Annotated in this window: 77 protein-coding genes and 1 pseudogene; 37 read left to right on the top strand and 41 right to left on the bottom strand. The window is 67.8% G+C overall.

Annotated elements, in window-relative coordinates:
• The 5 genes from eutB to ACWDU4_RS18260 form a co-directional block, all read right to left on the bottom strand.
• Window positions 1–1,115, bottom strand: a 1,115-nt coding sequence (gene eutB, locus ACWDU4_RS18280; RefSeq protein WP_450115330.1) for an ethanolamine ammonia-lyase subunit EutB, incomplete at its 3' end; no start/stop codon positions are given.
• Between the two features lie 66 nt (window positions 1,116–1,181).
• Window positions 1,182–1,922, bottom strand: a complete 741-nt coding sequence (locus tag ACWDU4_RS18275; protein ID WP_450115329.1) for a class I SAM-dependent DNA methyltransferase — start codon at window positions 1,920–1,922, stop codon at window positions 1,182–1,184.
• A gap of 114 nt (window positions 1,923–2,036) precedes the next feature.
• The gene (locus tag ACWDU4_RS18270) at window positions 2,037–3,569 is read right to left on the bottom strand and encodes an FUSC family protein (RefSeq protein ID WP_450115333.1); all 1,533 of its coding nucleotides are present in this window, start codon (window positions 3,567–3,569) and stop codon (window positions 2,037–2,039) included.
• A 246-nt stretch (window positions 3,570–3,815) separates the two neighbouring features.
• Complete coding sequence (locus ACWDU4_RS18265) at window positions 3,816–5,519, bottom strand: cutinase family protein (RefSeq protein WP_450115328.1); 1,704 nt, start codon at window positions 5,517–5,519, stop codon at window positions 3,816–3,818.
• 262 nt (window positions 5,520–5,781) lie between these two features.
• On the bottom strand, window positions 5,782–6,528 hold the full coding sequence (locus ACWDU4_RS18260; protein ID WP_450115327.1) for an SAM-dependent methyltransferase: 747 nt from the start codon (window positions 6,526–6,528) through the stop codon (window positions 5,782–5,784).
• Window positions 6,529–6,897: 369 nt separating this feature from the next.
• Between ACWDU4_RS18260 and ACWDU4_RS18255 the strand changes: the two genes are divergently transcribed.
• The gene (locus ACWDU4_RS18255) at window positions 6,898–7,497 is read left to right on the top strand and encodes a transglutaminase-like domain-containing protein (RefSeq protein WP_450115326.1); all 600 of its coding nucleotides are present in this window, start codon (window positions 6,898–6,900) and stop codon (window positions 7,495–7,497) included.
• Between the two features lie 113 nt (window positions 7,498–7,610).
• Here ACWDU4_RS18255 and ACWDU4_RS18250 read toward each other — a convergent pair whose 3' ends face one another.
• The gene (locus ACWDU4_RS18250; protein WP_450115325.1) at window positions 7,611–8,462 is read right to left on the bottom strand and encodes a fumarylacetoacetate hydrolase family protein; all 852 of its coding nucleotides are present in this window, start codon (window positions 8,460–8,462) and stop codon (window positions 7,611–7,613) included.
• A 129-nt stretch (window positions 8,463–8,591) separates the two neighbouring features.
• Here ACWDU4_RS18250 and ACWDU4_RS18245 point away from each other — a divergent pair, with 129 nt between their 5' ends.
• The gene (locus ACWDU4_RS18245) at window positions 8,592–9,266 is read left to right on the top strand and encodes a GntR family transcriptional regulator (protein WP_450115324.1); all 675 of its coding nucleotides are present in this window, start codon (window positions 8,592–8,594) and stop codon (window positions 9,264–9,266) included.
• On the opposite strand, the gene ACWDU4_RS18240 is transcribed toward ACWDU4_RS18245, so the two are convergent.
• From ACWDU4_RS18240 to ACWDU4_RS18230, 3 genes are read right to left on the bottom strand one after another with little or no spacing between them, the layout of a single operon-like run.
• Window positions 9,257–9,673, bottom strand: coding sequence for an MmcQ/YjbR family DNA-binding protein (locus ACWDU4_RS18240; RefSeq protein ID WP_450115323.1), 417 nt, complete (start codon window positions 9,671–9,673; stop codon window positions 9,257–9,259). The two genes, ACWDU4_RS18245 and ACWDU4_RS18240, sit on opposite strands and share 10 nt — an antisense overlap.
• Before the next feature lie 40 nt (window positions 9,674–9,713).
• Window positions 9,714–10,448: a GntR family transcriptional regulator gene (locus ACWDU4_RS18235; RefSeq protein WP_450115322.1), complete on the bottom strand. Its 735-nt coding sequence runs from the start codon at window positions 10,446–10,448 to the stop codon at window positions 9,714–9,716.
• A gap of 11 nt (window positions 10,449–10,459) precedes the next feature.
• Window positions 10,460–11,626 carry an acyl-CoA dehydrogenase family protein gene (locus tag ACWDU4_RS18230; protein ID WP_450115321.1) on the bottom strand — a complete coding sequence of 389 codons (1,167 nt, stop codon included), beginning with the start codon at window positions 11,624–11,626 and terminating at the stop codon, window positions 10,460–10,462.
• Window positions 11,627–11,800: 174 nt separating this feature from the next.
• Here ACWDU4_RS18230 and ACWDU4_RS18225 point away from each other — a divergent pair, with 174 nt between their 5' ends.
• Window positions 11,801–12,802 carry a MaoC family dehydratase gene (locus ACWDU4_RS18225; RefSeq protein WP_450115320.1) on the top strand — a complete coding sequence of 334 codons (1,002 nt, stop codon included), beginning with the start codon at window positions 11,801–11,803 and terminating at the stop codon, window positions 12,800–12,802.
• 16 nt (window positions 12,803–12,818) lie between these two features.
• Complete coding sequence (locus ACWDU4_RS18220) at window positions 12,819–14,036, top strand: CoA transferase (protein WP_450115319.1); 1,218 nt, start codon at window positions 12,819–12,821, stop codon at window positions 14,034–14,036.
• Window positions 14,037–14,069: 33 nt separating this feature from the next.
• On the opposite strand, the gene ACWDU4_RS18215 is transcribed toward ACWDU4_RS18220, so the two are convergent.
• The 9 genes from ACWDU4_RS18215 to ACWDU4_RS18175 form a co-directional block, all read right to left on the bottom strand.
• Window positions 14,070–15,371 (bottom strand): RNA polymerase sigma factor, encoded by a 1,302-nt coding sequence (locus ACWDU4_RS18215; RefSeq protein WP_450115318.1) that lies wholly within the window; start codon window positions 15,369–15,371, stop codon window positions 14,070–14,072.
• Between the two features lie 4 nt (window positions 15,372–15,375).
• Window positions 15,376–15,798: a YciI family protein gene (locus ACWDU4_RS18210; protein ID WP_450115317.1), complete on the bottom strand. Its 423-nt coding sequence runs from the start codon at window positions 15,796–15,798 to the stop codon at window positions 15,376–15,378.
• A 141-nt stretch (window positions 15,799–15,939) separates the two neighbouring features.
• Window positions 15,940–18,399 (bottom strand): ATP-binding cassette domain-containing protein, encoded by a 2,460-nt coding sequence (locus ACWDU4_RS18205; RefSeq protein WP_450115316.1) that lies wholly within the window; start codon window positions 18,397–18,399, stop codon window positions 15,940–15,942.
• 58 nt (window positions 18,400–18,457) lie between these two features.
• Window positions 18,458–19,087, bottom strand: a complete 630-nt coding sequence (locus ACWDU4_RS18200; RefSeq protein ID WP_450115315.1) for a glyoxalase — start codon at window positions 19,085–19,087, stop codon at window positions 18,458–18,460.
• A gap of 1 nt (window position 19,088) precedes the next feature.
• Window positions 19,089–19,499, bottom strand: a complete 411-nt coding sequence (locus ACWDU4_RS18195; RefSeq protein WP_450115314.1) for a VOC family protein — start codon at window positions 19,497–19,499, stop codon at window positions 19,089–19,091.
• Window positions 19,500–19,509: 10 nt separating this feature from the next.
• On the bottom strand, window positions 19,510–19,950 hold the full coding sequence (locus ACWDU4_RS18190) for a helix-turn-helix transcriptional regulator (RefSeq protein WP_450115313.1): 441 nt from the start codon (window positions 19,948–19,950) through the stop codon (window positions 19,510–19,512).
• Between the two features lie 196 nt (window positions 19,951–20,146).
• Window positions 20,147–21,916, bottom strand: a complete 1,770-nt coding sequence (locus ACWDU4_RS18185) for a flavin-containing monooxygenase (protein ID WP_450115312.1) — start codon at window positions 21,914–21,916, stop codon at window positions 20,147–20,149.
• Between the two features lie 20 nt (window positions 21,917–21,936).
• Window positions 21,937–22,779, bottom strand: a complete 843-nt coding sequence (locus ACWDU4_RS18180; RefSeq protein WP_450115311.1) for a mycofactocin-coupled SDR family oxidoreductase — start codon at window positions 22,777–22,779, stop codon at window positions 21,937–21,939.
• Between the two features lie 184 nt (window positions 22,780–22,963).
• Window positions 22,964–24,190 (bottom strand): oxygenase MpaB family protein, encoded by a 1,227-nt coding sequence (locus tag ACWDU4_RS18175; protein ID WP_450115310.1) that lies wholly within the window; start codon window positions 24,188–24,190, stop codon window positions 22,964–22,966.
• A 161-nt stretch (window positions 24,191–24,351) separates the two neighbouring features.
• On the opposite strand from ACWDU4_RS18175, the gene ACWDU4_RS18170 reads away from it, so the two are divergent.
• The gene (locus tag ACWDU4_RS18170; RefSeq protein ID WP_450115309.1) at window positions 24,352–25,026 is read left to right on the top strand and encodes a TetR/AcrR family transcriptional regulator; all 675 of its coding nucleotides are present in this window, start codon (window positions 24,352–24,354) and stop codon (window positions 25,024–25,026) included.
• A 279-nt stretch (window positions 25,027–25,305) separates the two neighbouring features.
• Window positions 25,306–27,504, top strand: a complete 2,199-nt coding sequence (helR, locus tag ACWDU4_RS18165) for an RNA polymerase recycling motor ATPase HelR (RefSeq protein WP_450115308.1) — start codon at window positions 25,306–25,308, stop codon at window positions 27,502–27,504.
• Between the two features lie 51 nt (window positions 27,505–27,555).
• Here the strand turns inward: helR and ACWDU4_RS18160 are convergent, their stop codons facing one another.
• Window positions 27,556–28,347 (bottom strand): hypothetical protein, encoded by a 792-nt coding sequence (locus ACWDU4_RS18160; protein WP_450115307.1) that lies wholly within the window; start codon window positions 28,345–28,347, stop codon window positions 27,556–27,558.
• Window positions 28,348–28,494: 147 nt separating this feature from the next.
• The gene (locus ACWDU4_RS18155; RefSeq protein WP_450115306.1) at window positions 28,495–29,319 is read right to left on the bottom strand and encodes a class II glutamine amidotransferase; all 825 of its coding nucleotides are present in this window, start codon (window positions 29,317–29,319) and stop codon (window positions 28,495–28,497) included.
• Window positions 29,320–29,478: 159 nt separating this feature from the next.
• Between ACWDU4_RS18155 and ACWDU4_RS18150 the strand changes: the two genes are divergently transcribed.
• Window positions 29,479–30,882, top strand: a complete 1,404-nt coding sequence (locus ACWDU4_RS18150) for an outer membrane protein assembly factor BamB family protein (RefSeq protein WP_450115305.1) — start codon at window positions 29,479–29,481, stop codon at window positions 30,880–30,882.
• 12 nt (window positions 30,883–30,894) lie between these two features.
• On the opposite strand, the gene ACWDU4_RS18145 is transcribed toward ACWDU4_RS18150, so the two are convergent.
• On the bottom strand, window positions 30,895–31,902 hold the full coding sequence (locus ACWDU4_RS18145) for a hypothetical protein (RefSeq protein ID WP_450115304.1): 1,008 nt from the start codon (window positions 31,900–31,902) through the stop codon (window positions 30,895–30,897).
• 129 nt (window positions 31,903–32,031) lie between these two features.
• Here ACWDU4_RS18145 and ACWDU4_RS18140 point away from each other — a divergent pair, with 129 nt between their 5' ends.
• From ACWDU4_RS18140 to ACWDU4_RS18105, 8 genes are all read left to right on the top strand, one after another.
• The gene (locus ACWDU4_RS18140; protein WP_450115303.1) at window positions 32,032–32,730 is read left to right on the top strand and encodes a TetR/AcrR family transcriptional regulator; all 699 of its coding nucleotides are present in this window, start codon (window positions 32,032–32,034) and stop codon (window positions 32,728–32,730) included.
• Complete coding sequence (locus ACWDU4_RS18135) at window positions 32,696–33,154, top strand: cytochrome C5 (RefSeq protein ID WP_450115302.1); 459 nt, start codon at window positions 32,696–32,698, stop codon at window positions 33,152–33,154. Before ACWDU4_RS18140 ends, ACWDU4_RS18135 begins: the two co-directional genes overlap by 35 nt.
• Before the next feature lie 170 nt (window positions 33,155–33,324).
• Complete coding sequence (locus ACWDU4_RS18130; protein WP_450115301.1) at window positions 33,325–34,272, top strand: STM4015 family protein; 948 nt, start codon at window positions 33,325–33,327, stop codon at window positions 34,270–34,272.
• Complete coding sequence (locus tag ACWDU4_RS18125; RefSeq protein ID WP_450115300.1) at window positions 34,269–35,363, top strand: STM4014 family protein; 1,095 nt, start codon at window positions 34,269–34,271, stop codon at window positions 35,361–35,363. Before ACWDU4_RS18130 ends, ACWDU4_RS18125 begins: the two co-directional genes overlap by 4 nt.
• Window positions 35,347–36,216 carry an STM4013/SEN3800 family hydrolase gene (locus ACWDU4_RS18120; RefSeq protein ID WP_450115299.1) on the top strand — a complete coding sequence of 290 codons (870 nt, stop codon included), beginning with the start codon at window positions 35,347–35,349 and terminating at the stop codon, window positions 36,214–36,216. The genes ACWDU4_RS18125 and ACWDU4_RS18120 overlap by 17 nt, the downstream gene beginning before the upstream one ends.
• The gene (locus ACWDU4_RS18115; RefSeq protein ID WP_450115298.1) at window positions 36,213–37,577 is read left to right on the top strand and encodes an STM4012 family radical SAM protein; all 1,365 of its coding nucleotides are present in this window, start codon (window positions 36,213–36,215) and stop codon (window positions 37,575–37,577) included. Before ACWDU4_RS18120 ends, ACWDU4_RS18115 begins: the two co-directional genes overlap by 4 nt.
• A 2-nt stretch (window positions 37,578–37,579) precedes the next feature.
• A complete protein-coding gene (locus ACWDU4_RS18110; RefSeq protein WP_450115297.1) occupies window positions 37,580–38,476 on the top strand; it encodes an STM4011 family radical SAM protein in 897 nt (298 codons plus the stop codon).
• A 105-nt stretch (window positions 38,477–38,581) separates the two neighbouring features.
• Entirely contained in the window at window positions 38,582–39,535 is a 954-nt protein-coding gene (locus ACWDU4_RS18105; protein ID WP_450115296.1) for a DUF808 domain-containing protein, read from the top strand.
• A 21-nt stretch (window positions 39,536–39,556) separates the two neighbouring features.
• On the opposite strand, the gene ACWDU4_RS18100 is transcribed toward ACWDU4_RS18105, so the two are convergent.
• The 3 genes from ACWDU4_RS18100 to ACWDU4_RS18090 form a co-directional block, all read right to left on the bottom strand.
• Complete coding sequence (locus ACWDU4_RS18100; protein WP_450115295.1) at window positions 39,557–40,081, bottom strand: hypothetical protein; 525 nt, start codon at window positions 40,079–40,081, stop codon at window positions 39,557–39,559.
• Window positions 40,082–40,249: 168 nt separating this feature from the next.
• The gene (locus ACWDU4_RS18095) at window positions 40,250–40,957 is read right to left on the bottom strand and encodes a hypothetical protein (protein WP_450115294.1); all 708 of its coding nucleotides are present in this window, start codon (window positions 40,955–40,957) and stop codon (window positions 40,250–40,252) included.
• 403 nt (window positions 40,958–41,360) lie between these two features.
• A complete protein-coding gene (locus ACWDU4_RS18090) occupies window positions 41,361–41,939 on the bottom strand; it encodes a TetR/AcrR family transcriptional regulator (RefSeq protein WP_450115293.1) in 579 nt (192 codons plus the stop codon).
• A 101-nt stretch (window positions 41,940–42,040) separates the two neighbouring features.
• Here ACWDU4_RS18090 and ACWDU4_RS18085 point away from each other — a divergent pair, with 101 nt between their 5' ends.
• The 3 genes from ACWDU4_RS18085 (at window position 42,041) to ACWDU4_RS18075 (ending at window position 45,223) form a co-directional block, all read left to right on the top strand.
• Entirely contained in the window at window positions 42,041–43,180 is a 1,140-nt protein-coding gene (locus ACWDU4_RS18085; protein WP_450115292.1) for an acyl-CoA dehydrogenase family protein, read from the top strand.
• A 25-nt stretch (window positions 43,181–43,205) separates the two neighbouring features.
• Complete coding sequence (locus tag ACWDU4_RS18080) at window positions 43,206–44,390, top strand: acetyl-CoA C-acetyltransferase (protein WP_450115291.1); 1,185 nt, start codon at window positions 43,206–43,208, stop codon at window positions 44,388–44,390.
• Window positions 44,391–44,461: 71 nt separating this feature from the next.
• Window positions 44,462–45,223 (top strand): SDR family NAD(P)-dependent oxidoreductase, encoded by a 762-nt coding sequence (locus ACWDU4_RS18075; RefSeq protein WP_450115290.1) that lies wholly within the window; start codon window positions 44,462–44,464, stop codon window positions 45,221–45,223.
• 228 nt (window positions 45,224–45,451) lie between these two features.
• Here ACWDU4_RS18075 and ACWDU4_RS18070 read toward each other — a convergent pair whose 3' ends face one another.
• A complete protein-coding gene (locus tag ACWDU4_RS18070) occupies window positions 45,452–45,595 on the bottom strand; it encodes a hypothetical protein (protein ID WP_450115289.1) in 144 nt (47 codons plus the stop codon).
• Between the two features lie 184 nt (window positions 45,596–45,779).
• Here ACWDU4_RS18070 and ACWDU4_RS18065 point away from each other — a divergent pair, with 184 nt between their 5' ends.
• Both ACWDU4_RS18065 and ACWDU4_RS18060 read left to right on the top strand, forming a co-directional pair.
• Window positions 45,780–46,697, top strand: coding sequence for an alpha/beta hydrolase (locus tag ACWDU4_RS18065; RefSeq protein ID WP_450115288.1), 918 nt, complete (start codon window positions 45,780–45,782; stop codon window positions 46,695–46,697).
• Window positions 46,698–46,841: 144 nt separating this feature from the next.
• The gene (locus ACWDU4_RS18060; RefSeq protein ID WP_450115287.1) at window positions 46,842–47,606 is read left to right on the top strand and encodes a PadR family transcriptional regulator; all 765 of its coding nucleotides are present in this window, start codon (window positions 46,842–46,844) and stop codon (window positions 47,604–47,606) included.
• A 332-nt stretch (window positions 47,607–47,938) separates the two neighbouring features.
• Here ACWDU4_RS18060 and ACWDU4_RS18055 read toward each other — a convergent pair whose 3' ends face one another.
• The 3 genes from ACWDU4_RS18055 to ACWDU4_RS18045 all read right to left on the bottom strand — a co-directional run bounded on the left by ACWDU4_RS18055 (window position 47,939) and on the right by ACWDU4_RS18045 (window position 51,254).
• A complete protein-coding gene (locus tag ACWDU4_RS18055; RefSeq protein ID WP_450115286.1) occupies window positions 47,939–49,414 on the bottom strand; it encodes a glyceraldehyde-3-phosphate dehydrogenase in 1,476 nt (491 codons plus the stop codon).
• A gap of 515 nt (window positions 49,415–49,929) precedes the next feature.
• Complete coding sequence (locus tag ACWDU4_RS18050) at window positions 49,930–50,331, bottom strand: (R)-mandelonitrile lyase (RefSeq protein WP_450115285.1); 402 nt, start codon at window positions 50,329–50,331, stop codon at window positions 49,930–49,932.
• Complete coding sequence (locus tag ACWDU4_RS18045; RefSeq protein WP_450115284.1) at window positions 50,331–51,254, bottom strand: helix-turn-helix transcriptional regulator; 924 nt, start codon at window positions 51,252–51,254, stop codon at window positions 50,331–50,333. Before ACWDU4_RS18045 ends, ACWDU4_RS18050 begins: the two co-directional genes overlap by 1 nt.
• 430 nt (window positions 51,255–51,684) lie before the next feature.
• Here ACWDU4_RS18045 and ACWDU4_RS18040 point away from each other — a divergent pair, with 430 nt between their 5' ends.
• Window positions 51,685–52,578, top strand: a complete 894-nt coding sequence (locus tag ACWDU4_RS18040) for an aldo/keto reductase (RefSeq protein WP_450115283.1) — start codon at window positions 51,685–51,687, stop codon at window positions 52,576–52,578.
• 30 nt (window positions 52,579–52,608) lie between these two features.
• On the top strand, window positions 52,609–53,646 hold the full coding sequence (locus tag ACWDU4_RS18035; RefSeq protein WP_450115282.1) for a zinc-dependent alcohol dehydrogenase family protein: 1,038 nt from the start codon (window positions 52,609–52,611) through the stop codon (window positions 53,644–53,646).
• 980 nt (window positions 53,647–54,626) lie between these two features.
• On the opposite strand, the gene ACWDU4_RS18030 is transcribed toward ACWDU4_RS18035, so the two are convergent.
• The 7 genes from ACWDU4_RS18030 to ACWDU4_RS18000 form a co-directional block, all read right to left on the bottom strand.
• The gene (locus ACWDU4_RS18030) at window positions 54,627–54,911 is read right to left on the bottom strand and encodes a hypothetical protein (protein WP_450115281.1); all 285 of its coding nucleotides are present in this window, start codon (window positions 54,909–54,911) and stop codon (window positions 54,627–54,629) included.
• A 354-nt stretch (window positions 54,912–55,265) separates the two neighbouring features.
• Window positions 55,266–55,655 carry a hypothetical protein gene (locus ACWDU4_RS18025; protein ID WP_450115280.1) on the bottom strand — a complete coding sequence of 130 codons (390 nt, stop codon included), beginning with the start codon at window positions 55,653–55,655 and terminating at the stop codon, window positions 55,266–55,268.
• Window positions 55,656–55,928: 273 nt separating this feature from the next.
• Window positions 55,929–56,744: an enoyl-CoA hydratase/isomerase family protein gene (locus tag ACWDU4_RS18020; protein ID WP_450115279.1), complete on the bottom strand. Its 816-nt coding sequence runs from the start codon at window positions 56,742–56,744 to the stop codon at window positions 55,929–55,931.
• The gene (locus tag ACWDU4_RS18015; RefSeq protein ID WP_450115278.1) at window positions 56,744–58,291 is read right to left on the bottom strand and encodes an acyl-CoA synthetase; all 1,548 of its coding nucleotides are present in this window, start codon (window positions 58,289–58,291) and stop codon (window positions 56,744–56,746) included. Before ACWDU4_RS18015 ends, ACWDU4_RS18020 begins: the two co-directional genes overlap by 1 nt.
• A gap of 426 nt (window positions 58,292–58,717) precedes the next feature.
• Window positions 58,718–60,028: an acyl-CoA dehydrogenase family protein gene (locus ACWDU4_RS18010; RefSeq protein WP_450115277.1), complete on the bottom strand. Its 1,311-nt coding sequence runs from the start codon at window positions 60,026–60,028 to the stop codon at window positions 58,718–58,720.
• Between the two features lie 17 nt (window positions 60,029–60,045).
• Complete coding sequence (locus ACWDU4_RS18005; RefSeq protein ID WP_450115332.1) at window positions 60,046–60,795, bottom strand: SDR family NAD(P)-dependent oxidoreductase; 750 nt, start codon at window positions 60,793–60,795, stop codon at window positions 60,046–60,048.
• A gap of 7 nt (window positions 60,796–60,802) precedes the next feature.
• Window positions 60,803–61,834: a phosphotransferase family protein gene (locus tag ACWDU4_RS18000; protein ID WP_450115276.1), complete on the bottom strand. Its 1,032-nt coding sequence runs from the start codon at window positions 61,832–61,834 to the stop codon at window positions 60,803–60,805.
• Window positions 61,835–62,192: 358 nt separating this feature from the next.
• Between ACWDU4_RS18000 and ACWDU4_RS17995 the strand changes: the two genes are divergently transcribed.
• Window positions 62,193–62,708, top strand: coding sequence for a TetR family transcriptional regulator (locus ACWDU4_RS17995; RefSeq protein ID WP_450115275.1), 516 nt, complete (start codon window positions 62,193–62,195; stop codon window positions 62,706–62,708).
• 79 nt (window positions 62,709–62,787) lie between these two features.
• Here ACWDU4_RS17995 and ACWDU4_RS17990 read toward each other — a convergent pair whose 3' ends face one another.
• The 4 genes and pseudogenes from ACWDU4_RS17990 to ACWDU4_RS17975 all read right to left on the bottom strand — a co-directional run.
• Entirely contained in the window at window positions 62,788–63,399 is a 612-nt protein-coding gene (locus tag ACWDU4_RS17990; RefSeq protein WP_450115274.1) for a TetR/AcrR family transcriptional regulator, read from the bottom strand.
• A 33-nt stretch (window positions 63,400–63,432) separates the two neighbouring features.
• Window positions 63,433–64,461 carry a 2Fe-2S iron-sulfur cluster-binding protein gene (locus tag ACWDU4_RS17985; RefSeq protein ID WP_450115273.1) on the bottom strand — a complete coding sequence of 343 codons (1,029 nt, stop codon included), beginning with the start codon at window positions 64,459–64,461 and terminating at the stop codon, window positions 63,433–63,435.
• Between the two features lie 241 nt (window positions 64,462–64,702).
• Entirely contained in the window at window positions 64,703–65,311 is a 609-nt protein-coding gene (locus ACWDU4_RS17980) for an SDR family oxidoreductase (protein WP_450115272.1), read from the bottom strand.
• Window positions 65,312–65,319: 8 nt separating this feature from the next.
• Window positions 65,320–66,318: pseudogene (locus ACWDU4_RS17975) on the bottom strand (IS481 family transposase); the annotation flags it as partial.
• 373 nt (window positions 66,319–66,691) lie between these two features.
• On the opposite strand from ACWDU4_RS17975, the gene ACWDU4_RS17970 reads away from it, so the two are divergent.
• Complete coding sequence (locus tag ACWDU4_RS17970) at window positions 66,692–67,627, top strand: alpha/beta hydrolase (protein WP_450115271.1); 936 nt, start codon at window positions 66,692–66,694, stop codon at window positions 67,625–67,627.
• Between the two features lie 32 nt (window positions 67,628–67,659).
• On the opposite strand, the gene ACWDU4_RS17965 is transcribed toward ACWDU4_RS17970, so the two are convergent.
• Together ACWDU4_RS17965 and ACWDU4_RS17960 are read right to left on the bottom strand one after the other, a co-directional pair.
• Complete coding sequence (locus tag ACWDU4_RS17965; protein ID WP_450115270.1) at window positions 67,660–68,331, bottom strand: TetR/AcrR family transcriptional regulator; 672 nt, start codon at window positions 68,329–68,331, stop codon at window positions 67,660–67,662.
• 49 nt (window positions 68,332–68,380) lie between these two features.
• A complete protein-coding gene (locus tag ACWDU4_RS17960) occupies window positions 68,381–69,523 on the bottom strand; it encodes a CaiB/BaiF CoA transferase family protein (protein WP_450115269.1) in 1,143 nt (380 codons plus the stop codon).
• A gap of 227 nt (window positions 69,524–69,750) precedes the next feature.
• On the opposite strand from ACWDU4_RS17960, the gene ACWDU4_RS17955 reads away from it, so the two are divergent.
• The 13 genes from ACWDU4_RS17955 to ACWDU4_RS17895 all read left to right on the top strand — a co-directional run bounded on the left by ACWDU4_RS17955 (window position 69,751) and on the right by ACWDU4_RS17895 (window position 83,466).
• On the top strand, window positions 69,751–71,145 hold the full coding sequence (locus ACWDU4_RS17955; protein WP_450115268.1) for an MFS transporter: 1,395 nt from the start codon (window positions 69,751–69,753) through the stop codon (window positions 71,143–71,145).
• A 35-nt stretch (window positions 71,146–71,180) separates the two neighbouring features.
• Window positions 71,181–72,827: a class I adenylate-forming enzyme family protein gene (locus ACWDU4_RS17950; protein ID WP_450115267.1), complete on the top strand. Its 1,647-nt coding sequence runs from the start codon at window positions 71,181–71,183 to the stop codon at window positions 72,825–72,827.
• Between the two features lie 104 nt (window positions 72,828–72,931).
• Window positions 72,932–74,008, top strand: a complete 1,077-nt coding sequence (locus ACWDU4_RS17945; RefSeq protein WP_450115266.1) for a Rieske 2Fe-2S domain-containing protein — start codon at window positions 72,932–72,934, stop codon at window positions 74,006–74,008.
• A gap of 98 nt (window positions 74,009–74,106) precedes the next feature.
• On the top strand, window positions 74,107–74,895 hold the full coding sequence (locus ACWDU4_RS17940) for an SDR family oxidoreductase (protein WP_450115265.1): 789 nt from the start codon (window positions 74,107–74,109) through the stop codon (window positions 74,893–74,895).
• Window positions 74,896–74,926: 31 nt separating this feature from the next.
• Entirely contained in the window at window positions 74,927–75,877 is a 951-nt protein-coding gene (locus ACWDU4_RS17935) for an NmrA family NAD(P)-binding protein (RefSeq protein WP_450115264.1), read from the top strand.
• A 78-nt stretch (window positions 75,878–75,955) separates the two neighbouring features.
• Window positions 75,956–76,711 carry an SDR family NAD(P)-dependent oxidoreductase gene (locus tag ACWDU4_RS17930; RefSeq protein ID WP_450115263.1) on the top strand — a complete coding sequence of 252 codons (756 nt, stop codon included), beginning with the start codon at window positions 75,956–75,958 and terminating at the stop codon, window positions 76,709–76,711.
• Between the two features lie 261 nt (window positions 76,712–76,972).
• The gene (locus ACWDU4_RS17925; protein WP_450115262.1) at window positions 76,973–77,752 is read left to right on the top strand and encodes an SDR family oxidoreductase; all 780 of its coding nucleotides are present in this window, start codon (window positions 76,973–76,975) and stop codon (window positions 77,750–77,752) included.
• Between the two features lie 70 nt (window positions 77,753–77,822).
• Window positions 77,823–78,629 (top strand): SDR family NAD(P)-dependent oxidoreductase, encoded by an 807-nt coding sequence (locus tag ACWDU4_RS17920; protein WP_450115261.1) that lies wholly within the window; start codon window positions 77,823–77,825, stop codon window positions 78,627–78,629.
• Entirely contained in the window at window positions 78,626–79,348 is a 723-nt protein-coding gene (locus ACWDU4_RS17915; RefSeq protein ID WP_450115260.1) for an enoyl-CoA hydratase-related protein, read from the top strand. Before ACWDU4_RS17920 ends, ACWDU4_RS17915 begins: the two co-directional genes overlap by 4 nt.
• Window positions 79,345–80,625, top strand: coding sequence for a cytochrome P450 (locus tag ACWDU4_RS17910; RefSeq protein ID WP_450115259.1), 1,281 nt, complete (start codon window positions 79,345–79,347; stop codon window positions 80,623–80,625). Before ACWDU4_RS17915 ends, ACWDU4_RS17910 begins: the two co-directional genes overlap by 4 nt.
• A 3-nt stretch (window positions 80,626–80,628) precedes the next feature.
• Window positions 80,629–81,387, top strand: a complete 759-nt coding sequence (locus tag ACWDU4_RS17905; protein ID WP_450115258.1) for an enoyl-CoA hydratase/isomerase family protein — start codon at window positions 80,629–80,631, stop codon at window positions 81,385–81,387.
• Between the two features lie 91 nt (window positions 81,388–81,478).
• Window positions 81,479–82,411, top strand: coding sequence for an NAD(P)H-dependent flavin oxidoreductase (locus ACWDU4_RS17900; RefSeq protein ID WP_450115331.1), 933 nt, complete (start codon window positions 81,479–81,481; stop codon window positions 82,409–82,411).
• An 89-nt stretch (window positions 82,412–82,500) separates the two neighbouring features.
• Window positions 82,501–83,466 carry a PDR/VanB family oxidoreductase gene (locus ACWDU4_RS17895; RefSeq protein ID WP_450115257.1) on the top strand — a complete coding sequence of 322 codons (966 nt, stop codon included), beginning with the start codon at window positions 82,501–82,503 and terminating at the stop codon, window positions 83,464–83,466.
• Window positions 83,467–83,548 lie beyond the last annotated feature (82 nt).

The following is an 83,548-nucleotide window of genomic DNA, read 5'->3' as shown; positions in this document are numbered from 1 at the left end:
GTGTGCTCTTCAGTTCTGCCGAGCAGCTTCCCGCAGAACTGGTCCTCGAGCCCGGCGCGGATGATCTGCTTGCCGTCGTACAGGTACTCGGGGCCGATGAAGCCAACAACGGTGTTGACCAGCAACGGTTTCAGCTCGCGTGCCACCGCGTAGGCGCGGGCCTCGAGGGTCTGCTGGTCGACGGGCCTGCCGCCGATGCCGAGGTGGGTCCCGGACGACAGCGCCGAGCCCTGCCCCGTCTCGAGATACATGACGTTGTCGCCGACGGTGCCGCGGCGCAGCGACCGCCCGGCCTCGTCGCCCTCCCGGAGCACCGCAAGGTCGACACCGAAGCCTCGGTTGGCGCCCTCGGTGCCTGCGATGGACTGGAACACCAGATCCACCGGCGCGCCGCGCTCGATCAGGTCGATCGTCGTGGTGACGTGGGTGAGCACGCACGACTGGGTGGGGATGTCGAACCGGGTGCGCACGTCGTCGAGCAGGTGCAGCAGGTCCGCGACGGCGTGCGGGGAGTCACCGGCCGGGTTGATACCGATCACCGCGTCGCCGCACCCCATCAACAACCCGTCGAGCGTCGCGGCCGCGACGCCACGCGGATCGTCAACCGGATGATTCGGCTGTAGCCGCGTCGCGAGCCGCCCCGGCAACCCGATCGTGGTTCGGAACGCACTCGTCACCGTCAACGCGCGGGACACGGTGATCAGGTCCTGATTGCGCATGATCTTGCTTGTTGCCGCGACCATTTCGGGAGTCAATCCCGACGCGAGCGCACCGAGAACAGTCGCGGAATCGGGCGTGGCGGCAGTCGCGAGCAGGTGGTCGCGCAGGCCGCCGACCGTCAGGTGCCCGACCGGCGCGAACGCGGCCGCGTCGTGGCCGTCGAGGATCAGCCGGGTGACCTCGTCGGTCTCGTAGGGGACCACGGTCTCGGCGAGGAACGTGGCCAGCGGAACCTCGGCCAGCGCCCACTGCGCCGCGGCCCGCTCGGCATCCGACGACGCCGCGCATCCCGCCAGCTCGTCACCCGACCGCAGCGGCGTCGCCTTCGCCAGCAGATCCACCAGTCCCGCAAACTCGTACGTCACGCCGGCCAACTGCTGGCGATACACCGTCATCGCACCGTCACCTCCCGCGTTGTGCCCGGTGCCTCGATACGACCCGAGCCCGACGAGATCGTGACGTCAGCCCAGTCGGCAGTTCACGATCGCGGCGTGTGGGCGCTCCCAGTACGCACGGAGCAGCTCCTCCTCGGAATCCGCGGCGGCCGAACGGTATCGCCCGTAGTCGACCCACTGGGTGAGTGCGAAACCGGCGGCGTGCATCGCCTCGTCGATGCTGTCCTTCGTCCAGACGTAGGCGGTGACGGTGTCCTCGTCCCCCGCACCACCCGGACCGAACAGGTCGAGTTGTACCTCACCGCCGTCGACATCCGGACCGATCGGCGTCAGCCGGAATCCGAATCGCTCGTAGTATGCGGGGTCTCGCACATAGTCGGGATGAATGGGAAGGGTGACGAGGCGGCCGCCCGGCCGCAACGGTTTCGCCATCTGCGCGCACATCGCATGGAGTTCCTGCCGGGTGGTGGCGTACGGCAACACGTATACGGCCAGAACCAGGTCGAACCGGCCGGCGAGGTCGTCGCCGAGATCGGAGGCGAACTCGATGCCCAGTGGGTTCTCCACTTCTCGGGCCCTCGCATACTCGAGCATGCCATCCGAGACGTCGTAGCCGACGACCCGGCGTGCACCCTGCTCCTTCAGCAGCCGAGCGTACATGCCGTTCCCACAACCGAAGTCGAGGACGTCACGGTCGGCAAGATCACCGAGGACGGCGAGGAAGTTGGGAATCTCCAGGAACCGACGGAAAGGCCAGCCGGCCATGTCCTCGTACAGATCGGCAAGTTCATCGAACTGACTCTGCATCGAACACCTCATTCGTTCGGGTAGCCAACGACAGCCCGATTCTCGCTCCCCACCGGCCGGTCCGCGGGGAAGCGCAGAATGTCGGAGGGTCACCGCGAGTCCCCGACGGACCGCCTACGTGTCCGCGGCGGACCGATGCGGTGAGGTCAGGATCCGATAGCCGTGCTCGTGCAGTCGGCGATGCCCGGGCCAGCGGTCGCGAGTCCAGTCCGGCTCGGTGTGGGCAGCGGTGATCGCCGCCGTCGTCGACGCATGCAGGTCGAACTCGAGGTCGCGACGCAGCTCGGGTAGCTCCCGGTCGTCGGCCGCGCGGGTGATCCGGGCGATGGTGTCGGCGACCTGCGCGTCCGCGTCGGCGAGGATCCGGCGGTGGGCGCGGGGCAGTACCCCCCACATCACGGCCAGGGCGACAACGACCCCGACGACGGTCTCGAGGAATCGGTCCCGGGAGACGAGGCCGAGGTCGCCCGGGGTTCCGAGCACCCCGAGGATCATCGCGAGCGGGGTGATGAACACCATCGCGAGACCGTAGTTGCGCACCAGGAACGCCTCAATACCCGCCATCGTCAACGCGAGCACCACGACCAGCGCTGCCCCGCGCAGGTCGAACAGCGACAGGCCCGCGAGCAACCCGAGCCCGAGGACGGTGCCGACGAATCGATGGGCCGCACGGTAGGTGCCTAGGATCCGGTCGGGGCCCTGGTGCAGGATCATCGCGGCGGTGATCACCGCCCAGTCTGGTCGTCCAACCCCCAACACGACCGCGATCGCCCCTGCCGCCGGACAGGCGACGAGCAGCCGTGCCACGACGGTCACCGAACGCCCCCGGGGGTGCGCGGCCCGGGCGAGGCGGTAGCGGACCGACGGGCGGCGCAGCGGCGTCCGCGGATGCAGGTCGTCCTCGGGGGTGGCCTCGTCGTGCGGGGCACCGTGCACGACCGCCGCGCACCGCGCGTGCGCCGCCCGGAGCGTCCGCGTCAGTGGATCGTCCGAGCCGGCGAGCCCGGCGTCGTGCAGGCACTGCCATGCCGCGTGCAGGTCGTGGACCGCGGCCCGGCGATGCGCGGGCGAGTTCTCCGCCAGCACCGTGTCGACCGCGCGCACCGCGGCGGCGACCGCGGCCCGCTCCGCCGTGCGCGGCCGAACGAGGACACCGGACATCCCGACCACCAGTGCGGTGCCCGCACCGATCGCCGTCCACGCCACGACGGCCGCGACCGACACCCCCGCCCCCGGTAGTGCGGACGCGATCTCGAGGGCCAACAGCAGCAGGAACGCGCCGGGCGCGCCGAGCCTGAGCGCGTCGACGACGAACGCGCACGAGGCCACCACGACCGTCATGGTCGCCACCAACACCATCGGCCACAGCGCGGAGCCGCCCGCGGTCGCGGCGTGGTGCACCGCCGACCCGACGGCGGCACCGGTCCCGGCCAACGCGACGAGCACGACACCGACGATCGCGAGCATCCGCCAGCGCACCCGGTACGGGCGGCCCTCGCCGTAGACGACGGCGAACGCACCGAGGGTGGCGACCGCGGCGACCGGCCCGGCACCGAGGGCGACGCCCGTGAGACCGGGCACCGCCACCGTTACCGCTGCGCGCGCGACGCCCGGCCAGCGACGGCCCTGACGCGGCACGGCCACCATCGCCGACCACGGGGAGGCGGGAGTGGGGACAGGCAGGTCGATGGTCGCCACCTGCGTTCCCGATTCTCCCGACACAACCATTCAGGTTAGGAAGTGGGCAGGCCGGCACTCGAATCCACACCCGCCCGATGAGGCGCACGTCACGCTCCGGCAACCCCCGACAGCACCCCGCCCGACGGCATGAACGGAACCGTTCATGCCGTCAGATCGATTGAACGGTTCCGTTCATGCGGGCGGAGCCCGGTGTCAGCGGGTGGGCTGCGCGACCGGAGTCGTCGTCACCACAGCCGACGACGTGGCCGCGGCCGTCGACGCCGAGCTCGGGGCCGCGCTGTCGGTCGTCGTCGCCGGATCCGTCGTCGCGGCGCCGGTCGGGGCGTCCGTCGCCGTTGCGCCCGCGGTCGGCTCCGGCGTCGCCGCGACGGCATCCGGGCCCTGCACGGTCTCGGCGAGGACCGGGTCGGCCGCGGCCCCGCCGGCCGGGATCGCCGCCTGCGTCGACGGGGTGGTAGTCGTCGCCTTGGTGGCTGCGCTCGTCGTCGGCGCCGAGGACTTCGTGGTCGGAGCCGTCGTGGTCGGAGCGGTCGTGGTCGGAGCGGTCGTGGTGGTGGTCGGCAGCGGTACCCCGTCCCGCGCCTGCTCCGCGAGTTTGGTGAGCCACTGCGCGGCGTACTCGGCGGAGGTCAGCGGCTTTCCGTCGGCGGAGTCGCGCCAGTAGTCGAAGTGATGACCGGTGTCCGGACCGAGGGTGAGCTGGTACGGGTCGCTGAGCACCACCGGGATGGTGTTCTGGTTGGTGACGATCAGGTTGACGACCTCGTTGAAGAGCTTCTGCGGCAGGTACGCGAGCGGCGACATCTTCTCGGCATCGATGGAGTCGGCGACCGACTCGACGGGCAGCGTCGTGGTGGCCTTGCTCGGGTCGTACGCCGGATCCGACACCTGCAGCAGCACATCGAGGAACGTCTGGTCGCTCTGCATCCAATTCGGCTGCGAGCGAATCACGTTGAACGCGTCGAACCCGATCTTGCCGAGAGTGACGGCGACGTCCTGCCCGGTCGCCGGGGTCAGGCCGTCCTTCTCGAGGCTGTCGATGTTCAGCTGCCGACCGACGTTGACCACCAGCTGCAGCAGCGAGATGTTCTGCGGCGCAGCGCAGGTGAGATCGCCGTCGGAACAGAACGATGCGACCTTGCCCGCGAGCGCGCCGAAGTCGGCGCCACCGGTACCGGTCACCGCGCCCGCACCCGAGGCGGGTGTGGTGCCGGTCTGGTACACGGTGTCGAACCCGTCCGGGTTGCTGAACGGGTTCTGTGCGCCCGGGAACGGGCCCTGTTCGGCGGCACGGCCGGCGTCGGCGAAGATCACGACCCCGACGACGTTCGCGGGGTCGACGATCTCGTAGCCATCGGTCCCGTCCTGGTGGCCGATGTTCTGTGCGACCCGGCGGGCGACGTCGGCGCCCTCGCTGTAGCCGACCACGGAGAAGCGGGTGTTCGGGCAGGACTTGCGGATCTCGCTCATCACGGTCTCGGTGTTCGCGACGCCGGTCTGGACCGCGGACTCGTAGTTGTCCATGTTCGCGGGGTACGCGATGTACACCGCGGCGTACGCCTGAGGGTTGAGCGCCGTGTTGATCGCGTTCGGCGCGTTGACCACCGGGTCCACCCAGTGGCTGCTGTAGTCGGTGGACAGGGCGGCGGGGAGCGCATTGCCGTTGGCGTCGACGAGCCGGGGGACCGTGTCCCCGGGGGTGTCGTTGCGGCCGGCGATCGAGACGGTGACCATGTCGTGGCATTCCGTCGTGGACGCCGTCAGCTCGGTGTCGATCGTGGTCGTCGGCGGCGCGAACGCCCACCAGGCGGTGATGGCCGCGGCGACGCCGAGCGCCACCGGGGCGGCCGCGGTTCTGGCGACGCGATGCCGCGCGATGAATCCACGAATTGTCATGTCCGCTCCCCACTCCGTAACTCTCGGACGACGCGCGGACCACCCCGTGCCATGCGCTCACGTCACGTCAAGAGGGGTGTCGCACCGGACGACCCGAATGTTACGGCGACGCCCGGCATGTCCGCCCTGTGAACCCGCTGTGAGTCCACCTGCCGCCGCGCTCGCTTCGGTCCGCCGGCCGCTTGTGCCAGGCCTGTTCGACCTGGTGATCGGCCGCGGGTCCGGGCAAGCACGTTGCCCGGGACCCGCGCTCGTCGGACTGTCAGCGGCCCATCAGTGCGAAAACTCCCCAGCCGAGATATTCACGCTGGTACCGCGTGTAGCGGGCGGGTTCGGTGGTGAGCTCGGCCCGCACCTCGGCGGCCAACTCGTCGTCAGGATTGTCGTCGAGCCAACGGCGGAGGTTGAGCCACTGCGCCGCCTGGTACCGGTCCCAGCTGTCCTGATCGGCCAGCACCATTTCCACGACGTCGAACCCGAGATCGCCGAATTGCTCGATCAGCTCCGGCAGCACGAGGAAGTCGTCCTTGCCACTGGCACCGCAGGCTCTGGCGGTTTCCTGGTCGGGCACTTCGTGACGCCAGTACGGCTCACCGATCAGCATCAGGCCGCCGGGACGGAGACTCTTGCTCAGCAGCTCGACGGTGCCGGCCACGCCGCCTCCGATCCAGGTGGCACCGACGCATGCGGCGAGATCGACCGGCTCGCCCGCGACGAAGCCGGAGGCGTCGGAGTGCACGAAGGTGACCCGGTCGGCCACGCCGAGTTCAGCGGCACGGACGCGGGCCTGCTCGGTGAACACCGTGCTGATGTCCACCCCGGTCCCGGTGACGCGGTGGTCTCGGGCCCACGTGCAGAGCATTTCGCCCGACCCGCTGGCGAGGTCGAGCACGCGAGTCCCTGGTTCCAGGTGCAGAGCGTCACCCAGGGCGGCGAGCTTGCCAGAGGTGAACGGGTTGTGGATGCGGTGGCTACTTTCGCGAATGGTGAAGATGCGTGGAAGATCCACGAGAGGTACCCCTTGGGCTTGATTCGGTCATGGCAGTTGCGGAGGACAGTCGACCGGAGTCGGCTGCCGTTGCTCGGACCGTCATCGAATACACCTCGTTCGGACGCATGGATCTTCAACCCGATGAACGTAACCTTCCGGGTTGAACGTTTCCACCGAATTGGCCGAGAGATGGTCAATCCTCGCCATCCCCCGCCGCCCGCGATCCCGGACCCTTGGTGACCTGCGTCCACAATCACACTGCGGCGGAAGTGGATTCGGTGGATCCGGTGCAGCAGGCACAGTTTCTTCCAAGGAGCGTCGTTCACTCTCGCAATGCCTCGTCAAAAGGATTTGACTGCTCCGCACGGCCCGCACAATGTTCTCGACATGACCACCATCGAAGTAGCACTCGAAACAGCGCCTCCCGAAGCCTATCTGGGCGGTGACGAGTTCATCGATCCACAGGACCGAGCCGTCCAGGAGCTTGCACTGACGGTGCGGCAGCAGGCAGGCAGCGACATCTCATTCACCAAGGCTGCATTCGAATGGGTGCGAGACGAGGTGGCGCACTCATACGACGTCCAGGACCCACGGGTGACGCTGACCGCCGGTGAGGTTCTCGCGCAGCGCGTGGGGCTCTGCTACGCAAAGTCGCACCTACTGACGGCGCTCTTGCGAGCGGAAGGCATTCCGACCGGCCTGTGCTACCAGCGTCTCGCTCACGGAGATGGACATGTCCTGCACGGGCTGGTGGCGGTCCACCTCAACGGCGCCTGGCATCGCCAGGATCCGCGCGGCAACAAGGACGGTGTCGATGCGCAGTTCTCGCTCGACTCGGAACAACTCGCCTGGCGGGTTGACCGCTCCCGGGGGGAGGTCGACTATCCGAAACTCTTCACCTCACCCGCACGGTGCGTGGTCGACACGCTTCGCAGCACCACAGATGTGCTGTCGCTCTACGACACCGGCCTCCCAACCGAGCTCTGACCCGGCGCGCACCAGCGGGGAATCCGGGCCCCGACACCGGCCGAGCCGCATGATCGGACGATTGCTCGTCGATGGACGGCGGCTCGTGCCGCCGCCGGCGATGCCGGAACCCGTCAACCCGCGATCAGGGGATTTCGGAGGGTGCCGACCCCCTCGATCCAGCTGACCAGGGTCTGGCCCGGGGCCAGGAAACGCTGCGGGGTGCGGGCCATGCCGACTCCGTCGGGGGTGCCCGTGAAGATGACGTCGCCGGGCAGCAGCGGGCACACCGACGACAGGTGCGCCACCAACTCCGGGATCGTGAAGATCATCTCGGAGGTGCGACCCTTCTGCAGTACCTCCCCGTCGTCGAGGGCACAGCCGATCTCCAGGTTGTCCCGGTCGGGCAGTTCGTCGACGGTGACCAGTTCCGGTCCGATCGGCGCGAACCCGCGGAAGGACTTGGCGAGCGAGAACTGCGGGGCCGCACCCTTGAGCTGCAGCGTCCGCTCGGAGATGTCCTGTCCGACGGCAACTCCCGCGATGTGGTCCCAGACGTCCGCCTCGCCGACGTGGTCGCAGCGGGTGCCGATGACGGCGACCATCTCGACCTCCCAGTCCACGGTCTCGGTGGGCAGGGCGACCGGCTGCTCGTGGCCGGTGATCGAGGTGGGGAACTTGGTGAACACGGCGGGCACCGGCGGCAGCGCGATGTTGGACTCCGCGGCGTGCTCGGCGTAGTTGAGGCCGATCGCGAACACCTGACGCGGCCGGGGGACGGGCGCACCCCACACCGTGCGTTCGGTGACCGCGATGCGCGGGTGCGCGGCGGCGTCGACGGTCGCGGCCCACTCGACGAAGGCGGCCCAGTCCTCGTAGACGGCCTGCGGGTCGGCGCCGAACCGGCCGCCGCTGGCCGCCTCGACGTCGATGTGTCCGCCGGCCACGGCCAGGGCCAGTCGTCCGTCGATGTTCGCAACCCGCATGACACGTCTCCTCGGTGCAGTGGTCGCCGCGCGGTCCTGCGGCGTGGCACCATCCTGCACCCCGATGGTCGACAAAGCAAGAAAATAACGTTATTTCTCGGGAATGACGTGAGCCGCTAGGGTCGTGCCATGGGAACCGCCAGTCCGACGACCCGCGCGGGCGCGGTGTACGAGCAGATCAGGGCCGACATCATGCGCGGTCGGCTGCAGCCCGGGCAGCGGCTGCGGTTCGTGGAGCTCACCGAGAAGTACTCGGTGAGCCAGTCGGTGGTCCGCGAGGCCCTGACCCGACTGGCCGAACAGGGGCTCGCGATCTCCCTGCCGCAACAGGGCTTTCGCGTCGTCACGCTGTCCCTGATGGACCTCGACGAACTCACCGAGGCGCGCCGGGAACTCGAGTCGCTGGTGTTCCGCCGCGCCGTCGAGCGCGGAGACGTGCACTGGGAATCCGCCGTCGTCGCCGCCCACCACCTGCTCGCGGCGACGCCCCCGGCCACCCCGGACGGCGAGGCGAACCCCGAGTGGGACGACGCCCACGAACGTTTCCACCGCGCGCTGCTCGACGGCTGCGGCAACTCCCGCCTGCTCGAGGTCGCGCTCTCGCTGCGCGAGTCCGCCGCGCTGTACCGGCACTGGTCGGGGCACCTCGGCGACGATCCCGGCCGTGACGTGGCCGCCGAGCACCGCGGACTCGTCGACGCCGCACTCGCCCGGGATGCCGACCTCGCCGCCGAGCGGCTCGCCACGCACATCGAGCGGACGTCCGCCGCGCTCCGGCCCGTCGCCGACAGCGCTCAGGCCTGATGTGCCGCCAACCAGTCCGCGCGTCGCCGGGCGGAGGCGCGGGAGAGCCACGCGTCCTCGATCACCTCGGCGAGTTCGCGGCGGGTCAGCTCGCCGATCCGGCCGGCCCGGACCAGGACCGACGGATGTCCGTCGAAATGCGCGGTGGTGAAGAACGGGGATCGCGGATCCTGCACGAGCGCCAGCTTGTCCGACTCTGACGGCACCCAGATCACGATGACGTCGGTGTAGCGCGCGCCGGATGCGGGATCGACCGCGTCGGGTCGCGGAGTTCGGAAGAAGACGAACGACTTTCCGCCGACCTGGTAGATCGGATTCCCCCGCGGGCCGTGCTCGACGGTGACATGTGGCATCGCCGAGGCCAACTCGTGCACGTCCTCGATGCGTGCGCGGCACCGTGCCGACATGGCCGGCAGCCTACGCCGGATCGGAGGACCGCGGGCATGCTCAGTGCCCGGTGCGCCGCAGGGTGACCCGGTAGGTGTAGTGCTCGGGCAGGAAGTAGCTGACGGCGAGTTCGTCGGCCAGCCCGTCACCGTCGCTGTAGAGGCGGTCGACCCGCAGCATCGGGTGCCCGTCGGCGCAGTCCAGTTGCCCGGCCACCGCAGGTGGTGCAGGCGCCACCGTGATCGACTGCGCGGCTTCGACAATCGGGCTGGAGAGGAGAGGTTCGAGCAGGCCGATGATGGTCCACGCGCTGGACGCTCCGGGCTGCAGTTCCGGTGCGTCGATCACCAGGCGGGCGATGCGTTCGGGCAGCGAGACGGTGGTGACGACGAACGGAATCCCGTCGTGCAGTCGGCGAAACATCATGCGGTACACCACGTCCGTGTCCAGACGCAGGCGGCTGGCGGTCTCGATGTCCACCCGGCGGCGGAGCGGTTCGAGCACCTCCATGGTGGTGTCGGCGGACAGGTTCATCAGGTCCTCGATGGACCCGAGCTGCCGCAGGTACCGTCCGTCCGGCTCGGTCGCGAAGGTCCCGCGTCCGGGCACGCGGTAGACGATGCCCTCGGCGACCAGGTCCTGGAACGCGCGGCGCACCGTCTGCCTGCTGAGGTTGTGTTCCTGGGACAGTTCCGATTCCGTGGGCAGCCGGACGCCGCCCCGGTACCGACCCGACGCGATCTCACGCCGCAACCTGTCCGACAGCACCCGGTACGCCGGCCCCGAATCATTCATCGCGGTTCATTCTAGATCCCGCCGCGCGCCACCAACTGCCCGGCGATGACGTTGCGCTGGATCTCGTTGGTGCCCTCGCCGACGATCATCAGCGGCGCGTCCCGGAAATACCGCTCCACGTCGTACTCGGTGGAGTAGCCGTAGCCGCCGTGGATGCGCACCGCGTTCAGGGCGATCTCCATCGCGACCTCCGACGCGTACAGCTTGGCCATGCCCGCCTCCATGTCGCAGCGGTCCCCGCTGTCGTACTTCTCGGCCGCGTACCGGGTGAGCTGGCGGGCGGCGGTCAGCTTGGTCGCCATGTCGGCCAGGTAGTTGCCGATCGACTGGTGCTTCCAGATCGGCTGCCCGAAGCTCTCCCGCTGCTGCGCGTAGGCGAGCGAGTCCTCCAGTGCGGCGGCGGCGACCCCGAGAGCGCGGCACGCGACCTGGATCCGGCCGGTCTCCAGACCCTTCATCATCTGACCGAAGCCCTTGCCGGGCTCGCCCCCGAGGATGGCCGTCGCCGGGATCCGGTAGTTGTCGAACGCCAGCTCGCAGCTCTCGACGCCCTTGTACCCGAGCTTGGGCAGATCCCGCGAGACCGTCAGTCCCGGGCCGTGTTCGACGAGGACAATCGAGATCCCCGAGTGCCGTGGCTGCGCCTTCGGATCCGTCTTGCACAGCAGCGCGATCAGGCCGGACCGGCGGGCGTTGGAGATCCACGTCTTGGCGCCGGTGATCACCAGGTCGTCCCCGTCCGTCTTCGCGGTGGTGGCCATGTTCTGCAGGTCCGATCCGCCGCCGGGCTCGGTGAGCGCCATCGTCGCGCGGACCTCGCCGGTGGCCATCCGCGGCAGATACTGCCGCTTCTGCTCCTCCGTTCCGAACAGGGTGAGCAGCTTCGCGACGACGGTGTGGCCACCCATCGCGCCGGCCAGGCTCATCCAGCCCCGCGCCAGTTCCTCGGTGACCCGCGCGTAGCAGGGCATCGACACCGGGGAGCCGCCGTACTCCTCCGGCACCGCGAGCCCGTAGATGCCGATGCGCTTCATCTGCTCGATCCACTTCTCGGGGTACTCGTTCGCGTGCTCGACCTCCTGCACGGTGGGTTTGACGTCGCGATCGACGAAGGCCCGCACCGTCTCGACCAGGAATGCCTCCTCGGCATCGAGGTTGTACGCGTTCGAAGAAGTCATGAATCCGTCCTGCGGTCCGCCCAATTTGTACGGCCATATTTGCGCGCCATTCCGAGCCGAGTCAAGGCATTGCCTCAAACACCCTCGGTACGGTACTAACGATTGCGAGAATTTGGCCGGACAAATGTCGAACGAGAGGGACGAACCCGTGACCATGACCTTCCGGAGCGCGCGGTGACCGCCGTCGCGGTCGGCGGACCGTACTTCGACGACCTCGCAGTCGGGCAGGTCTTCGACGACGCCCCGGCCGTCACCCTCACCGGCGGACTCGCGGCCTCCCACCAGGCGATCCTCGGTGACCGGCTGCGGATGCCGCTCGACGCCCACCTGTCGGCCGCCGTCACCGGATCGCCGGCCCCGGTGGCGCACCCCGGACTGGTATGTGACCTGGCGATCGGCCAGTCGACGCTGGTCACCCATCACGTCAAGGCGAACCTCTTCTACCGCGGCCTGCGCCTGCACCGCTTCCCCCACCTCGGGGACACCCTGCACACCCGCACCGAGGTCGTCGGCCTGCGCGAGAACGCCGCGAAACCCGGCCGCGCACCGACCGGGCTGGCCGCCCTGCGCATGCGGACCACCGACCAGGAGGGCCGTACCGTCCTCGACTTCCACCGGTGCGCGATGCTCCCGCTCGGACCGGACGCCGACCCGGGCCGGGTGGTGCACGCGGACGACCTCGCGCAGATCGGGTCGGACGCCGGACGCGACCACCGGGCACCGGCAGGCTGGGACCTCGAGGTGTACCGCGACCGGGTGCCGGGACGGCACTTCACCCCCGAGCTGGCCGGGCTCGTCCTGACCAGCAGCGGCGACGTCGTCTCCAGCGCACCGGAACTCGCGCGCCTGACGCTCAACATCGCGGCCACCCACCACGACGAGCGGGGCGGGCAGGCGGGCCGGCTGGTGTACGGCGGGCACACGATCGGCCTCGCCCTGAGCCAGGCGACACGGGCCCTGCCGAACCTGGTGACGGTGCTGGGCTGGCAGTCGTGCGATCACACCGGTCCGGTGCACGAGGGCGACACGCTGACCAGCGAACTCCACGTCCTGTCCGCGACCGCGCTCCCGGATTCGCGGGCCGGGGTACTCGAACTCCGGTCACTGGTCCACGCGCACGACACCGACGAGCCACGACCGGTGCTCGACTGGCACTTCACCGCCCTGATGGCCTGACGCGAGAGGAAATTTCGTGAACACCACCGCGAACCGGCCGCTTTCGGGCCTCCGTGTGGTCGAGGTGTCGAGCTTCGTCGCCTCCCCGCTGTGCGGACTGACCCTGTCCCAGCTCGGCGCCGAGGTGATCCGCGTCGACCCGATCGGCGGCGCCGCCGACTACCACCGCTGGCCGCTCACCGACGACGGCGAATCCATCTACTGGACCGGACTCAACCGCGGAAAACGTTCCCTCGCATGCGACATGCGCAGCGAGCAGGGACAGGAGCTGATCCAGCGCCTGGTCACAGCGCCGGGTTCCGAGGGCGGGATCCTGGTGACCAACGCGGGCGGCCGCAGCTGGATGAGCCACGAGACCCTCGCGTCACTGCGCCCCGACGTGATCACCCTCGAACTGCTCGGCAACCGCGACGGCACCCCCGGCGTCGACTACACCGTCAACGCCGGGATCGGCTTCCCGCAGATCACCGGGCCCCTCGACCACGCCGGGGTGGTCAATCACGTGCTCCCGGCCTGGGACATGGCGTGCGGGCTGTACGCCGCCCTGGCGATCGCGGCGGCGGCACGCAAACGCGATCGGACGGGCACGGGAGCACGCATCGCCCTCACCCTGGAGGACGTCGCGCTCGCGACCGCCGGCACGCTCGGGTACCTGACCGAACCGCAGGTCACCGGCGGGGGCCGCGAGGGCACCGGCAACTTCGTGTACGGCACGTACGGAGTCGATTTCGTCACCGCCGACGGCGCCCGCTTCATGGTCGTCGCCCTGACCTCGCGGCATTTCCGTGATCTGCTGTCCGTGACGGGAACCGCGGACGCCGTCGCCGCCGTGGAGAAGGCACTGGGCGCCGACTTCTCCACGGAGGCAGACCGTTTCCGCCATCGTGAGGTGATCACCGCACTGCTCCGGGCCTGGTTCGCCGACCGCACCGCGGACGAGGTCTCCGGACTGCTCGCGACGACCTCGGTGCTGCACCGGCGCTACCGCACCTTCACGGAGGTGGCGACCGGCGGCGAGCTGGATCGCAATCCCCTGTTCGAGCAGCTGGAGCAACCACGGATCGGCACCTATCTCGCGGCCGGGCATCCCGCGGCGTTCGACGGGGAGCACTACGCCACCGGGCCCGCACCCGCGGTGGGCGACGACTCCGCCGCCCTGCTGACGGACCTGCTCGGATGCAGCGCGGAGGAGGTCGCCCGGCTGCGCGCCTCGGGCGTGATCCAGGCGCCGTGACGCGGAACCGGCCCACCGGCAGCGGTGCCGCGGTCAGTCGACCTGCAGCGCCGCGGCCCTCTCCGACAGCAGCTTTCGCTCGCGGGCGTTGCCGGTGAGCCGGGCTGCCGCCTCGAACTCGGCCCGCGCCTCCGCGTTCCGGCCCAGGCGGACGAGCAGCTCCGCACGGGTCGCGGGCAGCAGCCGATACCCGGCGAGGCGGCCGTCGGCAACGAGGCCGTCGACGATCTCGAGTGCCGCGGCGGGACCGGTGGCCATCGCGACCGCCGCGGCACGGTTGAGGTCGACGACGGGTGACGGGGCGAGGCGTCCCAGCGCCTCGTAGAGCAGAACGATTCGCTCCCAGTCGGTCTCGTCGACGGAGGCGGCGACGGCATGGCACTCCGCGATCGCCGCCTGCAACGAGTAGGCACCGCGGCCGCGGCCGAGCGCGTCGGCACGGGCCAGGGCCGCGCGTCCACGCACGATGGCGCCGCGGTCCCAGCGGCGCCGATCCTGATCGGCGAGCAGGACCGGGTCGCCGTGCGCGTCGAGGCGCGCCGGGAAACGCGCCGCGGTCAGTTCCATGAGGGCGACGAGGCCGTGCGACTCCGGCTCCGAGGGCACCAGTTCGGCGAGCACCCTCCCGAGCCGCAGCGCCTCCCGGCACAGGTCGGGCCGAATCCACTCGTCCCCCGCGCTCGCCGCGTGACCCTCGTTGAACACCAGGTACAGCACCCCGAGGACCGCGCCGAGCCGGTCACCGAACTCGGACCGGTCCGGGACCGCGAACGGCACCTTCGCCGCCGTGAGCGTCTTCTTGGCCCGCACGATCCGCTGCTGCACCGTCGACGTCGGCACCAGGAACGCCCGCGCGATCTCCTCGCTGGACAGGCCGCCGACCACCTTGAGCGTCAGCGCGACGCGAGCCTCCCGCGAGAGCACCGGATGGCACGAGACGAACACGAGCCGGAGCACGTCGTCGTCGATCCGGTCCGGGTCCCAGGGCAATTCGGCTGCCACGTCCGTCGCGCGGGTCTCCTCCGCTTCGAGATCGCGGGCGATGGCGGCGAGCCGCTCGTCGTACCGCTCCTGTCGGCGCCAGCCGTCGATGGCCTTGCGTTTCGCGACGGCGGTCAGCCACGCGCCGGGGTTCGCGGGGATCCCGGACTCGGGCCACTGCGCGAGCGCGTCGGCGAGCGCGTCCTGTGCGAGGTCCTCGGCGCGGGCGAAGTCGCCGACCATCCGGGTGAGTGTGGCGACGATGCGCGCCGACTCGATCCGCCAGACGGCCGCGACCGAGCGCCGCGCGGACTCCACCGGGTCCGGGCGGCGCTCCATCGGGGCATCGCTCATTCGGTCACGCCTTGCGGCCCTCGAGTTCCTCGCGCCAGCCCTCTTCCTTCTGGATCCACTCGTTGTCCTGGGGAAAGTCCTCGGGGCCGGTCACGCGGCGCACCTCGAGCTTCGTTCCCGGCCCGAGCGGTGCCCGCTTGGCCCACTCGGCGGCCTCCTCCTTGGACGCGACCTCGAGGATCCAGAAGCCGTTGAACAGCTCTTTCGTCTCCCCGTAGGGGCCGTCGGTGACCAGCGGGGTGTCCCCGGAGAAGTCGACGACGAACCCCTCCTCCGCGTCGGAGAGGCCCTCACCGCTCAGCAACACCCCGGCCTTCATCATCGACTCGTTGAACCGGCCCATGTCCTCGATGATCTGCTCGAACGGGATGTCCTTCGACGCCTCGATCGCCTCGTCGGTCACACGCATGATGAGCATGTACTTCATGGTTCGCTCCTTCGTTCTCAGGTCGCGAATCGACCCTCTCATCCGGGACGTCGAACGAACAGCGGGCGGATCGACAGGCCCCGAAAAAAACTTTCGACGCTCGGGTGCGCACCGGCATCCGGTGCGCACCCGACGTCCCGATCAGGCGCCGACGTACTCCGCGAGGTGCTTGCCGGTCAGGGTGGAGCGGCCGGCGACGAGGTCGGCGGGGGTGCCCTCGAAGACGATGCGCCCGCCGTCGTGTCCGGCGCCCGGGCCGAGGTCGATGATCCAGTCGGCGTGCGCCATGACCGCCTGGTGGTGCTCGATGACGATGACCGACTTGCCCGAGTCGACGAGCCGGTCGAGCAGGCCGAGCAGGTTCTCGACGTCGGCGAGGTGCAAACCGGTGGTCGGCTCGTCGAGGATGTAGACGTCCCCCTTCTCCCCCATGTGGGTGGCGAGCTTGAGGCGCTGCCGCTCGCCACCGGACAGCGTGGTCAGCGGCTGACCGATCTTGATGTACCCGAGGCCCACGTCCGCCAGGCGCGCGAGAATCTTGTGCGCGGCCGGTATCTTCGCCTCGCCCGAACCGCCTTCTGCGCGGCCCGTCCTCCCTCCGCTCCTCGCTCCTTCGTCGCTGCGATGCTCGGTCGTCCTCCTGCCGCTGAAGAACTCCTCGGCCTGCGCGACGGACATCCCGAGCACCTCGGCGATGTCCTTGCCGCCGAACGTGTAGTCGAGCACCTCGGCCTGGAAGCGCTTGCCCTCGCACACCTCGCAGGGGGCGGAGACCCCGCCCATCATCGCCAGGTCGGAGTAGACCACGCCGGCGCCGTTGCAGTTGGGGCATGCACCCTCGGAGTTGGCGCTGAACAGCCCGGGCTTGACGCCGTTGGCCTTCGCGAATGCCTTACGGATGTGGTCGAGGAGTCCGGTGTAGGTGGCGGGGTTGCTGCGCCGGGAACCCTTGATCGCCCCCTGGTCGATCGACACCACGCCCTGCCTCTTGGAGACCGAACCGTCGATCAGGGAGCTCTTGCCCGAACCGGCCACACCGGTCACCACCGCGAGCACGCCCAGCGGGATGTCCACGTCGACGCCGCGAAGGTTGTGGGTGTCGGCGCCGCGTACCTCGAGCGCACCGGCGGAGGTACGCACCGTCGTCTTGAGCGACGCCCGATCGTCCAGGTGCTTGCCGGTGAGGGTGCCGCTCGACCGCAGGTCGTCCACGGTGCCCTCGAACACGATCTCACCGCCCTCGGTGCCTGCCCGCGGGCCGAGGTCGACGACGTGGTCGGCGATGGCGATCGCCTCGGGCTTGTGCTCGACGACCAGCACGGTGTTGCCCTTGTCCCGCAGCTGCAGCAGCAGGTCGTTCATCCGCGCGATGTCGTGCGGGTGCAGGCCGATGGTCGGCTCGTCGAAGACGTAGGTGACGTCGGTGAGAGAGGACCCGAGATGCCGGATGAGCTTGGTGCGCTGCGCCTCTCCCCCGGACAGCGTGCCGGCAGGACGGTCGAGGCTGAGGTAGCCGAGCCCGATCTCGACGAACGAGTCGAGCGTCTCCCCGAGCGACTTGAGCAGCGGCGCGGCCGACGGCTCGTCGAGGCCGCGCACCCACTCGGCGAGATCGCTGATCTGCATGGCACAGACGTCGGCGATGCTGACTCCGCCGATCTTCGACGACCTCGCCTCCGCGCTCAGCCGGGTGCCCTCGCAGTCGGGGCAGGTCTGGAACGTGATCGCGCGGTCGACGAACGCCCGGATGTGCGGCTGCATCGCCTCACGGTCCTTGGACAGGAACGACTTCTGGATCTTCGGGATCAGGCCCTCGAATGTCACGTTGACACCGTCGACCTTGACCTTGGTCGGTTCCTTGTACAGCAGATCGTTCAACTGCTTCTTGGTGAACTTGGCGATCGGCTTGTCGGGGTCGAAGAAACCGCAGCCCCGGTAGATGCGGCCGTACCATCCCTCCATGCTGTAGCCGGGGATGGTCAGCGCACCCTCGTTCAGCGACTTACTGTCGTCGTACAGCGCGGTCAGGTCGAAGTCGGAGACCTTGCCCATGCCCTCGCAGCGCGGGCACATACCCCCGGTGACGCTGAAGCTGCGACGCTCCTTGACGGTCCGGCCGCCCTTCTCAACCGAGATCGCCCCCGCCCCGCTGACCGACGCGACGTTGAACGAGAACGCCTGCTGCGAGCCGATGTGCGGCTTCCCCAGCCGGCTGAACAGGATGCGCAGCATCGCGTTCGCGTCGGTCGCGGTGCCGACAGTGGAACGCGGGTTGGCACCCATCCGCTCCTGGTCGACGATGATCGCCGTCGTCAGGCCCTCGAGCACGTCGACGTCCGGCCGCGCCAGGGTCGGCATGAAGCCCTGCACGAACGCGCTGTAGGTCTCGTTGATCATCCGCTGCGACTCCGCGGCGATCGTGGAGAACACCAGCGAACTCTTGCCCGAGCCGGACACACCGGTGAACACCGTCAGCCGCCGCTTCGGCAGCTCGACGCTGACATTCTTGAGGTTGTTCTCCCGCGCACCGTGCACGCGGATCAGATCGTGGCTGTCGGCGGCGTGTGACGGCGGTGACGTCGTGCTCGCGGCCTTGGTCATCGTGTCTCCCTCTGTCGCGTTCGGTGCGGTCGACCTTCCTGTCTACCCGAAGCCACCGTCATCCCGCGGCGGTCTCCCACGCGAACCCGTCCGGGTCGGTGAACGGCCCGGCGGTACTGCCGACGGCGATCCGGTGCGAGCCGCTGCCCTCCGGGGACACCCCCGCGTTCTTCGCCAACGCCCGGCGCCCGTTCAGTGCCAGAGTGACGCCGGCGGGCGAGGGCTCGAACTGAACGTACTTGCGGCCGAAGCTCTTCTGCACCACCAGTCCGCGGTCGACGTAGAACTGCTTGCTCGCCTTGACGTCCTCCACCCCGAGTAGCAGGACGAGTTCCTCGAACTGCCGGGCCGCCGGTCCCACGTCCTTCTTCGACGAACTGGCGATCGTCCAGATCGCGCCGTCCGGTGCCTGCACCGCACCGCCGTACCCCCACATGCTCTTCCGGGCCGGCTTCAGTTCCGTCGCACCTCCGTCGAGGGCAGCGGCGACGTAGGCGTCGACGTTGCTCGGCTGGGACACCACGAGCGACAGCGTGTACCCGCGGAAACCGGTCGTCGGGGTCTCGGCGGCGCGAACCGCCACATGGTCGCCGACACCGAGGGCGGCGTAGAACGCCTCGGCGGCCGCCGGATCGGGAACCTCGAGGGTGAGGGACTTGATGATCGTCTGTGACTGGGTGGTTGCCATGTCAGTTCACCTCGTTGATGCGAAGCAGGTTGCCCGCGGGATCCCGCACGGCGCAGTCGCGGATGCCGTAGGGCTGCTCGATCGGTTCCTGGACGATGTCCGCGCCGTTCGCCTCGAGCTTCGCGAAGGTCTCGTCGAGGTCGGGGGTGGCGAGGGTGAGGATCGCGTACGTCCCCTTGGCCATCATCTCGGTGATCATGCGGCGCTCGTCGTCGGTGATGCCGGGGTCGGCGGCCGGCGGGTGCAGGACCAGGGAGGTGTCGGGCTGGTCGGGGTGGCCGACGGTGATCCAGTACATGTCGTTGTAGCCGACCTCCTTGCGGACCTCGAAACCGAGGATGTCGCGGTAGAAGCCCAGGGCGGCGTCGCGGTCGTTGTGCGGGAGGAAGGCGGAGTGAATGGTGATGTTCATGGCGATCACGCTATGCGCGGCTCGCGGTGGACGCTTCTCGATTCCTGATCGGTCTGGTGACCTGCTTCGTGACGCACGACGGCATCTCCGCCGCGGAGCGCTCCTGCTCCCGGTAGACGCTGGGCGGGACACCGACGAGCTCGGTGAAACGGGTGCTGAACGTGCCCAGCGACGAGCAGCCGACCGCGAAGCAGACCTCGGTGACGCTGAGGTCACCGCGACGCAGCAGCGCCATCGCGCGCTCGATGCGCCGCGTCATCAGATAGGCGTACGGCGGCTCGCCGTACGCGCGCCGGAACTGGCGACTGAGGTGCCCGGCCGACATGTGCGCGTCGCGGGCCAGCGCCTCCACGTCCAACGGCTGCGCGTACTCGCGGTCGATCCGGTCTCGCACCCGGCGCAGCCGGGCGAGGTCGCGCAGATACTGCGCTTCGTCGGGTCTGCTGGTCACCCCCGCGATCGTTCCGCCTCCCACCGGAGTTGTCCAGCGCGACCCGCATCCGGCCCGTCCGTCGACGCCGCCCGAGTCGGTCCCGGTCGAGGACCTCCGGGACCGAATCGAGCGGCGCGTGCGGGCGAGGGTTGCGAATTCACTTGCGCAGAAGCAACTCTCGGCAGCGCGGCAATCCGCCCGTGATGCGGAGCGGTCAGCCGAGCGCGGGCAGTTCGATCCCGGCCAGGTCGGCCTTGATCTGCAACGCCAGGTACCTGCCGTAGGTGCGGACCAGCGCCAGGTTTCCGCCGTGGATCCAGAACCGGTCGTGCCCGGACCGCCGCCACACCGACCGCAGTTCGCCCTCGTCGTCGAGATCCCAGACCGGTCCGCAGGCGTCGGCGACGGAATCGCCGAGAACGCGGCGGGCGGTGTCGAGGATGCCGCGGAACCCGGTCGCGCAGACGATGGTGTCGGCCGGTACACGGGTGCCGTCCGACATGACGAGCCCGTCGGTGTCGAGCCGTTCGATCGCCCCGGAGACCAGCCCGATCCGGCCGTCCGCGACCAGGGGCGCGGCACCCACGTCGATGTAGTAGCCGCCGTTGCGCGTCAGGAACAGCGTCGAGGCGCCGGTGCCGTCCGGGCCGCCGTTGTGGTCGAACCCGCGGGCGGTCAACGCGTCGAGCAGTTCCTGGTCCGCGTCGGCGAGCATGCTCACCCACGCGCGCAGCCCCGCCAGGTACTGCGGATCGCGGCGCGCCGAGGAGGCGGCGATCAGGTCGCCGATGTCGGTCCGCTTGTGTTCCGCGTTGCGGATCCCGTCGCCCTGGTACATGGACCGCGCGCTCACCACGTGTGTCGGCCCGCGCTGCACCAGCGTCACGTGCGCACCCGACTCGTACAGGTCCTGCGCGATGTCGTGGCCGCTGTTGCCGGTGCCGATGACCACCGTGCGGGTGCCACGCCGCGCCGGCTCGGTCCGGTACCCGCTCGAGTGCAGCAGCTCCCCGGCGAACCGGTCGGCTCCCTCGAACGTGGGCATCACCGGTTCGGTGCCGCTGAGCCCGGTGGCGAGCACCACGTGCCGCGGGCGCAGGGTGCGCCGGGTGCCGTTGCGGTCCACCTCGACGGTCCAGCGGCGTTCGGCCGGGTCGAACGCCGCCGCCGCGATCCGGGTTCGGTTCCACACGTTGAGTTCCATCGCGCGGGAGTAGATCTCGAGCCAGTCGCCCATCTTGTCCTTGGGCGTGAACACCGGCCAGTTCGGCGGGAACGGCATCAGCGGCAGGTGGTTCGACCAGACCGGGTCGTGCAGCACCAGCGAGTCGTATCGGCCACGCCAGTTGTCCCCGACCCGCTCCGCCCGGTCGACCAGCAGGGTCCGGACGCCGAGCGCCCCGAGTTCGGCGGCCAGCGCCAGACCCGAGTGCCCGGCACCGATCACCAGGACGTCCGGATCCCCGTCGCGGCAGTCGAGTTCGCGGGTCCGGCGCGCCGCCCAGTACTCCGGCTCCTCCCCCGCGGCCGGCGTGCCCTCGGGCCGTCGCTCGCCGATTGCCGGTTCGTGGCCCGCCAGGGAGTCGAGCGAGGTCAGGATGTTCCGCGCCCGCCAGCCGCCGTCCTCGCGAACGAGCCGGGCGACACCCCGGACGTGGCCGAGTCGAGTGTCGAACCGGAACAGCAGCTGGATCATCGGCGCGCCCGAGCCACTCGGCACCTCCACCGGCGGCGCCACCGGATCCAGCCGCTCACCGTGCACCTGCTGGTCGACCGCGGACGCGAGCAGGGTGTCGATCCGCATGCCGCCGTGCAGGCTGCGCAGGTCGCCGGAGAAGGCGAGCAGGTCGCGCCACCACAGGTCGGGATGCAGTATCGCCTCGGCGTCGATACCGGTGCGGAGCAGGTCCGCGAACCGGGACAGCCACTCCTGCGCCGCATCGGCAACCGTGTCGACCGCGAGGGAATCCAATTGTGTTGTCATGTTCACTCTTCCGTGCGTTCTCAGCGGGTGGTGAACCCGGCGTCGACCCTGAGCTGGGTTCCGGTCACGTAGCGCGCCTCGTCCGAGGCCAGGAAGAGCACGGCATTGGAGACGTCGATCGGATCCGCCCAGGGAACGGGGATCGCGTTCGCTCCGGCGAACAGCGGAGCCACCTGTTCCTTCGTCGGATGGTCGACGCCGGGCAGAAAGAGGTTGAAGCAGCGGTCGTTCATGAGCATGTCGGTGTCCGTTGCGCCCGGGTGGACGGTGTTCGTCCGGATGCGATACCCGCCGAGTTCGTTGACGAGGGTGCGCATCAGCCCGACCACTGCGTGCTTGCTGGCCGCATAGGCGCCGGCATTCCGCGTGCCCTTGATCCCGGCCGTCGAACTGGTGATGACGATCGATCCCCCGTCGCCCTGCTCGATCAGGTGCGGGACCGCGGCCTTGCACGTGTGCCACACGCCCTTGAGGTTGACGTCGAGCACGTCGTCCCACTCGGCCTCCGTGATCCGGTGTGCCGGTTCACCACTGATGAAGATGCCGGCATTGGCCACCACGATGTCGACGCGGCCCAGCTCGGCCACACCGCGGTCGAGGAAACCGGAGACGCCCTCGAAGTCGCGGACGTCGACCTTCCCCGTGACGATGCGGCGACCCAGGCGCTCGACGCCGCGGGCGGTCTCGGCGAGATCGTCCTCCGTCGCGGCCGGATAGAACGGGGTGACGGTGTCGATGCCCTCGGCCAGGTCGAGGGCGATAATGTCCGCACCCTCCTCCGCGAGCCGCAGCGCGTGACTGCGCCCCTGCCCCCGTGCCGCACCGGTGACAAAGGCCACCTTCCCCGCTACCCGCCCGGCCATGCCGCTCCTTTCGATCGCCAACGTGTTGGCCGAAAAGTAACGACGGTCACACCTGCAGCCGCCTCGCCGTCCCGGCCAGTGGGATCCGAGTGCGACCGGCATCACACCCACCGGGCCGGCCGGGCCGCGAGGCCGCCCCGGTCGCAGAATCGCTTACCCCGGAGGCGGTTCGACGGCGAACGGGTCAGTTGTAGTGCGGGTTGTTGGCCTGCGGGATCTCGATGCTGATGGGCTTCAGTTCCGCCATGTAGACCAGCACGAACTGGCGGAGCAGTTCGTCGAAGGTCCAGTACGCCTGCGGGGCGAGAGGGAGCGGGAGCAGCCCCTCCCGTACCGCGATGAAGGGCGGCCACGCCACGTCCAGCAGGGGCCCCCACACCGGCTCCCGCGGGATCCGCAGCCAGTCGGAGATCTGATTGCCGAGAGTGAACCGGGTCAGCGCACCCAGGATGGGCCTGCTCAGCAGCGTGGCATCGAGCCCCGAGCCGAGGTCGAGGAGGATGTCCGCCAGCTTGATCCCCTCGGGGGTCGGGGCGAGCACCGGATCGAGCACCTGGGTCGCCTGGGACTCGGCCTGATCCCACGAGCCGGGGATGTACTGGTCCTCGATGCCGAGCATGTGCGCGCTGACCTGCCAGGAGTGCAGGAAGGCATCGGCCTCGGCGGCGGGAATCGGCACCTTCCACTTCCGCAGGGTCCGCATGACGGTGGTGGGCAGGCTGTGCCAGGTGACCATCATGTCGTGCTGGCTGATCGGAATGTCCTCGGGTGCGGCGCCGACCCAGTGCGGGGACTGCGGAAGCACGTGGCGCACCGCGGCGTGGACGAGGCGGGTCTTGACGGCGGTCACGATCATCGAGCCATCGGGCTGGTACGCGTTGCGAGACCCGATGTCGTAACCCAGTTTTGCGGTCTTGGAGATGCGGTCCTTCATGTCCGCGCCGCCCTGGGAGTAGTAGACCGCGCGCGCCTCCTTGGGGATGACGGTGCTCATCATGCCGCTGGCGAAGCCGTACAGGACGCCGAGATAGAGCCCGCGCTTCTCGTTGAACTTCACCGCGGTGGCGAGCTTGCCCTGATCCGTCCAGGCCGGGAGCTGCCGGGCCCGTTCCATGAAGTCGCGCAGATCGGTGGGCAGGCCGTCCGGCAGCGGTTGCCCGTTCCGGGTCCACTTCCGCAGGAGTTCGTTCACCTTCGGCACGTCACCGCGGTCGAGGAGCGAGGCCACGAGGGGATCGGCCTCGGTGTCCCAGACCTGCCGCGGGTCCGCCCCACTGCCCGCGCCCACCACCGAGCCGGCCGGTGACCACCTCCACGGTTGTGCGCCGGCCGGTGCGGCCATCGCGAATGCGCCGAGCGCGCCAAGCGCCCCGCCGGCCTTCAGTAGGTTTCTCCTGCTCAGGTACTCCATCTCGGCTCCCCCGCCCAACGCCTGAATGATTGATGATGCAATGAAACATGCGCTGTAACTCTGTAACATTGTCTAGCATGTTGTGGCGGACGTCACAACATGTCCAGTCGGCGAAGGCTCGGTGAAACGAGGCGTAGCGTCGGCGCTTTCAGGAGGTGATCGTGAAACCCACGTCGTCCGCGCCCGTCGCCGCGAACGCGAAGTCCCTGCTCGAACGGGCGTACTCCGACGCCGTCGAGCAGGCCGACGACGGCGACCACACCCGAACGCGCCTCCTCGACGCCGCCTACGAACAGTTCTGCCGGATGGGGATCCAACGTTCATCCATGGACGAGGTGGCCAAGCGGGCCGGCATGTCCCGGATCACGATCTACCGGAAGTTCGAGACCAAGGACGCGCTGGTCGACCAGGTCGTCCTCCGGGAGTTCCGCCGGTACTTCACCCGATTCCTCGACGACATTGCACAGGCACGGACCGCCGCCGATCGAGTCGTGCTCGGCTTCGTGAGCTCTCTGCGCGCCATTCGGAGCAACCCCCTCATCGGCGGACTCATCGAGACGGAACCGGCACTTGCCGGTTCCGTCGTCGGCGGCGACGGCGGAACGCTCGCCGCGGTGCAACAGTTCGTCACGGGCCAGCTCCACCGTGAGCAGCGCGCGGGCAACGTGTCACCCGATCTGGACACAAACCTGGTGGCGGAGATGATGGTTCGAGTGTCGGCGTCGTTCCTCACCATGCCCAGTCGCATCATCGACCTCGACGACGAGGCCCAATTATCCATGGTGGCAAGGCAATTCCTCGTGCCTATGCTGGAGCCGCCGACCGCGTCGGCCTGACGTCGGCCATCCGCAATCAAGCACGCACTGCCGTGCGACTGGCGGATCCGGGGACGAGACCAGGGAGTACCAACTCCCTTCCACTTTCAACATATAGCGCACCGGGGGGCTTGCGGCAAGGCCCCGGTTGTGCCGCAGAATCGCTGACCTAACCGAGGACGACCCACCGTCGACACCGCCACGACCGGCGCCGACGGTGCGCACTCGGCACGGTCGGGCGAGACAGGCCGACGTGTCCGAGTGAGGGCGGGGTCGTCGCAGCAGCGAAAGTGGGGGCGAGTGACAACTCAGGGATACGAAGAGGAATTGCGGTCCGAGCAGGGCTACGTCGCGGGGCTCTACACGCGGCTCGACGCCGAGCGCGCCCGAGTGAAGGACAGGTACGGCGCGGCGTTGCGGGGACCGGTCGACCTCACGAACGGCGGGACACTCGTGGCCCGCGACGACGAGGTGCGGGCTCTGGCCGCGGAGGCGAGGCGACTGGACGTGGCCGACAACGGACTGTGCTTCGGCCGGTTGGACGCCACCTCGGGGGAACGTTCCTACATCGGCCGGATCGGCATCTTCGACGATGCCAACGAGTTCGAGCCGCTGCTGCTCGACTGGCGTGCGCCGGCCGCACGCGCGTTCTACGTCGCCACCGCCGCGAACCCGGAAGGCATGAGGCGGCGCCGTCAGCTCCACAGCCGCGGGCGACAGGTCGTCGACTTCACCGACGAGGTCCTCGGCCGCCCCGACGGCGGGGAGCGCGGCGGCCGGGGCGACGCCGCCCTGCTCGCGGCGGTCAACGCGCCGCGCGGCGACGGGATGCGCGACATCGTGGCGACCATCCAGGCCGAGCAGGACGAGATCATCCGCCTCGACCACCCCGGCGTGCTGGTCATCGAGGGCGGTCCGGGCACCGGCAAGACCGTCGTGGCGCTGCACCGCGTCGCGTACCTGCTCTACACGCAGCGGAAGCAGATCGAACACCACGGAGTGCTCGTGGTCGGCCCGAACTCGGCGTTCCTCAACCACATCGGCCGCGTGCTGCCGTCGCTGGGCGAGACCAATGTCGTGTTCACGACCACCGGCGACCTGGTGCCCGGCCTGCACGTCACCGCCGAGGACGCTCCCGACGCCGCCCGGCTCAAGGGCTCCCTCGCGATCCTGGGGGTGCTGGCGGCGGCGATCGCCGACCGGCAGCGACTTCCGGAGGATCCGCTGCCGATCGAGCTGTCGGGTGTCGCGCTGCGGATCGACGCCGAGACCGCGGAGTGGGCCCGGGACGAGGCACGCGCGAGCGACTTGCCGCACAACGAGGCCCGCGCGGTGTTCCGCGAGATCGTCACATACGTGCTCACCGAGCGCGCCATCGGCCGCATCGGGCGGGGGTGGCTGTCCCGGAAGGACAGCGGCGCCCGGGAACAGCTACGGACGGAGCTGGTCGCCGAGCTCGCGGACAACGACGGGTTTGCCGCCGCACTCGACGAACTCTGGCCGACACTGTCTCCGGAAACCTTTCTGGCACAGCTGTTCTCGTCCACTGATCGACTGCAGGCGGCGGGTGCCGACCGGTCGTTGTGGCGTGCGGACGGCGACGCGTGGACGGTGTCGGACGTGCCCCTGCTCGACGAACTGGCCGACCTGCTCGGCCGCGAGAAGTCGGTCGACCCGGACGAGGCGCGCGAGCGGAGAGCCCGGACCGACTACGCCGCACGCGTGTTGGACGGTCTGGTCGCCCGCGCCGATCACATGGAGGACGACGACCTCCGCCTGTTCGCCACCGACGTGTTGGACGCCGAAGGTCTGGCGGAGCGCTTCCTCGAGCGCGACACCCGGGAGCTCGCCGAACGCGCTGCCGCGGACCGCGACTGGACCTACCGGCACGTCGTGGTCGACGAGGCCCAGGAACTGTCCGAGATGGACTGGCGGGTGCTGATGCGACGCTGCCCGGGTAAGTCCTTCACGGTGGTCGGCGATCTCGCCCAACGCCGGTCGGCGGCCGGAGCGACCTCGTGGGCCACGATGATGGAACCGTACGTGCCCGGCCGCTGGGTCTACCGGCCCCTGTCGGTGAACTACCGCACGCCCGCGGAGATCATGACCGTCGCCGCCGCGCTGCTCGCCGAGTTCGCACCCGGCGTCCAGCCGCCGGATTCGGTCCGCTCCTGCGGCGTCCAGCCGTGGTCCAGGCGGGTCACCGCGGACGAACTGCCCACCGCCATCGAGGAGTTCGTTCGCGAAGAGGAGTGTCGCGAAGGAACCAGCATCGTGATCGGGCCACCGGGAGTGCCGGGCGCGGTGACGCCCTCCGAGACGAAGGGTCTGGAATTCGATGCCGTTCTGGTGGTGGAGCCGGAGCGGATCCTCGCCGGACCCCGTGGCGCGGCGGAACTCTACGTCGCCCTGACCCGCGCCACCCAACGTCTCGGCGTCCTGCGCCTGGGACCACTACCGCAGTCCCTGACCGGCCTCGCCGAAATCGGCTCACCCTGACGGAACTCGGGTGACGGGCTCGCCGGGTCACGACCGGACGGGCGGGGCGGACTACTGGCGTAGCAGGCTCGAACCGACTTCGGCACTTCCGACGCCCGGGTCCGCCGAGCCGGCGGACCCGGTCCCGCCCGCCCCGCCGGAGGCCGCGCCGTCGGCGGGTTCGCGCACGTAGCCGTAGATCTTCGACGGGGCGGTCGACGTGCCTCCGAAGTAGAAGCCCGCGAACCACTTACCGGTGCTGGTCGGGTTGTCGGGGCAGGAGCGGGGAAGCGTTGCGGTCTCGTGGATCTCGCGTCTCCGGATGGTGCCGTCGATCGCGAAGCGGTAGACGGAGCCGTCGATCTGGATCGAGTACCGCAGGGGCTCGTCGGCCGCGAGGTCGTCGTGGGAGAGGGTCACCAGCGCGACGTCCGGGTACTGATGCACGCCGTCGGCGTTGGCGTAGGGCACGAGTTCGAGTACCCGCGGCGACGTGTCGGTGCGCCACCGCCAGCCGAACATGGCGCCGTTGCGCGCCAGATCGATGTCACCGCAGTCCGAGAAGCCGGGCAGCTTGTTCCAGTCGAACTGGTCCTCGGGCTGGGTCGGCGAGGTGAGGACGTACTCCGCGGTGGTGGTCAGGATGAAGTCGTAGGTGCGCGACGCCCCGCCGGGGCTCACCCATCCCGCCAGGGGCCCGGACACGCCGGCCGGGCGGCCCACCACCGCGGTGTGCGCGCCCTTCTCGATCGTGTAGCTGGACCAGCCGGGAGGGGTGTCGGGGGCCAGGCAGCCGCTCAGCGCGGTGGCCGCGACCAGCGTGGTCGCGACGATGCCCGCCTTTCGAATGATCGTGCGGCCCATGGGTCACCCCTCCGATTTCGTCACGGGATGCTCCCACACACTCCTTTCCCGCACACCGTTTTTCCACGGCAGACGGAGTGACCGGGCGGCGATGTCGCCGAACCCGGCCCGAATGCCTCACGTCGTCAAGCTGACCGCAGCAGCCGCTCAGCGGGCGGGTGCCACGGGCTGAAACGGCCGGAACTCGTCGCGGCCGGACCGGATGACCCCGGCGTGCGCCTCCGGCACCTCCTGCCACAGGCCTTCGAGGTCGCGGAGCGGTTCGGACACCACGAACCGGGTGTCGTCGCCGTAGTGGCGCAACACCTCCACCTCCGGGTGGAGAGCTCGGACCTTCTCGATCGCGGTGGAGTAGAACAGCGACCGCGTCCGCTGCTCGGTCGAGTACCGGAACACCCACACGGAGACACCGTCCGTGGTGGCGATCGTCGCCTGCACCGGGTCCTCGACGCCGCACCGGGCCCCGACATCCTCGACGTATCCGACAGCGCGAGCGACCGCGGAGAACGGATCGTCGGTGAGGCCGAACGTCAGCGCGAGGAAGAACAGCATCTCGGAGTCGGTCGACCCTTCGATCGCGGGGAAGAGCACGGGGTCCACGGCCATCGCCAGGTCCCGCTTCATCTCGGCGAAGCCCCGCAGTTCCCCGTTGTGCATCCACAACCAGTTGTCACGGCGGAAGGGATGGCAGTTGCTGCGCTGCACGGCGGATCCCGTCGACGCCCGCACGTGGGCGAACAGCAGCGGCGTCCGGATCTGGTGAGAGATCTCCTTGAGATTGCGTTCGTTCCACGCCGGCTCGACACACTTGAACACCGCAGGCCTGGCGCCCTCCCCATACCAGCCGATCCCGAACCCGTCACCGTTCGTGGTCGTCGCCCCCATCTGCGAGTGCAGGCTCTGGTCGATGAGCGAATGGACCGGCCGGAAGAGCAGGTCCTCGACGAGAATCGGATCGCCGGAGTACGCCATCCACCTGCACATACCCCATTCAAACGCCCACCGAGCGGGGTGTGTCAACACCTACTCGTTCACCGATACCGAGAACACCCAACGCTGGTTGCAGCGAATCACTTTTCCGCCGCCGCATCCGCGGACGGCGGGCACCCCGTCGTCGGCTACCGTCGGTCGATGAGCTCAGCAGTGAGGGAACACTGGAAACTCGTCACGCTCGGTCTCACGCTCGTCGTTGCCGTCGGGGCGATCGTCACCGGCCTGCTCTCGGACCGCTCCCCGGTCGAGAACGCGCCGCGCGCCGATATCGAGCACGACGTGATCGACACTCCCCTCGGTGACCCACCGCAACACGCGTGGACACTCGACGTCGGACGGCTCACCGACAACCCCGGAGACGTCCTGCTGCAGATGCCGTACCAGCTCGATTCCCACTACGGTTACGGCGGACTCCTCGACGCCGGCGGCATTCTGATCGCTGCGACCGCCTACCCGCTTCCCGAGGTCGCGGGGCAGTCCGGCCGCCCGGTCGGTGCGATCACCCTCGTGGGAGTCCGCCCCGCCGATGGATCACCCGCGTGGAAGACGCGAGTGGGCGATGTCAGCCAGTGCACCCAGAAGGTCGAGGCGCCGGTCATCGCCTGTTGGGAGCGGCGCCGGATCGCATTCGTGGACACCACCTCAGGAACCCTGCTTGCCGAGCTCGGGACCGACTTCGATCTGAACGGCGCCCAAGTGGTGGGCGACACCGTCTACGTTTCGGGGTCCGTGACCGACGGTGCATCCGCCAAGCCGGTACTGACCAGCGGTACCGTCACCAACCTCACTGCGAACTTCCGGCGCACCTTCGACGATCTCGGTGAGAACGCATCGGTGTACGCGGTACCGGCCACCGGCGCGATCATCACGCAGGAACGGGGCCCGGGAGATCCTCAGTACGTCTACACGGTCTTCGACCTTGCGTCCGGGGCCGAGCGGTTCACGTTCGCCGGCGATTCACTCCAGCCGGTCGGGGACGGCCTGTATCTCGCCGCCCGTGGCGCACGGTCCGGGTCGGTCGGCACGCAGGACCTCCTCGCAGCCGACGGCTCGCTCGTCCGCGCGGTCCCGATCCCCGCGTACTCCCCGCAGATGTACCCGAGCAAGCCGTCGGTGACACCGCCGATGTTCCTCGGTGACGGCGCATACGATCCCGCGACCGGCGACGAACTCTGGCGCAGTTCGGCTCTGGTGAAGGAGGAATCCGCGGGGAGGGACACCGCGCTGGCCGCGGTCGTCGGCGGTACCGCGGTGGTCACCTCCCCGGTGTCGAAGACGATCACGGGCCTCGACCTGGCGTCCGGGGATCAGTTGTGGCAAACGCCGTGGGAGGACGCCTACTGGATCCGCGGCGGGGCGACGGACGGCGAGTACTTCGTGTTCGGCGACTACACGGGCACTCACTCGATCCGCGCGAGCGACGGGACGATCATGTGGTCGCTTCCGCTACCGGACGGCGTCGACCCCCGGCAGGTTCACGTCTCGGGTGCCGCCGGCAGCCTGATGGTGTCGTGGCTGGACCACATCGCCATCTGGAGATAGCCGCGGACGGCGTCACTGCCGGTAGTGCTCGGCCACGGCCGCGAACGCCGCCTTGGGCTCCCACGCCATGTCGGGGTAGGTCCGGCCGCGCCGGCCATCGAGGACCTTGACGATGCCGAAGCTGGCGAGGTCCAGGTCGTCACGCGGGTCACCGTCGGGGCGGTGCGGGTAGTTGTGGAGCGCGAAGAGGAACACGAACGCGCTGTCGACCCCCTCGGAGTCGAAGATCTCCAGCAGATCGCACAGGTAGGCGGCCTGGCCGTCCTCGTCTCGGGTGTACTCCCCGTTCAACCGGATCGGCCCACCGTCCTCGTCGAGCAGGGCGATCTCCATGCTGCGCGGCGCGACGTCGCCGGCACCGAGCCACGTTGCCGTACCGAAACCGGTGACGGCCACCGGCTTTCCCTGCGCAACCAGCGTGCGTACCCCCTCCCGGAACCGGTCGGCCACCTCGGCTGACCGGATCAACTCGATCGTCAGGTAGTCGAATGGCGTCCAGTCGACCCGTTCGAACGGTATGCAGGCGTACGTGACCCTGCCCCGGAAGCGCTCGCGCACCACCGGCAGGGCTTCACCGAAGAAGTCGTTGAGCCTGGTACTCACGTCGGCGAACCGTTCGAGTCGAGCGTCGGGGTCGCCCAGCAGGACCTCGAGCCGCTCCGACGTGCTCTCGCCCGGGACGAATCCACGGTTCATGATCGTCAGCTCGACACCTGCGACGAACACGACCTCGGCGCCCTCGCGGCGGATGAGTTCCGCCCGCTCGGCGCAGTCGGCGAACAGCGCCACGATCTCGTCGGGGGTCAGTTCCAGTGGGTAGGGCGAGAACCAGACCTCCAGCCCCAACTCGGCGGCACACCGGGCGGCGAACTCGAGCCTGCCGGGATCACCGCCGGTGATCTGGACCGCGGTGCAGTGCAGGTCGTCGCGGATGATGGCGAGTTCGCGCCGAACGACCTCGGGATCGAACTCCTCACGTGACGGGCTGCCCCTGCGGACGAAGCCGGTGTCGTACGTCATGCCCTTGCCTCGCATCTGCGCGACCCCCTTGGTCGATTCGTCGATTCGTCGATTCGGGGGACACTAAGGCAAAAACCTGCGTGCACGCAATATTGCGCTCGCGCATATTTTGTTTGGCATGATGGCCTCGTGACGACGAAACGACCCGGGTTGCGCGAGCGGAAGAAGCAAGCCACCCATCGCGCCCTGCGCGAATCGGCGCTGAAACTGGCCCTCGAAAACGGGCCGGACAACGTGCATGTCGAGGACATCGCCGCGGCCGCCGGCGTCTCGCCCAGGACCTACAACAACTACTTCCCCAGTCGCGAGCACGCGATCGTCGCCGCAGTCACCGCCGAACGAGAAGCACGGGTCGCGAAAACAGTTGCGGCACAGCCTCCACATGTCCGACTCTCCGAAGCCGTCACCCACGCCGTCGTCGAGCAGTACAGCGATCCAGGCGACCCGCGTCGCGACGCACTTCTACTGATCACCACCCGACCGGCCCTGCGCGAAGTGTTCCTCGGCACCACCGGCGCCATCGAACAACCACTCACCGACGCCATCACCGCCCGACTCGACGGCGTCGACGCTCGCACCGCCCGGGTACTCGCCGCCGGCGTGGCGGCCGCCGTGCGCATCGCACTCGAGGAGTGGCTGCAACCCACCGCCACCGGCCTGGTCCAGGTGTCGGGCGGGCTACCCGACCGGCTCCGCGCCGCGCTCGCGCCCCTGGCGCCCGCTCTCGATGCTGTCGGACACAGTCACTACGGTGCAGACGACGGTGAATCCGCAACGGAGAGGCCTGGCTCGGATGGATCCAATCGACCTGATCAGAAACGAGATTGACAAGCGCGGGCTGCTGACGGCGCCGTTTGCCGACGACGGGATCGTCGTCGGCACCGCACGGATGCCCGCCGCCGGAAGCGACGTCACCGTGAACGTCGATCCCGAACTCGACGACAGGTCGGGCTTCGACACCGGTGTGCTCCTCGCCGGGGTCGAACGAGTCCTCACGATCACGCCCGCGCGATGGGCGGAGCTTGTCGACGCGGTCGCCGGCGAGATCGAGGACGCCGTCGGCGATCGGGGCGTGATCGAGGCAACCGACCTGCGCGATGACCTGGCCCTGAAGTCCGTGGCCGTTTTCCACGACGCGGTCCTGCTCTCCTTCGTCGCGCCGAAGCAGTTCCCGGACAGCTGGATCCGGACCCAGCTCGACGAGGATCTCGTCGTCGACGACGTTGTCGAGGAGGAGAAGGATGACGACTAGCAGCTCGTTGTCGACTTGCGCGACTACGGGTTTCAGAGGCTGTGCGCGTTGATTGACACCCCAGATGTGAGTTTCGGCCCCCTGCCGGGTTACCCCGACGGGGGTTCATCTCGATCCTCCGAAGTCGGGCATAATGCCCGTCGAACCCACCCGAGACCAGGAGCGCCCCGGTGATCAGCGAGCTGCAGAACGAGTTCCACGGCCTTCCGGTCGTCGAGTTCCCCATCGACACCGCCCCGACCATCCCCACCGCGGGCCCGGTCGCCTGGCGGATCTCCGTTCCCACCTATGAGGCGCCCCTCGAGTGGCCGGAGGCGTTCGCGAAGTTCCGGGCCGCGGTCGATCCGTCCAGCGTGCAGGCCATCGTCGTCGGCGGCTGGTCCGACCCCTACGACAGCAGTTCGGCCGACGTCGTCGCTGCTCTCGTCGCCGCGGCCGCCGAACTCCCCTCGCTGCGGGCCCTGTTCATCGGCGACATGACCGGCGAGGACTGCGAGATCTCGTGGATCGTGCAGTCGGACGTCACCGCCCTCCTGACCGCGTTTCCCCGGCTGGAGCGCCTGGGCGTGCGCGGCGGCACGCAACTGGCGCTGAGCCCGGTCCGGCACGAGAACCTGCGCAACCTGACGGTCGAGTCGGGCGGCCTGCCCGCCGACGTGGTCCGGGCGGTGGCGGCCTCGGACCTGCCGTCCTTGACCGACCTGGAATTGTGGCTGGGGACAGAGGAGTACGGGGCCGACGCCACCGCCGAGGACCTCGCCCCGATCCTCGCCGGTGAGAAGCTCCCGAGGTTGACCCGTCTCGCGCTCTCCAACAGTGACGAGCAGGACGCGATTGCGGCGGCGGTGGCCACCGCGCCGATCGTCCCGCGGCTGCGCACCCTGGATCTGTCCAAGGGTGTGCTGCTGGACGCGGGTGCCGAGGCGCTGCTCGGCGGACAGTCGCTCACCCACCTCGAATCGCTCGACCTGCATCACAACTACCTGAGCGACGGCATGCGGGACCGCCTGCGGGCGGCACTCGAGCCGTCGGGCGTGCGGCTGGATCTCGACGCCGGGAACGCCGACGAGGACGAGTACGACGGAACGATCTACCGGTCGGTCGCGGTCGGCGAATGAGCGGTCCACGCCTGGCGGTCGTGGGCAACCCGGACAACCGTCGCGTCACGATGCTGCTGGACGCCGCGGCCCGCGGCGGCATGCCGACCCCGCGGGTGGTGCCCTGGCGTGAGGTGCTCGGCGAGGGCGGGGCTCGGTTCGACCCCGACGAGTTGGTGCGACTCGACTCGCCCGGCGAGGATCCGGACGTGGACGCACTGCTCCGCGGACCCGGCGACCCGACTCGCATCGCCGACGGCCCCCGGTGGTACGCGTCGCTGCTCGCCGCGGTCGGAACCCTGCGTGGCGGGCGACCGCTGACCGATCCGGATGATCTGGCCGTGCTGTTCGACAAGCGGCGGTGCCACGCCGTCCTCGCGGACGGCGATGTCCCGGTGCCGATTTCCCCCACCTCGGGCGGCGCCGCGCCGTCCCCGCGGAACTGGCCGGAGGTGCGGGAGTCGGCCGCGGCCGCCGGGCTGCGGCGATTCTTCGTCAAACCCGCGCACGGATCGTCCGCGGCCGGGGTGGTCGCGGTGGAGACCGCATCCGGTGGCCGGGTGCAGGCCCGCAGCAGCGTGGAGATCGCCGCGGACGGGGTCTACAACTCCCTGCGCGTGCGCCGACTCAGTGGAGAGGCCGAGGTCGGCGCCCTCGTGGACGCTCTGGCCGGGGAAAACCTGCACATCGAGGCGTGGCTGCCGAAACCGTCGCTGCGGGGCCGCGCCGCGGACCTGCGAATAGTGGTCGTGGCCGGGCGCGCCACACACGCGGTGCTCCGCACCAGCGCGCACCCGATGACCAATCTGCACCTGGGCGGGCAGCGCGGCGACCTGGATTCCGCGAGAGCGGGTTTCGACTCGTCGGGGTTCGGCTGGGAACAGGCACTCGGCGTCGCGGAACGCGCCGCCGCCCGGTTCCCGCGCACCCTGTGTGTGGGGGTGGACCTACTGCCCTCCGCGGACTGGCGCGGGGCGGCGGTGGGTGAGGTCAACGCCTTCGGTGACCTGCTCCCGGGCCTGAGCGGGCTCCCGGGTCGCGCCGACGGCCTCGACACGTACGGGGCGCAACTGGCCGCGATCGAAGGATGGGCCGATGATGCCGCAGCCTGACACGGTGATCGCCGCACACCCGGAATCGACTGCGCCGCAGCCCGACATGAACGCCGTCGTCGGCTCGGACGACATCCTGCTGATCACGCTGGACACCCTGCGCTACGACGTGGCCTGCGAGCTCGCGGCCGCGGGGCGGATCCCGAACCTGGCACGGCATCTGCCCGGCGGCCGGTGGGAGCAGCGCCATGCCCCCGGCAGCTTCACCTACGCCTCGCACCAGGCGATGTTCGCGGGATTCCTCCCCACTCCGGTGGGACAGGGGCCGCACCCGCGCCTGTTCGCGGCGGAATTCGGCGGGAGCGAGTCCACTGCCGCCGGGACCTTCGTGTTCGCCGAATCGAACCTGGTCGAAGGTCTCGCGGCGGCCGGCTACCACACCGTCTGCATCGGCGGTGTCGGCTTCTTCAACCGCCGGGGTGCGCTGGGTTCGGTGCTGCCCGACCTGTTCGACGAGGCGCACTGGTCTCCCGAACTCGGGGTGACGTCACCCACGTCGTTCGAGGCGCAGGTGGATCTGGCCGCGCGAGTCGTGGACCGGCTTCCCGCCGACCGTCGACTGTTCCTGTTCGTCAACGTATCCGCTCTGCACCAACCGAATTGGTTCTTCAGCGAGGGAGCCACGCCGGAGCACGGGGACACCCGGGCAACGCACGCGGCCGCGCTGGAGTACGTGGATCGGCACATCGGACGGCTGTTCGCCGCCGTGTCGAGCCGGCGCCGCTGCTTCGCGATCGTGTGCTCCGACCACGGCACCACGTACGGCGAGGACGGATACACGGGGCATCGCCTGGGACACCCCGTGGTGTGGACGGTGCCCTACGCCCACTTCTTCCTCGAGGGACCGAGATGACCGCCGTCGACCTGCCCCTTCCGGTGTCGCCGGACACCGTCACCGCGGATTACCTTCCGCCGTACCAGAACTACGTGTACGCGTACCCGCACAAGACGGCGTACCGGCCGCTGCACCCGCGCCCGGCCCTGACCGAACTGTGGGCGAACGAACCTCAGGACGCGCTGTCGCTGTACCTGCACGTGCCGTTCTGCGAGGTGCGCTGCGGCTTCTGCAACCTCTTCACCCGAGTCGGCGCACCGGACGAGCTGACCACCCGATACCTCGACGCTCTGGAGCGACAGGCCGAGGCGGTGCGCGAGGCACTGGCACCGCAGGCGCAGTTCGCGACCGCGGCGTTCGGCGGCGGAACCCCCACCTACCTGACCGCGGGGGAGCTGGACCGGCTGTGCGACATCGCCGAAGGCATGGGCGCCGACCTGCGGGCGATCCCGCTGTCGGTGGAGGCGTCGCCGTCGACGGCCACCACCGACCGGCTCGCGGTGCTCGCCGAGCGCTGTGTCACCCGGCTCAGCCTCGGCGTGCAGAGCTTCGACGACACCGAGGCTCGGGCGGCGGTCCGCCCGCAACGCCGCGCAGACGTCGACGCTGCCCTGCAGCGGGTCCGGGACGCCGCGATCGCGGTCCTGAACATCGATCTGATCTACGGGATCGACGGCCAGACACCAGAATCCTGGGCCGCCTCCCTCGATGCCGCGCTGGCCTGGCGTCCGGAGGAGTTGTACCTGTACCCGCTCTACGTGCGACCGCTGACCGGACTGGCGCGCCGCGGCGGCGGCCCGGACCCTGACTGGGACGCCCACCGGCTGGACCTCTACCGCCGTGGCCGTGACCACCTGCTCTCGGCGGGCTACGTCCAGGAGTCGATGCGCATGTTCCGGCGCGCCGACGCACCGGATCTCGGTCCGAACGACTACGCCTGCCAGACCGACGGCATGATCGGACTCGGCTGTGGCGCAAGGTCATATACGAGAGCGCTGCACTACTCGTTCGACTACGCGGTCGGTGCGCACGAGGTGAGGGCCATCATCGACGACTACGTGTCGGGCACCGTCGACAACTTCCGCCGCGCCGTGGTGGGCCACACGATGACCGAGGACGAGTCCCGACGACGGCACCTGCTGCAGTCGGTACTGCAGGTGTCGGGAATGCCGTTGGCGGACTACCGCTCCCGATTCGGGTCCGATCCGCACGAGCATTTCGGCGCCGAGCTGCACCGATGGCTCGACCGTGCATGGCTCGACGCCGACGGGGACCGGCTCCAGCTGACCCCACTGGGCCTGGCGTACTCCGACGCCCTCGGGCCGGAGTTGTTCTCCCCGCAGGTGCGGGCCGCGATGGCCGAGTACGAGGGCCGCTGACGGTGCTGACCCTCCTGTACCGGGGTCCCCTGGCCTCGTGCGACTACGACTGTCCGTACTGCCCGTTCGCCAAACGTCGGGACACCCCCGAGCAGTTGCGAGCCGACCGCGCCGCACTGGAGCGCTTCTGCGCGTGGGTGGCAGGCCAGGACCGGGAGCTGTCGATCCTGTTCACCCCGTGGGGCGAGGGCCTGGTCCGGTCCTGGTACCGGCGGGCGTTGGTGGAACTGTCCCGGCTGCCGCACGTTCGCCGGGTGGCGATCCAGACCAACCTCAGCTGCCGCACCGGCTGGCTCGCCGATGCCGACCGCGACGCGGTCGCGCTGTGGTGCACGTATCACCCCGGGCAGACCCCGCACGACCGGTTCCTCGCGAAGACCACCGAGCTCACCGCGCTCGGCGTGCGGTTCAGTGTCGGTGTCGTGGGACTGCCGGAACATCTGGCGGCCGCCCGTCGGCTGCGCGCCGACCTACCCGATTCGGTCTACCTGTGGGTCAACGCCGCCGAAGGACACGAATACACCGACGCCGACGCGGCCGACTGGGCCGGGATCGACCCGCTCTTCGAGTTCAGCCGGCATCCGCACCGGACGCGCGGGCGTGCGTGCCGTACCGGGGACTCGGTGGTGTCCGTCGACGGCGGCGGCACCGTCCGGCGCTGCCATTTCGTCCCCGAGGAGATCGGCAACCTCTACGACGGCACCTTCGAGCAGGCGTTGCGGCCGCGGCCCTGTCCACTGGACGTGTGCGACTGCCACATCGGGTACGTGCACGCCGAGCAGCTTCCGCTGTACGACGTCTTCGCGGGCGGCGTGCTGGAACGGATCCCGGCGGAGCCGGTCTGGTTGTCGGCGGAGCCGGTGTGGTTGCCGCTCCCCGACGCGCCCGCACCTCGCTGACTGGTCGGCCGGGCAGCGGTGTCCACAGGTTCGGTACCGTTCGGTGTCGGCCCGCGACCGTGTGTCGTTTCGACCGGCTCTGCACATCCGAACTGGGAGGTTCCCGTGGCTGGTGGTCTCGTCGCCCTGTTGGACGACGTCGCAGCGATCGCGAAAGCGGCCGCGGCGTCGCTCGACGACATCGGAGCGGCGGCCGGCAAGGCCAGCGTCAAGGCAGCGGGCGTGGTCGTCGACGACACCGCCGTCACGCCCCGCTACGTGCACGGCTTCTCCCCCCAACGCGAACTGCCCATCATCCGCAAGATCGCGATCGGGTCGATCCGCAACAAGCTGCTGATCATCCTGCCGGTGGCGATGCTCCTGAGCCAGTTCCTTCCCCAGGCCCTGCCGTACCTGCTGATCGCCGGCGGCACGTTCCTGTGCTACGAGGGCGCCGAGAAGGTCTACGAGGCACTCACCGGCGGTCATCACGAGGACGAGGGCACGGCCGAGGCGCAGGGCGGGCCCGAGCACGAGAAGACGATGGTCAGCGGCGCGATCCGCACCGACCTGATCCTGTCCGCCGAGATCATGGTGATCTCCCTGTCGTCGGTCGAGGACGAACCGTTCCTCACCCGCCTGTTGGTGCTCATCGTCGTCGCGATCCTCATCACCATCCTGGTGTACGGCGTGGTCGCCCTGATCGTGAAGATGGACGACGTCGGCCTCGCGCTCGCTCAGCGCAAGTCGACGTTCAGTCAGCGGATCGGTCGCGGCCTCGTCGCCGCGATGCCGAAGGTGATGGCGACGCTCACCGTCGTCGGTATCGCCGCGATGCTGTGGGTCGGCGGCCACATCCTCATCGTCAACGTCGGCGAGGCCGGATTCCACTGGCCGGCCGATCGCCTCCACGACCTCGAGCACTGGTTCGGCGATCTCGTGCACGGCGGCTTCGGCGGCGTGCTGTCCTGGACCGCGGGGACCGTGGCGTCCGCCCTCGTCGGACTCGTCGTCGGCGCGATCGTCGTGCTGGTCATGCACCTGATTCCGAAGCGGAAGAAGAAGGACGCGGCGCACTGACCGGTCTGTGGAGACCTGAACCTAGGGGACCTGGAAGACGGCGGCCCCCGGGCTGACGGGGACGTGGTCCCCGGTCCGGTAGGAGGACGCGGTCGCGACGACCACGCCGCCGCCGGTGGACACCGTCGCCGGGGTGTACCGACACCAGTCGTCTGGCGCGATCGGGCCGCGGTAGTCGAGCGGGACGCGTCGGACCTCGGCGGTGCCGGTGGCCCCGGTCGTCAGGTTCCGCCAGTTCACGGTCACGCCGATGCAGTCGTACGAGTCGATCACGTACGTCGTCGGGCGCGCCAGCCGAAAGGTCACCTCACCCGGCGGACCTGTCGTCGCCGACGGGGTCAGGGACACCAGCGGCGGAACGTAGCACCTGAACCCGACGCCGCAGCCGGAGAGGAACGTGACCGGGATCTGAAAGGCCGTCGTCGATGCCGGTGGGCCCGGAGGTGGGTTCGCCGACGCGGCGGCCAGGCCGACGGACGGACCCAGGACGGACCCGAACGCAACGGCTCCGGCGACGAGCAGACGAGGAATAGCTGTCCGGTGCATGGCTGCCCTCCCACCGTGGGATCCGCCCCGACCCTGCCGTATGCCAGCGTAGCCGCCGAGCACCGGCCGATCGGCCGAATGCCAGGCGCCATCTCGGCGCCGGCCGCAACCGCTCACAACGGCGAATGCAACGGGCGGGCAGGACCCCACGTCGGATGTGTCGGTGGTTCAGGCCCGATCGTGCACGGGCGAGGGAATCCTGGTGGCGCGGTACGAGTCGCCGCTCCGCGTGGGGCGCCACAGGCGCCAGTGTTTCGCGGACAGCCGGAACGGGAGATGGTCCTGCAGATGGCGAGCACCTGGCGAGAGCCGTTCGTCGGCGGGCAGGTTGAGCCACAGGGAGAGCGAGGAACCCGCGGTGCCGAGGGTTGCGCGGATGCCCGAGCCGCCCAGCAGCCGTCCGTACCCGTCCACGGCGAAACCCCCGAATGCGTCGGGGGTGATGTCGGGATACGGGGCGCTGGCGTCCGGGTCGACGAGGCGCACGGGCGTGCGGTAGGTCAGCGCGGCCAGGGAACGCCCGTGGGTCGTTACCGCGTCGGGTCCGACGACGACGAGCGCATCGAGGGCGTGGTTCACGGATTCGGGTGAAACGTTCCACTTCGAGTGGGTTCGGGCGCGGTAGCGGGGTCCGCCGAAACGCTCGGTGGCGACCGCCACCAGCTGTTCGGTCACCGTGGGCGCTCCGCCCGCAGCGATCTCGAACGCCCACGATGGCGACACCGGTTCGGCGCAGGCGTCGACGAAACCCTGCAGACGCCGGAATGCCTCGTGAGGATGCTTGGCGCGAAGCGAGTGCGCACCGCCCGCGGACCCGGGCAGTCCGTCATAGGTCACCACCTGAGGGAGGGTTGCGTCCCGTGTCGTCCGCGCCACCTGCACATCGTAGATATCCGGTGACGCGCGCCCATGCCCCGATGGAGGTTCCGCGCCAACACCCGCCGGTATTACGAACGGATGCACCGCTTCCCGGGTGGACTGATCGTGCTCGGCGACGGTCTGTGCAGCTTCAACCCGATCTACGGCCAGGGAATGCCGACCAGCACCCGCGACGCGATGACGTTGTGGGAATGCCTCGACCGTGGCGTCCGCAGGGGCGAGAGCCTCGACGCGATCGCCCACCGCTTCCGGCAGAGTTCTGGCGGCTGTCCTCGCCGAATCGGCACGGGTCGGTCGCCTTCGCCCGGGAGGTCGGGACGCCATCGCACCGGCGGTCGGCGTGGGCTCGCCGAAGATATGACGGCGTCCGGCCCCGGCGACTCGCGCAGCTCCCGGTCGGTCAGGCGCTGACACCGGCGGTGAGGATGGAGGCGAGTTCGCGGTAGGCGCTCGCGTCGTCGAGTCCGGTGTCGGCGCGGACGCCACCCTGCTGGATCCGCACCATCATCGTCGCGGCGAGGTCCGCGGCGAATGCGGCGTGCACCCGCCGGAAATCGCCGGTCGCGACGCCGTCGCTGATCAGCTCGTGCACACGGCGGGCCGCGATGCGGGTGTTGCGTTCGTACACCTCGCGGGCGGGGGTGAGCGCGTCCAGATCGGCCATGTACTGGTCCGACGCGTCCGCGAGGGCCTCGCCGACCGCGGTCAGGTACGCGGCGATGCGGTCGCGCGGGCCGGTAGTCGCGGAGACACTCGCCTCGACACGCTCGGTCGCACGCTTGAAGAAGTGCACCGTCGCGGCGGTGACCAGCTGTTCCTTGCTCCCGGCCAGGGTGTAGAGGGTGGACTTCGAGCACTTGAGCCGGGCCGCGATCGCGTCGAGCGTCAGATGCGCGAAGCCCTCGGCGAGAAACAGCTCGACCAGGGCGTCGAACAGTTCTGTGCGTCGGGCGGTCGCGAAGGACGAACGGGTCTCCATACGGTGGATAGTACTGCCGGACCGCTTGCAGTACTCTCGAGTGAACAGTACTGTGCTCCGTAATTCAGTACTACCTTCCGTGTGATCTGCGAGGAGAAGCCGTGGCCGTCGACCGCCTGCTGCCCACCGACGAGGCGCGGGATCTGATCCAGCTCACCCGCGACGTCGCCGACAAGGTCCTGACACCGATCGTCGACGAGCACGAGAAGACCGAGACCTACCCCGAGGGCGTGTTTGCGACGCTCGGCGAGGCGGGACTGCTGAGCCTGCCGTACCCGGAGGAGTGGGGCGGCGGGGGCCAGCCCTACGAGGTGTACCTGCAGGTGCTCGAGGAGATCGCCGCCCGCTGGGCCTCGGTCGCGGTGGCGGTCAGCGTCCACAGCCTGGCCTGCCATCCATTGATGGCGTTCGGCACCGACGAGCAGAAGCAGCAGTGGCTTCCGGAGATGCTCGGCGGCAACACGATCGGCGCCTACAGCCTCTCCGAGCCGCAGGCCGGATCCGACGCCGCGGCCCTCGCGTGCAAGGCCACCGCGACCGACGGCGGATACCGGGTCAACGGCGCCAAGGCGTGGATCACCCACGGTGGGATCGCCGACTTCTACAACCTGTTCGCCCGCACCGGTGAGGGTTCGAAGGGCATCTCGTGTTTCCTGGTCCCGAAGGGCACCGAGGGGCTGAGCTTCGGCAAGCCCGAGGAGAAGATGGGCCTGCACGCGGTGCCCACCACCTCCGCCCACTACGACGACGCCTTCGTGCCCACCGAGCGGCGCATCGGCGCCGAGGGCCAGGGTCTGCAGATCGCGTTCAGCGCGCTCGATTCCGGTCGCCTCGGCATCGCCGCCGTCGCGGTCGGGCTCGCCCAGGCCGCCCTCGACGAGGCGGTCGCCTACGCCCGGGAGCGGGCGACGTTCGGCCGCAAGATCATCGACCATCAGGGCCTCGGATTCCTGCTCGCCGACATGGCCGCCGCCGTCGACTCGGCCCGGGCCACGTACCTCGACGCTGCCCGCAGGCGCGACGCCGGACTGCCCTACTCCCGCAACGCCTCGGTCGCCAAACTCGTCGCCACCGACGCCGCGATGAAGGTGACCACCGACGCCGTCCAGGTGCTCGGCGGCTACGGCTACACCCGCGACTTCCGCGTCGAGCGGTACATGCGCGAAGCGAAGATCACCCAGATCTTCGAGGGCACCAACCAGATTCAGCGCCTCGTGATCAGCCGCCACCTCGCCGGCTGACCTCTCCCCACACCGAAAGAGACCCATGCCCACCTCCGTGATCGTTGCCGGCGCCCGCACCCCGATGGGTCGCCTCCTGGGATCGTTGAAGGACTTCTCCGGCGCCGACCTCGGCGGCATCGCCATCAAGGGCGCACTCGACAAGGCCGGCGTGTCCCCGGATCAGGTCGACTACGTCATCATGGGCCAGGTCCTCACCGCCGGCGCCGGGCAGATCCCCGCCCGGCAGGCCGCAGTCAAAGCCGGCATCCCGATGGATGTTCCGGCCCTGACCATCAACAAGGTCTGCCTGTCCGGTGTCACCGCGATCGCGATGGCCGACCAGTTGATCCGCGCCGGCGAGTTCGACGTCGTCGTCGCCGGCGGCCAGGAATCGATGAGCCAGGCACCGCACCTGCTCGAGAAGAGCCGCACCGGGTTCAAGTACGGCGACGTCACGATGCGCGATCACATGGCGTTCGACGGACTCCACGACATCTTCACCGATCAGGGCATGGGCAACCTCACCGAGTACGCCAACATCGACGAGCGGGCGGTCTCCCGCGAGGAGCAGGACGCCTTCTCCGCGGCCTCGCACCAGAACGCCGCCCGCGCGTGGAAGGACGGCCTGTTCGACGACGAGGTCGTGCCCGTGGAGATTCCGCAGCGCAAGGGCGACCCGCTCCTGTTCACCACCGACGAGGGCATCCGCCCCGACACCACCACCGAGACCCTGTCGAAGCTGCCGCCCGCGTTCGCGAAGGACGGCACCGTGACCGCCGGATCGGCCTCGCAGATCTCCGACGGCGCGGCCGCGGTCGTCGTGATGAGCAAGGCCAAGGCCGAGGAGCTCGGGCTGAGCTGGATCGCCGAGATCGGCGCCCACGGCGTGGTCGCCGGGCCCGACTCGACACTGCAGTCGCAGCCGTCCCGCGCCATCGCGAAGGCGTGCCAGCGGGAGGGCATCGCCCCGACCGACCTCGATCTCGTCGAGATCAACGAGGCGTTCGCCGCGGTCGGCGTCGCCTCCACCCGCGAGCTCGGACTCGACCCGCAGCGCGTCAACGTCAACGGCGGCGCGATCGCGCTCGGTCATCCGCTCGGCATGTCCGGCGCCCGCATCGCCCTGCACCTCGCGCTCGAACTCCGCCGCCGCGGCGGTGGCACCGGCGCCGTCGCACTCTGCGGCGGCGGCGGTCAGGGCGACGCCCTGATCCTGCACGTCCGCTGACACCGAACCGCCTCGGGCACAGCGCTCTCCGTGACGGGAGCGCGCACACGAACCCACACCATAGGAGCACCATGAACATCGACGGAGCCGTCGCGATCGTCACCGGCGGCGCGTCCGGCCTGGGCAACGCCACCGCACGCGAACTGCACGCGCGCGGAGCCCAGGTCGTCCTGATCGACCTCCCCACCTCCAGCGGCCACGACGCCGCCGCCGAGATCGGCGACGGCGCGCACTTCGTCGCCGCCGACGTCACCTCCGCCGACGACATCGCCAAGGCCGTCGACTTCGCGGCCGGCCTGGGCGACCTGCGGGTCGCCGTGAACTGCGCCGGCGTCGCCACCCCCGGCAAGGTTCTCGGCCGGAACGGCGCACTGCCGCTCGAGGATTTCGAGCGCGTCGTCCGCATCAACCTGGTCGGCACGTTCAACGTGATCCGCCTTGCCGCGGAGAAGATCTCGGCCACCGAACCGATCGACGGTGAACGCGGCGTCATCATCGACACCGCCTCCGTCGCCGCGTTCGACGGCCAGATAGGCCAGCCCGCCTACGCCGCATCCAAGGGCGGTGTCGCGGCCCTGACACTCCCCCTCGCCCGGGAGTTCGCCCGCCACCTCATCCGCGTCGTCACCATCGCCCCGGGAATCTTCGAAACCCCGATGATGGCCGGGCTGCCGGAAGAGGCCCAGCGTTCACTCGGCGAACAGGTCCCCCACCCCTCCCGTCTGGGCAAGGCCACCGAATACGCCGCACTGGCCGCCCACATCATCGACAACCCCATGCTCAACGGCGAAACCATCCGGCTCGACGGAGCCATCCGCATGGCACCGAAGTAACGCATACTCCTCGACCCCGGGCCGGTTCGTCCCGGCGTCCGAACCACAACGGGAAATGGGCAAGCCCTACCTCGGAAGGCCACCGCGGACACGCCGTGATCTTCGCCTACGAAGTGGGCCTCGTTCCGTGAGCACGAATTCGAGTGGCCGAAACCGACTGCCGCTCTTCCCCGACCGGGAACCGGACCGGGGAAGAGCGGCTTACGTGGTCCGCAGTGCTGAGCTGGCTCAGAAGGGCCGGCCCAGCACCGTCGCGAGCAGCTGTAGCGGCATCGTGATGAACGACGCCCCGACGAAGAGCGCCGATCGCAGTGGATCACCGGCCAAGTACCCCTCGCGGATCCACTCCAAGGTGTCGACAGCAGAACCCATTCGATTTCCCTCCCCATTCGTTTGCGATTCACCAGCATCGTCGCCCGCGAGCAACGATCCGTTACAGAATCTCCGGCGGGCAACCGCGCGACGAGCCCGATATCGTCTGCCGCCAGAGGGTTTGAGAATGCCGAGAGCGGCGCAGCGACAGCGCCCGCGTTCCATCCCGGAATGAGGAGGACGCGTGCGGTTCGCGCTGGATGTGCTGTCGGCCGACGTGCCTGCGGAGCAGGTCGATGAGGCTCGCGACTTCTACGCCTCGCGGCCGGCCGGCCGCGGCCCAAGCACTCTCGAGGAGTTGCGGGAGGTGCGGGCGGCGAGGTCCACCCCGTCGCCCGCCGACCCACCGGCGATCGAGGAGGTGGCCGTTGCCGCGGGAGCACGGGTGCCGGTACGGATCTGCACACCCACCGACGGCCGCGCGCGGGGCGTCTACCTGGACATCCACGGCGGCGGCTTCTACATGGACTCCGCAGCGCGGGACGACGTCCGGAACCGTGAGCTCGCCGATGCTCTCCGCATCGCCGTCGTCAGCGTCGACTACCGGCTGGCACCCGAGCACCCGTGGCCGGCCGCACCCGACGACTGCGAGACGGCGGCGCTCTGGCTCATCGAACACGCACAGGCCCGCTTCGGTTCCTCCCGACTGGCGATCGGTGGACGCTCGGCCGGAGCGACACTCGCGCTGGCAACCCTGCTGCGGCTGAGGGACCGAGGCGCCGTCGACGGATTCACCGGCGCCGCACTCCAATTCGGCACCTACGACTTGAGCGCGCAGACCCCCGCCGGACGTCGGATCGCAGACGAGTACTTCATCCGGGCGTACGCCGGCCACGCGGAAGACCGCACCGCACCGGACATCTCCCCCGTCTACGGCGACCTCCACGGCCTTCCCCCGGCACTGCTGGTCGTCGGGAGCAAAGACGTCTTGCTGGAAGACAACCTCGCGATGGCGGGCCGGCTCTCCGCCGCCGGCAACGAGGTCGAACTCCGGATCTACCCCGAGGCACCCCACGGGTTCACCGGCCACCCCACGGCCATGGCCAGGACGGCGCTCAGCGGCATCAACTCATGGCTGCTCGAGCGAATCACCCAGTCGTAGAGACGCAGCGAACGCCAGGGTGACCCACGTCATGGTTGCTTTCGAACTATTGCCGATATATCGTTGAGGCATCGGAAGAGCTGAGAGTCGGAAAGCGACCTCGCCACCGACATCCACAAACATCAACGAGAGGCAACAACCACCATGGAGAACATCCAGGATTTGAACCGACATGACATCAGCGGCCGAGGACGCCGCGGCCGCCCGGGACGGACGGGCCGCGAGCACGGACGCCTGGACGGCGGACCCGAGGCCGGCGGCCACGGCCGACGCGGCGAGCGAGGTGGCGGCCACGGCCGCGGAGGAGACTTCGGTCCCAACGGCGGCCACGGGCCACGGTGCGACCGCGGCACCCGAGGTGAGTTCCCCCTCGGCCGCCGTGGCGGACGCGGGCCGGAGAACGAGCGGGTCGGCCGCGGCCGAGGCCGTGGTGGCCGAGGACGGCGCGGCGACGTGCGCACCGCAGTGCTGGTGCTGCTCGCCGAGGGCGAGATGCACGGGTACGAACTGATCCAGCAGATCGCCGAGCGCAGCAACGGCGTGTGGAAGCCGAGCCCCGGCTCGATCTACCCCGCTCTCGCCCAGCTCGAGGACGAGGGACTCGTCCTCATCGAGAAGGTCGCCGGCCGCAAGAATGCCCGCCTCACCGAGGTGGGCACCACCTACGTCACCGAGCACCGCGACGAGCTGGGTACCCCATGGGATGAGGTCCGCGCCGACGTCGGACGCCCCGCCCAGGAACTGCGCGGCCTGATGCACCAGCTCACCGGCGCAGTCCGGCAGGCGGCCTTCGCCGGCACCACCGAGCAGGCGCAGGCCACGGCCGACGTGCTGACCGAGGCCCGGCGCGCGATCTACCGCATCCTCGCCGACGACACCGCCGCCACCGAGGCGCCGACCGCCGAGTAGCACCCCCGACACCCGGAGCACGCCGACGGTCAGACCATCGGAAGACCCTCTCCCCCAATCGATCCTCCGGGGAGAGGGTCTTCCTCGCCTGTGCTCGACACGGCCGGCAAAGGATCCGGGTCAGCCGCGGCCGCGATGGAGGACGGACGTGGGTGACGCGTCATCGGCATCGAACCGGGCGGCAGGGCGGGATGTCCGTTCCACCGCCATCACCAACTCACTGGCGACGGCCGGGTGTCGAGTGCACCCGGCCGCCTGTCGGTGTCAGTCGTGTCCCATACCGTTGCCGCAACGGCATCCACCCGAACAGACGCCCCCTCGCGGGGCCGATGTCACTGTGCAGCAGCAGGCACAGCGACCGGCGCCGCGGCAGCGGAGTCCGTCGCGGGATAGATGGGGTACTCCACACCCGAGAGGTACTGGACGGTGCGCACAACCTGGCACGAGTAGCCGAACTCGTTGTCGTACCAGACGTAGAGAATGGCGGTGTCGCCGTCGACGATCGCCGCGTTCGCGTCGATGATGCACGCCGCGCGTGATCCGATGAAGTCGCTGGACACGGCGTCGGTCGCAGCGGTGTAGTCGAGGTTCCGACTCAGTGCGCCTGTCAGCGATTCCTGACGAAGATGTTCGAGCACTTCATCTTTGGTGGTCTCACGGGTGAGCTGAAGGTTGAGGATCGCGACGGAGACGTCCGGGGTGGGTACGCGGATCGAGTTGCCGGTGATCTTCGCCTTCAGCTCGGGCAGCGCCTTCGCGACCGCCGACGCGGCACCGGTCTCGGTGAGCACCAGGTTGAACGGCGCGGAACGACCACGACGGTCCGCCTTGTGGTAGTTGTCCAGCAGGTTCTGGTCGTTGGTGAACGAGTGCACGGTCTCGACGTGGCCTCGCACGACGCCGAACTCGTCGTCCATGGCCTTCAGCGGCGGGACGATGGCATTGGTGGTGCAGGATGCGCACGACACGATGCTCTCGGTCGGGTCGAGGTCGCGGTGATTGACACCGTGCACGATGTTGGGGACGTCGCCCTTGCCGGGTGCGGTGAGCACCACCTTGGCCACACCCGGGCGGAGGTGCTTCGACAGCCCGTCGCGGTCGCGCCAGATCCCGGTGTTGTCGATCAGGATGGCGTTGTCGATGCCGTACTCGGTGTAGTCGACGCTCGTCGGATCGTTGCTGTAGATGAACTTGATGACGTTGCCGTTGGCGATCAGGGTGTTGTTCTCGGTGTCGACCTTGATCGTGCCGTTGAACTGCCCGTGGACGGAGTCACGACGCAGCAGCGAGGCACGCTTGGTCAGGTCGTCACTGCCGCCCTTTCGGACCACCACGGCACGCAGGTTCAGTCCGTTACCCGAGCCGGCCTTCTCGATGAGCAACCGAGCGACGAGTCGACCGATACGTCCGAATCCGTAGAGGATCACATCCTGCGGCTGCGGAGACGTCGGCGTGGTGCTGACCAGTTCGGCAAGGCTCTGTGCAACGAACTCCGGGATCGACGCTCCGTTGCCGTTGGCGCGGTACGCCATCACCAGCAGTCCGAGATCGATCTTGGACGGCCGGAGATCGAGGTGTGTCAGTGCCTCGAGGAAGGGGAAGGTCTCCTCGACGGACAGCTCCTCGCCTTCGATCTGTCGGGCGAAACGATGGGTTCGCATGATCTTGATGACCGACTTGTTCACCAGGGAGCGACTGTGAAGCAGGATGGTCACCGAGTGCGTGCGGTGTAGGCCGCCGATGATCGGGATCATTGCTTCCGCAAGAGCCTCCTCGGAGTTCCACTGTGCCAATTCCGGTGTGCTCACTGCGCTCCTCTGCCTTTCCGGCTCGTGTGACACGTCCGTGGGTTGGATGCAGCCCCGGACGAGACGCACGTCACTCGCCGGTCAGCGTTCTGAATCGGTGGAACAGTCCGCGACGGACGCCGATTACGACGTGCGCGACACCAAGCATATGGAAGCACTCCTTGGGGTCGACAAGTCGGTCACCGAAACCGTCCCGCGGGCGTGGACCTGGTCGCCTCACGGGAAGGAAGGCCCCGGGTTCTGTGCCGCTTCCCCCGGGCTACACCTCGGTTGTGAGGGCAGCATGCAAACGCCTGCTGAACCTTGCGCCCGTCCGGCTCAAGTCGTCCATCGGCGACGAACTCGTAGCCCTTCCGGGTACGTGGAGCCCAACATCGACCACCTCGCCGGCTCGTCCAGTGGACAGGGCAGGGAGCAGAGGGACGGACGGCGGCGGAACAACACAGGGAACCAGAGGTGCGGGGCAGCCTCCGCGTCCACTCGATTGTTGGTGTCACACCGCCCCCGACCCAGGTTCAGCGGCGCAGGTATTCCCTGTCGGTGACGTGGTCGAGCCATGTCGTGGTGGTGTCCGGGTCATCGGCGTTCTCGAGCATCGCGAGGTGCTCCATGAAGTCGTCGGGGGTGGCACCGTGCCAGTGCTCCTCCCCGGGAGGGCAGTACACCGTCTCGCCAGGATGCACCTCGACGACGTCGCCGCCTCGGGACTGCACCAGGGCTATGCCCGACGTCACATGCAGTGTCTGTCCACGCGCGTGCGAGTGCCATGCCGTGCGGGCACCCGGCGCGAACCGCACACGGGCAACAACCATCCGCTGATCCCCGTCCTGCGGTACCGCAATCGGGTCGAGCCACACGTCCCCGGTGAACTGCTCGGGCGGGTTCTTGATCGTGGAAGGTTTCGATAGCCTCTGCATCAGTTGACCTTTCGAGATTCGGTTGACTCGACCGTGGGCGGGGCTGCTGCCAGCGTCGTGGCCGCCCACGAGGTGAGGAGCTTGAGTCCGTCATCGGACGGCGACCCGGGCAGGGCGGTGTAGACGTTGAGTTGCAGACCTGCGTCCGCGGGAAGTTCCAGCGCCTCGTAGGCGAGTTCGAGCCGCCCCACCGCCGGATGGTGGAAGACCTTCGTTCCGCTGCGGTGGTAGCGCACGTCGTGCGACGCCCACATCCGGCGGAAATCCTCACTGCGCGTGGACAGTTCCCCGACGAGAGCGATGAGCTCCTTGTCGTAGGGGTTCTTCCCTGCCTCGGCACGCAGGATGGCGACGGCGTCGTGCGCCGTCTTCTCCCACCGCTCTCCCCAGAACTGTTGGGCCGCATCGCCGTCCAGGAAGTGGAACCGCGCGGTGTTCACGGGCTGGTGCGCGATCCTCTCCGGCGAGTCGTACATCGGCGCGTACAGCGCACGGCCCAGCAAGTTCGCCCCCAACACGTCGAGCCGACCGTTGCGCACGAACGCGGGCAGCCCCTCCATCGAGTCGAGGATTCGCTGCACGACGGGGCGCAGTGTCGCCGGTGACTTCCGGCGCGCCCGGGACCGTGCAGCCCCGGACGCGTTGGCGGCCCGCGCGAGGTCGAACAGGTGGCCGCGTTCCGCCTCGTCGAGCTGCAACGCCTCCGCCAACGCCTCGAGCACCGACTCGGACACACCGCTGAGATTGCCGCGCTCGAGCCGGGTGTAGTAGTCGACGCTCACCCCGGCGAGCATCGCCACCTCCTCGCGTCGAAGTCCCGGCACCCGGCGGTTCCCGCCGTATGCCGGCAGTCCCGCCTTGTCAGGTGTGATCCGGGCACGCCTCGAGGCGAGGAACTCACCCGTCTCCGCCTTCAGATCCATGCCTTCGACGGTACGATCGGAGCACCGCCCATGGGAGGTACTGGCAGTACCGGGCACGACCGGCACTCCCCGAGCAGCGCAACCGGGCTCTGCCTGGACGTCATGACCCACACCCGCATGCCACCGCGCGGCACGACGGCGAGCGGCTCACCACGCTCGTCCTCGATCCTCGCGATCATCCTCGTCGTGTACTTCACCCGCGCCCGGCATCCTGAACTCGGTCCACCAACTCGGCGGAGCACTCGGACCGAGCCTTGTCCTCGCCGCAACGGACTCGTACCCGGCGGCCATGCTTGCCTCGGTGGCACTGATGGAGGGGGCGCTCGCGGCCGCCGTCGGGCTCGTCACGCCCGGCGCGCGGCGAACTTACCGCGAACGAGGTAACAACAGACCCTCCCTGATTCCGCCCACCGTTCCTACCGTGGAAGGCATGCCTGTGAATCCCGTCCCCACCCTGACGCTGAACAACGGCGTCACCATGCCCGCCCTCGGCTACGGCGTCTACCAGACACCCCCGGCCGAGACGATCACCGCGGTGGAGTCCGCGCTGCGTACCGGATACCGACACATCGACACCGCCGCCGCCTACGGCAACGAGCGTGAGGTCGGTGCGGCGATCCGCCGGTCCGGACTGGACCGCTCCGACCTCTTCGTCGAAACCAAGGTCTGGATCAGTGACTACGGCTACGACGCGACCCTGCACGCATTCGACAAGGGTGCCGGCAAGCTCGGCGTGGACCAGATCGATCTGCTGATCCTGCACCAGCCGCTCCCGACCCGGTTCGATCTCACCGTCGAGGCCTACCGGGCGCTCGAGACACTGCTCGCCGACGGCAGGGTCCGATCGATCGGTGTCAGCAACTTCATGCCCGACCACCTCGACCGGCTGCTCGCGTCGGCCACCGTGGTTCCCGCCGTCAACCAGGTCGAGGTGCACCCCTACTTCCGACAGCCCGACGTGCTCGCCGCCGACGCCGAGCACGGCATCCTCACCCAGGCCTGGTCGCCGATCGGCGGCATCACCTTCTACCGCGACGGCCACAGCGGCAGCACCCTCGACGACCCCACGCTCCGCGCGATCGGCGACGCGCACGGCAAGTCCGCCGCTCAGGTGATGCTGCGCTGGCACCTGCAGCAGGGCCGCTCCGCCATCCCCAAATCGGTCACCCCGCGACGCATCACCGAGAACTTCGACGTCACCGACTTCGTACTCACCGACACCGAGCTGGCCGCGATCGACGCCCTCGACACCGGTGTCCGCGGCGGCCCCGAGCCCGAGGCGATCACGCTCGAGAACTTCGGCATCGCCATCCCCGAAGCCTGACCAGATCCACCAGAACAGGAAACCTTCTTCATGCGAGCAACATTCATGTACGGCGCCGGTGACGTGCGGGTGGAGGAGGTACCCGACCCCACCATCCTCGAGCCGACCGACGCGATCGTCCGCGTCACCCTCACCTGCGTGTGCGGGTCCGACCTGCACCCCTACCACTCGATGCCGGCCGGTGACGAGGGGTCCCCGATGGGGCACGAATTCATCGGTGTCGTCGAGGAAGTCGGCGATGCGGTGACCGGCCTGAAGCAGGGAGACCTGGTCATCTCCCCGTTCGCGTTCGCCGACAACACCTGTCCGTTCTGCGAGGAGGGCTTCCACACCGCCTGCCGACACGGCGGCTGGTACGGAGCGAACGGTGTCGGCGGCGCACAGGCGGAGAAGGTCCGTGTCCCGCAGGCGTCCGGCACCCTCGTTCCCATCCCATCCGACGTCGACGAGAAGCTGCTGCCGTCGCTGCTGACCCTGTCGGACGTCTACCTCACCGGGTACCACGCCGCGCACATGGGCAACGTCGGCCCGGGCAAGACCGTCACCGTGATCGGCGACGGCGCGGTCGGACTGTCCGCCGTCCTCGCCGCAAAACAGCTTGGCGCCGAGAAGATCATCCTCATGGGACGGCACCCGGCCCGCACCGACCTCGGGCGCCGCTTCGGCGCCACCGACGTGGTCCCCGAGCGTGGGGAGGAGGGCGTCGCCAAGGTCATCGAGCTCACCGGCGGGGAGGGCTCGCACGTCGTGCTCGAGGCCGTCGGGCACATGCCCGCCTACGAGCAGGCCTATGGCGTCGTCCGGCCCGGCGGCGTGATCTCCCGCGTCGGCGTACCCCAGTACGAGGACGCACCGATCGGATTCGGATCACTGTTCGGCAAGAACGTGACCCTCAACGGCGGCCCCGCGCCGGTCCGCGCCTACATCGAGGCCGCCATCCCGCAGGTGCTCAGCGGCGAGATCGATCCGGGGCAGGTCTTCGACGCCGAGACCACTCTCGACGACGTCGCCGAGGCGTACCGGCTGATGGACTCCCGCGAGGCACTCAAGGTGCTCGTCCGACCGTGACCCGACCCGGAGGTGAAGTGCACCGTGCACCTCACCTCCGGGGCTGTCCCCGCCTAGCTCAGGTGAACGACGATGTCTCCCACACAGTCCCCTCGGGCTGACAACGGCCTGCATGAACTTCGCAGCAGTCAAGATGGCGAACGGAAGGGATGTCGATACTCAGAGCAGTCGGTTTGGCCGCCAGGGAGAAGCCAGACGTCCGCAGCGCATCGCGCTCAAACTGCGTCACATGCGGGTACACAACGAGGCAATTCAGATTCTGCTCATCGAGTTGAACGGGCTTGCCTCACTACGAATCGAGCCCGCACGAGATGGGCTGCGTACCAGCGCGAGATCAAGCCAGCGTGTGAAGTAGGCACTCAGGTGCCGCGGGTTCGTTGTCCTCCGTGTCGGTCCGATGACTGCCCGTCAGGCACGCCGTTGTCTGGCAGAGCGTTCGGCGCTCGGTGGTGCTGAGTAGTCGCGCTCATCGCCCGCGCAGCGCGGAAGTTGCCTTCGAATCCGGAAGAAATCCAAACTCGGTTCGCACTCGGTACCTGCGCCTTTCCGAAACACGACCAGCCTGGATTCATGACAAGTGCGAGACATACAGGTCCGGAAATGGCCAGCTAGATGCGGAAGCTACACTCCTCCTACCACTACTGTTCCTCCTTGTAGGTTCCGGATCTAATTGTCCGATCCGCCTGGGACTTCCAAGATCTTCCACGCCATTTGTCCCCAAGAATCCGCGCGAAGTTGTCCCTTTCCCCGGCATCAATCAAAGCTGCGGCCAAACGATCACAGATGCACTGACAAAGGGCCTTCTGCGGTGATCGTTCCGTAGCGTAAATGCCATGCCTTACCGACACCGAGGCACTCGGTGCCAGACATTTTCGCCTGAGCGATTTCATGGGGGCGGCAGCCCCTCGCCCGGGAAGGGCGACGACGAGGTCTCCCCACCCGCTCGGTTCGCGGCGATTCTCCGCATCGACAGGCCAGAATCAGTCCTCGGCCCCGTACCAGATGATTCGAGAGCGTTCGATCCGCTCGATGAGCGGCTTCTCCTCCCGGAACAAGAGAGCCACAACCGCGATCGACGCCAAGGGCACCATACACAGGAAGATCGGCGGCAGAGCTGCGTTGTACAACTTCAGAACGGCTGCGCGGGCGGCATCGGGAAGCGCGTTGACCGACGCAGGCCTCAGCGATGTCACGTCGTGGCTGCCGAGTTTCTTCGGCAGAAGCGTGGCCAGTCGCGACGCGAACACCGAGCCCACGATGGCCATGCCGACGGTCGATCCGGTCTGATGGAAGTAGACGATCGACGCAATCGTGCTGCCTACAATGCTCGCGGCGATGAGGACCGGTTTGCGGGCCAGGAGTGATACGCCCCTCCACGGACATCATGACCGTGGAGGCAAGCACGTACGCGGTGATCGCCCACATCTGTGATCGACACCGTCGAGTTCGCCAACGATCGTCGGCAACGCCGTCGACAGCACCGTCTGGTTCAGCGAGGCCAACAGCATCGTCACCAGAAGTCCGGCGAACAGCAGGCCCACCTTCGCCTTACCGTCACCCCGATCGGACGTGTTACGCCCCAACGGCTTCGAGATTCGCTCCGAATCGCTGCGTTGGGATCAATGCGCACAACCATGGGCGTTCCACGCTCGCACCAGGTCGTCGTGGAGCAGTTTCTTCAAGTTCCGGGCCTGCGGGTCTTCCGCATTCTTTGGTGCAAGGGCGGCAGCGAGCAGGGAGTGGAACTCGGCACGATGCACACCGAAGGTCACCAGCAGGTCCTCCGGGCGCGATCCGCCATAGGGTGCCCACATGATGGCGAAGGTGACGAGAGGCCGGTCCGAGGAGCTCAGGGAATGGACCCTCTCGAGGTAGCCACAGATGCCGAGGGATCGACGCAACCAGATGACGTCGAGCTTCCGGGCCCCGTCCGGCGCACACTGTTCGGGGATCAAGAATTCTTCTGTGCCCGTTGTTTTCGCTGTGCGATGCTCGACGAGATAGTTCATCTGCTGACCCCATCCTCGTAGGAAGTGACAGCCAGGTGTGGCTGTCGAACATGTCGGCTGGGTTTGCCAGGAAGTGCTGCGCAGTCGGCATTTTGTCCTGACGCTCGCGAGGCCAGGCCGGGAAACAGCCGTTTCCGCGGCCTGGCCGCACCGACAGTGAGAAGCCGGTGGATCAGGCCACCGATCGCGGTCGTGTCACGAATGGACGCCGTCGATGAGCTGGCCTGAAACCACCGAATTCGAGGACGTACCGCGACACGGGTGACCCTGCTGCTAGCCGGATCCCGGGAATGGACGGTCGAATCTACCGGTCCAGCGCGGCGCCCGCTTCTCCAGGAAGGCGTTCACCCCTTCCGCTGCGTCGGGCTCTCGCGCGAGGGCGACAAACAGATCCGATTCTCGGGACAGCGACGGCGCGAACCTGTCTTCGAGGCCATCGAGCATGAGACGTTTAGCCAGCCCGACTGCACGAGGCGCTGTACGGTCCGCGACCTCCTTGGCTAAAGTGAGTGCTCTTTCGAGGACCCGATCCCGTGGGACGGCCTGAGTGCACACGCCCAGCCGTTCGGCCTCCTCGCCGGAGAATCGCCTGCCCGTCAATATCAGGTCAGAGGCCACCGCCAGGCCTGCGATGCGGGGAAGTGTCCAGTGCGAACCCAATTCAGGGATGACTCCGAGTCGGGTCATCGGGATCGCCATGCGCGCATCCGTGGCAACGATCCGGAGATCACACAACAGGCTCAGGGTGACACCCATACCGATCGCATCGCCGTTGATGGCGGCGATCACCGGCTTGTCGAGTTCCCGCGGCGTCACCAGGTTGTGGAGCACATCGGCGGGCTCTGCCTCCGCTTCAGAAGACGAAGCGAATCCTGCCTCGAGGTCTGCCCCAACCGAGAAGGACTCACCCGCTCCGGTGATGACCACAACTCGGATCTCGTCGTCCTCGCCACACCGAGCGAGAGCGTTGCTAAACGCGCGAACCATCGGGACGGTCCAGGCATTGCGGCGTTCCTCCCGATCCAACGTCAGTGTCGCAATCCGGTCGGCTACCTCTAACCGGATGCCCTCCGATCTCTGGGTCAGCATTAGGATGCTCCGAGATTCGTAGTGGCGATCACTTGTTCCCGCAGCTCGTGCTTACGCAGCTTTCCGGTCGGCGTCCGCGGCAACTCGTCGACGATCCGCACTTCGCGCGGGACCTTGAACCCGGCGAGACGCTCTCGGGCGTAGGCAATCAGCTCGTCCGACAGCCCCTCCACATCGTTGCTCGAGACCGGCTGCACCACCGCGACCAAGCGCTCTCCCATCTCCGGATCAGGCGTCCCCACGACACCGACGTCGACGATTCTCGAGTGCAGGACGAGTGCGTCCTCGATCTCCTGTGGGTAGATGTTCACGCCGCCGGAGATAATCAGGTGCGGACGCCGGTCGCTGAGGAATAGATAACCGTCCCCGTCGAGATGTCCGAGGTCGCCCACTGTGGCGCCACCACTCGAGTCTCGACTGGCCGCAGTCTTTGTCGGGTCATTGTGGTACGAGAACTTCTCGCCGCCAGTGAACCAAATGGTCCCGATTTCCCCTGCGGAAAGGGTAGTTCCTTCGTCGTCCTTGATATATGGGGTGCCCATGACTGGCCGGCCCACGGACCCAGGCTTACGCAGCCACTCCTCAGAAGTGATCGCGGTAGCGCCCATACCCTCTGTGCTGGAGTAGAACTCGTAGAGTATGGGACCGAGCCAATCGATCATCTTGCGTTTGACTTCGATAGGGCACGGCGCTGCCCCGTGGACCACATGGCGTAGTTTGGAGAGGTCGTAGGATTTCCGCACCTCATCCGATAGTTTGAGCAGGCGGACAAACATTGTCGGCACCCATTGCCCGTGGGTCACACTGTGCTTCTCCATAATTCGAAGTGAGTGCTCTGCGTCGAACTTGCGCAGGATCACAGCGGTACCGCCGCTGCGGTGGGCCGACATGGACCACGCCAGCGGCGCCGCGTGATAGAGCGGCGCCGGGGAGAGGTAAACATCGCCAGGCTCGAACCCGAGCGTCTCGCGCAGCCAGCGACCCGGCAGGTCGGGATAGGTGCCCATTGGGCCACCCGGCAGTGGACGTTTGATTCCCTTGGGCCGCCCCGTAGTACCCGAGGAGTACAGGAGGAAGTCACCCTCGCACTCATCATCGATTGGTGTGGCCGGGTGACTCGTCAGGATGTCCGCGTAGCTTCCCCACCCTTCGCAACGGTCGCCGATGACAACCCGGCGCCCGGTACTCAGGCCGACACCGGATAGGACGGCCTCGGCCAGGTCGACGAAACGAGCGGACGCGAAGAACACGCGCACACCGCTATCGGCGACGAGGTAGGCCACCTCTGATGCGGTCAGATGCGTGTTGATCCCGACGTAGTAGAGCCCGGCTCGCTGCGCACCCCAAGCGATCTCGAGGTACTCGGCCGAGTTCTCCGACAGAATGCCCACGCAGTCACCCGGACGGAGACCTGCTTCACGCAGATAGTGCGCAATCTGGTTCGACCGTGCCTCCAGCTCGGCGAACGTCACCACTTGCTCGCCTGGTTCGACGATGATCGCTGCCCGGTCACCGTCGAACCGGGCCAGGACTTCAGCGTCCGCCATTACTCAGCTCCTTCTTCGGTATGGGTACAGAGACCCTCGAAAGCCTCCGCGCGAAGCAGGCCAGAGCCCGAGCCGACCAAAGCGGCAAGGGATCCGGGGCCGTTGCGCGCCTGGGCGCCCCGCGAGGTGGATGAGGATCCTCACACCGGGTTCACGACCGTCGCTATTGCTCGCGAATCATTCCTCGCGAATCATTCTCTGTCGGAACCGCACTCATCCGCATCGGGGAACGCAGGCGAGACTCCTGGCGCATCGATGTCATCCGCACACGGCCGGACTCGGGAATGGCTATGTGCATCGCCCGAGTTCCGGACCGACGGAAGGTCTTCAAACTCATAGTGAACACTGCACGGCTGCTCAACGAGCAGTCCAGCTGTCGGGCCACCGGCTGAGAGTCTGGTGGCCCGACAACAGTGACTCAGAGCCTTACTCGTGAGCCTCGGCGGCGGCCTGCGCCGCCAGTGCCTCGGCATGCTTGGCACGTGCCGCCTCGAGCCGCGCGGGCAGCCACTCGGTCGGGTAGTCCCCCTCGGCCGGCTCGTGGTCACGCAGGATGAGGCGGGCAGCCGTGACGGTGTGCACCTCGGTGGGCCCGTCCCAGATTCCGTACGCAGCGGCCAATGCCCACAGCTCACCGAACGGCATCTCGTTGGACATACCCAAAGCGCCGTGCAAGTGCATCGCCCGCTCGACCACATCACGCACAACGCGGGCCGAGAGCACCTTGGCAACGGCGATGTCGCGGCGGACATCCTTGCTGTATCCCTGCCCCTGGTCGATCATCCACGCGGTGCGCAGGACGAACAGCCGGAACTGTTCGATCTGCGCGTAGCTCTCCATGATCGCCTGCTGCACGAGCTGGAAGTCACCCAGCCGGGAGCCTCTGCTGACCCGGCTCAGAACGCGCTCGCAGCCCATGTCAAACGCGTAGCGTGCCTGACCTACACCACGCATGGCGTGGTGGATGCGGCCACCCGAGAGCCGGGTCTGTGCGATCTCGAAGCCCTGGCCGGGTTCGCCGAGCAAACCCTCGGCGGGGACCCGAACGTCGGTGTACCGCACAAGGGCATGGTCCATCGCGTCGGCGGGTTCACCCATGAACTGCGTACGACGAACCGTCTCGATCCCCGGGGTGTCCCGTGGAACCAGGAACATCGACATTCGCTTGTAGGTTGACGCCTCGGGGTCGGTCACGGCCAGCAGGACGAGGAACGCCGCCTCCTCGGAGTTCGAGGTGAAGAACTTCTCCCCGTTGATCACCCAGCCGTCACCATCCCGCTCTGCCCGGCAACGGAACCCGGTGGGGTCCGACCCGCCCTGGGGCTCGGTCATGGAGAAGGCGGAGAAGAGCTCACCGTCAAGGAGAGGCTGCAGGTACTTGGCCTTCTGCTCCTCGGAGCCGTAGTGCGCGATCACCTCGGCGTTTCCGGTGTCGGGCCCCTGCACACCGAAGATGGTCGGCGCCCACTGGTACGGCGCCAGGATCTCGTTCATCAGGCTGAGCTTGACCTGACCGAAACCTTGACCGCCCAACTCGGGCCCGAGGTGGCAGGCCCACAGCCCCCGCGCACGAACCTGGTCCTTGAGCGGGTCGATGACCTCCTTCAGCCACTTCGGAGGCGTCCGGTGGTGATCATGCGGCCATAGCAGGTCGAGGGGAGCGATCTCCTCGACGACGAAGCTGCGCATCCACTCCAACTGCTCTTCGAACTGGGGTTCGGTGCTGAAATTCCACATGCTCGTACTACTCCTCGTCAGTGGTTCTGTCGGTAGAGACCGCCGTCGACCCGGATGTGGGTCCCGGTGACGAAGGCCGATGCCGGGGTGGCCAGCCAGAGGGCCGGTCCCACGAAGTCCTCCGGTGTGCCCATCCGGGCCAGTGGCATACCCTCGACCGCGCGGGCGCGAAGTTCGTCGCTCCACCCCGCCGAGATGTCGGTAGCGACCGGCCCCGGAAGGAGGGCATTGACTCGGACAGTGGGCCCGTAGGCGTCCGAGAGGCCGACGGTCAGCGCGTTCAGCCCGGCCTTCGCACAGGCGTAGACCAACTCGTCGGTACCTGGCCTGAGTGTTCCGATGGTGCTGATGTTGATGATCGAGCCGCCAGCTCCTGCCTTCATCTGCTCCGCCAGCAGAATCGACAAACGGAACGGACCCTTGAGGTTCACCCCCGCGACCTTGTCGTAGTAGGCCTCGTCGATCGACGGCAGATCCGGATAGCGCGGGGTCATGCCTGCGTTGTTCACGAGCACGTCACACCGACCGAACTCACGGTCGACGGTCTCGGCGAGACGGCCGGAATCGTCCCAGTCGGCCGCCTGGTAAGCGACCGGGAGTGCCCGGACACCGTACTTACCGCTGATCTCATCCGCGGCCACCGCACACGCGTCGAGCTTTCGGCTGGCGATCACAACGTCCGCGCCCGCTGCGGCGAAGCCGTCGACGATCGCGCGCCCGATCCCCCGGCTACCACCGGTGACGACCGCAACCTTTCCCGTCAACACACCCATCTCAGATCCTTTCCCCGCGAGCGAACTCCGCAGCGGCGACCATGAGGCGCTCCACAAACGGCGCCATGGTGTTCTCTTTGTCCGGCACGCCGTTCGCGACGGCACGAGAGACGCGCCCTTCGAGGATCACCGCGAGCTTGAACAGCGCGAGGCATTCGTAGTACGGCAGAGCAGTCAGGTCCCTGCCCGAGCGCTCGGCGTACCGTGCGGCGAGCTCGGCGCGGGTGGGGTAGTGATCGACACCGCCTGCCTGCATAGTCACCACTGGCTCCTCGCCGGGGTTGGTCCAGCGGGCCAGCAGATGACCGATGTCTAGCAGCGGGTCGCCGATGGTGCCCGTGTCCCAGTCGATGATCGCCGCCAGTCGGGCCGGCGGCTCCGGCGCGACCATGACGTTGAACGGACTGTAGTCGCCGTGCAGTATCGCGGCGGGGCTCATCGTCGGCCGGTTCCGCTCCAGCCACTCGGTGACATAGTCCAGTTCTGGCAGATCCCGAGTGCGGTAACGATCCAGCTGGGCCAGCCAGCGAGAAACCTGACGCTCCAGGAATCCCTCCGGCTTCCCAAGGCCCTCGAGTCCACGCGCCTGCCAGTCGACTCCAGCCAGCTCGACCAGACCATCGACGTAGGCCTCCGCGAGACCGCGCCGCAGGCTCGGATCCGAATCGAAGGGCTCGGCCAGCTCGTACCCCGGGGTGAACCCGTCGACCTTGTCCATGACCAGGAAAGGCGCGCCGATAACGCTTCTGTCCTCGCAGAGCAAACGCGGGGTGGGATGCGGCACCGGCGTGCCCTCCAACGCCTGAAGGATTCGCCATTCTCGAACCATGTCGCCCGCACTCTTGTCGTTCAGAACCGCGGGCGGACGACGAAGAATGAACACATCGTCGCCGCGCCGCAGCTCGTACAGCGCGTTTGCGATACCGGTTGCCGCGCCGATGCGTGTCGCTGTGAGCGGTTGCGCCGTATTGCCGAGGGCGTCTCCCGCCCAGGCGGACAGAGCTCCCAGGTCAAGTTGAGGATCGTCCGCCACAGCAGCACCTTCGGTTGTTCCACTCGATGCCGACATCGGCCCTCCAGATAAGTAATCGACAGCGACGGACATTCTGTCAGTCACTGAAATGTTGTCTCCCTATGACACTATCGGCGGTGTTGGGCAGGTAGTCAAGTGATCCCCGCCCTAGAACGCTGACAGTCGATGACACACTTGGGTTCGGCCGCCCATCGCACGAGAGGGACTGACGAGGACGATGCAGCGAGACGACCAGACAGTTGGACAACCTTCCGCCGCCCCGCATCGAACCGACGGCGCGCATGCCGAACCGCCCGCGCCATCGGATCTGCGAGCGCGCCGCCGACAGCGAACGCAGGACGACCTTGCCCGGATCGCTGTGAACCTGTTCCTCGACCGCGGCTACGACGCAGTGTCCGTCGAAGAGATCGCCGCCGCGGCCGCGATGTCGGGACGGTCTTTCTTCCGTTACTTCCCCACCAAGGAGGCGGTGCTGCGGCGATACCGCCACTCGCTCTCGGCCAGACTCCTCCGATCCTTCGAGGCGCGTCCGGACGACGAATCACCGCTGACCGCTCTTCGGAGGGCGTACGTCGACAGCGCTCACGTTCCTGAGGATGACCGTCCCCGGATTCACTCCCTCGAACGACTACTGGCCACTACCTCGGACGTGTGGGCGAAAGACCTCGGTGAGACGGTCGCCGACGCCTCTGTGGCCGGCGAACTCGCGCGCAGAATGGCCATCGCCGACAGCGACTTGCGTCCTGCCGTCCTCGCCGCCGCCATCTCAGCTGCAGCGGCAACCGCATGGAACAGGTGGGCTCGATCCGCCGGTGAGGGCGATCCGAGCGCCATGGTGGCCGAGGCCATCGACCTTCTCGGCCTAACAGATTGAGCAACGTCCCGCGCGGGTTACCCACTCCAGGCCGACGGCCGGCCGCTGAACGGCCAAACAGCCTGGCGCAGGATCCGGCTCAGCGCTGCACCATCCGGAGCATCCTGTCGATTAGCGTTCGTCGCGCCTGCGGCCCCGGCGGCCTTCGCTCCGGTGAGGCCATCGTCCTGATGTACACGGCCCCGACCAGACTGTCCCCCAACAGCGCCCGATCGACGTCGGCCGCGAGTTCACCCCGGTCGACCGCAGCCTGAAGAACCTCTGCCAGCCGCCGCGCAGTCGGATGCAGCAGCCGCTGCTGGAAACGAGCCAGCAGTTCGGGGTTCGAGCTGGCATCAGCCATTACGCGCATCTGGAGGTCCATCGTCTCGGTCCCCATTTGATCGGCGATTACGCCTACCAGAACTAGAAGGTCTCCTCGTAGGGCGCCGGGAAGCTCGGGAATCTCAGGCAGGACGATCGAGTCGATCGCATCAATGATCAGCGTCTCCGCCTCGGTCCAGCGCAACAGCAGACTCGATCTCGCCACGCCGGCCCGTTTCGCGACGCTGCGCATGCTGAAGCCAGCGACACCTCGGTCCGTCAACTCTTCACGAGCAGCCTGCAGCAGTCGCTCCTCCAGCGAGGAATCACGCGGCCGTCCCACACGAGGGTGCGCGGCGGCCTCCCGCAGCCCCGCTTCGCCCGTCATTGCACCTCCGAGTCAAGTCCCTCAAGCGCCGCGTCAGAATACAACCTTGACGGCTTCGTCCCCGGCGCACACCAACTGGCACGCCAGCACATCTCCGTTCGCGACATCCTCCGGCTCCAGGAGGTTGTTACCGGTCATTGTCACCTCACCGGACGAGCAGGTCGCGAGGCAGGTACCACACTCACCGTCCCGACACAGGTAGGGAACCTCGATACCGCGAGTGAGCAGGAAGTCCACCAGTGTGCTCCCCTTTGGCCACTCCAACTCGTGAGTCTCTCCGTCGACGGTCACGGTGAGCGGCACCGCCTCGCCACCCTCGTCCACCTCGGCGAGCACCGGCTCCGCGAACGGATCTCCGCTCAGCGAGGTGAATACCTCCAGATGCAGCGCGGCCCTGTCACGCCCCGCGGCCTCCCACCCCTGACGAACCGCCTCCATGAATGGGCTGGGACCGCAGGTGTACGCCTCCCGGTCCGGGTGTGCCCGGGCGAGCCCGGCGAGGACGGCAGGACGAGGGAGGCCCTGTACAGATTCGAGCCAATGTCGCACGGTGAAGCGATCGGGGAACTCCGCCTCCAGCGCCCGCAAATCCGCCGCCGCGATCACCGAAGCCTCGTCCCGGTTCGCGTAAAAGAGCTCGACCACTCCTCGACCCTCCGTCAGCACCGACTTCGCGATCGACAGGATCGGAGTGATTCCGCTACCCGCCGCGAACAGAAGCAGGCTGACGTCCAGGACACTCGGGGAGAACACACCAGTCGGTGGCAACACCTCCATGACATCACCGCCGGCGAGGTTGTCACACAGCCAGTTCGATGCATATCCGTCGGGTGTGCGCTTGACGATCACCCGCGGCGACTCGCTCCGGTGCGGCGAGCTGGCCAACGAGTAGCAGCGGGCGACGGAGCCAGTCCGCTCACTCGGCACCCGAAGGACCAGGTACTGGCCGGGACGGTAGCCGAGGGGTTGTTCACCCTCCTCGAACACGATCGATACGGCGTCAGCCGTCTCACGCACGACATCTGCCACCCGCAACCGTACGGACCTTGCTGTCCCGCTCATGGCCAACTCCTCATGGGTCCTCGGTTCGATTTGAACCAAAAATGTACCAGGGTGGTCTGGTAATTAGAAGAGGCGGCATCCACCTCGACCCCTGTTGTCGCACAGTGGAACTGACATCGACACCTAGAGTCGGAACATCCGTCGGACTGACAGGTCCGCCTCGATCGAGGCGAGACGGCGACGCACCAGCGGAACACTGTCCCGGTGGGTCACTATGCGCAGCCGACCGGCCTCGATGCCCTCAAGCCATCTCGGCGACCGTCGCCGGCTCCAGGACCGAGTCGGACCGAGGGGTCGTGGGCACGGACCCGGGGTCAGGCCCCACTAGACCGAAACCGCCAGGCGCAGTCTCCCGGCTACTGCGTGCCAGATCCGTCGCGACGACACCCGGACAGAGCACGCTCGCCCCGACACCCGGCGCAAGCTCGGCGAGCTCCGCAGCGAGGGTCTCGGTCAACCCAATGACGGCGTGCTTGGCGGCCACATAGGGCGCCAGTCCAGGCACCGGGACGAGGCCGCCGACAGACGCGGTGTTGAGAACGTGCCCCCGCCCCCGCTCGACCATCGCAGGCACGAAGGTACGAATTCCGTGCACGACACCGATCAACCCCACATCGAGGGACCACCGCCATGCATCGACCGAACCGGCCCACGCGGCAGCCGGGGGCGCTGAGACGCCGGCATTGTTGCACACCACATCCACTCGGCCGTACACGGCGGCAGCCCGCTCCGCCAAGCGCTCGACCTCGCCACCCTTGGTCACGTCCGCAACAACGGTCGTGACCTCCGCACCCTCGACGCGCAGACCCGCCCCGGCGGCGTCGAGGTGATCGGATCGAACATCCGACATCACAACAGCTAGGTGTGATGTCCAGGCACGTTGGTCAGTCTGGTGACTGGTGGCTTGCCGCCGATGGCGGAGTGGGGTCGGTGGTGATTGTAGAAGTGCAGCCAGCCGGCCAGGGCGGTGTTGCGTTGCGTGGTTGATTCGTAGAACCGTGCGTAGGCCCACCCATCGGCCAACGTGCGGTGGAAACGTTCGATCTTCCCGTTGGTCTGGGGACGGTAGGGGCGAGTGCGTTTGTGCGTGATGCCGAGCTCGGTGCAGGCGTCACGCCAGGCGTGGGACTTGTAGGCCGAGCCGTTGTCGGACAGAACCCGCTCGACGACCACACCGTGGTCAGCAAACCAGGTGATCGAACGTTGCAGGACACCGATGGCGGTCTGTGCCTTCTCGTCGGTGCAGATCTCGGCGTAAGCGAGACGCGAGTGGTCATCGATGACGGTGTGCACGAACGCGATGCCGGTTCTCGGCTCGTACAGGCTGTTACGTCGGCCAGTTCTCTTCGCGGTGGCTTCTCGGTTCTTCTCACCCAGCCGGCGGCCGACGAAGCGGTGCCCGCCACCGTCGGGGATGTTGCCGAACTTGGTGACGTCGACATGGATCAGCGAGCCTGGGTGAGCGTGTTCGTAGCGTCGCAACGGTTCGCCGGTGGCGCGGTCGATGTGGCGGAGTCGGTTGATGCGGCACCGCACCAGCACCGCGTGCACGGTCGACGCCGGCATCGACAAGTGTCCGGCGATCTGGATCGGGCCGAGCCTGTGGCGCCACCGCAACCGCACGATCTGCCGAACCACGTTCGCGGGAGTCTTGTTCGGGCTCGACTTCGGCCGTGAGCTGCGGTCGGCCATCCCTGCGACGCCTTCGTTGCGGTAGCGGTCTGCCCACTTCTTCGCTGTCCGCGCCGCGACCATGAACATTTTCGCTGCTGATGCGTAGGTCCAGCCGTCGTCGACAATCAGGCGTGCCAGGCGGAGTCGGGTGATCGGAGTCAGCGTTGCGTTAGCGTGGGATAAGAAGGCCTCCGGGTTGTGAAGCGGTTCCTAGACAGCTCCACTTCACAACCGGAGGCCTTCACCTGTCAGCTCGACTCACCGGACAGAGTCCGGACCAACCTCCCTGAACATCACAGCTAGGCCACGAGCACAGAAAGCCCGGACAAGTGCAAGCCCGATGCCACTCGCCGCGCCCGTCACCACCGCGACATCGTCGGTGCGCAGATTCATCCCCACCCCTCTCGGCGGCGACCCGACCGACCGGTCCAGTTTGCGCCACGAACGGACACCCAAACCTCGTGAAACAGAATAGCTTTCATCTTCTCTTGAAATTGGACCACAGTGGTATGGTAACCGTCGTGTCGACCATCACAGCCCTGATAGGAGGGCGACCGTGACCACCGATCCTGCGCCCTCGCATCGCGCCTGCGATCCCCCGCAGTCGATCCTCGTCGACACGGAACTCGGCCCTCTGTCCGCCATCGCTGCAGAGCCCGCCGCGTCCCCGCGCGGGCTTCTCGTCGCCCTGCACGGTGGTGGGTCGGGCGCTGCATACTTCCACTCGCCGGTGAGTGCGGAATCCTCACTCCTCTCGCTCGCCGCTGGCACCGGCTGGCGTGCGGTGTCGGTGGACCGCCCCGGATACGGGGCTTCGACCGGACTCCAGGACCACCGGATGGATCTCGGCACTCAGGCACGCCTGTTGCGTGGCGCCGTGGCCGAGCTCGCCGCCGACACACCCGTACTCCTCGTGGGACACTCGCTCGGCGCCATCACCGCGCTGCAACTCGCCCACCAGATCGAGCAGAGTCCCGGAGACATTCGACTGATCGGCATCGCCATCGGCGGCGCGCCTCTGTCCTACACCGCCGAGCAGCGCTCGATGCACACCGCCGTCGATGCCAGCGGACCGACGATTCGGCGGCCACCGGACGCTCCCCGCGACCCCGGCGAGTGGCTGGGGCCCACCGGGACCTATCCGACGGAACTCCACGATCGCCTGCACGAGGTCATCTCCCGGGTGCCATCGGGCGAGATGGCGGACGCAGCGAACGCTCCGGAACTGTTGACGACCCTGCTGACCAGTGTCGTCACGCCGATACAATTCGCCGTCGCGGAGCTCGAATCCACCATGGCCCCCGCCGAGGAAGTCACCGCCCGCGCCGAACAACTCCTGCGTGGGCGCAACGCGGGACTGTTCGTCGTGCCTGGTTCAGGACACAACCTGTCGCTCGGGCACCAAGCGCGGTCCTACCACCTGCGGGTACTGTCATTCGCCGAACAGCAACTCGCCGCGTCGGCGACCATGAACCGGACGCCATTCCCATGACGCCCGGTAGCTGCGCCTCCGATTCGAGCCGGTCAGGGCTCGTCGACCACACCCGGCCGTCCGAGAATCCTCTCGAGCCGATCCAGTTCTGCCCTGGTCGCGGCGGCGGCCTCGCGAGCCGAGCCGAGAACCGCCTCTGTCGCAGCCGTCGGAGCGAGCAGACCCGCCACCGCGATCGAAGCGATCTGATCGGCGACCTCGTCCGCGCCGAGACGACCCTCCGGATCGAACCAGATTGCCAGAGACCTCGTCACCGACGCCATCGACTGCGCAGCCACACCTGGGTCGACGTCGCGAAAGACCCCGGACTCGATCCCCGCCACGATCACGCCACGCAACGACGCGAAGAACGACCGATTCAAGTCCTGCACAATCACTTTGGCGGCCTCTGGCAGTACCGGCCAGATCGTGTCGACCATCCGGGTTGTCTGCGGGTGCTCTATCGCAAAGGAGGCGAGGCTTCGAACCAGGTCTGGCAGCCGCACCTCGGGCGGGCAGCCCGGGTCCGTCTCGTCCACGATCTTCTTCGCCCGCTCCGCGTGCTCGGCCACGATCTCACTGACCAGTGCGTCACGACTCGGAAAGTACCGGTACAGCGCCGACCTGCTGATTCCCATCCGGTCCGCGACGTCCTGCAGGCCGCTGGCATCGGATGCTCCGGCGGCAAAGACCTCGGCGGCGACCCGCCGAACCTCGGCCCTCATCAGCTCGGAGCGAGCCGATGAGCGGCCGAGGTCGCGGGTCACGACAGATTCAGCCGAGCCAGTCACGCCGTACCGCGTCAGCATGGGCATTGAAGTCCGGTGGCGGAGTAAGGTTCTCACCGGCCCGGGTGCCGGTGTGGTGCCACCTGATGGCGGAGGCCACGGTCGGCCACTCTCCCTGTTCGCCGGCCATGATCTTGCGAGCAGCAAAATGATCGGTGGCCATAAAACCCTGCACGTCGAGTACCGGTCCGCCGGGCACATCCCATGCCCGGAACCGCTCCATCCAGGTAGCGGCGTCGGCCTTGACGAACTCGGCCTCCAGCTCCGCCTCGAGGGCCGCATCCGCGTCGCCGTACTCGAGCTCGCCGCCCTCGTGATGAGACAGCAGATCCTCCCGCCCGATACCGGCGCAGAACCGCTTCCAGAACTTGTGCTCAAGGGCGCCGATCAACACCGGAACACCATCGGAGGAAAGGTACGTGGTGTACAGCGCCTGCCGCGGGGTGTCCCGGTACGAGAATGCCTCACCTGCGCGGTGCGTCATGGCGATCTCGGTTCGATGAGTCTCGACCACTGCATCCCAACACGATACATCGACCCAGGCGCCCTCTCCCCCGGCGCGAACCGAGGCGATCGCCGCGCAGGTGCCCGCCACCGCAGACAGCGCACCGAGCTCATTGCCCCAGGAGGTGTACGCCCAGCCGCGATGCGGCCGACCGTCCTCCCAGACCAGATTGATGCCGTCGGCGAGCGCATCGACATTGAGGCCATGGGCGGGCAGACCCGCCCAGGGGCCGGTTTGCCCGAAACCGGTGATGGAGCAGATGATCAGCTCCGGGCGCTCCTCCCGGATTGCCGCGAAGTCGACCCCCGCCTCCAACCAGAAGCCGGCGAGCTGGTTCTCAACGACGACGTCCGCCGCCCGAACGAGCGCGATGATCGTTTCCCGATCCGCCTCGTTCCGGACATCGAGGGCGATCGATCGTTTACCCCAGTTCTGACTCATGTGCTGGGGACTGCCGCCGTCCGGCGCGAAGGGCGGAATCTTGCGGATCCGATCGCCGAAAGGCGGCTGCTCGACCTTGACAACCTCGGCGCCGAGAGCCGCCAGCTTGCCAGAGGTCAACGATGCGGGAATGAGGATCCCAAGGTCCAGGACCTTGATCCCTGCGAGTGGTTGATACGTCATAGTGACAACAATGTTGCACTTGCGACATAGCTGTCAACTTAGTAGCGTAGATCACATCGCCCCGGGCGGTGTGACTGAATCGGCCATGCATTCGTTGGACGCCGGACTGTCTCCCCCCTTGCTCGATGACAGGCGATACCGCCGCTTAGCGAGGACGCGCAGCGCATCCGAGCCCATCGCGTCGGTAACCCCCACACTTCGATTCCCTCACCCTCATGGAGTGATCAATGTCGAGTACCCCCACCAGTGAGGCCGCCCCCGCCTCGTTGGACGCCGCCGCAATCGCCGCGCGCTTGGCACGACTACCCGCCAAGGGCACGGCGCTACGCGTCATGGTCGCCGCCGCAGCCGCCTACTTCTTCGACCTGTACGACCAGTCGGCCTTCGGCATCGTCGCCCCCGCGATTCGCGCGTCGGAAGGCTTTTCCCTCAACAACATCGCCACGCTGGTATCGGTCACCTTTGCCGGCATGCTCCTCGGTGCGCTGATCGGCGGCCGAATCGCCGACAGGTTCGGCCGCCTGCCGATCGTCCGACTCGGACTTGTCCTGGCATCACTGGGGTCGCTCGGCCACGTTTTCGCTAGCTCGTTGCCGGCCTTCGGCATCCTGCGTCTGGTGACCGCCACCGGTATGGGCATGATCTTCGTCGTCGCGATCACTTATCTGGTCGAAGTGTCCCCCGCCCACCGTCGCGGCTCGCGAGTTGCCCTCACCGCGTTCTTCGGCGGAGTCGGTGGCGCCACCGTGGCCGTGCTCGGCCGAATCGTCATTCCCCTCGGCGAAGAGGCGTGGCGCTGGTTGTTCGCCATCGGCGCGCTCGGCCTGCTCGCCCTCGGGTTGACGATCCGGCTCCCCGAGTCGCCCCTGTGGCTGCTCTCGCGTGGACGCATCGATGATGCCGAGCACGAACTGCAGGCGCTCGAGCGTGGCGTCGAGCGAGCAGTCGGCGCACTTCCCCCCGTCGTGGTGGAAGAGACCGTCACCCAGGCCGTCGCCGAGGAGGAATCCACCCAGCAGAGTGGATGGATGGGCGCCTTCCGTGGCAAGTTCCTCCGCCCGACGCTCCTCCTGATGGCGATCTGGATCGTGTACTCGACTGTCACGCAGGTGTTCTCGGTGTGGTTGGCCACGATTCTCCAGCTCCGCGGCTTCGACAGCCAGACCCTCCTGACCATCACCATGGTCGCCGTGGTCGGTGCACCGGTGGGCATGTTGCTCGCCTACGCGTTCGCCGATCGCCTCCCCCGCAAGGCGCAGTTCATCGGCGTTGCCCTCATCGCTGGCGTCGTCGGCCTGCTCTTCGGTGTCATCCCCGCCGCCGGGGTCATCGCGGCCCTGGCGTTCGCGCATTTCGTGCTGATCGCCTGGTTCTCTCCGGTTCTGAACGCCGCGATGATGGACGAATACCCTTCGTCCCTGCGTTCGACCGGATCCGGCGTGGCATACTCGTCCGGTCGGTTGTGGAGCATCGTGTTCCCCTTCACCGTGGCTGCGGCTCTGAACGCCTACGGCGCCGGCATCATCGGCTGGGTCCTGCTGGTCGCGTGGGGACTCGTCGCAATCCTTGGTCTCGGACTCCGCGGCAGCATCAGCTCCCGATCCACCGAGCCGACCACCTAACCCCCTAGATCCTTCCCTGCGAGAGGCTCGCCCCCATGCATCTTGTCAACCTCACCGACCCCGACGAGCGGGTCGTCACCACCATCCTGCGCCGACAAGCGGAAGCAGTACCCGACCAGATCTTCCTGGCGGGACAGGACGGCGAGCACAGCTACGGCGAAGTGTGGGAACGATCTCGGCGCTACGCAGGAGCGCTCGCCGACCTCGGGGTCGGTCGAGGTGACACGGTGGCCATGTTCATGGACAACTCACCGGAGATGGCGGTCACCGCCTTCGGCGCCAACCAAGCGGGTGCCGTGTGGTCTCCGGTGAGCACCGAGTATCGCGGTCAATGGTTGCAGGAACTGCTGCAGGACATCCGTTCCCGGGTCCTTTTCGTCGACGCCCATCTACTGCCCACCATCGCCAACCTGGCCGAAACCTCGTTCGAACATCTGGTCGTGAAGGGAGATGTCCCCACCGACCTGGACATTCGCATCCCAGGGGTCACGATCCATCGATTGGCGGACTTCGCCCAGCACGACGAAAGCGCCTCCACTCCGGACTGGTACTACGGCGACACCAATTCGATCCTGTGGACTTCCGGCACCACCGGCCGGTCCAAGGGTGTGGAACAGCCGCACAACGCTTGGGTGTCACACGCCCTCCACCACAACGAGATCCGTGGCGGCATCCGGGAAGGCGAGAACTTCTACGGGTGTGTTCCGATGTACAACTCCAGCGGCTGGTCGATGAACGTCTACGCCGCACTTGTCACCGGCGCGAAAGCCGGCATCGACAAGCGCTTCTCGGTTCGCGAGTACTGGGACCGCATCAAGTTCTACGATGCCCACCACACGATGATGCTGGGCACCATGCACGTCTTCTTGTCGCAGCAGGAGCCCAGTGCCGCCGAACGTGAAAACACCCTTCGAACCCTCGTAATGAATCCCGTGGTGCCGGACCTCGTCGAGGTGGCGAAGGAGCGATGGGGAATCGAGACCGTGTTCTCCGGATACGGTCAGAGTGAAGTCCTCGGCGCGGTGATGTACCGAGACGACTGGGGTCTCAAGCCCAGCGCCTGTGGACGACCGAGCCCGGACGACCTCGTGGAGACCGTCCTTCTCGACGAACACGACCGCGAGGTCGGAGTCGGAGAGGTTGGAGAGTTCTGCGTACGCCCGCGCCAGCCGTTCACCATCTTCAACGGCTACTTCCACGCTCCGGACAAGACCGCCGAGGCGTTCCGAAACCTGTGGTACCACACCGGCGACCTGGGCAGGAAGGATGCCGACGGCGAGATGTTCTTCGTCGATCGCAAGAAGGATTCGCTCCGGTTCAAGGGCCGGAACCTGTCCTCCTTCGAGGTCGAGCACATCACCCGCGGGTTCGACGGAGTGATCGACAGCGCGGCAGTAGGCGTCCGGCCGACCGACATCGAGTATGCCTCCCACCTGCACGAGTACGAACTGCTCCTCTACGTCTTGGTGGAGCCCGGCACGTCGATCGACCCACTCGCGCTGTGCCGCTACATCGACGAACACGCCCCCTACTTCTTCGTCCCCCGGTACGTCCACCAAGTCGAGGAGTTCCCGATGACGCCGACCAGCAAGGTGCAGAAGTACAAGCTGCGCGAGAAGGGGCTTCCCGAAAGTGCATGGGACAGGCTCGTCGAGGCGCCGGATTGGAGTCCGACGCGATAAGGCCCCCGTCGCGGTGCTCCCCCATCCAACGCGACGCCCCAGGAGTCGTTGACTCGCCGGCCGTAACCGGCCGATTTCTACCTAGTTTCGAGAGGAACACCCCCATGGTCAAGCCTGCACTCTCCATGAAACCCACCGGCTGGTTCCAGGTCGCCTGGTCCGCCGAGATCGAGCCCGGTCAAGTCCATCGCATGAAGTACTTCGGCCAGGAGATGGTTGCCTGGCGCAGCACGTCGGGTGAGCTGACGGTCATGGACGCCTTCTGCGAGCACCTTGGTGCCCACCTCGGCTACGGCGGTCGCGTGGAAGAGGATCGGATCGTTTGCCCGTTCCACGGCTGGGAATGGAACGGTCAGGGCAAGAACGTCTGCATCCCCTATCAGGACCGCCCGAATCCGACCCGTCGGATGAAGACGTGGTCTGTGGTCGAGATGAACGAGAGCGTCTACGTCTGGCACGACCTCGAAGGGCGCGAGCCCTACTTCGAGGTCCAGGATGTCTTCGAGGGATTCGGCGACGACAAGACCGCGGCTGATTTCTACCGGGCATACCCCGAGGGCTGCCGCGTCCACCGGAGCCTCGAGCTCCATCCCCAGTACGTGATGGAGAACTGCGTCGACCTGGCGCACTTCAAGTACGTCCATCGAGCCGCGAATCTCCCGATTTCGCTCAGCCAGAACTTCGACGAGCCCATCGCTCGCGTCTCGTTCGAACTGGTCTTCGGCGCCGACAAGGAGAAGACCGTTCTCACCCCGAACGGCCCGGTCGCCGGATACGGCGAAGTGATGAACATCGGCATCGGCATCGGCGTCGCGAAGCTCGAGGGCCCGGACAACCAGCGCCAGGCCGTCTGCGTGACCCCCATCGACGACGAGACCGCGGACATCTTCTCGTCGGTGTGGCTGGATCGCGCGACCGGCGATGACTCGCCTGCGCAGCCTGCTTCGATGGAGCGACGGATGCGCTACGCGAACAATCAGTTCGAGGCCGATATCGTCATCTGGAAGCACCAGAAGTACTCGGATCCGCCGGCCTTGGCCACGGCCGAGGGCAAGGGATTCCGCGCAATCCGCAAGTGGGCCATGCAGTTCTACCCTGACGGTGAACTCGGCAGTGCTGCCTACGCGTACCTGCAGACGGCAGGCACCGACGCCGACCTTCCCCAGACCGCGGCACGCTGACAACACGTCGGGGCATCCGGACTTCCGGATGCCCCGACGATTCTCGACCGGGCCGAGCGCGCTGCGATCGGCTCTCTGCATCGAACGAAGGACACGAAATGAAGCTGACGGGTCGTACTGTCGCCATCACCGGAGGCGGGTCGGGCCTGGGTGCCCAAGCCTGCAGGATCGCACGCGAACGCGGCGCTGCACGCATCGGCGTGGTCGACCTGAACCCCGCAGCCGCAGAAGAGATCGCCGCCGAGGTCGGCGGAATCGCAATCACCGCTGATGTGACGAACGAGGAGCAGATTCGTGCTGCCGTCGATCAGCTGGGAACCGTGGATATCTGGGTTCACAATGCCGGCATCGGCGCACAGACAACTCCTTTCAGTGACGACGGCATCTGGCGGAAGATGTGGGACGTGCACGTCATGGGCGTCGTATACGCCTCTCGTGCGCTGCTTCCGGCCTGGATCGAACGCGGCGAGGGCCACTTCGCCATGGTCGCCTCGGCGAACGCACTGACGACCAACCCCATGTCGGCCGCGTACGCAGCCTCCAAGCACGCCGAGCTCGCCCTTGCCGAGTGGATGGCGATGACCTACGGCCCCCGCGGCGTGATCACCAGCTGCTTCTGCCCCAAGGGCATGCTCACCCCGCTGCTCATCGCCCACGCCGAGGACAATGAGTACGTGCGAGATTCGGTACGTACGGCGGTGACCTCCGAGGCCGCCGCCACCATGCTCATCGATCTCATTGAGAGCGACAAGTTCCTCTCCACCACCTATCCGCCGGTGCTCGACGAGTACGCTCTGCGGGCCACGGACCCGGACGCCTACATCGCCGGGTTGCAGGACACCCACCGCCGGTTGGTGCCCGGATTCGGGCTTCCCGAAGTCCACTGACCAGAACACCTTCCGAGAGGTAGTAACGACGGTGACGCAGACTCAGACCGTCACGGTGACCGGCGCGACCGGCGCCCAGGGCGGTGCGGTCGTCGATGCACTGCTGGCGGCGGGCACACCTGTGCGCGCCCTGGTTCGTGATATCTCATCCCCTCGTGCGCGAGCGCTGTGCACCCGCGGAGTCGAACTCGCCTCGGGCGACTTCGACGACCCTCTGTCGCTGCGGGCTGCGGTGGAGGGCTCCTTCGGGGTGTTCTCGATGCAGACACCGGCCCAGCCCGGAGATCCCGGCGGAGAGGAACGCGCGGCCGCGAACCTGGTACAGGCCGCTACATCCGCCGGAGTGGAGGTGTTCGTCCACACGTCGGTGGCGCGAGCCGGCGACCACGACAGCTTCGTCGGATGGGACCAGGATCGTTGGTGGCCCACCTACTGGCTCGGCAAGGCAGCCGCCAACGAGCAAGTGCGGTCCAGTTCGCTCGCACGCTGGACGATCCTGAAGCCCGCGTTCATGATGGACAACTTCCTCCCGCCGAAGGCAGCGAAGATGTATCCCCAACTCTCCGAGGGCTCGATCGTCACAGCACTCCGGCCGGACACCCGCGTCGATTTGATCGCCGCCGCCGACATCGGCCGCGTGGCTGCAGCGGCATTCGCGGATCCCGCGCGATTCGATCGCCTCGAGATCGACCTCGCTGCCGAGTCCCTCACGATGTCCGAGATCGCGGCCACGCTGACGCGGGTCACCGGGACCTCGGTGCGCGCTCGACATCTCGACATGGATGCCGTTGTCGCGGCAGGCACCCACCCCGGCGTCGCCGAGAACCAGTTGTGGGCCTCTGTCGAGGGCTACCGTGTCGACCTCGACGCGGCGGGTCGACACGGCGTCGGGCTACAGCGTTTCACCGACTGGGCTCTGGAACACCGGCAGGACTTCGCCCTCGATGGCGACATAACAGGTGACGTTCCGCACTCGGCGTAACCGGCCACCACTGAACGCACAGTCATCCTCTCTCACCGACACGTCACCATCCGTCGCACCAACAAAAGGGGAAGAACCATGGGCCTCCTGGACGGCAAGGTCGCCTTCGTCACCGGCGCAGGACAAGGTCTGGGCGAAGGCACCGCCCACGCACTGGCAGCGGACGGTGCCGCAGTCGTGGTCGCGGACATATCCGCGGGCAAGGCCGACCGGGTGGCCGCAGACCTCATCGCGGCCGGACATGCCGCTCTGGCCGTCACCTGCGACGTTCGCGACCGCGCATCGGTGGATACTGCTGTCGCAGCAACGGCCTCCGCGTTCGGCACACTCGACATCCTCGTCAACAACGCGATGACCCTTCGGTTCGCCCCTTTCAACGAGGCCACGGCCGACGACCTCCTCGATGCCTACCAATCCTCGGTGCTGGGCACCTTCAACTGCATGCAGGCCTGCTTCCCGCATCTGCGCGAGAGAGGTGGCAAGGTAGTCAATTTCGGCTCGAATGCGGGCACCGAAGGCAACGCCACCATGGCCACCTACGCCGCGGCCAAGGAGGGTGTACGAGGTCTGAGCAAGGCAGTCGCGGCCGAGTGGGGCCAGTACGGCATCACCGTCAATGTCGTCGTCCCGACCGGAACGTCACCGGCATGGGAACAGGTCAAGACCGGTCTCACTGCCGAACAACTCGACGCCATGCTGGAACGCCCAATCAAGCGGATGGGGGACCCCGTCCACGACATCGGCCGGATCGTGGTCTTTCTCAGTAGCCCGTACTCCGACTACATGACCGGCCGCACCCTTTTCGCCGATGGCGGGAAGTCCAAGTTCAGATAGCCACCGAGGTCTTCCTGTATCCAGCCCGACAACCCCTCGGGCCCAGTCGAATTCGTCGGTCTGTTATCAGCTGTTCTCACGCACTGCTTGCCGGCCCACCCCCCGGTGGGTGCCCTCGCCATCTCGAGGCCTCGGACTTCGGAGGATCGCTCCGCCCCGCCTTGACCGAAGCTAATCCGGTAGATAGTTTGTCTCTTTGAGAGGCGCTGCGGCTGGACCGCAATGCGCACCCCTGTCGAATCGAGACGAAGGGAGGAGACCATGACCTCGACGAATCTGGCCGGCACCGCTGCGGTCGTCACCGGCGGCGCCGGGGGGCTGGGAGAAGCCGTGGTTCGCCGTCTGCACGAACTCGGAGCAGCAGTGGTCATCGCCGACCTGGCCGACGACAGGGCGCAGGCACTGGCGGAGGAACTGGGCGGCTCGGCAGTGTACGCACGCACCGACGTCACCGACTCGGACAGCGTCTCGGCCGCACTGGATTGCGCTGCCGGCCTGGGGTCTCTCCGATCGGTGGTCATCGCACACGGAGGCTGGGGCGTCGCCGAACGCCTCGTCCAGCGAGACGGATCGCCGGCCACGCTCGACGGTTTCACGCGGACTCTCGATCTCTATCTCACCGGAACCTACAACGTGCTGAGGTTGGCCAGCGCACGAATGGCCACCAATGAGCCCGATCCCGACGGCGAACGCGGGTCCATCGTGCAGACGGCATCCATCGCCGGGTACGAGGGACAGATCGGCCAGACCGCCTACGCAGCAGCGAAGGCTGGAGTCATCGGCCTCACCATTGCAGGAGCCCGGGACCTCGGAACACTCGGCATTCGCCTCAACACCGTTGCCCCGGGAACCATGTCGACTGCCACGATGAAAACCGTCGGCGAGCAGGCACTCGAGAAGTTCCGCTCGAATGTCCCCTTCCCCAAGCGACTCGGACGGCCATCAGAGTTCGCCGATCTCGTCCTCGGCATGCTCACCAACCACTACCTCAACGGAGAGGTCGTTCGCCTCGACGGCGGACAGCGTTTCACTCCACGCTGACCGGTCCCGGGACAACCACCGGCGACACCGACAACGAGGCAGTACCCCCTACGAACAGGACATCGCAGCGATGGCACTCGCACCCCCCGAAGCAGACATCTTCTCCATGACAGGACGGGTCGCACTCGTCACCGGATCCACGCGTGGAATGGGCTTTGCCGCAGCGCACGAACTCGCCCGACACGGGGCCGACGTCGTTGTGGTCGGCCGCGACAGCGCGAGCACCGAGGCAGCGGCGAAGGAGATCAACGGATCGGTCGGCGCCGAACGCGCCCACCCGATCGTGGCCAACATCGGCCACCGCGATGCAGTCTCCGAGTTGCTCGGCAGGGCTCGCGCGGAGGTGGGTCCGATCGATGCACTTCTCCTGCACGCAGGAATGAACATCTGGGTCGGCGAGACGACCGCACTCGAGGACCGGACCCTGTCCAAGTTCCTCGACAGCAGCATCATGTCGGCGCACTGGTTCTGCCGCGAAGTCATTCCGCACATGGTCGAACAGGGTTGGGGCAGAATTGTGTTCACTTCCTCTGTTATCGGTTCGACGCTCGGAAGCGCCGACAACGGTCCCTACGGAATCACCAAGGCAGCCCTCGCCCAGATGGCGCGCAACCTGGCATGCGAGTACGGCAAGCACGGTATTCGTGCCAACGCGATCGCGCCGGCGCTGTTCGAGACACAGCAGGCGCAAGCGGTGCTGTCCGACGAGGACCGCCTGAGCAGATATCTGGAGCGCTGTCCCGCTGGACGAGTCGGGCAGGCGAACGAGTTCGCCGGACTCGCACTCCTGCTGGCCTCCGATGCCGGTGGCTACATCAACGGCCAGACGATCAATATCGATGGCGGCTACTCGGTTCTGTGGGACGGCTACCGATGAACGAGCTGCTCATCCACTTCCCCTCCGATGGCGTCGAAGTCTGGACCCTCAACCGGCCTGACGCACGCAATGCATTGACCAGCACTCTCGCAGAACGGCTCTCCGCAGAGATGAGCCGTGCGGCAGAGGACGACGGCGTCCACGCCGTCGTCCTCACGGGCTCGGGCAAAGCCTTCTGTGCGGGCCTCGACCTGGCCGAGTTCAGCAAGGCCGAGGCACCTCGCGGCGTGGTCGGAGAAGCGATCCGGCGTGCGCACTCCTTTCCGAAGCCACTGGTCGGAGCAATCAACGGACCAGCGGTCACCGGCGGCCTCGAATTGGCCCTGGCCTGCGACATCCTCCTCGCTTCTCCTGCCGCGGCGTTCCGGGACACGCACCTGAGAATCGGCGCACTGAGCGGGAGCGGTATGACCGTCCACCTGCCCCGGGCGGTTGGCCGAAGCTGGGCCAGGCGGATGATCCTCGCCAACGATCCGCTCCCCGCCGACATCGCGCTCCAACTCGGCTTGGTCACCGAAGTCGTTCCCGCGGAACAACTCGTCGCCCACGCCGCAGATCTGGCGAGCCGGATCGCCGCCATGGACCCGGCGATCGCCTCGACTGTCAAGCAACTGTGTGTCGACATCGACCAAGTCACCCCGGCCGAAGGACTCGAGCTTGAGTCGGCCGCACTCCAAGAACACCGCAAGAAGGGTCGAGCATGGAAGACAGCGACATGAGCAGCAACAATTTCTCGGGCCCGACAGTGACCGACGACTTCAACCCGATGTCGGAGGAATTCGCCGAGGACCCGTTCACCGCCTTCGGCGCGGCGCGTGAGGAATGCCCCGTCCGGCACACCACGCAGTTCTCGCCGGAGTTCTACAGTCTCACGCGGTTTTCGGACATCTTCACCGCCCTCAACGACGCCGAGGCCGAGCGATGGTCCGCGCGGTACGGCAGCAGCCCACAGTTCCACCGAGCGATCGGATTCAATCAGGACGCCGAGGACAGCAGGGCCTTCCGGGCACTGTTCCGAACCTGGCTGCCCGCGAACGCGGGCGCAGTCCACGCCGAGCTCATCGACAAGGCGATCAACGGCCTGATCGACGAGATGACGGCGGATGGACGCGTCCGGGCCGATTTCGCCTCGGAGTTCGCTGTTCTGCTCCCGATCCGCATCATCGCCACCCTCATCGGGGTTCCCACCGAGGACGAGCGAGAGATCAAGGAGATGACCGACGAGTTCCTCGGCGCCTTCTGTATCCCGGAGAAGAACGGCGTGGCGCCCGCCGCCCAGCGCCTGCACGCCTACTTCGAACCGCACCTCGAACGCCGGCGAGCACTGCTCCGCGACGCCGGGGTCGACGCCCCGGACGAATCCCATCTCGGCACCGCGGTCCCGAACGACCTGCTCAGCTTCATGCTCGTCAAGAAGCACGGCGACCGACACCTGACCCCGGCCGAGATCGACTACGTCCTTGCCACTGCCCTCACCGGCGGCAACGACACCACCACCTCGATGCTCACCAACGTCACCTTCCGCCTGCTCTCCAGCCCCGGACTCTGGGACCGCATCGTGCAGGACGCGAAGCTGATCCAGCCTGCAATCGAGGAGAGTCTGCGGATGGATCCGCCCGTCCTCGGGCTGTTCCGGACCACTGCGGACGAGGTGGACGTGTCCGGCTGCCCCATTCCCGAGAAGTCGAAGGTCATGCTCCTGTTCGGCTCCGCGAACCGTGATCCGCGGCAGTGGGACGACCCGGACGAGTTCCGGCTGGATCGCCCCATGAAGCTCCTGCGCAGGCACCTCGCCTTCGGCGGCGGCGCCCACTTCTGCCTCGGCGCCCCGCTGGCCAGGGCCGAGGGCAACCGAGCGCTCGAGATCCTGCGGACACGTCTCCCCCACCTTCGCCTCGATGGCGAACCCGAGCGAATTCCCCAGAACCACCTCTGGGGACGCCAAACCCTCCCGGTCCGGTGGGACGATCCGGACCTCGACTCGGAAGGAATCTGAACCATGTCCGAGGAACCCGAGATCCTGATCGAGTCCGACGGGCCCGTTCGCATCGTCACCCTGAACAGGCCGGAGAGCCGCAACGCCACCAGCGTGACAATGCACCACGCCTTCCTCACCCTCTGGCAGCGGCTCGCCGAGGATCCCGAGGCACGGGCAGTGGTCGTGACCGGTGCGGGCAAGGCGTTCAGCGCCGGTGGCGACTACGAAATGATGCAGTTGTCCCTTGACCCGGTGGGCCGTTGGCGCAACGTGGACGAGGCTCGCCGGCTGTTGGTGGAACTCGTGCACTTCCCGCTCCCGATCGTCGCCGCGGTCAATGGACCTGCAGTCGGATTGGGCGCGAGCTTCCTTGCCTTCAGCGACTTCGTCGTCATGGCGGAGACCGCGTTCATCGCCGACCCCCACATCGCGGTCGGCTTGGTGTGCGGGGACGGCGGTGTGGCATGGCCGCTGCACGTCGGGCTCTTGCGGGCGAAGGAAATCCTGTTGCTCGGTGACCGCATCAAAGCCGATGAAGCGAAGGCCATGGGAATCGCCAATCGCGTCGTGCCCACCGCTGACGTGCTGTCCGAGGCCACCGCGATCGCGCACAGACTCGCCGCTCAACCTGCCGGGGCACTGCAGGACACCAAGCGTGCCCTCAACATGTACCTGGAGTCGAGCCTGGCCGGACCCATCGGACATTCGCTCATGACCGAGCGCTACAGCATGGCCTCCGCCGAGCACCGCGCCTTCGTCGAATCACAGACCAAGGCCTGACCATGACATCTCGTACCGAACTGGAGCTTCCGTGATCAGAACCGGCCTGACCGACCTGGTCGGCATCCGTCATCCCATCGTCCAGGGCGGGATGCAGTGGGTGGCCACCGCACCGCTGGTCGCCGCCGTGGCGAACTCCGGGGCGCTGGGCTTCCTGTCCGCACTGACGCAGCCCACACCCGACGACCTCCGGCGCGAGATCGAGCGCTGCCGTTCGCTCACCTCCGACCCTTTCGGGGTGAATCTAACGATTCTGCCATCGATCTCACCGCCCCCCTATGCCGAGTACCGGCGGGCGATCATCGACTCCGGCATCAAGATCGTCGAGACCGCCGGCTCCAACCCAGTCGAACACCTCGAGGACTTCAAGGCATCCGGGGTCACGGTGATCCACAAGTGCACCACCGTCCGCCACGCCGTCTCCGCGCAGAAGCTCGGAGTCGACGCCGTCAGCATCGACGGCTTCGAATGCGCCGGACATGCAGGCGAAGAGGACACCCCCGGCCTGGTGCTGATCCCGGCGGCCGCAGACGAACTGGAGATCCCGCTCATTGCGTCTGGTGGGTTCGCCGACGGTCGCGGCCTCGTCGCCGCGTTGGCGCTCGGAGCCGACGGCATCAACATGGGTACCCGCTTCATGTGTACCGCCGAGGCCGAGATTCATCCGAACGTCAAGCAGCGAATCGTCGAATCGGACATCCGGCAGACCGATCTGATCTTCCGCGAGCTCCGTAACACCGCGCGGGTCGCCCGCAACGCCATCAGTGAGCAAGTCGTCGAGATGCTCCGTGAGGGAGCGACATTCGCAGATGTACGCGAGCTGGTGGCGGGGCAACGCGGCCGGAAGGTGTACGAGACGGGCGACCTCGATTTCGGTATCTGGACCGCAGGTATGGCACAGGGCCTGGTCCACGACGTACCGACCGTGGCCGACATGGTCTACGGCATCGTAGAGGAAGCCGAGAGCCTGATCCGCTCGCGGCTTCACGGCCTCGTCGGGGCCGGCGCACCCGCATCGGCCTGACCCCAAGGGATCGAGCAGGTGTCCCGGATCCCGTCCTCGATCCGGGGCACCTGCACCCCTACAGATTTCGTGACACTCTAGGAGCCCCCATGGCACTATCCGGCCGCGACGAGGCCCATCTCCAGCTTCGCGTGCGGCGGCGAGACGCCGCTGCCCAGGATGTGGTGGTCCTCGAACTCGAGAACACTTCATCCGACCCGCTCCCCGCCTGGAAGCCGGGCGCACACGTCGATCTCTGCCTGCCCAACGGTCTGACCCGGCAGTACTCCCTGTGCGGCAACCCTGCGGATCTCGGCACCTATCGGCTCGGAGTTCTTCGAGAGCCGTCGAGCCGAGGCGGATCGGCGTACATCGCCGACGAGGTCGTCGCCGGCGCAGAGATCGAGGTGCGCGGTCCTAGGAATCACTTCCCGCTGTTGCCTGCCGAAAGCTACATCTTCATAGCGGGCGGCATCGGTATCACCCCGGTGCTTCCGATGATCGATGCCGCACAGCGCGCGGGTGTTCCCTGGGAACTGCACTACGGAGGCAGATCTCGGGCATCGATGGCATTCCTTCAGGAGATCGCCGCGCTGCCCGGCGAGCGGGTGCACCTCTACCCTCAGGACGAGGTCGGCCTCATCGATCTGCCCTCGCTTCTGGCCGTGCACCGGCCCGGCTCGCTGGTCTACTCCTGTGGGCCGGGGAGCCTGCTCCAGGCCATCGAGGAGCGCACGGCGAACTGGCCGGACGGATCGGTGCACATGGAACGATTCGAACCCAAGGAATTCGACCAGCCCGCTTCGACGGAGTCCTTCGAGATCGAACTGTCCGACAGTGGCATGGTGCTGGTCGTCCCGCCGGACAAGTCGGTACTGCAGGTGCTACGGGATGCGGATGTCGAGGTCTACTCTTCCTGCCAGGACGGAACCTGTGGCACGTGTGAGACCACGGTCCTGGCGGGCGAGGTCGAACACCGCGACTCCATCCTGAGCGCCGAGGAACAGGCCGAGAACGACCGCATGTACATCTGTGTCTCGCGGGCGGCCTGCCCCCGGCTCGTCCTCGAACTCTGATCTTCCGACCTCGCCGGCCCGGCGACGTGAATGACAGAAGCGCCCGACCCGCCCCACCCCGGCGCGGGGTCGGATGACACCA

The organism is Rhodococcus sp. NPDC003348, assembly GCF_053589375.1.
This window is presented reverse-complemented; position numbering and strand designations above follow the sequence as displayed.

What these genes read in the sequence shown, in the direction of transcription:
- ACWDU4_RS18215 (WP_450115318.1), bottom strand. Translation starts at nt 15,371, where the DNA reads ATGAGCGATGCCCCGATGGAGCGCCGCCCGGACCCGGTGGAGTCCGCG.
- ACWDU4_RS17895 (WP_450115257.1), top strand. Translation starts at nt 82,501, where the DNA reads ATGGCACTATCCGGCCGCGACGAGGCCCATCTCCAGCTTCGCGTGCGG.
- ACWDU4_RS17930 (WP_450115263.1), top strand. Translation starts at nt 75,956, where the DNA reads ATGGGCCTCCTGGACGGCAAGGTCGCCTTCGTCACCGGCGCAGGACAA.
- ACWDU4_RS17960 (WP_450115269.1), bottom strand. Translation starts at nt 69,523, where the DNA reads ATGACGTATCAACCACTCGCAGGGATCAAGGTCCTGGACCTTGGGATC.
- ACWDU4_RS18235 (WP_450115322.1), bottom strand. Translation starts at nt 10,448, where the DNA reads ATGAATGATTCGGGGCCGGCGTACCGGGTGCTGTCGGACAGGTTGCGG.
- ACWDU4_RS18265 (WP_450115328.1), bottom strand. Translation starts at nt 5,519, where the DNA reads ATGACAATTCGTGGATTCATCGCGCGGCATCGCGTCGCCAGAACCGCG.
- ACWDU4_RS17900 (WP_450115331.1), top strand. Translation starts at nt 81,479, where the DNA reads ATGCAGTGGGTGGCCACCGCACCGCTGGTCGCCGCCGTGGCGAACTCC.
- ACWDU4_RS18250 (WP_450115325.1), bottom strand. Translation starts at nt 8,462, where the DNA reads ATGCGGGTTGCGAACATCGACGGACGACTGGCCCTGGCCGTGGCCGGC.
- ACWDU4_RS18070 (WP_450115289.1), bottom strand. Translation starts at nt 45,595, where the DNA reads ATGGGTTCTGCTGTCGACACCTTGGAGTGGATCCGCGAGGGGTACTTG.
- ACWDU4_RS17955 (WP_450115268.1), top strand. Translation starts at nt 69,751, where the DNA reads ATGTCGAGTACCCCCACCAGTGAGGCCGCCCCCGCCTCGTTGGACGCC.
- ACWDU4_RS18010 (WP_450115277.1), bottom strand. Translation starts at nt 60,028, where the DNA reads ATGTGGAATTTCAGCACCGAACCCCAGTTCGAAGAGCAGTTGGAGTGG.
- ACWDU4_RS18035 (WP_450115282.1), top strand. Translation starts at nt 52,609, where the DNA reads ATGCGAGCAACATTCATGTACGGCGCCGGTGACGTGCGGGTGGAGGAG.
- ACWDU4_RS18045 (WP_450115284.1), bottom strand. Translation starts at nt 51,254, where the DNA reads ATGGATCTGAAGGCGGAGACGGGTGAGTTCCTCGCCTCGAGGCGTGCC.
- ACWDU4_RS17980 (WP_450115272.1), bottom strand. Translation starts at nt 65,311, where the DNA reads ATGTCGGATGTTCGATCCGATCACCTCGACGCCGCCGGGGCGGGTCTG.
- ACWDU4_RS17925 (WP_450115262.1), top strand. Translation starts at nt 76,973, where the DNA reads ATGACCTCGACGAATCTGGCCGGCACCGCTGCGGTCGTCACCGGCGGC.
- ACWDU4_RS18135 (WP_450115302.1), top strand. Translation starts at nt 32,696, where the DNA reads ATGGATCCAATCGACCTGATCAGAAACGAGATTGACAAGCGCGGGCTG.
- ACWDU4_RS17940 (WP_450115265.1), top strand. Translation starts at nt 74,107, where the DNA reads ATGAAGCTGACGGGTCGTACTGTCGCCATCACCGGAGGCGGGTCGGGC.
- ACWDU4_RS17915 (WP_450115260.1), top strand. Translation starts at nt 78,626, where the DNA reads ATGAACGAGCTGCTCATCCACTTCCCCTCCGATGGCGTCGAAGTCTGG.
- ACWDU4_RS18205 (WP_450115316.1), bottom strand. Translation starts at nt 18,399, where the DNA reads ATGACCAAGGCCGCGAGCACGACGTCACCGCCGTCACACGCCGCCGAC.
- ACWDU4_RS18185 (WP_450115312.1), bottom strand. Translation starts at nt 21,916, where the DNA reads ATGACAACACAATTGGATTCCCTCGCGGTCGACACGGTTGCCGATGCG.
- ACWDU4_RS18125 (WP_450115300.1), top strand. Translation starts at nt 34,269, where the DNA reads ATGAGCGGTCCACGCCTGGCGGTCGTGGGCAACCCGGACAACCGTCGC.
- ACWDU4_RS18075 (WP_450115290.1), top strand. Translation starts at nt 44,462, where the DNA reads ATGAACATCGACGGAGCCGTCGCGATCGTCACCGGCGGCGCGTCCGGC.
- ACWDU4_RS18025 (WP_450115280.1), bottom strand. Translation starts at nt 55,655, where the DNA reads ATGAACTATCTCGTCGAGCATCGCACAGCGAAAACAACGGGCACAGAA.
- ACWDU4_RS17920 (WP_450115261.1), top strand. Translation starts at nt 77,823, where the DNA reads ATGGCACTCGCACCCCCCGAAGCAGACATCTTCTCCATGACAGGACGG.
- ACWDU4_RS18040 (WP_450115283.1), top strand. Translation starts at nt 51,685, where the DNA reads ATGCCTGTGAATCCCGTCCCCACCCTGACGCTGAACAACGGCGTCACC.
- ACWDU4_RS17950 (WP_450115267.1), top strand. Translation starts at nt 71,181, where the DNA reads ATGCATCTTGTCAACCTCACCGACCCCGACGAGCGGGTCGTCACCACC.
- ACWDU4_RS18180 (WP_450115311.1), bottom strand. Translation starts at nt 22,779, where the DNA reads ATGGCCGGGCGGGTAGCGGGGAAGGTGGCCTTTGTCACCGGTGCGGCA.
- ACWDU4_RS18030 (WP_450115281.1), bottom strand. Translation starts at nt 54,911, where the DNA reads ATGGCCATCGTGGGCTCGGTGTTCGCGTCGCGACTGGCCACGCTTCTG.
- ACWDU4_RS17905 (WP_450115258.1), top strand. Translation starts at nt 80,629, where the DNA reads ATGTCCGAGGAACCCGAGATCCTGATCGAGTCCGACGGGCCCGTTCGC.
- ACWDU4_RS18210 (WP_450115317.1), bottom strand. Translation starts at nt 15,798, where the DNA reads ATGAAGTACATGCTCATCATGCGTGTGACCGACGAGGCGATCGAGGCG.
- ACWDU4_RS17985 (WP_450115273.1), bottom strand. Translation starts at nt 64,461, where the DNA reads ATGAGCGGGACAGCAAGGTCCGTACGGTTGCGGGTGGCAGATGTCGTG.
- ACWDU4_RS18255 (WP_450115326.1), top strand. Translation starts at nt 6,898, where the DNA reads ATGACCACCATCGAAGTAGCACTCGAAACAGCGCCTCCCGAAGCCTAT.
- ACWDU4_RS18230 (WP_450115321.1), bottom strand. Translation starts at nt 11,626, where the DNA reads ATGACTTCTTCGAACGCGTACAACCTCGATGCCGAGGAGGCATTCCTG.
- ACWDU4_RS18270 (WP_450115333.1), bottom strand. Translation starts at nt 3,569, where the DNA reads ATGGTGGCCGTGCCGCGTCAGGGCCGTCGCTGGCCGGGCGTCGCGCGC.
- ACWDU4_RS17910 (WP_450115259.1), top strand. Translation starts at nt 79,345, where the DNA reads ATGAGCAGCAACAATTTCTCGGGCCCGACAGTGACCGACGACTTCAAC.
- ACWDU4_RS18120 (WP_450115299.1), top strand. Translation starts at nt 35,347, where the DNA reads ATGATGCCGCAGCCTGACACGGTGATCGCCGCACACCCGGAATCGACT.
- ACWDU4_RS18050 (WP_450115285.1), bottom strand. Translation starts at nt 50,331, where the DNA reads ATGCAGAGGCTATCGAAACCTTCCACGATCAAGAACCCGCCCGAGCAG.
- ACWDU4_RS17990 (WP_450115274.1), bottom strand. Translation starts at nt 63,399, where the DNA reads ATGACGGGCGAAGCGGGGCTGCGGGAGGCCGCCGCGCACCCTCGTGTG.
- ACWDU4_RS18155 (WP_450115306.1), bottom strand. Translation starts at nt 29,319, where the DNA reads ATGGCGTACTCCGGCGATCCGATTCTCGTCGAGGACCTGCTCTTCCGG.
- ACWDU4_RS18090 (WP_450115293.1), bottom strand. Translation starts at nt 41,939, where the DNA reads ATGGAGACCCGTTCGTCCTTCGCGACCGCCCGACGCACAGAACTGTTC.
- ACWDU4_RS18200 (WP_450115315.1), bottom strand. Translation starts at nt 19,087, where the DNA reads ATGGCAACCACCCAGTCACAGACGATCATCAAGTCCCTCACCCTCGAG.
- ACWDU4_RS18195 (WP_450115314.1), bottom strand. Translation starts at nt 19,499, where the DNA reads ATGAACATCACCATTCACTCCGCCTTCCTCCCGCACAACGACCGCGAC.
- ACWDU4_RS18060 (WP_450115287.1), top strand. Translation starts at nt 46,842, where the DNA reads ATGGAGAACATCCAGGATTTGAACCGACATGACATCAGCGGCCGAGGA.
- ACWDU4_RS18150 (WP_450115305.1), top strand. Translation starts at nt 29,479, where the DNA reads ATGAGCTCAGCAGTGAGGGAACACTGGAAACTCGTCACGCTCGGTCTC.
- ACWDU4_RS18240 (WP_450115323.1), bottom strand. Translation starts at nt 9,673, where the DNA reads ATGTCGGCACGGTGCCGCGCACGCATCGAGGACGTGCACGAGTTGGCC.
- ACWDU4_RS18080 (WP_450115291.1), top strand. Translation starts at nt 43,206, where the DNA reads ATGCCCACCTCCGTGATCGTTGCCGGCGCCCGCACCCCGATGGGTCGC.
- ACWDU4_RS18015 (WP_450115278.1), bottom strand. Translation starts at nt 58,291, where the DNA reads ATGGCGGACGCTGAAGTCCTGGCCCGGTTCGACGGTGACCGGGCAGCG.
- ACWDU4_RS18275 (WP_450115329.1), bottom strand. Translation starts at nt 1,922, where the DNA reads ATGCAGAGTCAGTTCGATGAACTTGCCGATCTGTACGAGGACATGGCC.
- ACWDU4_RS18145 (WP_450115304.1), bottom strand. Translation starts at nt 31,902, where the DNA reads ATGACGTACGACACCGGCTTCGTCCGCAGGGGCAGCCCGTCACGTGAG.
- ACWDU4_RS18245 (WP_450115324.1), top strand. Translation starts at nt 8,592, where the DNA reads ATGGGAACCGCCAGTCCGACGACCCGCGCGGGCGCGGTGTACGAGCAG.
- ACWDU4_RS18020 (WP_450115279.1), bottom strand. Translation starts at nt 56,744, where the DNA reads ATGCTGACCCAGAGATCGGAGGGCATCCGGTTAGAGGTAGCCGACCGG.
- ACWDU4_RS18175 (WP_450115310.1), bottom strand. Translation starts at nt 24,190, where the DNA reads ATGGAGTACCTGAGCAGGAGAAACCTACTGAAGGCCGGCGGGGCGCTT.
- ACWDU4_RS18115 (WP_450115298.1), top strand. Translation starts at nt 36,213, where the DNA reads ATGACCGCCGTCGACCTGCCCCTTCCGGTGTCGCCGGACACCGTCACC.
- ACWDU4_RS17965 (WP_450115270.1), bottom strand. Translation starts at nt 68,331, where the DNA reads ATGAGGGCCGAGGTTCGGCGGGTCGCCGCCGAGGTCTTTGCCGCCGGA.
- ACWDU4_RS17945 (WP_450115266.1), top strand. Translation starts at nt 72,932, where the DNA reads ATGGTCAAGCCTGCACTCTCCATGAAACCCACCGGCTGGTTCCAGGTC.
- ACWDU4_RS18100 (WP_450115295.1), bottom strand. Translation starts at nt 40,081, where the DNA reads ATGCACCGGACAGCTATTCCTCGTCTGCTCGTCGCCGGAGCCGTTGCG.
- ACWDU4_RS18160 (WP_450115307.1), bottom strand. Translation starts at nt 28,347, where the DNA reads ATGGGCCGCACGATCATTCGAAAGGCGGGCATCGTCGCGACCACGCTG.